Annotated in this window: 111 protein-coding genes, 2 tRNA genes and 3 pseudogenes (1 of these 116 only partly in view); 71 read left to right on the top strand and 45 right to left on the bottom strand. The window is 61.4% G+C overall.

Annotated features, from left to right (window positions below; translation table 11 throughout):
* Positions 1-3 precede the first annotated feature (3 nt).
* A complete protein-coding gene (locus NKJ12_RS16960) occupies positions 4-1,044 on the top strand; it encodes a glutamine synthetase beta-grasp domain-containing protein (protein ID WP_352645824.1) in 1,041 nt (346 codons plus the stop codon).
* A gap of 120 nt (positions 1,045-1,164) precedes the next feature.
* Here NKJ12_RS16960 and glnA read toward each other — a convergent pair whose 3' ends face one another.
* On the bottom strand, positions 1,165-2,574 hold the full coding sequence (glnA, locus tag NKJ12_RS16955) for a type I glutamate--ammonia ligase (protein WP_352704038.1): 1,410 nt from the start codon (positions 2,572-2,574) through the stop codon (positions 1,165-1,167).
* A gap of 53 nt (positions 2,575-2,627) precedes the next feature.
* Positions 2,628-2,966 carry a P-II family nitrogen regulator gene (locus NKJ12_RS16950; RefSeq protein WP_019857988.1) on the bottom strand — a complete coding sequence of 113 codons (339 nt, stop codon included), beginning with the start codon at positions 2,964-2,966 and terminating at the stop codon, positions 2,628-2,630.
* A gap of 364 nt (positions 2,967-3,330) precedes the next feature.
* Between NKJ12_RS16950 and NKJ12_RS16945 the strand changes: the two genes are divergently transcribed.
* Both NKJ12_RS16945 and NKJ12_RS16940 read left to right on the top strand, forming a co-directional pair.
* Positions 3,331-4,860 carry an NAD(P)H-hydrate dehydratase gene (locus NKJ12_RS16945; protein ID WP_352704036.1) on the top strand — a complete coding sequence of 510 codons (1,530 nt, stop codon included), beginning with the start codon at positions 3,331-3,333 and terminating at the stop codon, positions 4,858-4,860.
* On the top strand, positions 4,857-6,860 hold the full coding sequence (locus NKJ12_RS16940; protein WP_352704034.1) for a hypothetical protein: 2,004 nt from the start codon (positions 4,857-4,859) through the stop codon (positions 6,858-6,860). The genes NKJ12_RS16945 and NKJ12_RS16940 overlap by 4 nt, the downstream gene beginning before the upstream one ends.
* A gap of 181 nt (positions 6,861-7,041) precedes the next feature.
* Here the strand turns inward: NKJ12_RS16940 and NKJ12_RS16935 are convergent, their stop codons facing one another.
* Together NKJ12_RS16935 and NKJ12_RS16930 are read right to left on the bottom strand one after the other, a co-directional pair.
* Positions 7,042-7,974 (bottom strand): M48 family metallopeptidase, encoded by a 933-nt coding sequence (locus NKJ12_RS16935; RefSeq protein ID WP_352704032.1) that lies wholly within the window; start codon positions 7,972-7,974, stop codon positions 7,042-7,044.
* A gap of 7 nt (positions 7,975-7,981) precedes the next feature.
* On the bottom strand, positions 7,982-9,514 hold the full coding sequence (locus tag NKJ12_RS16930) for an acyl-CoA carboxylase subunit beta (protein WP_352478807.1): 1,533 nt from the start codon (positions 9,512-9,514) through the stop codon (positions 7,982-7,984).
* 384 nt (positions 9,515-9,898) lie between these two features.
* Here NKJ12_RS16930 and NKJ12_RS16925 point away from each other — a divergent pair, with 384 nt between their 5' ends.
* The gene (locus NKJ12_RS16925) at positions 9,899-11,320 is read left to right on the top strand and encodes a DEAD/DEAH box helicase (RefSeq protein WP_352704029.1); all 1,422 of its coding nucleotides are present in this window, start codon (positions 9,899-9,901) and stop codon (positions 11,318-11,320) included.
* A gap of 236 nt (positions 11,321-11,556) precedes the next feature.
* Here the strand turns inward: NKJ12_RS16925 and NKJ12_RS16920 are convergent, their stop codons facing one another.
* The gene (locus NKJ12_RS16920) at positions 11,557-12,378 is read right to left on the bottom strand and encodes an SDR family oxidoreductase (protein WP_352704027.1); all 822 of its coding nucleotides are present in this window, start codon (positions 12,376-12,378) and stop codon (positions 11,557-11,559) included.
* A 214-nt stretch (positions 12,379-12,592) separates the two neighbouring features.
* On the opposite strand from NKJ12_RS16920, the gene NKJ12_RS16915 reads away from it, so the two are divergent.
* The 6 genes from NKJ12_RS16915 to NKJ12_RS16890 all read left to right on the top strand — a co-directional run bounded on the left by NKJ12_RS16915 (position 12,593) and on the right by NKJ12_RS16890 (position 17,323).
* Positions 12,593-13,627: a cysteine synthase A gene (locus NKJ12_RS16915; RefSeq protein ID WP_254817174.1), complete on the top strand. Its 1,035-nt coding sequence runs from the start codon at positions 12,593-12,595 to the stop codon at positions 13,625-13,627.
* Complete coding sequence (locus NKJ12_RS16910) at positions 13,627-14,370, top strand: alanyl-tRNA editing protein (RefSeq protein WP_254817175.1); 744 nt, start codon at positions 13,627-13,629, stop codon at positions 14,368-14,370. The genes NKJ12_RS16915 and NKJ12_RS16910 overlap by 1 nt, the downstream gene beginning before the upstream one ends.
* A gap of 35 nt (positions 14,371-14,405) precedes the next feature.
* A complete protein-coding gene (gene sseA, locus NKJ12_RS16905; protein WP_352704023.1) occupies positions 14,406-15,257 on the top strand; it encodes a 3-mercaptopyruvate sulfurtransferase in 852 nt (283 codons plus the stop codon).
* A gap of 5 nt (positions 15,258-15,262) precedes the next feature.
* The gene (locus tag NKJ12_RS16900) at positions 15,263-15,826 is read left to right on the top strand and encodes a GNAT family N-acetyltransferase (RefSeq protein ID WP_254817177.1); all 564 of its coding nucleotides are present in this window, start codon (positions 15,263-15,265) and stop codon (positions 15,824-15,826) included.
* A 145-nt stretch (positions 15,827-15,971) separates the two neighbouring features.
* Positions 15,972-16,778, top strand: a complete 807-nt coding sequence (gene dapB, locus NKJ12_RS16895; protein WP_254817178.1) for a 4-hydroxy-tetrahydrodipicolinate reductase — start codon at positions 15,972-15,974, stop codon at positions 16,776-16,778.
* 77 nt (positions 16,779-16,855) lie between these two features.
* Entirely contained in the window at positions 16,856-17,323 is a 468-nt protein-coding gene (locus NKJ12_RS16890; protein WP_254817179.1) for a DUF1203 domain-containing protein, read from the top strand.
* A 218-nt stretch (positions 17,324-17,541) separates the two neighbouring features.
* On the opposite strand, the gene NKJ12_RS16885 is transcribed toward NKJ12_RS16890, so the two are convergent.
* Together NKJ12_RS16885 and ald are read right to left on the bottom strand one after the other, a co-directional pair.
* On the bottom strand, positions 17,542-18,843 hold the full coding sequence (locus NKJ12_RS16885) for an outer membrane protein (RefSeq protein WP_352704021.1): 1,302 nt from the start codon (positions 18,841-18,843) through the stop codon (positions 17,542-17,544).
* A gap of 197 nt (positions 18,844-19,040) precedes the next feature.
* Positions 19,041-20,156, bottom strand: coding sequence for an alanine dehydrogenase (ald, locus tag NKJ12_RS16880; protein ID WP_352704019.1), 1,116 nt, complete (start codon positions 20,154-20,156; stop codon positions 19,041-19,043).
* A 157-nt stretch (positions 20,157-20,313) separates the two neighbouring features.
* Between ald and NKJ12_RS16875 the strand changes: the two genes are divergently transcribed.
* Positions 20,314-20,787, top strand: a complete 474-nt coding sequence (locus NKJ12_RS16875) for an Lrp/AsnC family transcriptional regulator (protein WP_023675099.1) — start codon at positions 20,314-20,316, stop codon at positions 20,785-20,787.
* A gap of 12 nt (positions 20,788-20,799) precedes the next feature.
* Here the strand turns inward: NKJ12_RS16875 and NKJ12_RS16870 are convergent, their stop codons facing one another.
* Positions 20,800-21,456, bottom strand: coding sequence for a 5-formyltetrahydrofolate cyclo-ligase (locus NKJ12_RS16870; RefSeq protein ID WP_352704017.1), 657 nt, complete (start codon positions 21,454-21,456; stop codon positions 20,800-20,802).
* A gap of 180 nt (positions 21,457-21,636) precedes the next feature.
* Here NKJ12_RS16870 and NKJ12_RS16865 point away from each other — a divergent pair, with 180 nt between their 5' ends.
* A complete protein-coding gene (locus NKJ12_RS16865; RefSeq protein WP_352704014.1) occupies positions 21,637-22,902 on the top strand; it encodes an NAD(P)/FAD-dependent oxidoreductase in 1,266 nt (421 codons plus the stop codon).
* 131 nt (positions 22,903-23,033) lie between these two features.
* Positions 23,034-25,013, top strand: a complete 1,980-nt coding sequence (locus NKJ12_RS16860) for a bifunctional 2',3'-cyclic-nucleotide 2'-phosphodiesterase/3'-nucleotidase (RefSeq protein ID WP_352704012.1) — start codon at positions 23,034-23,036, stop codon at positions 25,011-25,013.
* Between the two features lie 85 nt (positions 25,014-25,098).
* Here the strand turns inward: NKJ12_RS16860 and NKJ12_RS16855 are convergent, their stop codons facing one another.
* Positions 25,099-26,088 (bottom strand): glycerophosphodiester phosphodiesterase family protein, encoded by a 990-nt coding sequence (locus NKJ12_RS16855; RefSeq protein WP_352704009.1) that lies wholly within the window; start codon positions 26,086-26,088, stop codon positions 25,099-25,101.
* Between the two features lie 159 nt (positions 26,089-26,247).
* Here NKJ12_RS16855 and NKJ12_RS16850 point away from each other — a divergent pair, with 159 nt between their 5' ends.
* The 5 genes from NKJ12_RS16850 (at position 26,248) to NKJ12_RS16830 (ending at position 29,091) form a co-directional block, all read left to right on the top strand.
* Positions 26,248-26,382 carry a hypothetical protein gene (locus NKJ12_RS16850; RefSeq protein WP_292655342.1) on the top strand — a complete coding sequence of 45 codons (135 nt, stop codon included), beginning with the start codon at positions 26,248-26,250 and terminating at the stop codon, positions 26,380-26,382.
* Positions 26,383-26,485: 103 nt separating this feature from the next.
* Positions 26,486-26,773, top strand: coding sequence for a Dabb family protein (locus tag NKJ12_RS16845; protein WP_254817185.1), 288 nt, complete (start codon positions 26,486-26,488; stop codon positions 26,771-26,773).
* Between the two features lie 97 nt (positions 26,774-26,870).
* Positions 26,871-27,755 (top strand): VOC family protein, encoded by an 885-nt coding sequence (locus tag NKJ12_RS16840; protein ID WP_352704007.1) that lies wholly within the window; start codon positions 26,871-26,873, stop codon positions 27,753-27,755.
* On the top strand, positions 27,752-28,603 hold the full coding sequence (gene kdsA / locus NKJ12_RS16835; RefSeq protein WP_352704006.1) for a 3-deoxy-8-phosphooctulonate synthase: 852 nt from the start codon (positions 27,752-27,754) through the stop codon (positions 28,601-28,603). Before NKJ12_RS16840 ends, kdsA begins: the two co-directional genes overlap by 4 nt.
* A 122-nt stretch (positions 28,604-28,725) precedes the next feature.
* Positions 28,726-29,091: a PRC-barrel domain-containing protein gene (locus tag NKJ12_RS16830; protein ID WP_023675091.1), complete on the top strand. Its 366-nt coding sequence runs from the start codon at positions 28,726-28,728 to the stop codon at positions 29,089-29,091.
* Positions 29,092-29,168: 77 nt separating this feature from the next.
* Here the strand turns inward: NKJ12_RS16830 and NKJ12_RS16825 are convergent, their stop codons facing one another.
* On the bottom strand, positions 29,169-29,291 hold the full coding sequence (locus NKJ12_RS16825; protein ID WP_084642452.1) for a hypothetical protein: 123 nt from the start codon (positions 29,289-29,291) through the stop codon (positions 29,169-29,171).
* A 213-nt stretch (positions 29,292-29,504) separates the two neighbouring features.
* Here NKJ12_RS16825 and eno point away from each other — a divergent pair, with 213 nt between their 5' ends.
* From eno to NKJ12_RS16775, 10 genes are all read left to right on the top strand, one after another.
* Positions 29,505-30,779 (top strand): phosphopyruvate hydratase, encoded by a 1,275-nt coding sequence (gene eno, locus NKJ12_RS16820; protein ID WP_352704004.1) that lies wholly within the window; start codon positions 29,505-29,507, stop codon positions 30,777-30,779.
* 134 nt (positions 30,780-30,913) lie between these two features.
* Positions 30,914-31,234 (top strand): FtsB family cell division protein, encoded by a 321-nt coding sequence (locus NKJ12_RS16815; protein WP_352704002.1) that lies wholly within the window; start codon positions 30,914-30,916, stop codon positions 31,232-31,234.
* A gap of 171 nt (positions 31,235-31,405) precedes the next feature.
* Entirely contained in the window at positions 31,406-32,446 is a 1,041-nt protein-coding gene (pdhA, locus tag NKJ12_RS16810; RefSeq protein WP_352507419.1) for a pyruvate dehydrogenase (acetyl-transferring) E1 component subunit alpha, read from the top strand.
* A 15-nt stretch (positions 32,447-32,461) separates the two neighbouring features.
* Positions 32,462-33,847: a pyruvate dehydrogenase complex E1 component subunit beta gene (locus NKJ12_RS16805; RefSeq protein WP_352703999.1), complete on the top strand. Its 1,386-nt coding sequence runs from the start codon at positions 32,462-32,464 to the stop codon at positions 33,845-33,847.
* 17 nt (positions 33,848-33,864) lie between these two features.
* Entirely contained in the window at positions 33,865-35,298 is a 1,434-nt protein-coding gene (locus NKJ12_RS16800; RefSeq protein WP_352703997.1) for a pyruvate dehydrogenase complex dihydrolipoamide acetyltransferase, read from the top strand.
* Between the two features lie 137 nt (positions 35,299-35,435).
* Complete coding sequence (locus NKJ12_RS16795) at positions 35,436-36,074, top strand: SGNH/GDSL hydrolase family protein (protein ID WP_352703995.1); 639 nt, start codon at positions 35,436-35,438, stop codon at positions 36,072-36,074.
* An 11-nt stretch (positions 36,075-36,085) separates the two neighbouring features.
* Positions 36,086-37,531 carry a dihydrolipoyl dehydrogenase gene (gene lpdA / locus NKJ12_RS16790; RefSeq protein ID WP_352703993.1) on the top strand — a complete coding sequence of 482 codons (1,446 nt, stop codon included), beginning with the start codon at positions 36,086-36,088 and terminating at the stop codon, positions 37,529-37,531.
* 98 nt (positions 37,532-37,629) lie between these two features.
* Entirely contained in the window at positions 37,630-37,887 is a 258-nt protein-coding gene (locus tag NKJ12_RS16785) for a GlsB/YeaQ/YmgE family stress response membrane protein (RefSeq protein WP_023675081.1), read from the top strand.
* Between the two features lie 137 nt (positions 37,888-38,024).
* Entirely contained in the window at positions 38,025-38,990 is a 966-nt protein-coding gene (lipA, locus tag NKJ12_RS16780; RefSeq protein ID WP_352478827.1) for a lipoyl synthase, read from the top strand.
* Positions 38,991-39,002: 12 nt separating this feature from the next.
* On the top strand, positions 39,003-39,464 hold the full coding sequence (locus NKJ12_RS16775) for a type II toxin-antitoxin system RatA family toxin (protein WP_352703991.1): 462 nt from the start codon (positions 39,003-39,005) through the stop codon (positions 39,462-39,464).
* Here the strand turns inward: NKJ12_RS16775 and NKJ12_RS16770 are convergent.
* Both NKJ12_RS16770 and NKJ12_RS16765 read right to left on the bottom strand, forming a co-directional pair.
* A complete protein-coding gene (locus NKJ12_RS16770) occupies positions 39,440-39,949 on the bottom strand; it encodes a CinA family protein (protein WP_254817196.1) in 510 nt (169 codons plus the stop codon). The two genes, NKJ12_RS16775 and NKJ12_RS16770, sit on opposite strands and share 25 nt — an antisense overlap.
* Positions 39,946-41,166 (bottom strand): bifunctional 2-C-methyl-D-erythritol 4-phosphate cytidylyltransferase/2-C-methyl-D-erythritol 2,4-cyclodiphosphate synthase, encoded by a 1,221-nt coding sequence (locus NKJ12_RS16765; protein WP_352703989.1) that lies wholly within the window; start codon positions 41,164-41,166, stop codon positions 39,946-39,948. The genes NKJ12_RS16770 and NKJ12_RS16765 overlap by 4 nt, the downstream gene beginning before the upstream one ends.
* Before the next feature lie 181 nt (positions 41,167-41,347).
* Between NKJ12_RS16765 and dusB the strand changes: the two genes are divergently transcribed.
* The 8 genes from dusB to hflX all read left to right on the top strand — a co-directional run bounded on the left by dusB (position 41,348) and on the right by hflX (position 51,474).
* Positions 41,348-42,376, top strand: a complete 1,029-nt coding sequence (gene dusB, locus NKJ12_RS16760; protein ID WP_352703987.1) for a tRNA dihydrouridine synthase DusB — start codon at positions 41,348-41,350, stop codon at positions 42,374-42,376.
* Positions 42,373-43,515, top strand: a complete 1,143-nt coding sequence (locus NKJ12_RS16755; protein WP_352703985.1) for a two-component system sensor histidine kinase NtrB — start codon at positions 42,373-42,375, stop codon at positions 43,513-43,515. The genes dusB and NKJ12_RS16755 overlap by 4 nt, the downstream gene beginning before the upstream one ends.
* Complete coding sequence (gene ntrC / locus NKJ12_RS16750; protein WP_254817199.1) at positions 43,512-44,972, top strand: nitrogen regulation protein NR(I); 1,461 nt, start codon at positions 43,512-43,514, stop codon at positions 44,970-44,972. Before NKJ12_RS16755 ends, ntrC begins: the two co-directional genes overlap by 4 nt.
* A 128-nt stretch (positions 44,973-45,100) precedes the next feature.
* Positions 45,101-47,386 carry a sensor histidine kinase NtrY-like gene (locus NKJ12_RS16745; RefSeq protein WP_352478832.1) on the top strand — a complete coding sequence of 762 codons (2,286 nt, stop codon included), beginning with the start codon at positions 45,101-45,103 and terminating at the stop codon, positions 47,384-47,386.
* The gene (gene ntrX / locus NKJ12_RS16740) at positions 47,376-48,737 is read left to right on the top strand and encodes a nitrogen assimilation response regulator NtrX (protein ID WP_254817201.1); all 1,362 of its coding nucleotides are present in this window, start codon (positions 47,376-47,378) and stop codon (positions 48,735-48,737) included. Before NKJ12_RS16745 ends, ntrX begins: the two co-directional genes overlap by 11 nt.
* Positions 48,738-48,827: 90 nt before the next feature.
* Positions 48,828-49,691, top strand: a complete 864-nt coding sequence (locus tag NKJ12_RS16735; RefSeq protein ID WP_254817202.1) for a D-amino-acid transaminase — start codon at positions 48,828-48,830, stop codon at positions 49,689-49,691.
* Between the two features lie 145 nt (positions 49,692-49,836).
* On the top strand, positions 49,837-50,082 hold the full coding sequence (gene hfq / locus NKJ12_RS16730; RefSeq protein ID WP_006202172.1) for an RNA chaperone Hfq: 246 nt from the start codon (positions 49,837-49,839) through the stop codon (positions 50,080-50,082).
* Positions 50,083-51,474, top strand: coding sequence for a GTPase HflX (gene hflX / locus NKJ12_RS16725; protein WP_352703981.1), 1,392 nt, complete (start codon positions 50,083-50,085; stop codon positions 51,472-51,474).
* Positions 51,475-51,479: 5 nt separating this feature from the next.
* Here the strand turns inward: hflX and mazG are convergent, their stop codons facing one another.
* Entirely contained in the window at positions 51,480-52,304 is an 825-nt protein-coding gene (gene mazG, locus NKJ12_RS16720) for a nucleoside triphosphate pyrophosphohydrolase (RefSeq protein ID WP_352703979.1), read from the bottom strand.
* A 136-nt stretch (positions 52,305-52,440) separates the two neighbouring features.
* Positions 52,441-53,625: an amino acid aminotransferase gene (locus NKJ12_RS16715; RefSeq protein WP_352703977.1), complete on the bottom strand. Its 1,185-nt coding sequence runs from the start codon at positions 53,623-53,625 to the stop codon at positions 52,441-52,443.
* Positions 53,626-53,837: 212 nt separating this feature from the next.
* Between NKJ12_RS16715 and NKJ12_RS16710 the strand changes: the two genes are divergently transcribed.
* From NKJ12_RS16710 to NKJ12_RS16695, 4 genes are read left to right on the top strand one after another with little or no spacing between them, the layout of a single operon-like run.
* The gene (locus NKJ12_RS16710) at positions 53,838-54,368 is read left to right on the top strand and encodes a sigma-70 family RNA polymerase sigma factor (RefSeq protein WP_502905714.1); all 531 of its coding nucleotides are present in this window, start codon (positions 53,838-53,840) and stop codon (positions 54,366-54,368) included.
* Positions 54,368-55,141 carry an anti-sigma factor family protein gene (locus tag NKJ12_RS16705; protein ID WP_352703972.1) on the top strand — a complete coding sequence of 258 codons (774 nt, stop codon included), beginning with the start codon at positions 54,368-54,370 and terminating at the stop codon, positions 55,139-55,141. The genes NKJ12_RS16710 and NKJ12_RS16705 overlap by 1 nt, the downstream gene beginning before the upstream one ends.
* A gap of 24 nt (positions 55,142-55,165) precedes the next feature.
* Complete coding sequence (locus NKJ12_RS16700; protein WP_352703970.1) at positions 55,166-55,873, top strand: Bax inhibitor-1/YccA family protein; 708 nt, start codon at positions 55,166-55,168, stop codon at positions 55,871-55,873.
* Between the two features lie 32 nt (positions 55,874-55,905).
* Entirely contained in the window at positions 55,906-56,460 is a 555-nt protein-coding gene (locus NKJ12_RS16695; RefSeq protein WP_352703969.1) for a DUF2076 domain-containing protein, read from the top strand.
* Between the two features lie 102 nt (positions 56,461-56,562).
* Here NKJ12_RS16695 and NKJ12_RS16690 read toward each other — a convergent pair whose 3' ends face one another.
* The 9 genes from NKJ12_RS16690 to NKJ12_RS16650 all read right to left on the bottom strand — a co-directional run bounded on the left by NKJ12_RS16690 (position 56,563) and on the right by NKJ12_RS16650 (position 65,992).
* Entirely contained in the window at positions 56,563-57,153 is a 591-nt protein-coding gene (locus NKJ12_RS16690) for a hypothetical protein (RefSeq protein ID WP_352703968.1), read from the bottom strand.
* A 216-nt stretch (positions 57,154-57,369) separates the two neighbouring features.
* Positions 57,370-58,188, bottom strand: a complete 819-nt coding sequence (locus NKJ12_RS16685; RefSeq protein ID WP_352703967.1) for an MBL fold metallo-hydrolase — start codon at positions 58,186-58,188, stop codon at positions 57,370-57,372.
* 3 nt (positions 58,189-58,191) lie between these two features.
* Positions 58,192-58,986 (bottom strand): TatD family hydrolase, encoded by a 795-nt coding sequence (locus tag NKJ12_RS16680; protein ID WP_352703965.1) that lies wholly within the window; start codon positions 58,984-58,986, stop codon positions 58,192-58,194.
* Positions 58,986-60,572, bottom strand: coding sequence for a methionine--tRNA ligase (gene metG / locus NKJ12_RS16675; protein ID WP_352704073.1), 1,587 nt, complete (start codon positions 60,570-60,572; stop codon positions 58,986-58,988). The genes NKJ12_RS16680 and metG overlap by 1 nt, the downstream gene beginning before the upstream one ends.
* 121 nt (positions 60,573-60,693) lie before the next feature.
* The gene (locus NKJ12_RS16670) at positions 60,694-61,749 is read right to left on the bottom strand and encodes a DNA polymerase III subunit delta' (protein WP_352703962.1); all 1,056 of its coding nucleotides are present in this window, start codon (positions 61,747-61,749) and stop codon (positions 60,694-60,696) included.
* Entirely contained in the window at positions 61,746-62,420 is a 675-nt protein-coding gene (gene tmk / locus NKJ12_RS16665) for a dTMP kinase (protein ID WP_352703960.1), read from the bottom strand. The genes NKJ12_RS16670 and tmk overlap by 4 nt, the downstream gene beginning before the upstream one ends.
* Before the next feature lie 64 nt (positions 62,421-62,484).
* Positions 62,485-63,618, bottom strand: coding sequence for a D-alanyl-D-alanine carboxypeptidase family protein (locus NKJ12_RS16660; RefSeq protein ID WP_352704071.1), 1,134 nt, complete (start codon positions 63,616-63,618; stop codon positions 62,485-62,487).
* Positions 63,619-63,749: 131 nt separating this feature from the next.
* Complete coding sequence (locus NKJ12_RS16655) at positions 63,750-64,973, bottom strand: septal ring lytic transglycosylase RlpA family protein (protein WP_352703958.1); 1,224 nt, start codon at positions 64,971-64,973, stop codon at positions 63,750-63,752.
* Between the two features lie 272 nt (positions 64,974-65,245).
* A complete protein-coding gene (locus tag NKJ12_RS16650; protein WP_352507395.1) occupies positions 65,246-65,992 on the bottom strand; it encodes a hypothetical protein in 747 nt (248 codons plus the stop codon).
* Positions 65,993-66,437: 445 nt separating this feature from the next.
* On the opposite strand from NKJ12_RS16650, the gene NKJ12_RS16645 reads away from it, so the two are divergent.
* The 4 genes from NKJ12_RS16645 (at position 66,438) to rimO (ending at position 69,325) form a co-directional block, all read left to right on the top strand.
* Positions 66,438-66,527 (top strand) — tRNA-Ser (locus NKJ12_RS16645).
* A gap of 96 nt (positions 66,528-66,623) precedes the next feature.
* Entirely contained in the window at positions 66,624-67,031 is a 408-nt protein-coding gene (locus NKJ12_RS16640) for a DUF930 domain-containing protein (protein WP_352703956.1), read from the top strand.
* Between the two features lie 171 nt (positions 67,032-67,202).
* On the top strand, positions 67,203-67,862 hold the full coding sequence (locus tag NKJ12_RS16635) for a TerC family protein (RefSeq protein ID WP_352703954.1): 660 nt from the start codon (positions 67,203-67,205) through the stop codon (positions 67,860-67,862).
* A gap of 149 nt (positions 67,863-68,011) precedes the next feature.
* Complete coding sequence (gene rimO / locus NKJ12_RS16630; protein ID WP_352703951.1) at positions 68,012-69,325, top strand: 30S ribosomal protein S12 methylthiotransferase RimO; 1,314 nt, start codon at positions 68,012-68,014, stop codon at positions 69,323-69,325.
* Positions 69,326-69,389: 64 nt separating this feature from the next.
* Here rimO and NKJ12_RS16625 read toward each other — a convergent pair whose 3' ends face one another.
* From NKJ12_RS16625 to NKJ12_RS16590, 8 genes are all read right to left on the bottom strand, one after another.
* Positions 69,390-70,457: a BMP family ABC transporter substrate-binding protein gene (locus NKJ12_RS16625; RefSeq protein ID WP_352508441.1), complete on the bottom strand. Its 1,068-nt coding sequence runs from the start codon at positions 70,455-70,457 to the stop codon at positions 69,390-69,392.
* A 47-nt stretch (positions 70,458-70,504) separates the two neighbouring features.
* Positions 70,505-71,425: an ABC transporter permease gene (locus tag NKJ12_RS16620; protein WP_352508440.1), complete on the bottom strand. Its 921-nt coding sequence runs from the start codon at positions 71,423-71,425 to the stop codon at positions 70,505-70,507.
* Positions 71,425-72,537, bottom strand: a complete 1,113-nt coding sequence (locus NKJ12_RS16615; protein ID WP_352478850.1) for an ABC transporter permease — start codon at positions 72,535-72,537, stop codon at positions 71,425-71,427. Before NKJ12_RS16615 ends, NKJ12_RS16620 begins: the two co-directional genes overlap by 1 nt.
* Entirely contained in the window at positions 72,534-74,126 is a 1,593-nt protein-coding gene (locus NKJ12_RS16610; RefSeq protein ID WP_502905713.1) for an ABC transporter ATP-binding protein, read from the bottom strand. Before NKJ12_RS16610 ends, NKJ12_RS16615 begins: the two co-directional genes overlap by 4 nt.
* 151 nt (positions 74,127-74,277) lie before the next feature.
* On the bottom strand, positions 74,278-75,255 hold the full coding sequence (locus NKJ12_RS16605) for a quinone oxidoreductase family protein (protein ID WP_352703947.1): 978 nt from the start codon (positions 75,253-75,255) through the stop codon (positions 74,278-74,280).
* A gap of 18 nt (positions 75,256-75,273) precedes the next feature.
* Positions 75,274-76,050 carry a phosphatidylcholine synthase gene (gene pcsA, locus NKJ12_RS16600; RefSeq protein WP_502893794.1) on the bottom strand — a complete coding sequence of 259 codons (777 nt, stop codon included), beginning with the start codon at positions 76,048-76,050 and terminating at the stop codon, positions 75,274-75,276.
* Between the two features lie 35 nt (positions 76,051-76,085).
* Positions 76,086-76,700 carry a DUF1326 domain-containing protein gene (locus NKJ12_RS16595; RefSeq protein ID WP_352703944.1) on the bottom strand — a complete coding sequence of 205 codons (615 nt, stop codon included), beginning with the start codon at positions 76,698-76,700 and terminating at the stop codon, positions 76,086-76,088.
* Between the two features lie 13 nt (positions 76,701-76,713).
* Positions 76,714-77,454: a DUF2182 domain-containing protein gene (locus tag NKJ12_RS16590; protein WP_352703942.1), complete on the bottom strand. Its 741-nt coding sequence runs from the start codon at positions 77,452-77,454 to the stop codon at positions 76,714-76,716.
* A gap of 260 nt (positions 77,455-77,714) precedes the next feature.
* Here NKJ12_RS16590 and NKJ12_RS16585 point away from each other — a divergent pair, with 260 nt between their 5' ends.
* Together NKJ12_RS16585 and hspQ are read left to right on the top strand one after the other, a co-directional pair.
* Positions 77,715-78,923 carry a UbiH/UbiF family hydroxylase gene (locus NKJ12_RS16585; RefSeq protein WP_352703939.1) on the top strand — a complete coding sequence of 403 codons (1,209 nt, stop codon included), beginning with the start codon at positions 77,715-77,717 and terminating at the stop codon, positions 78,921-78,923.
* Positions 78,924-79,144: 221 nt separating this feature from the next.
* Positions 79,145-79,468, top strand: a complete 324-nt coding sequence (gene hspQ / locus NKJ12_RS16580; RefSeq protein ID WP_023675043.1) for a heat shock protein HspQ — start codon at positions 79,145-79,147, stop codon at positions 79,466-79,468.
* A 121-nt stretch (positions 79,469-79,589) separates the two neighbouring features.
* Here the strand turns inward: hspQ and NKJ12_RS16575 are convergent, their stop codons facing one another.
* On the bottom strand, positions 79,590-80,219 hold the full coding sequence (locus NKJ12_RS16575) for an invasion associated locus B family protein (protein WP_352478856.1): 630 nt from the start codon (positions 80,217-80,219) through the stop codon (positions 79,590-79,592).
* Positions 80,220-80,450: 231 nt separating this feature from the next.
* Between NKJ12_RS16575 and NKJ12_RS16570 the strand changes: the two genes are divergently transcribed.
* From NKJ12_RS16570 to mgtE, 4 genes are all read left to right on the top strand, one after another.
* A complete protein-coding gene (locus NKJ12_RS16570) occupies positions 80,451-82,271 on the top strand; it encodes an extracellular solute-binding protein (protein ID WP_352703938.1) in 1,821 nt (606 codons plus the stop codon).
* A 23-nt stretch (positions 82,272-82,294) separates the two neighbouring features.
* Positions 82,295-82,972 (top strand): DsbA family oxidoreductase, encoded by a 678-nt coding sequence (locus tag NKJ12_RS16565; RefSeq protein WP_352703936.1) that lies wholly within the window; start codon positions 82,295-82,297, stop codon positions 82,970-82,972.
* Between the two features lie 709 nt (positions 82,973-83,681).
* On the top strand, positions 83,682-85,571 hold the full coding sequence (locus tag NKJ12_RS16560; RefSeq protein ID WP_352703934.1) for an ABC transporter ATP-binding protein/permease: 1,890 nt from the start codon (positions 83,682-83,684) through the stop codon (positions 85,569-85,571).
* A 271-nt stretch (positions 85,572-85,842) separates the two neighbouring features.
* Positions 85,843-87,207 (top strand): magnesium transporter, encoded by a 1,365-nt coding sequence (gene mgtE, locus NKJ12_RS16555; protein WP_352703931.1) that lies wholly within the window; start codon positions 85,843-85,845, stop codon positions 87,205-87,207.
* A gap of 57 nt (positions 87,208-87,264) precedes the next feature.
* Here mgtE and gor read toward each other — a convergent pair whose 3' ends face one another.
* The 3 genes from gor to rpiA form a co-directional block, all read right to left on the bottom strand.
* Positions 87,265-88,653: a glutathione-disulfide reductase gene (gene gor, locus NKJ12_RS16550; protein ID WP_352703929.1), complete on the bottom strand. Its 1,389-nt coding sequence runs from the start codon at positions 88,651-88,653 to the stop codon at positions 87,265-87,267.
* A gap of 118 nt (positions 88,654-88,771) precedes the next feature.
* Entirely contained in the window at positions 88,772-89,350 is a 579-nt protein-coding gene (locus NKJ12_RS16545) for a DUF2059 domain-containing protein (RefSeq protein WP_352703927.1), read from the bottom strand.
* The gene (gene rpiA / locus NKJ12_RS16540) at positions 89,337-90,068 is read right to left on the bottom strand and encodes a ribose-5-phosphate isomerase RpiA (protein ID WP_352703925.1); all 732 of its coding nucleotides are present in this window, start codon (positions 90,066-90,068) and stop codon (positions 89,337-89,339) included. Before rpiA ends, NKJ12_RS16545 begins: the two co-directional genes overlap by 14 nt.
* A gap of 144 nt (positions 90,069-90,212) precedes the next feature.
* On the opposite strand from rpiA, the gene NKJ12_RS16535 reads away from it, so the two are divergent.
* The 4 genes from NKJ12_RS16535 to NKJ12_RS16520 all read left to right on the top strand — a co-directional run bounded on the left by NKJ12_RS16535 (position 90,213) and on the right by NKJ12_RS16520 (position 92,148).
* Positions 90,213-90,896 carry a phosphoglycolate phosphatase gene (locus NKJ12_RS16535; RefSeq protein ID WP_254817239.1) on the top strand — a complete coding sequence of 228 codons (684 nt, stop codon included), beginning with the start codon at positions 90,213-90,215 and terminating at the stop codon, positions 90,894-90,896.
* A gap of 102 nt (positions 90,897-90,998) precedes the next feature.
* Positions 90,999-91,073: transfer RNA gene (locus NKJ12_RS16530), tRNA-Val, on the top strand.
* Between the two features lie 219 nt (positions 91,074-91,292).
* Positions 91,293-91,544 carry a PepSY domain-containing protein gene (locus NKJ12_RS16525; protein WP_254817240.1) on the top strand — a complete coding sequence of 84 codons (252 nt, stop codon included), beginning with the start codon at positions 91,293-91,295 and terminating at the stop codon, positions 91,542-91,544.
* 127 nt (positions 91,545-91,671) lie between these two features.
* Positions 91,672-92,148, top strand: coding sequence for a hypothetical protein (locus NKJ12_RS16520; RefSeq protein ID WP_352704069.1), 477 nt, complete (start codon positions 91,672-91,674; stop codon positions 92,146-92,148).
* A gap of 11 nt (positions 92,149-92,159) precedes the next feature.
* Here the strand turns inward: NKJ12_RS16520 and NKJ12_RS16515 are convergent, their stop codons facing one another.
* The 3 genes and pseudogenes from NKJ12_RS16515 to NKJ12_RS16505 all read right to left on the bottom strand — a co-directional run bounded on the left by NKJ12_RS16515 (position 92,160) and on the right by NKJ12_RS16505 (position 95,591).
* On the bottom strand, positions 92,160-94,052 hold the full coding sequence (locus NKJ12_RS16515; protein ID WP_352703923.1) for a L,D-transpeptidase family protein: 1,893 nt from the start codon (positions 94,050-94,052) through the stop codon (positions 92,160-92,162).
* A 223-nt stretch (positions 94,053-94,275) separates the two neighbouring features.
* Positions 94,276-94,596 (bottom strand): annotated as a pseudogene (locus NKJ12_RS16510) (SDR family oxidoreductase); the annotation flags it as partial.
* An 86-nt stretch (positions 94,597-94,682) separates the two neighbouring features.
* Positions 94,683-95,591, bottom strand: a complete 909-nt coding sequence (locus tag NKJ12_RS16505; RefSeq protein ID WP_352703918.1) for an alpha/beta hydrolase — start codon at positions 95,589-95,591, stop codon at positions 94,683-94,685.
* A 47-nt stretch (positions 95,592-95,638) separates the two neighbouring features.
* Here NKJ12_RS16505 and NKJ12_RS16500 point away from each other — a divergent pair, with 47 nt between their 5' ends.
* Positions 95,639-96,091, top strand: a complete 453-nt coding sequence (locus NKJ12_RS16500; protein ID WP_352703916.1) for a MarR family winged helix-turn-helix transcriptional regulator — start codon at positions 95,639-95,641, stop codon at positions 96,089-96,091.
* Between the two features lie 27 nt (positions 96,092-96,118).
* Here NKJ12_RS16500 and NKJ12_RS16495 read toward each other — a convergent pair whose 3' ends face one another.
* Positions 96,119-96,730 carry a pyridoxamine 5'-phosphate oxidase family protein gene (locus tag NKJ12_RS16495; protein WP_352689333.1) on the bottom strand — a complete coding sequence of 204 codons (612 nt, stop codon included), beginning with the start codon at positions 96,728-96,730 and terminating at the stop codon, positions 96,119-96,121.
* 161 nt (positions 96,731-96,891) lie between these two features.
* Between NKJ12_RS16495 and NKJ12_RS16490 the strand changes: the two genes are divergently transcribed.
* Positions 96,892-97,320 (top strand): nuclear transport factor 2 family protein, encoded by a 429-nt coding sequence (locus NKJ12_RS16490; RefSeq protein WP_352703913.1) that lies wholly within the window; start codon positions 96,892-96,894, stop codon positions 97,318-97,320.
* Positions 97,321-97,337: 17 nt separating this feature from the next.
* On the opposite strand, the gene NKJ12_RS16485 is transcribed toward NKJ12_RS16490, so the two are convergent.
* Positions 97,338-97,691 (bottom strand): gamma-butyrobetaine hydroxylase family protein, encoded by a 354-nt coding sequence (locus NKJ12_RS16485; protein ID WP_023717628.1) that lies wholly within the window; start codon positions 97,689-97,691, stop codon positions 97,338-97,340.
* Positions 97,692-97,889: 198 nt separating this feature from the next.
* Here NKJ12_RS16485 and moaA point away from each other — a divergent pair, with 198 nt between their 5' ends.
* Both moaA and NKJ12_RS16475 read left to right on the top strand, forming a co-directional pair.
* Positions 97,890-98,885 carry a GTP 3',8-cyclase MoaA gene (gene moaA, locus NKJ12_RS16480; protein ID WP_352703911.1) on the top strand — a complete coding sequence of 332 codons (996 nt, stop codon included), beginning with the start codon at positions 97,890-97,892 and terminating at the stop codon, positions 98,883-98,885.
* A 106-nt stretch (positions 98,886-98,991) separates the two neighbouring features.
* Positions 98,992-99,414, top strand: a complete 423-nt coding sequence (locus NKJ12_RS16475) for a hypothetical protein (RefSeq protein WP_352689338.1) — start codon at positions 98,992-98,994, stop codon at positions 99,412-99,414.
* A gap of 51 nt (positions 99,415-99,465) precedes the next feature.
* Here NKJ12_RS16475 and NKJ12_RS16470 read toward each other — a convergent pair whose 3' ends face one another.
* On the bottom strand, positions 99,466-100,011 hold the full coding sequence (locus NKJ12_RS16470) for a hypothetical protein (RefSeq protein ID WP_352689340.1): 546 nt from the start codon (positions 100,009-100,011) through the stop codon (positions 99,466-99,468).
* A gap of 16 nt (positions 100,012-100,027) precedes the next feature.
* Here NKJ12_RS16470 and NKJ12_RS16465 point away from each other — a divergent pair, with 16 nt between their 5' ends.
* The 12 genes and pseudogenes from NKJ12_RS16465 (at position 100,028) to NKJ12_RS16410 (ending at position 108,463) form a co-directional block, all read left to right on the top strand.
* Positions 100,028-100,231: a hypothetical protein gene (locus tag NKJ12_RS16465; protein ID WP_352689341.1), complete on the top strand. Its 204-nt coding sequence runs from the start codon at positions 100,028-100,030 to the stop codon at positions 100,229-100,231.
* A 153-nt stretch (positions 100,232-100,384) separates the two neighbouring features.
* Positions 100,385-100,737, top strand: a pseudogene (locus NKJ12_RS16460) (hypothetical protein).
* Between the two features lie 123 nt (positions 100,738-100,860).
* Complete coding sequence (locus NKJ12_RS16455; protein WP_352689344.1) at positions 100,861-101,781, top strand: DMT family transporter; 921 nt, start codon at positions 100,861-100,863, stop codon at positions 101,779-101,781.
* A 65-nt stretch (positions 101,782-101,846) separates the two neighbouring features.
* Entirely contained in the window at positions 101,847-102,476 is a 630-nt protein-coding gene (gene mobA / locus NKJ12_RS16450; protein ID WP_352689345.1) for a molybdenum cofactor guanylyltransferase MobA, read from the top strand.
* On the top strand, positions 102,473-102,982 hold the full coding sequence (gene mobB, locus NKJ12_RS16445; RefSeq protein WP_352689347.1) for a molybdopterin-guanine dinucleotide biosynthesis protein B: 510 nt from the start codon (positions 102,473-102,475) through the stop codon (positions 102,980-102,982). The genes mobA and mobB overlap by 4 nt, the downstream gene beginning before the upstream one ends.
* Before the next feature lie 212 nt (positions 102,983-103,194).
* Entirely contained in the window at positions 103,195-103,977 is a 783-nt protein-coding gene (locus tag NKJ12_RS16440; RefSeq protein ID WP_352703909.1) for an ABC transporter substrate-binding protein, read from the top strand.
* A 118-nt stretch (positions 103,978-104,095) separates the two neighbouring features.
* Positions 104,096-104,809: an ABC transporter permease gene (locus tag NKJ12_RS16435; protein ID WP_254817256.1), complete on the top strand. Its 714-nt coding sequence runs from the start codon at positions 104,096-104,098 to the stop codon at positions 104,807-104,809.
* On the top strand, positions 104,806-105,633 hold the full coding sequence (locus NKJ12_RS16430) for an ABC transporter permease (RefSeq protein WP_254817257.1): 828 nt from the start codon (positions 104,806-104,808) through the stop codon (positions 105,631-105,633). The genes NKJ12_RS16435 and NKJ12_RS16430 overlap by 4 nt, the downstream gene beginning before the upstream one ends.
* A gap of 58 nt (positions 105,634-105,691) precedes the next feature.
* Positions 105,692-106,567 (top strand): annotated as a pseudogene (locus NKJ12_RS16425) (NAD(P)-dependent oxidoreductase); the annotation flags it as partial.
* Positions 106,568-106,660: 93 nt separating this feature from the next.
* Positions 106,661-107,281, top strand: a complete 621-nt coding sequence (locus NKJ12_RS16420) for a DNA alkylation repair protein (RefSeq protein ID WP_352703907.1) — start codon at positions 106,661-106,663, stop codon at positions 107,279-107,281.
* Positions 107,241-107,822, top strand: coding sequence for a GNAT family N-acetyltransferase (locus NKJ12_RS16415; protein ID WP_352703905.1), 582 nt, complete (start codon positions 107,241-107,243; stop codon positions 107,820-107,822). Before NKJ12_RS16420 ends, NKJ12_RS16415 begins: the two co-directional genes overlap by 41 nt.
* 68 nt (positions 107,823-107,890) lie before the next feature.
* On the top strand, positions 107,891-108,463 hold the full coding sequence (locus NKJ12_RS16410; protein ID WP_352645704.1) for a DUF3299 domain-containing protein: 573 nt from the start codon (positions 107,891-107,893) through the stop codon (positions 108,461-108,463).
* A gap of 10 nt (positions 108,464-108,473) precedes the next feature.
* Here the strand turns inward: NKJ12_RS16410 and NKJ12_RS16405 are convergent, their stop codons facing one another.
* From NKJ12_RS16405 to NKJ12_RS16390, 4 genes are all read right to left on the bottom strand, one after another.
* Positions 108,474-108,965 (bottom strand): Lrp/AsnC family transcriptional regulator, encoded by a 492-nt coding sequence (locus tag NKJ12_RS16405; protein ID WP_006333679.1) that lies wholly within the window; start codon positions 108,963-108,965, stop codon positions 108,474-108,476.
* A 196-nt stretch (positions 108,966-109,161) separates the two neighbouring features.
* Positions 109,162-109,779 carry a uracil-DNA glycosylase family protein gene (locus tag NKJ12_RS16400; RefSeq protein ID WP_352703902.1) on the bottom strand — a complete coding sequence of 206 codons (618 nt, stop codon included), beginning with the start codon at positions 109,777-109,779 and terminating at the stop codon, positions 109,162-109,164.
* Between the two features lie 13 nt (positions 109,780-109,792).
* A complete protein-coding gene (locus NKJ12_RS16395) occupies positions 109,793-110,404 on the bottom strand; it encodes a glutathione S-transferase (protein WP_352703900.1) in 612 nt (203 codons plus the stop codon).
* Between the two features lie 41 nt (positions 110,405-110,445).
* The gene (locus tag NKJ12_RS16390; RefSeq protein WP_352703898.1) at positions 110,446-111,069 is read right to left on the bottom strand and encodes a thermonuclease family protein; all 624 of its coding nucleotides are present in this window, start codon (positions 111,067-111,069) and stop codon (positions 110,446-110,448) included.
* 75 nt (positions 111,070-111,144) lie between these two features.
* Here NKJ12_RS16390 and NKJ12_RS16385 point away from each other — a divergent pair, with 75 nt between their 5' ends.
* Positions 111,145-111,981, top strand: the 5' portion of a protein-coding gene (locus NKJ12_RS16385) for a sensor histidine kinase (protein WP_352703896.1). It continues 678 nt past the right edge of the window; 837 of the gene's 1,515 nt are visible here — the first part of the coding sequence; the start codon lies at positions 111,145-111,147; the stop codon falls past the right edge of the window.

Below are 111,981 nucleotides of genomic sequence, written 5' to 3'. Positions count from 1 at the left end.
AGAATGACGAAATACAAGCTCGAGTACATTTGGCTCGATGGATATACCCCGGTTCCCAACCTTCGCGGAAAGACGCAGGTCAAGGACTACGCCGAGTTTCCGACGCTCGACCAGCTTCCGCTGTGGGGCTTCGACGGTTCTTCGACCATGCAGGCCGAGGGCCACAGCTCCGACTGCGTTTTGAAGCCGGTCGCCGTTTATCCGGATCCCGCCCGCACCAATGGCGCGCTCGTCATGTGCGAAGTCATGATGCCGGACGGCGTAACGCCGCACGCGTCCAACAAACGCGCCACCATTCTCGACGACGAGGGCGCCTGGTTCGGCTTCGAGCAGGAATATTTCTTCTACAAGGACGGCCGTCCGCTCGGCTTCCCCGAGAGTGGCTATCCGGCGCCGCAAGGCCCGTACTACACTGGCGTCGGCTATAGCAATGTCGGCTCCGTCGCCAGGCAGATCGTCGAGGAGCATCTCGACCTTTGCCTTGCCGCCGGCATCAATCATGAAGGCATCAACGCCGAGGTAGCCAAAGGCCAGTGGGAATTCCAGATCTTTGGCAAGGGCTCCAAGAAGGCCGCCGACCAGATGTGGATGGCGCGCTATTTGTTGCAGCGCCTGACCGAGAAGTACGGCATCGACATCGAATACCACTGCAAGCCGCTCGGCGACACCGATTGGAACGGCTCCGGCATGCATGCCAACTTCTCGACCGCCTATATGCGCGAAGTCGGCGGCAAGAGCTATTTCGAGGCGCTGATGGCAGCCTTCGACAAAAACCTGATGGATCACATCGCCGTCTATGGGCCGGACAACGACAAGCGTTTGACCGGCAAGCACGAGACCGCGCCCTGGAACAGGTTCAGCTACGGCATCGCCGACCGCGGCGCTTCGATCCGCGTGCCGCATTCTTTTATCAACAACGGCTACAAGGGCTATCTCGAGGATCGCCGTCCGAACTCGCAGGGCGACCCCTACCAGATCGCTTCGCAGATATTGAAGACGATCGCCTCCGTCCCGACCAGCGCCGAGGTTTCGGCCGCCGCTTGAGAATGCGTTCACGGCGCGGACCTCGGGTGTCTCCGCGGTGACTTTCTTTCCCATCGCATTGCATAAAAAAACCCCGGCGTAACCGCCGGGGTTTTTTCTACGTGACTATGAGGTTCGGGATCACACCGAGTAATACATATCGTATTCGACCGGATGCGGCGTCATTTCGAAGCGCATCACCTCGGCCATCTTGAGCTCGATATAGCTGTCGATCTGGTCGTCGTCGAAGACGCCGCCGGCCTTCAGGAACCCGCGGTCCTTGTCGAGGCTCTGCAGGGCTTCGCGCAGCGACCCGCAGACGGTCGGGATCTTCTTCAATTCCTTCGGCGGCAGGTCGTAGAGATCCTTGTCCATCGGCTGTCCCGGGTGGATCTTGTTCTTGATGCCGTCGAGGCCGGCCATCAGCATGGCGGCAAATGCGAGATAGGGGTTGGCACCAGGATCGGGGAAGCGGACCTCGACGCGCTTGGATTTCGGCGACGAGCCGAACGGAATGCGGCACGAGGCCGAGCGGTTGCGTGCCGAATAGGCGAGCAGCACCGGCGCTTCATAGCCCGGAACCAGGCGCTTGTAGGAATTGGTCAGCGGGTTGGTGAAGGCGTTGATCGCCTTCGCATGCTTGATGATGCCACCGATGTAGAACAGGCAGCTCTCAGACAGGCCGGCATATTCGTTGCCGGCGAAAGTCGGCTTGCCTTCTTTCCAGATCGACTGGTGGACATGCATGCCCGAGCCATTGTCGCCGAACACCGGCTTCGGCATGAAAGTGGCCGTCTTCCCATAGGCGTTGGCGACCTGGTGCACGACATATTTGTAGATCAGCATCTTGTCGGCGTTGCGGACCAGCGTGTCGAACTTGATGCCGAGCTCGTGCTGCGCGGCGGCCACTTCGTGATGGTGCTTTTCAACGCGCACGCCCATTTCGGCGAGCACGGTGAGCATTTCCGAGCGCATGTCCTGTGCCGAATCGATCGGCGGCACCGGGAAATAGCCGCCCTTGATGCGCGGCCGGTGACCGAGGTTGCCGGTCTCATAGTCGGTGTCGTCATTGGACGGCAGTTCGGTGGAATCCAGCCTGAAGCCGGTGTTGTAAGGATCGGCCTTGTACTTGACGTCGTCGAACACGAAGAACTCGGCTTCAGGACCGACGAAGATCTGGTCGCCGATGCCCTCGGCCATCATGTAGGCCTCGGCCTTCTTGGCGGTGCCGCGGGGGTCGCGGTTGTAGGATTCTCCCGAGATCGGATCGAGAATGTCGCACAGGATGACCATGGTCGACTGGGCGAAGAACGGGTCCATATGCACCGTATCCGCATCGGGCATCAGCACCATGTCGGACTCGTTGATCGCCTTCCAGCCGGCGATCGAGGAACCGTCGAACATGACGCCATCGGCAAACATGTCTTCCTCGACCTCGACGACATCCATCGTTACGTGCTGCAGTTTGCCCTTCGGATCGGTGAAGCGCAGATCAACGAACTTCACGTCGTTGTCTTTGATCTGCTTCATGATGTCTTTGGCTGTCGTCATGTCCCTGCTTCCCTATGTGATGACGTTTGAACGTGGCCTTTTAACGGGAAAATTCAGACGGCGTCCATGCCGGTTTCGCCGGTGCGGATGCGCACCACTTCCTCGATGTTCGAGACGAAGATCTTGCCGTCGCCGATACGGCCGGTCTGGGCCGCCTTGCGGATAGCTTCGATCGCGGCTTCGACCGCATCGTCGCCGAGCACGACCTCGATTTTCACCTTTGGCAGGAAGTCGACGACATATTCGGCGCCGCGATAAAGCTCGGTGTGGCCCTTCTGGCGGCCAAAGCCCTTGGCTTCGGTCACGGTGATGCCTTGCAGCCCGGCCTCCTGAAGCGCTTCCTTCACTTCGTCTAGCTTGAACGGCTTGATGATCGCTTCGATCTTTTTCATGTAAAAAGTGGCCTCCACTGCCAAAAAAGACGGGTTGTGAGCCCCGCTTGCGCCTCAATCAAGCACGAACTGTGCCAATTGATGGGGCGCCGAGCAGCCTCACATGATTTGGATACCATGCCGCGCAGGAATGTACATTCGCATCATTCGCTGCGTCGGATGTGCCATGAACGCCGCGAGCGTACACACCGCCGGTCCTGCCGTCCGCACAAAAATTGGGCAGATCGGATATTTCATGAGCAGCTGCGCGCCGTCGTCCCGAACGAGGTGCGCCGCCAAATTTGCTTGGGGACCTTCGTTGTTTGCGTCGGATCAAAAACTGGACAATGCTTGGGGAAATGATGTGCATGTCGCCTGATATTCCATGAGCAACGAACTTTTGTCTCCCTCCGAAATGGCCGAGGCCGACCGGCTGGCGATTGCCGCCGGTCCATTCGACGGTATTGGCCTGATGCGCAATGCCGGCGCCGCGGTTGCCGCCGTAGTGCTCAAGCGCTACCCGGCGGCGACACGCGTCCACGTGCTTTGCGGCCCCGGTAACAATGGCGGCGACGGCTATGTCGTGGCCCGCATCCTTCGGGAGAGCGCCGTCGATGTCTCTGTGTGGGCGTCCGGATCGCCCAAAGGCGGCCGTGATGCGGCACTCGCTGCCTCGGAATGCCCGGTTGAAGCTCGGCCGCTGTCGGATTTCGTTGCCGAGGTGGGCTCCGTCGTGGTTGACGCGCTCTATGGGGCGGGGCTGTCCAAGCCGCTGTCCGGCGACGCCGCCAAGGTGATCGACATTGCGGCCGAATTGAACTTGCCGGTTGTGGCGGTCGACCTGCCGTCGGGCGTTTCAGGCGAGAGCGGCAATGTGTTAGGAAAGGCCTTCCGGGCCCGGACCACGGTGACCTTCGCGCGAAAGAAGCCAGGCCATCTGCTGTTGCCGGGGCGCGAGCTGTGCGGCGACATCGAGCTCGCCGATATCGGCATAGACAACAGCATCGTTGCGCAGCTTCAACCGCGAACATTCGAGAACATTCGGGCGCTCTGGCTTGACCGCTTTCCGGTTCCGGCCGTCGACGCCCATAAGTACAAGCGCGGCCATGTTGGCGTCTTTTCCGGCGGACCGTCGGCGACGGGTGCTGCGCGGCTGTCGGCGCTTGCCGCGGCCCGGAGCGGGGCAGGGGCCGTCACCTTGCTGTCGCCGGCGAACGCCATGCAGGTGAACGCGGCGCATCTGACCTCGGTCATGCTGCACAAGATAGACACTATCGCGGATGTGGACGAATTCGTCGGCAGCCGCCGCCCATCGGCCTTCGTGCTTGGCCCGGGATTTGGCATCGGGGAGAAAACGCGCGATTTTGCCCTGGTCGTACTTGGCAACGCCCATGGGCAGGGCAGCGGGATCGACGGGCTGGTGCTCGACGCCGACGGCATCACCTCGTTTCGCGACACGCCGGATGCCCTGTTCGAAGCCGCCCGTCGACCGAAAACGCCGGCTCTGGTGATGACGCCGCATGAGGGCGAGTTCGCCAAGCTTTTTCCCGATGTCGCCGGGCACCACGATTTGTCCAAGCTCGCCAAAGCCCGCGCCGCCGCTAAGCGTGCCAGTGCTATCCTCGTTTACAAGGGCGCCGACACAGTGATCGCGGCCCCCAATGGCCGGGCAGCGATCAACAGCAATGGTGCCTCATGGCTGGCTACCGCCGGTTCGGGCGATGTGCTGTCGGGCATCATCGCCGGGTTGCTGGCTCAGGGCATGCCAGCCTTCGAAGCGGCCTGTGCGGCAGTCTGGATCCATGCCGAGACCGGCACCCGTTTCGGACCGGGGCTGATCGCCGAGGACCTGCCGCTGGCGCTGGTGGCGGTGCTGCGCGAGCTCGTTGAAAGCCGCGGGATGGCTGCCGAATGAACCGCCTGATTGCGCTGCTCCTTGCGATCATTAGTGCCATGTCCATGGTACAGGCCGCGAACGCCGAAACTCCGCTAACCATCGTCGACGACCCGGCTGTTCTCGCCGAGCTTGACAGCAAGGGCTATGGTTTCGCCGGCATTTTCGGCGTCGATGGCAAGGGCGATTTGAAGACTCTCTACGACAAGGCGCCGGCCTATCATGCGATCGTCGAAACGATTGCAAGCGACGTCGCAGCATTGCGGGCCGAGATGAAGGCCGGCAGCCGGCCGCTTTACGAGGTGACCGACGGCAATGTCGGCCGTGTCATGGACATGCGCTGGCTGAGGACCGATGCCGCGCGCTTCCGTCTCGTCGGCATAGTCAACCGGCTCGATCGGCGCGACTTCGCCGCGCTGCAAGGCGACACGAGTTGCGGCGAAGTGCGCTTCATCTATCGCCTCGCCTACAGCTTCAAGAAGAACGGCAAGGTTTTGGCCTCGCGCCTGCCGTTCAATTTCAGTGCCATCTACAATGTCGCGCCGGATGCCGATGGCGGTTGTGTCGGCGTCGCCGGACGCTGGGCACCACAACTCGACGAGAGCGTCGATGCCGGCTGGCTGATCGGCGGGCCGCTGGAAAGAGCGGCGCTCACCTTCAAGCAGCTCGAGCTCAATGCGCAAGTGGTCCGCTTCCCCTCCGGCCAGGAGACCGAATTCGGCGGACAGGCCGCCTATCTCATGCGCATTTTCGGCATCGACGGCGGGGCTGTCAGTGAAAGACCGCTGGAAAACACGCCCGACACGGCACGTCTCGCCGACGACGCTGCGCTGAAAGCAAGACTTGCCGACTATGTCCGCACCAATGTCGCGGCAATCGACTCCGGCGTCTACCAAATCCCCGATAAATTCTTGGCAAAGAAGGTAGTCTCATGGTCGACTTTCGGCAGCGCAAGGCAGGCCAACCACCCGTTCACGCCACTGTTCCAGCCCGCGGATTTAGCCGGGCTTGATTATTCCAAGCGGAAGCTGGTGCGCACGCCAGAGGCATTGGTCGAGCGGCTGGACAATGGCGCCTGCCAAGGCTGCCATCAGGCGGGTTCGACCGCCGGGTTCCACTTTATCGGCCTGGATGACAAGACGACCTCGCCGCTCAACCGCATCGAGGTCGGTATCTCACCGCATCTTCACGCCGATGTCCCGCGCCGCGTCGCCTGGCTGCGCGCGACTGCCGGGGGCAAGGAACCGAACCGCTTCCGCCCGCTGTCCTTCGCGCCGCCGGCGACATGGAACGATGCCAGCGAAATTGCCTATTCGCCGGCCGAAATGGCGATGCCGTGCTTCATGCCGGAAGATGCAGCCCGTTTCGGCGCGACTTGGCAATGCGGCGGCGGCACCGTCTGCACGCCGCTGGCGACCGCGTCCGGCGTGCGCACCAAGCTGGCGCAATGTCTGTTGCCCAAGGACAGCGAAAACATATTCTCCGGCCATCCGTGCCTGACCGGCTCGATCACCAGCAACCCGGCGCAACCTTTCAATGACCGCTATATCATCACCGGCCAGTTCGCGGCGCTCGCGCCAGGCATTTCGCGTACTGGCTACACCTGCCGACCGCCGAAGATCGGCGTGCCGGCGGGTATCGCCTATCGCGGCTGCGACGATCGGGATCGCAGCTTTGCCGCCTTCAAACCGGGCAAGCCGATGCCGAACGAGATTTGCGGATTGGTCGGCGGCAAAAAATTCGACACCTGCGTGGCGACCAATAATTTCGACCAGTGCCTGGGCGGCGCTGTCAATCGTGGTAATCGTCCCGCCTGCTCGGCCGACCATTTCTGTCGCGAGGATTACATGTGCCAGTCGCTGCCGCCCGATACGCCGGGCATCGGCAAGGTGAAAGGCATCGGCTTCTGCTCGCCGACCTATTTCATCTTCCAGATGCGCATCGACAATCACGCCACGCCGTGGTCGGGCGCTGTCAGCGCGACGATGGGAGCCGGGTTCGGAGCGGCGGAAGCGGAATAGGCCGACGACTCTGACATTGGCCGCAGTAGCTCCAGGCGGACAGCTATAGATCGAGGTCGTCGGCGATGTTCGATGTCCATTCACCGTCGAAATGCCGGACGCGTTCGGCGACGATCGTATCGCTCAGCAGGCTCGACAAGGCGGAAACCAGAATTGGTTCTATCTTTGGAACCGAGCTAAATCAAAGAGCAATCAGACGGTCGGACCAGGGCGGATGGTCCGCGCTTTCGTTATCGGGCGTGTCCCACGCTTTTTGCGCATACTCCTGCAGGATGGGAAGTCTCGACAAGTGAACTGCCGCCGCGAGGATCCTTTCGAGTGGTGGACGAGGCGGCGTCATGGCGCCAAGGAGTTCACGCCGGATCGGACTGTAGACCTGATCATCGAAAAACGCACTGGCAGCACCGATCAGTAGCAGGGCGCGGGCCGCTTCATATGCGTCGCCGGACATCGCTGCATGGCGATCCGCGTCAATTTCCGCCCGCCGCGACAACCGTATTTCTTCGCGCTCCAGCGTGCGCGACAGCGGACCAAGCATCCAGTAGAACAGGCTGCCCGAAACGGTTTTTCCCGGAGGAGCGAAGTCGAAGATTAGATCGAAGCTTTTTTCGAGTTCGGCCAGGTTGAGGCCGCCGTTTGTGTCCTTGTTTCTCAGATGTGCGTTCTCATGGACCAAGATCGCGGCAAAAGCCTTTTGGTCGGTCACTGCGAGCAGAGGAAGGCCGATGGTGAGAATCGCCCCACGGCCAAGCAGCCCCAGAAACGGCCGCTCTTCACCGATACTGGCGTTGAGATCGGGGCTCAGCACGATGGTAGTCCGGCTGGCGCGGTGTTTTCCGGCAATACTCTCCCAGATGGCCCATAATTTCGGGGCTGATTCCCGAGCGATCCCCTCCGCCTTGCTGGGTCGAGAACCGGCGAACAATGTCCCGATCAACAGAACCATGCCCAGCATCGCAGCTGGGATCGCAACAACGCCAGCCGCGATGACGGCGAGCGGATGCCGGTCGAGAAACCAGAACCATAAGACTATTGGGCAGAACAGCGGCAGAGCGAAAAGCAGGACGGCAAACCTGCCGAAGCGCGTCCCCATGTAGAGGATCAGGCGCGACATCAGCGCCTCACAGCGGTATATTGTCGTGTTTCTTCCAGGGGTTCTGCATGTCCTTGTTGCGCAGCATCCTGAGTGCGCGGGCGATGCGCCGGCGGGTCGAATGCGGCATGATCACCTCGTCGACATAGCCGCGCTCGGCGGCAACGAAGGGCGAAAGGAAGCGATCCTCGTAAGCCTTTGTATGCGCAGCGATTTTCTCCGCATCGCCGATGTCCTTGCGGTAGATGATCTCGACCGCGCCCCTGGCGCCCATGACGGCAATCTGCGCCGTTGGCCAAGCATAGTTCATGTCGCCGCGCAAATGCTTTGACGCCATAACGTCATAGGCGCCGCCATAGGCCTTTCTGGTGATGACGGTGATCTTTGGGACGGTCGCTTCGGCATAGGCGAACAGAAGCTTGGCCCCATGTTTGATCAGCCCGCCATACTCCTGCGCGGTGCCGGGCAGGAAGCCCGGAACGTCCACGAAGGTGACGATCGGGATCGAGAAGCAGTCGCAGAAGCGTACGAAGCGCGCCGCCTTGCGGCTGGCGTCGGCATCGAGCACGCCGGCCAGCACCATCGGCTGGTTGGCGACGAAGCCGACGGTGCGGCCCTCGACACGGCCGAAGCCGGTGACGATGTTTTTCGCAAAATTCTGCTGGATTTCGAAGAAGTCACCCTCGTCGGCAACTTTAAGGATCAACTCCTTGATGTCGTAGGGTTTGTTGGCATTGTCGGGGATCAGCCTGTCGAGCGACAGATCGTGATCGGTGACCGACTGGTGGCATTCGATCTCGGGAATTTCCGCCGTGTTGGAGGCGGGCAGCAGATCGACCAGCCGGCGCATCTGCAACAGCGCCTCGACGTCATTGTCGTAGGCTCCGTCGGCGATCGAGGACTTCGTCGTGTGGACGGAAGCGCCGCCGAGGCTTTCGGCGGTGACTGTCTCGTTGGTGACGGTCTTCACCACATCCGGCCCGGTGACGAACATGTAGGAGGTGCCGCGGACCATGAAGATGAAGTCGGTCATCGCCGGCGAATAGACGTCGCCGCCTGCGCAAGGGCCCATGATCAGCGAAATCTGTGGGATGACGCCGGAGGCCAGAACATTGCGCTGGAAGATCTCGGCGTAGCCGCCGAGCGCCGCCACGCCTTCCTGGATGCGGGCGCCGCCGGCGTCGTAGATGCCGATGATCGGCGCGCGGTTGCGCAATGCCATCTCCTGCACCTTGACCACCTTTTCGGCATGCGCCTCGGACAGCGAGCCGCCGAACACGGTGAAATCCTTGGCGAAAAGATAGACCGGGCGACCGTTGATGGTGCCCCAGCCGGTAACGACGCCATCGCCGGCGATCTTGGTTTTCTCCATGCCGAAATCGGTCGAGCGGTGCTCGACGAACATGTCGAACTCCTCGAACGAGCCTTCGTCGAGGAAGACGTCGATGCGCTCACGGGCGGTGAGCTTGCCCTTCTTATGCTGGGCCTCGATGCGGGCTCGGCCGCCGCCCATGCGGGCGATCTCGCGGCGCCGCTCGAGTTCCTTCAGCACGTCCTTCATGACCGGTCCCCAAAACGGAAAGCTGGATTGTGGTAATCGTGGCAGCAAGTGAGCGCAAGCGCCGCTTCGCCATGGCTTTTGCTGCGCTGCAGCATCCGAGCCCTTGCATTCCGAAGCGAAGTGGGCCATATGCGGCGGCATAGGCGCTTGGGCCGGGACACTCCGGCCTTCTCGACGAATGAGACTGGTTGCGTCTGTTTTCCCTCTTCCCGACATATCGGCAAGGTGGCGAAAAAGCCCCGTGGCATGAAGCCTGCGGGCACGACAGCGCAGCCGTGTGGACGACGTCCGCCCGCCTTGTCGTTTCATGACAATTTTCAACGGCAGGTTGCGCCCTGCCGCCATCGATGTTTGCGGCCAGAAGCCGCATGAAAGAAGAATATTTTGACCAATGAAAACACTTTGACCGGTGAGAACACTGGGGAACTGACCGGTTTCGCCGCACTTGGAATTAGCGGTACACTGCTCAAGGCCACCCATGGCGCCGGCTTTACCGATCCCAAGCCGATTCAGGCGCAGGCTATCCCGCCGCAGCTCGAAGGCCGCGACATTTTCGGCATCGCCCAGACCGGCTCGGGCAAGACCGCGGCGTTCGCGCTGCCGATCCTGTCGAAGATCATCGCGCTTGGCACCAGGCGCCGGCCGAAGACGGCTCGTGCGCTGATCCTGGCGCCGACGCGCGAGCTCGCCGTACAGATCGAGGACACCATCAAGATTCTCGCCAAGGGCGCACATGTCTCGACCGCGCTGGTGCTTGGCGGCGTCTCGCGCTTCAGCCAGGTCAAGAAGGTTGCACCCGGCGTCGACATCCTGATCGCCACGCCTGGCCGGCTGACCGATCTGGTGCGTGAGGGCGATCTCGTACTTGCCGACACCAAATGGCTGGTGCTCGACGAAGGCGACCGCATGCTCGACATGGGCTTCATCAACGACGTCAAGCGCATCGCCAGGGCGACGGCGCCGGACCGTCAGACGGTGCTGTTCTCGGCGACTATGCCGGCCGAAATCGCCGAGCTGGCGAAAGGCTTGCTGAAGAACCCGATCCGCGTCGAAGTCGCCCCCCACAGCACTGCGGCCGCGGAGATCGTGCAGGGCGTCGTCTTTGCCCGCACCAAGCAGAAGCGTCAGGTGTTGTCGACGATGCTCGCCGACGAGGCGATGAAGTCCGTTATCATCTTTTCGCGCACCAAGCATGGCGCCGACAGGGTGACCAAGGACCTCGAGCGCGACGGCTTCAAGGCCGCCGTTATCCACGGCAACAAGTCGCAGAATGCCCGCCAGAAGGCGCTCAACGATTTCCGCGAAGGCTCGGTGCGAATTCTCGTGGCGACCGACATTGCAGCACGCGGCATCGATGTGCCCGGCATTAGCCATGTGGTGAATTTCGATCTGCCGGACGAGGCGGAGAGCTATGTCCACCGCATCGGCCGCACCGGCCGTAACGGCATGGATGGCATCGCCATCACGCTTTGCGACCCTTCGGAAAACGCCAAGCTGCGCCAGGTCGAGCGTATCATCCGCACCAAGCTGCCGATCGTTGCCGATCATCTCGGCAGCCCCGATCCGCAGCGCAATCCGGCCGAGAAGAACGAGCGCAGCTTCGAGCCGGCCAACGATCGCAACGACCACAACGGCCGTCGCGACGGCAGGCGTCCCGGCGGCGCCAACAACGGCTTCGCCAAGAAGCGTTTCGGCGGCGACAAGCCGGCCTTTGCGGGCGACCGCAAGCCGGAAGGCGCCAAGCCCTTCAAGGGCAACAACAAGCGCCGCTTCGGCGGCAAGCGACCGGCTGCACGGGCGGCATAACCTGACCGTTTTGCGTCCGGCCAAGCCTGGCTTGGTTACTCACGATTGAAAAGGGCGACCGGAGTGATGCTTCGGTCGCCCTTTGCTTGAGGCCTTTGGTTTACTTCACCACCGCCTCGACCCACACGACAATCCGCTGCGCGAGGGAAGCCGTGGTCGATGGCGCGAGCGCGTCGCCGGCAATGACGTGGCGCCCCAGCGACCCGCAAACACGATCCGTCGCCGCGTCACCGATCCTATTCGACCGGTGGCTTGCGGTCGAAATTCAGCGGCCGCGCATTCCAGCGGGTGACCGTGATGATCACCCATCGGGAGAACGGCCTCGGCAGCATCCTGAGCAGCTTCAGCGTCCAGCTCAGGCGGCGTGGGAATGTGACTTCGAAGCCGCCGCATTCGATGCCTTGCGCGATACGGCGCGAGGCCAGGTTGACCGGCATCAAGCCCGGCATCGGCAGGAAGTTCTTCTCAGTCAGCCGCGTGTCGACAAAGCCCGAATTAATCACCTGGATGCGGACGTTCATCTTGTCGAAATCGTATTTCAGCGACTCGGCCAAGATATTGACTGCCGCCTTGGTGCCGCCGTAAGCGGCGGTAGTGGGCCAGCCGAAATAGGCGGTGACCGAACCGATCAGCACGACATGGCCGCGCGAGCGTACGCGCATGCGTTCGATGACCGGCACCAGGCCATTGATGATGCCGAAATAATTGACTTCGAAAGACCGACGGAAATTGCGCGCGACAAGATCCTCGCCCGGCGTTGCGATATAGCTTCCCGCGTTGAACACTGCCAACACGATCGGACCGAGATTTTTCTCGATCGCTGCAACCGTCTCTGCCATGCGTTTTTCGTCGGTCACGTCGCAAGGAAAGGCTGCGACACGCCCCGACATCTGCGCCGTTTCGACGATGAGCGTATCGATCGGATGGTCATCGGGCGCAGTCACCGCGACGACATAGCCCTGAGCGGCAAGATCCTTGGCCAGCGAACGGCCGATACCGCTGCTGCCGCCCGTAATCCAGGCGACGCCATGCTTCGGATTGGCCCGATAGAGTGTCATGCTGCGCCCCGCCGGCTCTTCTTAACCTGCGCTCTACCGGTGAAGAAATCGAATGAAAAGAGTGCTTTTCGGTACATCGTTGAAATGAATACCGGCTGGGCGCCCCTGGGTGCAGGAATTGCAGTGTGCGAATGCGACTGGACCAGGCAAATTCTTGCCTTGAAACCGAAGCTTCGGGTTTCTAGGGTTTCGCCGCACCCACAAAGGAATCTCCATGCCCCGTTCTGTGATCGACGTGATCGGCAACACGCCCCTGATCCGCCTCAACAAGGCCTCGGAAGCAACCGGCTGCGAGATCCTGGGTAAGGCCGAATTCATGAATCCCGGGCAGTCGGTCAAGGACCGCGCCGGCCTGTTTATCATCCGCGATGCGGAGCAGCGCGGGTTGCTGCGGCCCGGCGGCGTCATCGTCGAGGGGACGGCCGGAAATACCGGCATCGGCTTGACACTGGTTGCCAAGGCGCTCGGCTACCGCACGGTGATCGTCATTCCCGACACCCAGAGCCAGGAGAAGAAGGATACAATCAAACTGCTCGGCGCCGAGCTGATCGAAGTGCCCGCCGTGCCTTACAAGAACCCGAACAACTACGTGAAGCTGTCGGGCCGGCTGGCCGAGCAGATGGCGAAGACCGAGCCGAACGGCGCGATCTGGGCCAACCAGTTCGACAATGTCGCCAACCGTGACGGCCATATCCGCACCACGGCCGAAGAAATCTGGAACCAGACCGACGGCAAGGTGGATGGTTTCGTGTCGGCGGTCGGTTCCGGCGGCACTCTGGCAGGCGTCGGTTTCGGGCTGAAGGCCAAGAACAGCCAAGTCAAGATAGCGCTGGCCGATCCGCTGGGGGCTGCGCTCTATTCCTTCTACACCAGCGGCGAGCTGAAATCCGAGGGCAGTTCGATCACCGAAGGCATCGGGCAGGGGCGGATCACCGCCAATCTCCAAGGCTTTACACCCGATTTTGCCTTCCAGATCCCCGACGAGGACGCACTGCCGATCATATTCGACCTGATCCAGGAGGAGGGGCTTTGCGTTGGCGGTTCGACCGGCATCAACATTGCCGGCGCCATTCGCCTGGCGCGCGAGTTAGGCCCCGGCCACACCATCGTGACCATGCTTTGCGACTACGGCACGCGCTACCAGTCGAAGCTGTTCAATCCTGAATTCCTGCGCGAAAAGAAGCTGCCGGTGCCGGGGTGGATGGAGCAACAGAGCACGATTTCGGTACCGTTCGAAAGGGTTGCGTGATGGCGCACAAGACCGAAGCGCTGTTTCGTGACGACGCCTATCTGGGGACGGCCGACGCCACCGTCGTCGCAGTCAACGATCGCGGGGGCATCATTCTGGACCGGACAGTGTTTTACGCCACATCGGGCGGGCAGCCGGGCGACACTGGCAGCCTCGAGCGCGCCGACGGCACTGGCATAGCGATTGCCGCTACGATCACCGGCGAAACCAAGGACGAGATCATCCATGTGCCGGCGCTGGAGCAGGCAGTTCCAAAGGTGGGCGAGCGCATGCGGCTCGCCATCGACTGGCCGCGGCGGCAGTTGCTGATGCGCATGCATTCTGCCTGCCACCTGCTTACCGTCGTCTGCCCGTTCCCGATCACCGGCGCCGCGGTTTCCGAGGACGACAGCCGTATCGATTTCGACATCCCGGACGCCGGCTTTACCAAGGAAGACGTGACGGCCAGACTGATGGAGCTGGTGCGGGCCGACCACCCGATCTTCACCCGGCTCATTTCCGACGAGGAACTGGCATCCAATCCGGGCCTGGTGAAATCCAAGAATGTGCGCCCTCCGGCTGGCACGGGAAAGATCCGATTGGTCTGCATCGGCGAGAACGCCTCGATCGACAGCCAGCCTTGCGGCGGCACCCATGTAAAGAGCACCGGCGAAATCGGCGAGATCCATATCGGCAAGATCGAGAAGAAGGGCCGCGAGAACCGGCGCTTCCGCATTCGCTTTGGTCCTATGCCGCCAGCCTGATATAGGACTGCGACAGGCGGGACAGGAGAGAAAAGATGGCCGACGACAGTCCTTTCACCATCGATGCCGATTGGTTGCAGAAGCGGCTCGGCAAGCCCGGCCTGACGATTGTCGACGCGTCCTGGTATCTGCCGGCACAAAAGCGCGACGCGCGCGCCGAGTATGACGCAGCGCATATTCCAGGCGCCCGCTTCCTTGACCAGGACGCGGTTTCGGACCCCGACGTGGCTCTGCCGCACACGCTGCCGTCGCCGCAGCATTTCGCGCAATATGTCGGCGCGATGGGTATTTCGGCCGATGACACGATTGTTGTCTATGACGGGCCAGGGTTCTTTTCTGCACCGCGCGCCTGGTGGTTGTTTCGCGTCATGGGCGTATTCCAGGTCTATATTCTCGACGGCGGCTTCGACCGTTGGAAAGCCGCCGGACGGCCGGTGACGGCGGAGCCGACGAAGATCGCGCCTTGCGTGTTTTATGCCAACTTCGATGCCGCCCGCGTCGCCAGCCTTGCCGATATGCGCCGGATCGTCGAGACGGGGGAGAGCCAGATCGCCGACGCGCGCTCGCCTGGCCGTTTTGCCGGCACCGAGCCGGAGCCGCGCCCCGGCATCCGCTCCGGTCATATGCCGGGCGCGCACAACGTGCCGTTTTCGGCGCTTTCGGAAAACGGCGAATTGTTGCCAAAGGACAGGCTACGCAACGTGATCGAAGGAGCGGGCATCGACCTGTCGAAGCCGGTCGTCACCTCCTGCGGGTCGGGCGTCACCGCGGCAGCCATCACGCTGGCTTTGGAGACGCTTGGCCGTGCCGACAACAGGCTTTATGACGGTTCGTGGACCGAATGGGGCGGGCTTTCCGACACGCCCGTCGTGACGGGCAAGGACTGACGGTGATGGAAGACGGATCGCTGGAAGACATCGACGTCACCGTGACGTTTCTCGAAATGCATGTGCCGCCTGCCTATTCGCCGCCGCTGCCGTACAACCGCCAGATCGCACTGCTCAAGACCAAAGACATTCCGCTGCATTTCTATCGCTATTTGATGGATCGGGTCGGCCGCAAATGGCACTGGGTCAATGTGTTGAGGCTGAACGACGAGGAGCTTGCGGCGGGCATCCACCGCGAGGACCGCGACATCAGGGTGCTTTATCTGGATGGTGCGCCGGCCGGCTTCTTCGACCTCAAGCCGCATTTGCCGGAGGAAGTGGAACTCGCTTATTTCGGAATGATGGAACACGCGACCGGGCAAGGCATCGGCCGCTGGTTCCTCGGTGCGGCAATCGCCGCGGCGTGGTCGCACGGGCCAAGGCGGGTAACCGTGCAAACCTGTACCCTCGATCACCCAGCAGCACTGCCGCTCTATCAAAAACTAGGCTTTACGCCAGTGGCGCAAAAAAAAGAGGTCGTACATCCGATGTCTTTCGCCGAGCGCGCGGCCAGCGTCATGCGGCCCTGATTTCAGGCCCGTTCATCCAGGCTTCAGCTTGTCGTTGCCACGCCCAGGGTCTGGATCAACACTCAAATGTGTGTCCGACTTGTATGAGCCTAGCACTTTCCATATCGCTGTCGTCTAAAAACCGATGGTGATGGAGGATCGCACGATGACAATACGGGTGGTAATGGCCGGCGCGACGGGCTGGGTCGGCAAGGCGCTGGTTCCGGCGATCGGGGCGCAAGGCGACATGGCGCTGGCCGGGGCCGTGTCACGCAGCGGCGCTGGGCAGGATTCCGGTCTGCTGGTTGGCATGCCGGCTAATGGTATTGTCGTTTCGGCTTCGCTGGCCGAGGCGCTGGAGGCGCCGTCGGACGTACTGGTCGACTTCACCAAGCCGCATGTCGTGAAAGACCATGTGCTGCTCGCCATCGACAAGGGACGGCACGCTGTGATCGGCACATCGGGACTGGGTGCTGCCGACTATGCCGACATCGATGCTGCGGCGCGCGCCAACGGCGTCGGCGTCGTTGCCGCCGGCAACTTTTCCATCACCGCCACGCTGATGAAGCGGTTTGCACTTATGGCGGCAAAATACGTGCCGGACGTCGAGGTCATCGATTATGCCAGTGCAAAGAAGCCCGACGCGCCCTCCGGTACCGCACGGGAGCTTGCTGAGGCGCTGGCCGACATCCGCAAGGCCTCAACGGCAAAGCCGGTCTCCGAGGTCTCTGGCGTGCCGGCTACACGCGGGGGTGCGGTCGGCGCAGGCGAGGGGGTGCAAGTGCACGCGCTTCGCCTGCCGTCCTACATCCTGTCCTGCGAGGCGCTGTTCGGCCTGCCAGACGAGCGGCTGACCATCCGCCACGACGCCGGCTCGTCCGCGGCACCCTATGTGGCGGGCACGCTGCTCGCCATCAGACGGGTACAGCAGATCAAGGGTCTGGTTCGCGGTCTCGACGCGCTGATGGACTGATCCATTTCGGCAGGAATCGGGTGGGAAGCTCTGTCTTGCGAGCATAATTTCCGGTCAACGACACCGGAGATTTTGCCATGACGATAAGATTCAAAGCCTTGCCAACCGACGCAGTCCGGGCACTTCAGCGCGGCGGGGCGGATGCTTATGGCCTGATGCCAGAGCGGCAGATTTCGGACGGCGACGGCGTGCCTTGCCGTCATTGCTTGAAGAATGTTGCTGCGGGAGAAGCCTATCTTGTTCTGGCCTATCGGCCTTTTCCGGAGCTGCAGCCTTATGCCGAAACCGGGCCGATCTTTCTGCATGCGGAAGAATGCGAACGCGCTGCCGAGGTTGAGTTGCTTCCAGAAATGCTCGAAAGCAGCGATTACATCGTGCGCGGTTATGGCAAGGACGACCGTATTGTTTACGGTAGCGGCGGCGTCATTCCGACCGACGCCATTGCCGCACGGGCAGAGACGTTGTTCAAACGCGACGACATTGCCTACGTCCACATCCGCTCGGCCCGCAACAATTGCTATCAGTGCCGGATCGACCGCGCGTAACCGAACAGGCTGCACCGGCTTGGGCCTGTCGCACTCCCGTCGCATACAAGCGGTAGAAAGAGACTGTCGATCGATTTGCCGACCGCGGATGAACCGGCGGAAATCTCGATAACCGAGGAAGCGGGGCTTTGGCTCCGCTTTTTTGTGCCTGCATCGTTCGCAAAACAAAAAACCCGCCGGGATTAGCCGGCGGGCTTGAACGATTTGCCTGGAGGGCCTTAGTTGAACTTATACTTCGCACCGATACGGACGGTGTGGAAAGAAGGAGTGGTGGTGAGGACATCGCTCGGCCCTCCAAACTCCTCCAGAATATCCTTCTCGGCAAACTGCGAATAACGATATTCGAGACCGACAGTTACGTTGTTGGTCACGGCCGCTTCCAAACCACCACCGACCGAGAAGCCGCTCGAGCCCCAATCGATGATGTCGCCGATGGGTGAAGATGCGTTCAGATCGAAATGCTGCCAGCTGTAACCGCCAAGCACATAGGCGAGGGTTGATTCGTTGACCTTCAAACCGACCCGGCCCAGCACATCGAAACCATAGTCGGTGTCCAGATTAATGGACCCGCCGGGCACTTCCAGCTCCGAGGTCATGCCGGAGTAGCGAGCATCAACCATAACGCCGGCAACCCAGCTGCCGAAGTCATGATCGTAGCCGGCGTTCAATTCGCCAAACACGCCTTCGCCGCCGACACCGTTGAACTCCAGGTCGCCAAGCGGCGGAACATTGATCTGATGCACCGACGCACCCGCGCCGCCCGCACCGCCGATATAGAAGCCGGTCCAGTTGTAGGTAGGTGCCTCAAAGGAAGAGACACCGCCATTCTGGGCGCCAAAACGATAATTGGCTGCTACCTGGAACGTGTGACGCGATGTATCGAGGTTGATTGCGCCATCCGGTACACCGAACTCGGAAAGGACATCATCGTTGGTGCTGAATTGCGTAAAACGATATTCGGTTTTGATGGTCCAGTTGCTGTTGATGGCCGTCTCGACGCCGGCTCCGACGAAGTAGCCGCTCTGGTCCCAGTCGAAGTCAAAACCTGCGCTCGTGTCAAATTTGTATTTCTGCCATGAATAGCCACCAAGGACATAGCCCAAAGTGTTTGGCGTGAAGAGGTAGCCTGCCCGCAAGCCAGCGTCGAAACCATAGGTCTCTTTGACCGATGCGTCGAATCCAGCAACGTCGAGGGAGGTTTCGATGTTGCCGGCATGAGCGTCCAGAAGTCCGCCGATCAGGAACCGCGGCGCCACCATATAGTCATACCCAACGGTGAGTTCACCGTACACGCCTTCGCCACCAATACCGTTGAACGACACCCCAGGAATGAAGTCGCTGCTCAACTCGTGGACGTTCGCCCCGGCGCCAACGCCAAAGCCGACGTAGATGCCACTCCAGTTGAAGCCCGCCGTCTCCACGACCGGTTCGACCACGTCGGCGGCGTGAGAGACCGACCCAAGCGCCAGAACAGAAACTGCGCCGAGAAGAAGAGATTTCGTGAATTTTCTGCTGATCATTACCCTGCCCCTGGTGAACCCGGCATCTACGTAGCATCGGCTCATTGTGGCGGCTGTAACAAAAAAGCCACAGAAAGAGCACATTGCATCAAACGGGCACCAGATGCGGGCAAGACCGGCTGTAGACCGAGAAAATTGCCTGTGAACAAGCAGCCGCCGACAGCATCGGCGACTCATCAGGAACAAACGGTTGGAAATCAGGCCGCGAGAACGGCCTTCGGCTCGACCAGTTCGTAACCGAGCGCTTCGGCCACCGCGCGATTCGTTATCTTGCCCTTGTGGACGTTCAGTCCGTTGCGCAGATGGTGGTCGTCTACCAGCGCCTTGAGGCCCTTGTCGGCGAGCTGCAGGCCATAGTGCAGCGTCGCATTGTTGAGCGCGTGGGCCGAGGTGACCGGCACCGCACCCGGCATGTTGGCGACGCAATAATGGATGATGCCGTCGACTTCATAGGTCGGCTCGGCATGGGTGGTGGCGTGCGAGGTCTCGAAACAACCGCCCTGGTCGATGGCGACGTCGACCAGCACGGCACCTTTCTTCATGCCCGACAGCATTTCGCGCGTCACCAGCTTGGGCGCTGCTGCCCCCGGGATCAGCACGGCGCTGACGACTATGTCAGCCGAAAAACATTCTTCCTCCAGCGCCTCGACGGTCGAGTAGCGGGTGTGAACGCGGCCGCCAAAGATGTCGTCGAGCTGACGCAGGCGCGGGATCGAGCGGTCGATAATAGTGACGTCGGCGCCGAGGCCGGCCGCCATCCGTGCGGCATGCAGGCCGACAACGCCGCCGCCGAGCACGGTGACCTTGCCGGGGAGCACGCCGGGCACGCCGCCAAGTAGCACGCCGCGGCCGCCATTGGCCTTTTGCAGCGCCGTGGCGCCCGCCTGGATCGACAGGCGGCCGGCAACTTCCGACATCGGCGCCAAGAGCGGGAGGCCGCCGCGCTCGTCGGTGACCGTCTCGTAAGCTATCGCGGTCACGCCGGAGGCCAACAGGCCCTTGGTTTGCTCCGGATCCGGGGCAAGATGTAGATAGGTATAGAGGATCTGGCCATCGCGGAGCTGAACCCATTCGTTGGCCTGCGGCTCCTTGACCTTCACGATCATGTCGGACTTGGCAAACACGTCGGCTGCCGTCTTGGCGATCGTGGCGCCGGCAGCGCGATACGCGTTGTCATCGGCGCCGATGCCTGCACCGGCGCCGGTCTCGACCAGCACTTCATGGCCATGCGCGATATATTCGCGGACCGAGCCCGGTGTCAGGCCGACGCGGTATTCGTGATTCTTGATTTCCCGGGGGCAACCGACGCGCATCTTTTTTCTCCTGATCCGGCCCTTTGGGGCTCGTTCCCTGTCTAGAGATAGTGAACCACGAATCGTTCGATAAGTGTTTGCGAATGCGCTTGCTTGAGAGGCAACTCTTCGATAATCGTTGCGCAAAACACTGGAATTGTCGCAGGAACTCGCAAAAATGCCGCTCGACAGGATTGATATCGCCATTCTTGAAACGTTGCAGAAGGATGGGCGGATACCCAATGCAGCGCTCGCCGAGAAGGTCGGCCTATCGCAGTCGGCTTGTTCGCGGCGGCTGGACAATCTGGAGAAATCCGGAACCATCCGCGGCTATCACGCCCGGCTGTCCAACGCTGCACTTGGGCACCAGATGACGGCGATCGTGCATATATCGCTGTCCGGGCAATTCGAGAAGACGTTGTCGGATTTCGAGGCAGCGATAAAGCGCTGCCCGAACGTCCTATCCTGCCATTTGATGTCGGGCGAATATGACTACATCCTGCGCATAGCGGCAAAGGATCTCGTCGACTACGAACGTATCCACAAGGAGTGGCTGTCGGCAATGCCGCATGTGACGAAGATCAATTCGTCTTTTGCCTTGCGCGAAATCGTCGATCGCACGGCCGTGGGAATGAAACCTGAACTCGCCTAGGCCCGAACTCGCCTAGGTGTTGACTGCCTCGGTCACCACACGGTCCATCGGAATGTCGTGCGGCTGCGGGTAGATGGTGACGATGCGCTGCAGTTCGTAGCCGACGCCGATGACCAGCGGTTTGAAGGGCATCGCGGCAAGCGTACGATCGAAGAAGCCGCCGCCATAACCCAGGCGAAACTGCTCAGGATCGATGCCGACAATCGGCGAAATGACGATGTCGGGTAACACCGGATTGCCGTCAGCCGGTATCGGGATATTCCAGACGCCCTTCTCCAGCCGGTCTCCGTGGGTATAGGCGCGAAAGACAAGCGGCCGGTCTTTCTCGACGACGACGGGCAACGCCGTGCGCCCGCCCCGCGCGTTGACAGTTTCCATCCACGGGCGCAGGTCCGGCTCGCCACGAAACGGCCAATAGAGGCTGACCACGCGGCCGGCGACGTCACCGATCACCGCGTCGAGCCCTTCGGCAATGCGCTGCGACATGGCTGCGCGCGTGTCGGCTGAAACGGCAAGGCGGGATGCGATCAATCGCTGGCGCTCGGCCTTGCGCCAGCGCCTTACGTCGGTCCAGTCGGATAGCGGCGCTTGGAACTCCGGGTCGAGTTCGTGCATAAAACAAGGCGGCGAGGCGTACTGCGCTGAGCCTTCATCTTCATCCCTAGCCATCCTTCACCTGCAATATACAGTTCCAACCAAGTCGTATCCTGGACGCAGGCTATATCTGGGAACGAGTCTGCAGCATGCGTATTCACGACATCAAGAGACGACTCCCAGTTAGTTGCAGCGCAGGCATTGCTGCACTGCACAAGGAGACTTACATCAGCCTTGGCGAGAGGGATGAGTGAGATGAACACAGCCAACCATCACGTCGTCGTCGTGGGCGCCGGATTCGGCGGTCTCGAATTCACCCGCGCACTTGCCGGCGCGCCGGTGCGCATCACCATGATCGACAGGCGTAATCATCACCTCTTTCAGCCACTACTCTACCAGGTGGCGACGACGGCGCTGGCCACCTCCGAAGTGGCCTGGCCGATCCGCCATCTCCTGCGCAAGCGCGATGACGTGACGACGCTGCTCGCCACCGTTACCGGCATCGACCGCACCGGCAAGCGCGTGCTGCTGCAGGACGGCGGCACGGTCGCTTACGACACGCTTGTGCTGGCGACCGGCGCGCGGCACGCCTATTTCGGCCATGACGAATGGGAACCGTTTGCCCCGGGCCTGAAGACGCTGGAGGATGCCACCACCATTCGACGGCGTATTCTTTTAGCTTTCGAGCGGGCCGAACGGGAAACCGGTCCCGCCAAGCGTCAGGCATTGCTGACGCTGGCGATCGTCGGCGGCGGGCCGACCGGCGTGGAACTGGCCGGCACTATTGCTGAGCTGGCGCACGACACGCTGCGCGGCGAGTTCCGCAACATCGACACGCGGCAGACGCGTGTGGTGCTGATTGAGGCCGGCGACCGCATCCTCTCCAATTTCGCTCCCGAACTCTCCGGTTATGCAACGAAGGCGCTCGAACGGCTCGGCGTGACCGTCGAACTCGGCCGGGCGGTTACGCGCTGCGATGCCGAGGGTGTCGTCTTCGGCGACACACACTTGCCGGCCAGGACAATCCTGTGGGCGGCGGGCGTCGCCGCTTCGCCGGCCGCCGAATGGCTCGGCGCGGCAGCGGACCGCGCGGGCAGAGTGCTTGTCGAGCCCGACCTGAGTGTGCCGGGAAACCGGGAGATTTTCGTCATCGGTGACGCAGCGCACGTCCTGCGGCCGGATGGCCGGCTGGTGCCGGGCGTCGCGCCCGCCGCCAAGCAGCAGGGACGGCACGTCGCCGCGACGATCAAGGCAAGGCTTGCCGGTGACGCGACACCGCGTCCTTTCAGCTACAGGCATGACGGCGATCTGGCGACGATCGGCAAGCGCGCCGCGGCCATCGATTTCGGCTGGATCAAGCTCACCGGCCGGCTTGCCTGGTGGCTGTGGGGCTTGGCGCATATCTACTTCCTGATCGGCTTTCGTAACCGGCTTGCGGTTTCCCTGAGCTGGCTATGGATCTACTTCACCGGTCAGCGCAGCGCGCGGTTGATCACCCAGGGCGACGACGATAAGGGCTGATTGTTCGCTGCCGGACATTCATCGGCGCGTCACCTCCTCTTGATGGAATCGGCTTCTGGACTCGGCTGGATTTCGGCGCGAAGCTTTGCTTCGGGCAGGACTTGTCACGTCGTGGAAGAAAGAGAAAACGAATGTCCCAACTGCGCCACCTCGTCTCACGCCGCGATTTCCTCGCCGGCGTTGCCGTGAGCGGAGCGCTGATTATGCTGCATCCGTTCTCCGCCCGGGCTCAAGCCAATCAGGCGCATCTGAGGATTATGGAGACGACCGACATCCACGTGAATGTGCTGCCTTACGATTACTACGCCGACAAAGCCAACGACACGATGGGGCTGTCGCGAACGGCATCGTTGATTGAAGCCGTGCGCAAGGAAGCAACCAACGCGATGCTGGTCGATAATGGCGACCTTCTACAAGGCAACCCGATGGGCGACTACATCGCCTACGAGAGAGGGATGAATGATGGCGATCTGCATCCGGTCATGAAGGGCATGAACCTGCTCGGCTACGAATGCTCGACGCTCGGCAACCACGAGTTCAACTATGGCCTGTCGTTCATGGACAAGGTGCTGGCCGGTGCCAATTTCCCGTTCGTCTGCGCGAACCTGATCCGCGGCACCGAGCTCGCCGCGAACCCGCGCGACGACAAGCTCTATCTCAAGCCGTATGTCATCCTCGACAGGAAGATCAAAGACGGATCGGGCGCCGAGCAACCGATCAGGATCGGCATCATTGGCTTCGTGCCGCCGCAGATCATGGTCTGGGACCTGAAAAATCTCCAAGGAAGTGTCAAGACGCGCGACATCGTCGAGGCGGCCAAGGCGTGGGTGCCGCAAATGAAGGAAGAAGGCGCCGACATCGTCATTGCGCTCTCCCATTCCGGCATCGACGTGAAGCAAAGCGACATGATGGAGAATGCCTCCGTCTTCGTGGCAGGTGTCGAAGGCATCGATGCGGTGTTCACCGGCCACCAGCACCTCGTCTTCCCTGGCAAGAAGGACTTTCAGTTGCTGGAAGCCGTCGATCCGGCGAAAGGCACGCTGCAAGGCAAGCCCGCCGTTATGGCCGGCTTCTGGGGCTCGCATATGGGGCTGATCGATCTGTTGCTGGAGCGCGACGGATCGACATGGAAAATCGTCTCCGCGACCTCTGAGGCCAGGCCGATCTTTGAGCGGGTCGACAAGACGAACAAGCCGACCGTCGCGGACGACCAGCGCATCGTCGACGCGCTCAAACAGGATCACGAGGCGACGCTCGCCTATGTGCGCCGGCCTGTCGGCAAAACCTCGGCGCCGCTCTATTCCTATTTTGCGCTGGTCGCCGACGATCCATCGGTCCAGATCGTCAGTCAGGCGCAGACCTGGTACTTGAAGGACATCCTGAAGAACACCGAGTGGAAGGATATGCCGCTGCTGTCGGCGGCGGCACCGTTCAAGGCGGGTGGGCGCAACGGCGCCGACTATTACACCGACGTGCCGGTGGGCGATATCGCCATCAAGAACGTCGCCGACCTCTACCTCTATCCAAACACGGTGCGCGCCGTCGAAATCACCGGAGCGGAGGTGAAGGAATGGCTGGAAATGTCGGCCGGCATCTTCAACCGGATCGAACCGGGCAAAGCCGACCAGGCGCTCATCAACACTGACTTCCCATCCTATAATTTCGACGTGATCGACGGCGTCACCTACAAAATCGATCTGTCGCAGCCACCGAAATATGATTCGAAGGGCGGGCTGGTGAATGCTGGCTCGAACCGCATTATTGACTTGATGTTCAACGGCAAACCAATTGATCCCAAGCGGAAATTCGTCGTCGCCACCAACAACTACCGAGCCGGCGGCGGAGGCAATTTCCCGCAGATCAATGCCTCGAAGATCATCTACGAAGCGCCCGACACCAACCGCGATGTGATCGTGCGTTATATCGTCAGCAAAGGCACCATCAATCCGTCGGCGGACGCCAATCGGTCGTTTGCGCCACTACCGGGAACCAGCGTCGTATTCCAGACCGGCGCCAGGGCAAAGGATTTCATTGCGCAAGTGACGTCGCTGAAGATCGAGCCGGCGGGCGAGGGCGAAGCAGGGTTTGCCAAGTACCGCATCACTCTCTAGGTGAGGATTTGAGCGTCGACTCGAAACTGTCTCAGCGCTAAGATACTGTCCGGTATGGCAAACCTTTTTCCAGCAGATGGCCTTGTCACCCACGTGGTGCGAAACGCCGCTTGACGGCAGGCATGACCAGATGCAGTGCGTCCGTCGAAATCCCACCGGAATAATCGTCCGGCAGTTGGTCGATCGAGGCTGGGTCGTCGAGGCCTTGTGAAAAGCCGCCGCCGGAATAGGGACCGAGCAGGTAGACATGGCTGCCGACACCGTCCATACGGTCGAGAAAACGGTCCGGCCAGCCCCACATCCACTTTGCGATATTGACGGGGATGAGCAAAGTGCCCTGGCGGCAGGCATCAGGAACGTAGCCGCTCCAGCCGAGCGCAGCGTAGCGAAGAATGCAGCGCGTCAGGGATGCGCGGCTCAGCGTGTGCGTATCCGGCAACGCTGCCTTGACCGCGTCCATAGGCCTGTCGCCGCCATAGACCGTCAGATTGGCGCGCTCGGCCGGCGTCAATGTGGCGAGCCAGGCAGCCAGCATCTCGCCTTCCTTGGGATCGTTGCTTTTGACGTTGATGTTGAAGCGCCGGTTCGGGAAGCGCTGCAAGACTTCATCCAGCGACGGCATCATGCCGACACCCTTGCCGCGAAACGGAAAGGTCTTGCCGCCATCGGCAGTGTAGCCATAACCAATATCGAGCGTCTTCAATTCGGACATTGCATGGCTGCGCGTTTCACCCTTGCCGTCGGTGCGACAATCCAGCGTCCAATCGTGGAAGACGGCGAACTTGCCGTCCGTGGTAGGATGGACATCAAGTTCGAGCGCGTCCGCACCGAGCGCGAAGGCGGCTTCCCTCGACGGTATCGTGTTCTCGAGGAAGGAATGGCGCGGCGTCAGCATGCGAGCGGCCGTGCATGTTTCCGATCGGAGGTTCGTACGGTCGAAATCCTGAGCCAGGCCGCGATGCGCAAGCACCGGAGGGGTGCCGGCCGGCTGGCTCGAAAGCAGCGAGGTGTTGTTGAGCCAGATGCCGCCTGCAGCGACAAGAATTGCAACGAGGGAGATCGTCCGTCTGCGCATGATATGATTTCCCATTGGCCGTTATGGCCGCATCCTGCGTCACGATCGGACTTTTTGACGGCCGGGCAGATCAAACGGCCGCTAAAGATTCCCGGGGAGGGTCCCCAGCAGCGTTGGAATCGTTATGGTTGCAGCCGTCTATATGCGCTAGTTTTAGTCATGCGCTATGTCATCGTCATCACGACCGTCACCTTTTTCCTGATCTGGGACGGCATTTACAACCAAGGCCGCTACCTCGACAGGACGGTCAGGGAGGTGACCCGCATCGTGCACTATGTAACCAGCATGGTGTAGTTTCTCTTCGCTGCTACGGTTCGCAGACGCGACAAACCTGCCGATTGACGGCACGCTGCCGCTGACACAAAAGAACGCCGGTCCAACGGTCGAGGAGGCTGGGTTGATCCGGCATATCGTTTTCTTCAGCGCACGGCATAAAGCGGATGTCGAGGCAGTGCGCACGGGCCTCCTTGCGCTTGGCAAGATACCTCATTCGCGTCATTTCGAGGTAACGCTCAACACCAAGGTCGACCCGCTCTCGGATGAGATCGATGTGGTCGTCTACGCCGAGTTCGAGGACGAAGCGGCGCTCGCCGCCTACAAGGCGCATCCGCTCTATGCAGAGACGACCAGCCGGGTCAAACCGCTACGCGAATTGCGTTATTCGGCCGACATCGTTGCAAGTTGACGAGCCGCCGTCCCCTAGGCGCTGATAATGGTCTTGCCGCTGAGGCGTCGGCCAAGCCCTTGAACCATTTTCAGGAATGAGGCACACCGCGCGGGACATGACCGAGAACACCTCCGCAAGGCCTCATCCGCTCGATCACCTGGTGCTGCCGATCGCGAGCCTCGATATTGCGCGGGCGCGCTTGACCCTGCTTGGCTTTACCGTTGCGCCGACAGGTATCCACCCTTTCGGAACGGAAAACTGCTGTGTCTTCCTCACCGACGGCACCTATCTCGAGCCGCTCGTGGTCGCCGACAGACAGGCCGTGGCAAAGGCGATCGCGAACCGCAATGTCTTTGTCGCGCGTGATCGCACCTATCGCGAAGAAAACGGCGATGAAGGATTTTCTGCCGTGGCGCTGGGCACCGAAAGCGCCGCCGCGGACCACGCGCGTTACATGGAAGCCGGTCTGTCGGCGGGGGACGCGCTAAGCTTTTCGCGCGCCTTCACCGATGCGACGGGAAAGAGCGACACCGCATCGTTCAAACTGGCCTTCGCGGCTACAGGCAAGGCAACGGACGCTTTTCTCTTCGCCTGCGAGCGGATCAATGCGCCGAACGTCGACCGCACTGCGTTGCAGGGCCACGCTAATGGCGCAACCGGCATTGTCGAAGTCGTAGCAGTCACTGGCGAACCTTTCGAACAAGGCCGCTTGATTTCGATCGCAGCCGGAATCGAGGCGCAGGGCGGCACTGTCTATGAGCTGCCGAATGCCGTAGTGACCATTCTGGATCCTGCAGCCTATTCGGCACGCTTCGGCATTCCCGCCGGCGCGCCATCTGAACTCCGCTTTGCCGGGATCGTCTTTTCGATTGGGCACGCCGACGCCGTCGCCAAGCTGCTTGCAGCCAATTCCGTCGAACATCACACGCGCGGCAGTGATATCATCGTGCCGCCGGCGCCAGGGCAGGGCGCCGCCTTTATTTTCCGGGAGATCGCATGAACAAGCTCAATCCACTGATGCCGAACTCTTCCGTTGCGGTCGGCAAAGTCATTTTCGGCAACAGCGCGCCCTTATCGCTGATCGCCGGTCCATGTCAGCTGGAATCGCGGCAGCACGCTTTCGACATGGCCGGTGCGCTAAAGGAATTGACTGAAAGGCTCGGCATTGGGCTCGTCTACAAGACCAGCTACGACAAGGCCAACCGCACCTCGCTTGGCGGCACGCGCGGCGCGGGACTTGAAGCGGCAATGCCGATCTTCGACGACTTGCGCAAGAATTTTGCGCTGCCGATCCTGACCGACGTCCACACTGAGGAACAATGCGCGATCGTCGCTCCGCATGCCGATATCCTGCAGATTCCTGCCTTCCTCAGCCGACAGACCGATTTGCTGATTGCTGCGGCAAGAACCGGCAAGGTGGTCAATGTGAAGAAGGGCCAATTCCTCGCGCCGTGGGACATGAAGAACGTCGTCGCCAAGATCATCGGCTCCGGCAACGCCAATGTCTTGGTGACCGAGCGCGGCGCATCCTTTGGTTACAACACCCTGGTGTCCGACATGCGGGCGCTGCCGATCATGGCCGAGATCGGCGCGCCGGTGATTTTCGATGCCACCCATTCCGTGCAGCAGCCGGGTGGGCAGGGCGGTTCGTCTGGAGGCGACCGGCGCTTTGTCGAGACGCTGGCGCGCGCGGCCGTCGCGGTTGGCGTCGCCGGCGTCTTCATCGAGACGCACCAGGACCCCGACAACGCGCCTTCCGACGGTCCCAACATGGTGCCGCTAAAGGATCTTCCCGCATTGTTTGAACGGCTGATGGCCTTCGATCGCATCGCCAAGAGCGTGGGTTGAACCAGCAGTTGCGCCACAGCAGCGTCGTCAAGAAAACTTTGAAGAATTTCGAACCCGCCTGGAACCTTAGCCCGCGGCCCTCATTGTCAAAATCTAATGTCAACGACGACGAGGAGAACACCATGACGACCCAGACGGGACACACCGAAGCCATCGCCGCTTCGCGGGTTATCGGCACATCGGTCTACAACACGGAAGGCACTCATATCGGCGACATCGAGGACGTTATGCTCGACAAATTGTCGAACGGAATCATGTTTGCCGTGATCGGTTTTGGCGGATTTCTCGGCATTGGCGAGAAATACCACGCCATTCCGTGGGCGAGCCTTGATTATGACGAGAACAAGGGTGGCTATGTCGTGCCGTTCACCAAAGACCAGCTGATGGCCGCTCCTTCTTACTCGATCAACGAGCTGACCGGCGCCGACGGCGAGGCCGCACGTGACGCCTCATACAACTACTACAAGGTCGAGCCTTACTGGCATTGACCTTACTGGCACCGACTAAGTCTCCTGGAATCAAAAAGGCCCCCGGGAAATCGGGGGCCTTTCGATGTGGCGGGTTGCTACTGCGCAATCTGCAGGGCCGGCAAAGGCGACGATCCCTGCGGGGGTTGCTGATTGTCGCACGACGTCAGGAACGCAGCCGCGATCAGGAACAAACTCACAATACCGCTCAACTGGGACATGGCGAAACTCCTCCTGTTTCGCCCCGCGCGACAACAGCCATAAACCAGAAACCGGCATGCGGCCTATGACAAATGATGACAGTGTTTTGTGCTTCGTGAGTCCCAAGAGCGGCAATGGGCGCGGGGCAATATTTGCAACTGCCCCGATTGCGTTTTGCGGCGCTTTGGCTAAGAGGTGCGCGACGCTTCAATCGATCAATCGGGGACATCGCAATGACGGCCATCATCGACATTGTCGGGCGTGAAATCCTGGACAGCCGCGGAAATCCGACCGTCGAGGTCGACGTCGTGCTCGAAGACGGTTCGATGGGTCGCGCCGCGGTGCCGTCCGGTGCCTCTACCGGCGCGCATGAGGCGGTCGAACTGCGCGATGGCGGCCCCCGCTATCTCGGCAAAGGCGTGCTCACGGCGGTCGAGGCGGTGAACGGCGAGCTGTTCGAGGCGATCGGCGGCATGGAGGCAGAGAATCAGATCCATATCGACCAGACCATGATCGAGCTCGATGGTACGGCCAACAAGAGCCGGCTCGGCGCCAACGCCGTCCTCGGCGTGTCGCTGGCGGTGGCCAAGGCCGCGGCCGAAGCGGCCGACCTGCCGCTCTACCGTTATGTCGGCGGTACCAAGGCCCATGTGCTGCCGGTGCCTATGATGAATATCATCAATGGCGGCGCGCATGCCGACAACCCGATCGATTTCCAGGAATTCATGATCCTGCCGATCGGCGCGCCGACGCTGCGCGACGGCGTGCGCTGGGGCTCGGAGATCTTTCATACGCTGCGAAAGAAGCTGAAGGACGCCGGCCATAACACCAATGTCGGTGACGAGGGCGGCTTTGCTCCCAACCTGAAGAGCGCGCCGGCCGCGCTCGACTTCATCATGGAATCGATCGAGCAGGCTGGCTTCAAGCCTGGCGAGGAGGTTGCGCTAGGCCTCGACTGCGCGGCGACCGAATTTTTCAAGGATGGTAACTACGTCTATGAAGGCGAGAGGAAAACCCGCGACCCGAAGGCACAGGCCAGATATCTGGCCAAACTTGCTGCCGACTACCCGATCATCACCATTGAGGACGGCCTGGCGGAGGATGACTGGGACGGTTGGAAAATGCTGACCGATCTCATCGGCAAGCAAACGCAGCTGGTTGGCGACGATCTGTTCGTCACCAACACGGCGCGGCTGCGCGACGGCATCCGCATGGGTGTCGCCAATTCGATCCTGGTCAAGGTCAACCAGATCGGCTCGCTTACCGAAACGCTCGACGCCGTAGAGACCGCGCACAAGGCCGGCTATACCGCAGTGATGTCGCACCGCTCGGGCGAGACCGAGGATGCGACCATCGCCGACCTCGCCGTTGCCACCAATTGCGGGCAGATCAAGACGGGCTCGCTGTCGCGCTCGGATCGCATGGCCAAGTACAACCAGCTCATCCGCATTGAGGAGGAGCTCGGCAAGCAGGCGCAATATGCCGGCAAGTCGATCGTGAAAAGGTGATTCCGAGAGAAAATCCGTGGCGGCGAGGGCGGGGACATTCCCGCCCTTTTTTGCTTCCTGGCTCTGAATCCAACAGGCTGTAACCGTCCATTAAGCACAATCGGGCGACAAAGGCGGCGTAGGGGATTCGGACCATGTGGACACGCCAGCACAAGCAAAGAAACACCGGCCGGCTGATCATCCCCTCGCTCTGCGTGGTGTTCCTGACTTATTTCGGCTTCCATGCCTATCATGGCGAGTTCGGGATATATTCCAAGTATCAGCTCGAAGCCGAGACTGCCGAATTGCAGGGCAGGCTCAATGCCGTCAGGACGCGCCGGATCGATCTCGAGCGCCGCGTTCAGCTGATGCATGAGGGCACGCTGGAGAAGGACATGCTGGACGAGCAGGCGCGCAAGGCGCTTAATCTGTCCCACGCCGACGAGATCACCATTATGTTGCCGGTCGCAAGATAACCTGATTTCAGTTAATCGGCGATATTTGCAATGATTTTAATTGCTTAGATGCATGACAGCCATGCGTTTTCGGCATGGCGAAAGCCTTCCCTGCATGTTAGCCTGCCTCAAATCGGTGGGAGAACTGATCTCCCTCGCTGTCCGCCAAGAGACGCCAACAGGGAGTGATGCATGGCCACCGCCACCAGAAAAGCGCCTGCCAAATCCAAATCAGACGGTAAAACGCCGGGCCTTTCCACCCCGAAGCCTGTTGAATTCACCAAAGACCAGGAGCTTGCCGCCTACCGGCACATGCTGCTCATCCGCCGCTTCGAGGAAAAGGCCGGCCAGCTTTACGGCATGGGCTTCATCGGCGGTTTCTGCCACCTCTACATCGGCCAGGAAGCGGTCGTTACCGGCATGAAGATGGCGCTGATCGATGGCGACCAGATGATCACCGCCTATCGCGACCATGGTCATATGCTGGCCATGGAGTTGTCACCGCGCGGCGTCATGGCCGAACTGACCGGGCGCCGTAGCGGCCTGTCGAGAGGCAAGGGCGGCTCCATGCACATGTTCTCCAAGGAGAAGCATTTTTACGGCGGCCACGGCATCGTCGGCGCGCAAGTGTCGCTCGGCACCGGCATTGCCTTCGCCAACCGCTATCGCGGCAACAACAATGTGACGCTGACCTATTTCGGCGATGGCGCCGCGAACCAGGGCCAGGTCTACGAAAGCTTCAACATGGCGTCGCTGTGGAAGCTTCCGGTGATCTACATCATCGAGAACAACCGCTACGCCATGGGCACCTCGGTCTCGCGCTCTTCGGCCGAGACGGATTTCTCGCACCGCGGCGCCTCCTTCAAGATTCCAGGCATCCAGGTCGACGGCATGGATGTGCGCGCCGTTAAGGCCGCCGGCGACCTCGCCGCCGAATGGTGCCGCGCCGGCAACGGGCCGCTCATTCTCGAAATGCAGACCTATCGTTACCGCGGCCATTCGATGTCGGATCCGGCAAAATACCGCTCCAAGGAAGAAGTGCAGAAAATGCGCTCCGAACGTGACCCGATCGAGCAGGTCAAGGCGCGGTTGCTCGACAAGAAATGGGCAAGCGAGGACGAACTCAAGGCCATCGACAAGGAAGTCCGCGACGTCGTCGCCGACGCCGCAGAATTTGCCCAGAACGACGCGGAGCCGGATCCGTCCGAGCTCTGGACCGACATCGTACTTTAACGAGAGGGCAAGGACATGCCGATCGAAATTCTCATGCCCGCCCTCTCGCCGACCATGGAAGAGGGTAATGTTTCCAAGTGGTTGAAGAAAGAGGGCGACAAGGTCGTAGCCGGTGACGCCATTGCCGAGATCGAGACCGACAAGGCAACGATGGAAGTCGAAGCCGTGGACGACGGCACCCTTGCCAAGATCGTGGTTCCTGCCGGCACCGAGGGTGTCAAAGTCAACACACTGATCGCTGTGCTGGCCGTCGATGGCGAAGACGTCGACGAGGCAGGCGAAGGTATCGGCGAGGAGGCCATTGAGTCGCAAGCGGAAGCGCCCGCGGCTGCTCCGGCCAAGAGCGAAGCTGCAGCACCTGTTGCCGCCGCACCCAAGCTGGAAATTGCCGCCGATCCCGACGTCCCGGCCGGCACCGAAATGGTCTCGACCACGGTACGTGAAGCCTTGCGCGATGCAATGGCGGAGGAAATGCGCCGCGACGGCGATGTCTTTGTCATGGGCGAGGAGGTTGCCGAGTACCAGGGCGCCTACAAGATCACGCAAGGCCTGTTGCAGGAATTCGGTCCGCGGCGCGTGGTCGACACGCCGATCACCGAGCACGGCTTTGCCGGCGTTGGTGTTGGCGCGGCGATGGCCGGCTTGAAGCCGATCGTCGAATTCATGACCTTCAACTTCGCCATGCAGGCGATCGACCAGATCATCAATTCTGCCGCCAAGACGCTCTACATGTCTGGCGGCCAGATGGGTGCCCCGATCGTCTTTCGCGGCCCGAACGGGGCGGCTGCCCGCGTCGCCGCGCAGCATTCGCAATGCTATGCCGCCTGGTACAGCCATATTCCCGGCCTGAAAGTGGTGATGCCTTATACCGCCGCCGACGCCAAGGGTCTGCTCAAGGCGGCGATTCGCGACCCGAACCCGGTCATCTTCCTCGAGAACGAAATCCTTTACGGCCACTCCTTCGACGTGCCGAAGATGGACGATTTCGTGCTGCCGATCGGCAAGGCGCGCATTCACAAATCCGGCAAGGACGTGACCATCGTCTCGTTCGGCATCGGCATGACCTACGCGATTAAGGCCGAGGCGGAGTTGCGTGGCATGGGCATCGATGCCGAGATAATCGACTTGCGCACCATCCGCCCGCTCGACTTCGACACGATCATCGCCTCGGTCAAAAAGACCAATCGCCTGGTGGTGGTCGAGGAAGGCTTTCCGCAGAACTCGGTCGGCGACCATATCGCCAATCAGGTCTCGCAGCGTGCCTTCGATTTCCTCGACGCACCGGTCATCACCATTGCCGGCAAGGACGTGCCGATGCCCTATGCAGCGAACCTCGAAAAGCTGGCGTTGCCCAATGTCGGCGAGGTCGTCGAGGCGGTCAAAGCCGTCACATATCGCTGAGCAGGGCGGAGGACAAAATGCCTATCAACATCACCATGCCGGCGCTGTCGCCCACAATGGAAGAAGGCAACCTTTCCAAGTGGCTGGTCAAGGAAGGCGACAAGGTTTCGCCCGGCGACGTGATTGCCGAGATCGAGACCGACAAGGCAACGATGGAAGTCGAAGCCGTCGACGAAGGCACGGTCGCCAAGCTGGTGGTTCCGGCGGGCACTGAAGGCGTCAAGGTCAATGCGCTGATCGCGGTCTTGGCGGCTGAGGGGGAGGATGCGGCGGCCGCCGCGAAAAGCGGTGATGGCGCTGCGCCGGCAAAGGCTGAGGCGAAGCAGGAAAAAGCACCAATCTCCCCACCCGTGGGGGAGATGTCGACGAAGTCGACAGAGGGGGGCGCTGTCCCTCCCGCCGCAGGGAGCGAGGCGCCCCCCTCTGGCCTGCCCTCGTTGCCCCCAGTTGGCATCTCCCCCACACGGGGGGAGATCAGCCAATCGGCAAACGGTGAGCGCATCTTCGCGTCGCCGCTGGCCCGGCGCATTGCCAGCGAAGCCGGTATAGATGTCGCGGCGCTGACCGGCTCCGGCCCCCACGGCCGCGTGGTAAAGGCCGATGTCGATGCCGCAATTTCCGGTGGCGGCGCCAAGGCGGCACCAGCAGCAAAAGCGGCCCCCGCCGGCGCTCCGGCGCCTGCCGCCGCAGCACCCAAGGCGATGCCGGACGAGCAGGTGCTCAAACTGTTCGCCGAAGGTTCCTACGATCTTGTCCCGCATGACAGTATGCGCAAGACGATTGCGCGGCGGCTGGTCGAGGCCAAGACCACCATCCCGCATTTCTATCTGACGCTCGACTGCGAACTCGATGCACTTCTGGCCCTGCGCACACAGATCAATGCGGCCGCCCCGGTGAAGAAGACCGAGAAGGGCGAAACGCCGGCCTACAAGCTGTCGGTCAACGACATGGTCATCAAGGCTCTTGCCATGGCGCTGATGGCGGTTCCGGATGCCAATGCGTCGTGGACAGAAAACGCCATGATCAAGCACAAGCACGCCGATGTCGGCGTTGCCGTATCGATCCCCGGCGGCCTGATCACCCCGATCATCCGGCGTGCTGACGAAAAGACGATGTCCGTTATCTCCAACGAGATGAAGGACCTTGCCGGGCGCGCCCGCAGCCGCAAGCTGAAGCCGGAAGAATATCAGGGCGGCACCACGGCGGTGTCCAATCTCGGCATGTTCGGCGTCAAGGATTTTTCTGCCGTCATCAACCCGCCGCACGCGACGATCCTGGCGGTCGGCGCCGGCGAGCAACGCGCGGTGGTGAAGAACGGCGAGATCAAGATCGCAACAATCATGTCGGTGACGCTGTCGACCGATCACCGCGCAGTCGACGGTGCGCTCGGCGCCGAGCTGCTCGTCGCCTTCAAGCGCATGATCGAAAATCCGATGGGCATGCTGGTCTAAGCGGGGAACAGGGCGGTGCGGAAATTCTACACCAGCCTTTTCGCCTCCATCCAATCCGGCTCGTAAACGATTATCGTACATTGGCTGTTCGGGCGGTAGCGATTGCGGATAGGTCTTTGTTGGAGGGGGGAAAACGCATGAAAACGGTCCTCTGCTATGGCGATTCGCTGACCTGGGGCTATGACGCGGCAAGCCTCGGCCGGCACCCGCTGGAAGATCGCTGGCCGAGCGTGCTGCAGGCGGCATTGGGCAGCGGCGTCGAGGTCGTTGCCGAAGGCCTGAATGGCCGAACCACAGCCTTCGACGATCACTTGGCCGGGGCGGACCGCAATGGCGCAAGGCTGTTGCCAACAATCCTGACGACGCACGCACCGATCGACTTGATCATTATTATGCTCGGCGCCAACGATATGAAGCCGTGGATTCATGGTAATCCGGTCGCGGCCAAGCAAGGCATGCAACGCCTGATCGATATCGTGCGCTGTCACGATTACCCGTTCAATTGGCCGGCGCCGCAGATCCTGATCGTCGCGCCGCCCGTAGTCAGCCGCACGGAAAACGCCGAGTTCAAGGAAATGTTCGCTGGCGGCGATGACGCGTCAAAGCGGCTGGCGCCGCAATATTCCGCCCTTGCCGACGAGGCCGGCTGTGGCTTCTTCGATGCCGGCACGGTGGCCAAAACCACGCCGCTCGACGGCGTCCATCTCGATGCCGAAAACACGCGGAACGTCGGGCAAGCGCTGGCGCCGCTCGTGCGCCTCATGTTGGAATTGTGAAGGAGAAAGCCGTGGCTGAGAACTACGACGTCATCATCATCGGCTCCGGCCCCGGCGGCTATGTCACTGCAGTGCGTTCGGCGCAGCTTGGCTTCAAGACGGCGATCGTCGAGCGCGAGCACTTGGGTGGCATCTGCCTCAACTGGGGCTGCATTCCGACCAAAGCGCTACTGCGCTCCGCCGAGATCATGCACTATTCGGATCATCTGAAGGACTACGGCCTGAAGAACGATGGCAAGGTCAGCGTCGACACAGCCGCCGTCGTCGATCGATCACGAAAGGTCTCGCTGCGACTCAACGGCGGCGTCGGCTTCTTGATGAAGAAGAACAAGGTCGACGTCATCTGGGGCGAAGCCAAACTGACCAAACCTGGCGAGATCGTCGTGTCAAAATCGTCGAAGAAGCCGATGGAGCCGCAGCCGCCGGCGCCCAAGGGCGTCAAGGGTGAGGGCACCTATAGCGCCAAGCACATCATTCTGGCGACCGGCGCCAGGCCGCGCGCGCTGCCCGGCATCGAGCCTGATGGCAAGTTGATCTGGACCTATTTCGAGGCGATGGTGCCGAAAGAGATGCCAAAATCGCTGCTGGTGATGGGCTCGGGCGCCATCGGCATCGAGTTCGCCTCGTTCTACCGCACCATGGGCGCCGAGGTGACGGTGGTCGAACTGCTGCCAGCCGTGATGCCGGTCGAGGACGCCGAAGTGTCGAAGTTTGCGCAAAAGCAGTTCGAGAAGCAGGGCATGAAGATCATCCTCGAAGCCAAGGTAACCAAGGTCGAGAAGGGCGCCAGTTCGGTCACCGCGCATGTCGAGATGAAGGACGGCAAGGTCGAGAAGATCACCGCCGATCGTATGATCTCGGCCGTCGGCGTACAGGGTAACATCGAAAACCTCGGCCTCGAGACGCTCGGCGTGAAGACCGACCGCGGTTGCGTCGTCGTCGACGGCTACGGCAAGACCAACGTGCCGGGCGTCTACGCCATTGGCGACGTTGCCGGACCGCCGATGCTCGCCCACAAGGCCGAGCATGAGGGCGTGGTCTGTGTGGAAAAGATCGCCAATTTCCCCGGCGTGCATGCCACCGACAAGCTGAAGATCCCAGGCTGCACCTATTGCAATCCGCAAGTCGCCTCGGTCGGACTGACAGAAGCCAAAGCGAAAGCCGACGGAAAGGACATCCGTGTCGGCCGCTTTCAGTTCGCGGCAAACGGCAAAGCGATTGCGCTCGGCGAGGACCAAGGCTTCGTCAAGACCATTTTCGACAAGAAGACCGGCCAGTTGCTGGGTGCCCACATGGTCGGCGCAGAAGTAACCGAACTGATCCAGGGCTTCGTCGTGGCGATGAATCTGGAGACCACCGAGGAAGAGCTGATGCACACGATCTTCCCGCACCCGACCCTGTCAGAGATGATGAAGGAGAGTGTACTCGACGCCTATGGTCGCGCACTGAATGCATGATAAATTAGTTGGGCGAGTCTCACAGGGAAGACACAACGGAACTCGACGGCAGAGCAATTCGTTTCGCAGGCATCATCCATCATACAAGGAGAGGGCATATGGAAATGAACGGCGTGGGCTGGGTAGCAGCAATCATCATCGGTGGCCTGGCGGGATGGCTCGCCGAGATGGTCATGAAGAGCAATACCGGCATCCTCATGAACATCGTTCTCGGCATTGTCGGCGCAATCGTGTTGAACGCCATCTTGCAGGCCCTGAACATCGGCATCTTCGGCGTCGGCTGGATCGCCTATCTGATCACCGGCTTCATCGGCGCCTGCATTCTGATTGCGGTCGGACGACTGGTGCGCCGCTAACCTCTGTCGGCACTTGCTATGCGAAAAAGGCCACCGCGGCATGCGTGATCGCGGCCTTTTTCTTTTCGCCGAAAAGTCCTAGATGACGTGGGTAGAGCGAGCGCTGGACAAGCGCTTGCCAATGAGCCGGGTTTCACATGGTCACCGTCCTCGACACGATTGCCAATGCGCCGCGCCTGCGGCATCCCGAAAAGGCGCACAAGCCGGATCAGGACGTACTGCGCAAGCCCGACTGGATCCGCGTCAAGGCGCCGATGTCGAAAGGCTATGCCGAGACGCGCGAAATCGTGAAGTCTCACAAGCTAGTGACGGTTTGCGAAGAGGCGGGCTGCCCCAATATCGGCGAGTGCTGGGAGAAGAAGCACGCCACCTTCATGATCATGGGCGAGATCTGCACGCGGGCCTGCGCCTTTTGCAATGTCGCCACCGGCATCCCGACCGCACTCGATCCCGACGAGCCGGCGCGTGTCGCGCATGCGGTCAAGCAGATGGGCTTGAGCCATGTCGTCATCACCTCCGTCGATCGCGACGATCTCGCGGATGGCGGGGCCCAGCATTTTGCCGATGTCATCCGTGCGATCAGGGCAGCAACCCCGTTGACGACGATCGAAATCCTGACGCCCGATTTCCTGCGCAAGGACGGTGCGCTGGAGATCGTCGTGGCGGCCAAGCCGGATGTTTTCAACCATAATCTCGAGACCGTGCCGTCTAACTATCTGACGGTTCGGCCGGGCGCGCGCTATTTCCACTCGATCAGGCTCTTGCAGCGGGTCAAGGAGCTTGACCCCTCGATCTTCACCAAGTCCGGCATCATGGTTGGCCTTGGCGAGGAGCGGAACGAAATCCTGCAACTGATGGACGACCTGCGTTCGGCCAATGTCGACTTCATGACCATCGGCCAATATCTGCAGCCGTCGAAGAAACACCATCCGGTGATCCGCTTCGTCACGCCTGAGGAATTCAAGTCCTTCGAGACGATCGGCAGGACCAAGGGCTTCCTGCTGGTGGCGTCGAGCCCGCTGACGCGCTCGTCGCACCATGCCGGCGACGATTTCGCCAGACTACGCGCGGCGCGTGAAGCGTTTCTCAGGAAGTCCGCCTAACAAACTGGTTTCATGCCACAATTCGAAGCCCATCGCCGCGTCGCGCATACGCCGGAGCAGATGTTCGCTCTGGTCGCCGATGTCGAATCCTATCCGCAATTCCTGCCGCTTTGCGAGGCACTGACGGTTCGCTCACGCAAGGAACGCGACGGACGCACCTTGCTCATCGCCGACATGAGCATCGGCTACAAGGCGATCCGCGAGACCTTTACCACGCAGGTGCTGCTGAATCCGGACGAGAACACCATCGATGTGAAATACATTGACGGCCCTTTCAAATATCTGAGCAATGTCTGGCGCTTCGACCCGGCCGACGGCGGCGGTTGCAACGTCTGCTTCTTTATCGACTACGAGTTCAAGAGCCGCATTTTGGGGGCGTTGATGGGAACCATGTTCGACCGCGCCTTCCGCATGTTCTCCGAGGCGTTCGAGAAAAGGGCCGAAATCATCTACGGCGCGCCATCGGCAGCCTGATCCGCAGCGAGCGCGCGCAGACCCAGCTCAAGCGCATGCCGGACCGTCTCCCGGCGGATGAAATCACGGCCCTTGTCGGCGAACAGCTGGCATTCGCTGACTACCGGCCGGCCAGCCACGGCAACGCCGAACCAGACCAGGCCGACAGGTTTTTCCGCCGAGCCGCCGGCCGGACCGGCGATGCCAGTTACCGCCAGTGCAAGCCCGGCCGGCGAATGGGCCAAGGCTCCGGCCGCCATCTCCACTGCGGTCTCGCGCGAGACCGCGCCGTGCGCCTCGAGCGTAGCGGCCGAGACGCCGAGCATCTCGGTCTTGGCCTGGTTGGAATAGGTGATGAAGCCGCGATCGACCACCGCGGAAGAGCCGGCGATGTCGGTCAGGGCGGCGATGATCATGCCGCCGGTGCAGCTCTCGGCCGTCGCCAGCGTGATGCCGCGCTGCTGGCAGGCCTGAAGCAGGGCATCTGCGAGATCGCTATTGCTCACTCGGGGACATCCCCTGGAAACACGACGCTGGCGGTCGCGATGGCCGCTATGCCTTCCTCACGGCCGACGAAGCCGAGCTTCTCATTGGTTGTCGCCTTGATCGAAATGCGATCGAGCGAAATTCGCAGGATTGCGGAAAGCGTTTCGGTCATGGCCTCGCGATGCGGGCCGACGCGCGGCGTCTCGCAGATCAGGGTGATATCGGCGTTGGCGATGCGCCCGCCGCGCGCGCGCACCAGCTTGGCCGCGTGTTCGACGAAGATGCGTGAAGCGGCCCCTTTCCACTGTGGGTCGGAGGGCGGGAAATGCGTGCCGATGTCACCGGCGCCGCAGGTGGCGAGCAGGGCGTCGGTCAAGGCGTGGAGACCGACATCGGCATCCGAATGGCCGGACAATTTCCTGTCGTGTGGAATGGCGACGCCGCACAGGGTGACATGGTCGCCGGGCTCGAACGCATGGACGTCATAGCCATTGCCCGTTCGGATGTCGGGAAAACGTGGGGCGCTAGAAAGCCGCTGATCCGCCATTGCAATATCCCGTGCCCAGGTCAGTTTGACGTTGTCCGGCGAGCCGGGAACGATCTTCACCGGAATATGCGCCCATTCGGCGATTGCCGCATCGTCGGTGAAATCCGCTTTGCCCAGATGATGAGCCTTTTCGTGCGCAGCCAGGATCGGCCAGAACGGAAAGCCTTGCGGTGTCTGTGCGGCATAAAGCCCGGCCCTGGACACGGTTTCGCCGATCATGCCTTCGGCCGTTTCGCGCTTGAGCGTATCGGCAACCGGCAAAGCAGGCAGTGCCCCCTGGCGCTCGCCAATAGCTGCGATCGTGCGGTCTATTAGTTCCGCATCGACAAACGGCCGGGCCGCATCATGGATCAGAACCCGGCCCGGCGCATTGCTTCTCAACGCCAGCAGTCCAAGGCGGACGGACTCCTGCCGTGACGTACCGCCGGTCACAGCGACGACACGGTCGGCGTTCGCACCGGCCGCACGGCGGAAAAGCGCGCCGTCGTCGGCATGAATAGCAACGACGACAGGTCCAATCTTCGGATGCGTCAGAAAGGCACCGAGCGTGCGTGCAATAACGGCGCCGCCGCCAATTTGCTGGTACTGCTTCGGCCCATTGGCCTGTCCAGCGCGCGCGCCGCGGCCGGCAGCAACGATGACCACGGCGACCTTGTCGTCCGCAGCTTGCTTTTCGCTCACATCTCTCATGCCGAGACGCTTAACGCATGATCCCGAAAAGTGGTATCGCTTTTGAAAGACCCAGGATTGATGCGGTGCGGCGATCCGTTTTTTTCCCAAATGCGCCTTAATGTCACGACATTGCGCGTTGCACATTGCCGTCGTTCTGGCTAGAGAATGTGCAGCAACCGAAGGTGCTTGGTTTTTGTGCATGCCTGATGTGACCAAATTAGCTTCGCCGCTGGATGTGGGTGGCGTGAGAATCCGCAATCGCGTATTTCTCGCGCCCCTGTCGGGCATCACCGACGAACCGTTCCGGCAACGCGCGCATGCGCATGGCGCCGGGCTGGTCGTATCGGAAATGGTGGCGAGCGGTGAGCTTGCAAAGGGCAGGGCTGGTTCCAGCCTGCGCATCCGTCATTCCGGGCTGCCTGTCCACATGGTCCAGCTTGCCGGCCACGAGGCAATGCACATGGCCGAAGGCGCGCGAATCGCGGTCGGCGAAGGCGCCGACATCATCGACATCAACATGGGCTGTCCGGCCAAAAAGGTGACGGGCGGCTATGCCGGTTCGGCACTGATGCGAGACCTCGACCACGCGTTGTCGCTGATCGAAGCGGTAGTCGGCGCGATCGCGGTGCCAGTCACGGTCAAGATGCGGCTCGGGTGGGACGAAGGCGCGCTCAACGCGCCGATGCTGGCGCGACGCGCCGAGCAGGCCGGGGTGAAGATGGTGACGGTGCACGGCCGCACGCGTTGCCAGTTCTATCAGGGCAAGGCCGACTGGCGTGCCATCGCACGCGTCAAGCAGGCGGTCTCGATCCCGGTCGTTGCCAATGGCGATGTCGGCTCGCCGGCAGAGGCCGCGTCGATCCTCGAGCAGTCTGGCGCCGACGCGGTGATGGTCGGCCGCGCGCACTATGGCGCGCCGTGGACGGCCGGCAGCATTGTAGCGGCCGCGCTGGCCGAGCCGGTATCCAGCATGCCGGAAAGCCCGCAAGCGCTGGCCGACTACGTCATTGCCCATTACGAAGACATGCTGGCGCTCTATGGCGTGGAAAGCGGAGTGCGCCAGGCGCGCAAGCATCTCGGCTGGTATCTCGACCGCCACGCCGGCGGCACAAGCGACGACCGGCGCAAGACCATACTCACGTCTTTCGAGCCTGGGCGTGTCATTGCGTTGCTGCGCGACATGTTTTCAACCGCTCCCGAAGCGGCGAACCTGCGGAGTGCGGCATGAACGCTACCGTCACACAGAGCACGGATATGGCGGACGCCGCGCATATTGTGCTCAACACCATTCGCCGGCCGGTGATCATGGTCGATCCGGAAGGTTTCATCACCTTCGCCAATGCCGATGCCGAGGATTTTTTCCGGTCGAGCGCCACGATGCTCGCCCGCAACACGCTGCACAAGCTCATTCCTTTCGGCAGCCCGCTGCTGACGCTTGTCGACCAGGTGCGCGAGCGCCGGGCGCCGGTCAACGAATACCGGGTCGACGTGTCGTCGCCACGTCTCGGCATCGAGAAGGTGGTCGACCTCTACGTCGCACCAGTGACGGAATTTCCAGGCTCGGTCGTGGTGATGTTCCAGGAACGCTCAATGGCCGACAAGATCGACCGGCAGATGACGCATCGCGGTGCGGCACGCTCGGTCACCGGCCTCGCCGCGATGCTTGCCCATGAGATCAAGAACCCGCTGTCCGGCATTCGTGGTGCTGCGCAGTTGCTAGAGCTGTCGGCGTCCGACGAGGATCGCGCACTGACCAGGCTGATCACCGACGAGACCGACCGCATTGTCTCGCTGGTCGACCGCATGGAGGTGTTTTCCGACGAGCGGCCGATCGACCGCTACCCCGTCAACATCCATGTCGTGCTCGACCATGTCAAGGCAATCGCCAAGAACGGTTTTGCCAAGCGAATCAAGATATTGGAGGACTATGATCCATCATTGCCTCCGGTTTTTGCCAATCGCGACCAGCTCATCCAGGTGTTTCTCAATCTGGTAAAAAATGCCGCCGAGGCGATCGGCAGTGATCCGCAGGGCGAGATCATGCTATCGACCGCCTTCCGTCCGGGCATCCGTGTTTCCGTACCCGGGACCCAGGACCGCGTATCGCTGCCATTGGAATTCTGCGTGCGTGACAACGGTTCGGGTGTTTCCGAAGACATCCTGCCGATCCTCTTCGATCCTTTCATCACCACCAAGCCGAACGGCTCCGGTCTCGGTCTGGCGCTGGTCGCAAAGATCGTCGGCGAGCATGGCGGCATCATTGAATGCGAATCGACCCCGCGCGGCACCACTTTCCGCATCCTGATGCCGGCGTGGAAAGAAACCCAGTTTGGCACCGACGACGACGGTGAAGGAGACCGCAAATGACCGTTCGCGGCAATATTCTCGTCGCCGACGACGATGCGGCCATCCGCACTGTCCTCAACCAGGCGCTTTCGCGCGTCGGCCACGACGTGCGTGTCACCTCCAACGCTTCGACGCTGTGGCGCTGGGTTGCGGCGGGCGAGGGCGATCTGGTTATCACCGACGTTGTCATGCCTGACGAGAACGCCTTCGACATGCTGCCGCGCATCAAGAAGGCGCGACCGGAACTGCCGGTCATCGTCATGAGTGCGCAGAACACGTTCATGACAGCAATTCGTGCCTCCGAAACCGGGGCCTACGAGTATCTGCCGAAACCGTTCGACCTGACGGAGCTGCTGAACATCGTCAACCGCGCTCTTTCCGAGCCGCGGCGGCCGAAGATCGATACGCGGGCCGACGAGCCGCCGGAAACGATGCCGCTGGTCGGCCGCTCGGCGGCCATGCAGGACATCTACCGCATGCTGGCGCGCATGATGCAGACCGACCTGACGGTCATGATCAGCGGCGAGTCGGGTACCGGCAAGGAACTGGTGGCGCGCGCGCTGCATGAATACGGCCGCCGCCGAGGCGGTCCGTTCGTCGCTATCAACATGGCGGCGATCCCGCGCGACCTGATCGAATCGGAGTTGTTCGGGCACGAGAAGGGCGCCTTTACCGGCGCGCAGAACCGCTCCACCGGCCGTTTCGAGCAGGCCGAAGGCGGCACGCTCTTCCTCGACGAGATCGGTGATATGCCGATGGAAGCGCAGACGCGGCTGCTGCGTGTGTTGCAGCAGGGCGAATACACCACGGTCGGCGGCCGCACGCCGATCAAGACCGACGTGCGCATCGTCGCTGCCACCAACAAGGACCTGCGCACACTGATTAATCAGGGGCTTTTCCGCGAGGACCTGTTCTACCGCTTGAATGTTGTGCCGCTCAGGCTGCCGGCGCTGCGCGAGCGGTCGGAGGACATTCCGGACCTCGTCCGCCACTTCTTCAAGCTCGGCGTCAGTGAAGGCTTGCAGACCAAGCGCATTTCCACCGGCGGCATCGAGCTGATGAAGCGCTACCCATGGCCCGGTAATGTGCGCGAACTCGAAAACCTCATTCGCAGGCTGGCCGCACTGTATTCGCAGGACGAGATTTCCGCCGAGATCATCGAGGCGGAGTTGAAGACCGGCGAAAGGCCTGTCGTTCCAGGTGGCGGCAACCTCATTCCCGATGACCTTTCCATCGGCCAGGCGGTGGAGCATTTCCTGCAACGCTATTTTGCCTCGTTTGCCGGCGACCTGCCCCCGGCCGGGCTCTATCAGCGAATCCTCTCTGAGGTCGAATATCCGCTGGTCCTCGCCTCGATGACCGCAACGCGCGGTAACCAGATCAAGGCTGCCGAATTGCTGGGGCTCAACCGCAACACGCTGCGCAAGAAGATTCGCGAACTCGGCGTCAACGTCTACAAATCGTCCAGGCAGGTCTAGACGAATCCCTTTACGAGCGCTTTCCAGGGGATCGATTGCCGAAAGATTTCCGTCTAGGCCACACTTGTTGCATAATCGCCACAATGCGTTGCATACATCCGACGTAATCACTGGCTCTAGACAGCGACATGGCCCTGCACGCACCGACACTGAGCAAATCGCTTTTCAGCAATACGGGCGCGCGAGACGGTCGCCGGCTGCTTGCGCTGCCGGGCGTGATCGCCATTGCCGGTGCGCTGGTGACGGCGGCGATCTCCTTCGCCATTCTGGTCGGTGCGACGCCGATCACGCCCGACGCGAGGACGACGCTGGCGCTGATTGCGCTTAATGCGGCGTTCGTCCTGTTTCTGATTTTGCTGGTCGGCCGCGAGGTGCATCGCATCCTGATGGCACGACGGCATGGCAAGGCTGCGTCGCGGCTGCATGTGCGCATAGTGGCGATGTTTGCGCTGGTCGCCGCCATCCCCGCCATCATGGTGGCGATCATCGCGTCGATCACGCTCGACATCGGCCTCGACCGCTGGTTCGAGATCCGCACCAAGACGATCGTCAATTCGTCGTTGTCGATCGCTGACGCCTATGTGCAGGAAAACGCGCGAAATCTTCAGGGCACGACGTTGTCGATGGCTTACGACCTCGACGCTTCGCGCACGCTTTACGGCCTCGATCGTACCGGTTTCCTCGACCTCATGAACAAGGAGGCGGTGGGTCGCTCGCTGGCGCACGCGGCACTCATCAAGCCCGATGGTTCCTTCGTCATGAGCGCCAAGACCGACGCGGACTTTGCCATGCCAGAGCCGCCTGAGGGCGCCGTGGCAAGCGCTGCAGACGGCAAGCCGGTGCTGATAGAACCGCGCACCCGCAACATCATGGGTGCCATCGTCAAGCTGCGCGAGATCGACGGCCTCTATCTTTACACCATCCGCCTCGTCGATCCCGAGGTGATCAAGGCGCGGCAGATCGTCAAATCCAACACCGCCGAATATCGCGGTCTCGAAGACAATCGCCGCACCTCGCAAGTGGCTTTCGCGCTTCCCTATCTGTCGCTGACGCTGATCATCATCCTGTCCGCCATCTGGACCGGCATTGCGGTGGCCGACCGCCTGGTGCGGCCGATTCGTCAGCTCATCGGCGCGGCCGACGAGGTCGCTACCGGCAATCTCGACGTAGCCGTGCCTGTCCGCCCCTCCGACGGTGACGTCGCCTCGCTCGGCGACACCTTCAACAAGATGCTGATGGAGCTGAAATCGCAGCGCAACGAGATCCTGTCGGCCAAGGATTTGATCGACGAGCGGCGGCGCTTTTCGGAGGCGGTGCTTGCCGGCGTCACCGCCGGGGTCATCGGCGTCGATCCATATGGCATCGTCACCATCGTCAACCGTTCGGCCGAAACCATGCTGGCCATATCCGCTCCGGCAGCGCTTGGGCAGAACCTTTCCGCGGTGCTGCCGCATGTCGGCCGCGTCTTCGAGATCGGCCGCAAATCGGGCAAGCCGGTCTATCGCGAACAGGTCACCTTCTATCGTGCCGGCACCGAACGGACCTTCAACGTGCAGATCACGATTGAAGCCGGCGACGACGGTTCGGAGGATAAGTCCTACGTCGTGACAGTCGACGACATTACCGATCTGGTCCAGGCACAGCGTTCCTCTGCATGGGCCGACGTGGCGCGGCGCATCGCCCACGAGATCAAGAACCCGCTGACGCCGATCCAGCTTTCGGCCGAGCGCATCAAGCGCCGTTACGGCAAGGTCATCACCGAGGACCGTGAGGTTTTCGATCAATGCACCGACACCATCATCCGGCAAGTGGAGGACATCGGCCGCATGGTCGACGAGTTCTCGGCGTTCGCCCGCATGCCGAAACCGGAAATGAAGGCAATCGATCTGCGCGATTCGTTGCGCGAGGCCTCGTTCCTGGTCGAAGTAAGCCGCGCCGACATCACCTTCGAGCGCGTCTTCGGCAATGAGCCGCTCAAAGGCACGTTCGACAGCCGCCTGATGGCGCAGGCGTTCGGCAACGTCATCAAGAATGCCGCCGAAGCCATCGACGGACTTGATGCAGAGGATCGTCCGCACGGCATAATCCGGATTCAAGCCGGACGTCAGAATGGCGCGATTCGAATCGACGTCATCGACAACGGCAGGGGCTTGCCGCGCGAAAACCGGCAGCGCTTGCTCGAGCCTTACATGACGACACGCGAGAAAGGCACCGGGCTTGGCCTCGCTATCGTCAAGAAGATCGTGGAGGACCATGGCGGGCGACTCGAATTGCACGATGCACCAGCGGACTTCCACGATGGGCGGGGTGCAATGATCAGCATCATCCTGCCGGTTGCCGCCACAGTTCCGATACGCGGCGAGGGCAAGACGGAACACGAAAAAGAAACTGAAAAGGTCGGTAATGGCGTCTGATATTCTCATCGTCGATGACGAGGAAGACATCCGCGAACTCGTCGCCGGTATCCTGAGCGACGAAGGTCACGAAACACGCACGGCGTTTGACGCCGACAGCGCGCTGGCGGCGGTCGCCGACCGAGCACCCCGGCTGATCTTCCTCGACATCTGGCTGCAGGGTTCGCGGCTCGATGGCCTCGCTTTGCTGGACGAGATCAAGACGATGCACCCGAACCTGCCGGTGGTGATGATCTCGGGCCACGGCAATATCGAAACGGCGGTCTCGGCCATCCGCCGCGGCGCCTATGATTTTATTGAAAAGCCGTTCAAGGCCGACAGGCTGATCCTTATTGCCGAACGGGCGCTTGAAACGTCCAAATTGAGACGCGAGGTTTCGGATCTCAAATTGCGCAGCGGCGAGACTTTCGACCTCATCGGCATGTCGTCGGCAATGAGCCAATTGCGCCAGACCATCGAGCGCGTCGCGCCGACCAACAGCCGCGTCATGATTATCGGCCCCTCCGGCTCGGGCAAGGAACTGGCGGCGCGCGCCATCCACGCATTGTCGGCGCGCAAGAGTGCACCTTTTGTGACGCTGAGCGCCGCCAACATCACGCCTGAGCGTATGGAGATCGAGCTGTTCGGCACCGAATCGAACGGCGTCGAACGCAAGGTCGGCGCGCTGGAGGAAGCCCATCGCGGCATTCTCTACATCGATGAAGTGGCCGATATGCCGCGCGAGACGCAAAACAAGATCCTGCGCGTGCTGGTCGAACAGCAGTTCGAGCGGGTAGGGGGCACCAAGCGGGTCAAGGTCGACGTGCGCATCATCTCGTCGACCTCGCAGAACCTCGAAGCCATGATCGCCGACGGCCGGTTCCGTGAGGACCTTTATCATCGCCTGGCCGTGGTTCCGGTCATGGTGCCGGGACTGGCCGAGCGTCGCGAGGACATTCCTTATCTGGTCGACAATTTCATGAAGCAGATCGCTCGCCAGGCCGGCATCAAGCCGCGTCGCATCGGCGACGACGCGCTGGCGGTGCTGCAGGCGCACAACTGGCCGGGCAACGTTCGGCAGTTGCGAAACAATGTCGAGCGTCTGATGATCCTGGCGCGTGGCGATGATGTCGATGCGCCGATCACCGCCGACCTCTTGCCTGCCGAGATCGGCGACGTCATGCCGCGCACTCCAAACAAGTCCGATCAGCACATAATGGCGCTGCCGCTGCGTGAAGCACGCGAACAATTCGAAAAGGATTATCTGATCGCCCAGATCAACCGTTTTGGCGGCAACATCTCGAAGACGGCAGAGTTTATCGGCATGGAACGCTCTGCATTGCACCGCAAGCTGAAGTCGCTGGGCGTCTGACAGCCAAACCAGTCGTGGCCTACGCAATTATCGGTTACTGCGGTCCTTGGAATCGCATAAGAAAGCTGGGACTTCTTCCAGGGATTTGCCATGCCGCGCATTGCCTATGTTAACGGGCGCTATGTCGCTCACGCCGAAGCTTCCGTGCATATCGAAGACCGTGGCTATCAATTCGCCGATGGCGTCTACGAGGTCTGCGAGGTGGCACGAGGCTTCATCGTCGACATGCCGCGCCATCTCGCTCGATTGAACCGCTCACTTACCGAACTCTCGATCGATTGGCCGATCACGCGCGGCGTGCTACCGCTCGTCATGCGCGAGGTGGTGCGCCGCAACCATGTCGTCGACGGTCTGGTCTACGTCCAGGTGACACGCGGCGTGGCCAGCCGCGAGTTTTTCTTCCCGCCGGCGGGCACGAAGCCGTCGCTGGTGGTGATCGCGAAAAAAGCCGATCCTGCAGTTGCCGCGAAGCGGGCCGAGAGCGGGATCCGGGTCATCACGGTGCCGGAGAACCGATGGGATCGGGTCGATATCAAGTCGGTCGGCCTGCTGCCGAACGTGCTGGCCAAGCAGAAAGCCAAGGAAGCCGGCGCTCAGGAGGCCTGGTTCGTTGATGTTGACGGTACCGTCAAGGAGGGTGGATCGTCGAACGCGTGGATCATCACTAGGGACGGCGTGCTGGTGACACGGCCCGCCGAGCACGGCATCCTGCGCGGCATCACCCGCACGACGCTGTTCGATGTCGCCGCCAAGCTCGGCCTGAAGATTGAGGAGCGCGGCTTTTCGGTTGCCGAAGCCAAGGCCGCGCGCGAGGTTTTCATCAGCTCTGCAACCACGATTGCCATGCCGGTGGTGGCGATCGATGGCGCTCCCGTCGCCAACGGCCACCCGGGCTCGATAACAGTTTCATTACGGCAGGCCTTTTTTGACGTTGCGGAAAAAAGTCCAGCCTGATAACCGCACAGATGGAATGAACATCAATATATCTCGTTCTGCTTGTCGTTACTGACGGCAAGATGGTGTTTGCGTGCTTGACATGTGCCGGCTAATTTGGCGCATTGGCCTGCAAACCGAAGGGGATCGGCGAAAGACAAGAACAATGGCGGAACGATCGCAAAATCTTCAGGACCTGTTCCTGAATTCAGTTCGCAAGAGCAAAAACCCACTCACCATCTTTCTCATCAACGGCGTGAAGCTGACCGGCGTGGTCACTTCGTTCGATAATTTCTGCGTTCTGCTGCGTCGCGACGGCCATTCCCAGCTTGTCTACAAGCACGCTATTTCCACGATCATGCCGAGCCAGCCGGTTCAGATGTTCGATGGTGAGGAAAGCCAGGGCGCCTGATTGGCACGTGAGAAAGACGCGGACCGCAGCGTTCGCGGAAAACCAGCACATCAGACCGGGACAGAGGCCAACGGTCGGACCCGGGCGGTGGTCATCGTGCCGGTGCTTACCCGGCAGCCGCGTGGCGACGACGATACCAATCGTCCGCGCCTGACCCGTTCCGCCGAGGCCCGTCGCGACGAGGCGGTCGGCCTCGCCAGCGCCATCGACCTTGACTTGGTCCACACGGCGGTGGTGACCGTCAATGTTCCACGTCCGGCGACCCTGCTCGGCAGCGGCAAGGTCGCGGAGTTCGCCGAGATCGTCAAAGAGGGCCACGCGGAAGTGGTCATTGTCGATCATCCGCTGACCCCGGTACAGCAGCGCAACCTCGAAAAAGAGTTGAACGCCAAGGTGCTCGACCGCACCGGGCTGATCCTGGAGATTTTCGGCGAGCGCGCCCGCACCAAGGAAGGCACGCTGCAGGTCGACCTTGCCCATCTCAACTACCAGAAGGGCCGCCTTGTCCGAAGCTGGACCCACCTCGAGCGCCAGCGCGGCGGCGCCGGCTTTCTCGGCGGTCCTGGCGAGACCCAGATCGAGTCGGATCGGCGTGTGCTGCAGGACAAGATCACCAAGCTGAAGCACGAGCTCGAAACCGTGCGCCGCACCCGCGACCTGCACCGCGCCAAGCGCAAGAAGGTGCCATTTCCGGTGGTGGCGATCGTCGGCTACACCAATGCCGGCAAGTCGACGCTGTTCAACCGGCTAACCGGAGCAGGGGTGCTGGCCGAAGACATGCTGTTTGCCACGCTCGACCCGACGCTGCGCCGCGTGCGCCTGCCGCACGGTACGCCGATCATCCTTTCCGATACGGTCGGCTTCATTTCCGACCTGCCAACGCATCTGGTCGCGGCCTTCAGGGCGACGCTGGAGGAAGTGGTCGAGGCAGACCTCGTCATTCATCTGCGCGACATCTCCGATCCCGATACGGCCGCGCAAGCCGAAGATGTCGAGCGCATCCTTGCCGATCTCGGCGTCGATGCCCGCGATAGCAAGCGCGTCATCGAAGTATGGAACAAGATCGACCGGCTCGACGAGGGCAACCGGGCGCGGCTGCTTGCTGATGGTGCTGACGGCAAGAAGGCACCGCCAATCGCCATATCGGCGGTGACCGGCGAGGGCATCGATGCGCTGAAGGCGATCATCGAGACAATGATGTCGGGCGAACTGGAGACGTTCACCGTCACGCTCAAGCCCGACCAACTCGCCGTCGTCGACTGGCTTTACCGCAACGGCGACATCGTCTTGCGTGATGACAATGAGGATGGCAGCGTGACCATCGCGCTCAAGGCCACGCACAGCGCCCGGCAGGAGATCGAAAGCCGATTGCGCCGTCAAAACAACGGGTAGGGGCGTTACTTCGCGCTTTTCGCTTGCTGCCAGAGCGCTTCCATCTCGTCCAGCGTCGCTTCTTCGAGGCTGTTTCCCGACGCTTGCAGCGTCCGCTCGACATAGTGGAAGCGCGACCGGAATTTTTCGTTGGTGCCGCTGAGTGCCGCTTCGGAATCAATTTTGAGGTGCCGGCCGAGATTGACGACCGCAAACAGCATGTCGCCGAACTCATCCTTGATCGGCGCGCTGTCGCCTTTGGCCAGCGCTTCGCGCAATTCGCCGATCTCCTCCTCTATTTTTTCGAGGATCGGTGCCGCCTCGCTCCAGTCGAAGCCGACGCGGGCGGCCTTTTCCTGCAGCTTGAGCGCCCGGGTCAGCGCGGGCAGCGCGACCGGCACGCTGTCGAGAAAGCCCTTGCCATGGTCTTCCGGGTCGAGCCCACGGGTGAGGCGCGCACTGCGCTTCTCCGCCTTTTCCTCTGCCTTGATCTTTTCCCACATGCCCTTGGCCATGCCGGCGCTGCGCGCCTTGTCGTCGCCGAAGACATGGGGATGGCGGCGGATCATTTTTGTGGTGATGGCCTGGACCACATCGCCGAATGAAAATTCGCCGGCCTCCTCGGCCATTTGCGCGTGGTAGATCACTTGCAGAAGGAGATCGCCGAGCTCATCCCGCAAATTGTCGAGGTCGCCGCGCGCAATGGCGTCCGCCACTTCGTAGGCTTCCTCGATCGTGTATGGCGCGATTGTCGAAAAGTCCTGCTCGATATCCCACGGGCAACCGGTTTCCGGCGCCCGTAGCGCTGCCATGATCTCGATCAGCCGGGAAATGTCTTTCGAGGGTTTCATCTGGGAAACGCTATCCTGTACACGGCTGTGCGGCCAACGGCTTCAGCCGGTGAGGGCGCCTTGTCCACAGATGGGCCGCCAGACAATGATACGAAAGTGGAAGCCGGTTTCCGGAAGATCCTAGTTAGCAAAAGCATCAGTCGACCACGGAGACGATCGCCTTGGCGAGCGCATCCATGCCGTCCTCGGGCAGCCCGGCAACGTTGATGCGGCTGTCGCCGACCATGTAGATGCCATGCTCGGCGCGCAGCCGCTCGACTTGCGCTTCCGACAGGCCAAGCCGGGAAAACATGCCGCGATGGCTGGCGACGAAATCGAAACGGTCGGAGTTGGACTGCCGCCGCAGCGCCTCGGCGAACTGGACGCGCAGCCGCAGCATGCGCAGCCGCATCTCTTCAAGCTCTGCCTCCCAATCGGAACGCAATGCGGGGTCTTCGAGCACGATGCGCACCGCCGCCGCGCCGTGGTCCGGCGGCATCGAATACATGGCACGTGCCGCCGACAGCATCTGCCCCATCGCCAAATCCGCCTGCGCGCCGTCTTTCGCCATGATCAGCGCTGCACCGACTCGGTCGCGATAGACGGCAAAGTTCTTCGAGCAGCTCGAGGCAACGACCATTTCCGGAACTTTTGCCGCCAGAAGGCGCAAGCCGGCGGCATCCGCATCAAGCCCGTCGCCAAAGCCCTGATAGGCGATGTCGACAAAGGGCAGCAGACCGCGCTCAACGACAAGATCGGCAATGGCAGCCCATTGCGGGATGTCTAGATTGGCGCCCGTCGGGTTATGGCAACAGCCATGCAATAATACGACGTCGCCAGGATTCGCGGTTCTCAATGCATTCAGCATGTCGTCGAAGCGAACCGCACCGGAAGCAGCGTCGAAATAGGGATATTCGCGTGTCTGCAGGCCAGCGGCGCGCATCACCGGCGTGTGGTTCGGCCATGTCGGATCCGACAGCCAGACCATCGCGTCGGTGCGGGTCCTTTTCAGCAGCTCTGCCACCAGCCGCAGCGCGCCGGAGCCGCCGGGCGCCTGCCCCGCACGAATGCGTGTCATGTCGGCAGCTGGGCCGAACACCAACCTGGCCATCGCCGCGTTGAAGGCGGTATCCCCGGCAAGGCCGAGATAGGTCTTGGTATCCTGGCCCTGCAGCAACCGCTTTTCGGCTTCGCGCACCGCGCGCATCACCGGCGTCTTGCCGTCGCGATCCTTATAGACGCCGACCCCGAGATCGACCTTGTCGGGACGCGGGTCGGCGCGATAGAGGCCGATCAAGGCCAGGATCTTGTCGGCAGGCGCGGGCTGGAGATTTTCGAACATCGATAAGTTTCCGTTGGCGGCGGAGTGATACGCAAACCGGCCGTGCTTTGCCAGCAGTTTCATATGCGCCAACTCGGCGTCGGTTTGTCTCGAGGGCGGCCGATACTATCTGCCGGGCGAGGGCAGGCGCGAGATCTCCCAGAGAGAGCGCGGCGAGCCGAAAAATTCGGGGAGAGCGGGATTAAAATTCCGACCTGCTCCGTAAACAGGACATGAAACGGCCGATGCCACGCTTCGACATTCTGGGACAGCTCGGTTCACTCCGCCGCTATGCACGCTCGCTGACACGCGACAGCGCCGATGCAGAGGATCTGGTGCATGATGCGCTGGTGCGTGCCTATGAGCGACGCGGCAGCTTCCGCTCCGGCGGAAACCTTCGCGTATGGCTGCTGTCGATCGTCCACAACGCGTTCATCGACGGCTTGCGAACCCGCAAATCCGAAGCAATGCGCATCGAACAGGCCGGCTATCTCGCCGAGGCCAGCGTCCAGGCTGCGCAGGAACATTCGGTCCGTCTGGCACAGGTGCGCGACGCTTTTTTCACATTGCCGGAAGAGCAACGTTGCGCGCTGCATCTCGTCGCCATCGAGGGGCTCAGCTACAGCGAGGCGGCCGAGGTTAGCGGCGTGCCGCTTGGCACGCTGATGTCGCGCATCGGCAGGGCACGTGCGGCACTCCGCGAGATGGAGGACGCGGCACCGGCACGGGCGAAAGGCCATCTGAAGATCGTCGGAGGTCGATGATGAACCAACTGCGCGATCCCGTGACCGACACCGATCTCGACGCCTATGTCGACGATCAGCTGGACGTGGCGCGTCGCATCGAGGTCGAGGCGTTCCTTTCGGCCCGGCCGGAGGCGGCCGCGCGGGTGATGTCCGACCTGCGGATGCGTGACGAATTGCGCGTAGCGCTTGCCGGATCGAAAGGCATGGCGCGGCCCGCGACGGCCGATGCTGCACGGCGGCTGGAGCGGGGATTGGCGCGCGGCCGCGTCCTTGGTGCTTTGCAGCGAGCGGCGGCAGTCGCTGTCTTCGTCGCCGCCGGCTGGCTTGCGAACGGGCTCATCGGACCGATATCGGTGACGGAAGTCGTCGCTTCGACCCATCCGCCCGCCTATGTGGAGGACGCGGTCCGGGCGCACCGCACGACGCTCGTGCGCGAGGCGATGTCGTCGCAACCCGAAGCGCCCGGCTACAATGCCGACGAAATTCGCGCCGCGACGGCGATCATTATGCCATCGCTGCCAGCGGACTGGACGGTCCGCGACGTGCAGATCTACCCATCGCAGTTCGGCCCGAGCGTCGAGATGGCTGTCAAGACGAAAGAGATGGGGCTGGTCTCGTTGTTCGCAACCAGGCCCGGGACATTCGACGTCGTCAAGCCGACTGTCGTTCCCTCGGGCGACGTTTCCTCAGCTTATTTCCAGATCGGCGAGGTCGCCTACGCGGTCGTCGCACGTAGAGATATCCAAGGCATAGATCTCACGGCCGAAGCGCTCGCCAAGACGCTTTACTGATCGACCTTCAAGAAGGAGAACCAAATGAACAATCTCGGATATATCGGGGCCGGAGCCCGAGCCGGAGCCGTCTACGACGAAGGCCTGCGCCGGCACATGCTGCGCGTCTACAACTACATGGGCCTTGGCCTCGTCGTTACGGGCGTGATCGCGTTCGTGGTGGCTTCCACACCCGCGCTTTACGTGCCGATCTTCTCCACACCGCTGAAATGGGTGGTTATGCTGGCACCACTGGCCTTTGTGCTCTTGTTCTCGTTCCGGATGCAGACGATGTCGGCGGCCGGCGCCCAGGCGATGTTCTGGGCATTCTGCGCGGTCATGGGGCTGTCGCTGGCTTCCGTGTTCCTGGTCTTTACCGGCACCAGCATCGCACGCACCTTCTTCATCGCCGCCACCATGTTCGGCGCGACCAGCCTTTACGGGCACACGACCAAACGCGACCTGACGCAGTTCTCGTCGTTCCTGATCATGGGCCTGATCGGCGTGGTGATCGCCAGCATCGTCAATATCTTCCTGGGCTCGACCGCGCTCCAGTTTGCGATCTCGGTGATCGGGATCGCCGTCTTCATCGGCCTCACCGCCTGGGATACCCAGACTATCAAGGAGCAGTATGCGGAAAACTTCGGTGCGGAATCACAGCAGAAGCTCGCTGTCTTCGGTGCATTCTCGCTCTATCTGAACTTCATCAACATCTTCCAACTGCTGTTGAACTTCACCGGCGAGCGCGAATAGCCGGCGTCGGACCACGACCGGAGGCGGATATCATGGACAGAAACGATCAACAGGCGATCGGACACCTCTTCGAGAAGTTGGCAAATGTCGAGCGCCAGGCGCCGCCGCGCGATGCGGAAGCAGAGCGCTTCATCCAGGATCAGATCGGTCAGCAGCCTGGCGCGCCATATTACATGGCCCAGACGATCGTGGTGCAGGAGCAGGCCTTGAACGCAGCTCAGGCACGCATCGAAGAACTGGAAGAGCAGGCGCAGCAGCCCGCCAGCGGTGGACCGCTCAGCAGCTTCTTCGGCCGCAGCGGCGGCAGGCGCTCAGGCTCGGTTCCGCGGGTAGGGCGCGCCGCCTCCGTTGCAACTGAAGGGTCGCAGGACACGCCACAGCGGGCAGGCGGCGGTTTTCTTGCTGGCGCTGCGCAGACCACGATGGGCGTGGCCGGCGGAGTGCTGCTCGGCAACGCGATCGCCGGCATGTTGGGCGGCAGCGAAGCGAAGGCAGCTGAACAGCCGACGCCGCAGCCGGACGAAGCCGATCAGGCAGGCGATGCCAGCTCCGACAATGGCGGTGACTTCGGTGATATGGAGTTCTGACGAGCGACCCAGACTGTGCCTGTGCCGGCGCTGGTGACGATTGCGGGTCAGCATAGGCGAGATGGCGAGGGCAGCATCCGGGAAGCGAGCCCTCGCCGGCGGCTAATAACCCAGGCGCTTCAGTTCAGTCTTGACCGCTGCGATCGTCTTGAAGCGGAAGTGCTTCGTTGTGCCGTCGCGCCAATGGCAGTCGCATGTGGCGTCGAACTTCCGGGTCGCTTTCAATTGAGTCAGCGCCTTCTGGCCTGGCTTTGGACCGTCGAAGATGCGAACTTCGTAGAGCGTTCCTTCGACATCGTAGTGCATCTGAGCCCAGGAAAGTATCACGATCAGTTCCTTTGCCGGGTCGTGGTCGGCGTTGGCGAGGCCGAGCGCTATGTCCGGTGTGTCGCCCTCTTGTTCACCGATCGTGACCTGGATTGCGCGATATCTGTTGTCAGCTAGCCGTTGCAGCGCGACGAGCGGGCGTTCCGGATAGTCCTCAGCGGTCTGGTAATCGACGAAGAGTGTCTGGAGGCCGCTCCAACTCACGGCTGTGGTGTGCGGATCAGCATTGTCGGCGAACCCAACAACACGTTTGGCGAAAGCCAGGTCGTTCTCGCCTGGCGCACGATCAAGGTCCTGCGCTCGCGCGCCAGTGAGCGCGCAGGCGAGGGTGAGGACGAAACTTGTGAAGAGCCAAAGTCGCTTCATGATTCGCAACCCTAGCATGCCGGTTGCGAATCTTCGCGCCTGGCCGTCGGCAGCGGGATGTGGAACTCCCGCGCGCACCAGTCGCATAAGATAGATTATGGAACTGAAATGGCGGATAAGGATGTGGCGTGGAAGTGGCACCAGCGAGCCGCTGGGCCGCTTTTAGAGCGAGAATTGAGACCCCACTCAGAAACCCAACCGTAAAAACTCGATCCTTCACGCTGATTCGTAAGGGATTTCGATCGTCATGCCATCATAAGCAGGCTCGACGTTGGCCGGCGTCTCGGCCATTACCGTGGCGTAGTCGAGTGGCACATGCATATGCGTCAGCACCGCGTTCTTCGGCGCCAGTCTTTCGATCCAGCCAAGCGCCTGGCCAAGCGACAGATGGCTCGGATGGACGGTGTATTGCAGCGCGTCGATGACCAGCACGTCCAACCCGCGCAAACGCTCGGCGGTCGCGTCCGGAAAGTCGCTGACATCAGGGCAATAAGCCAGCCCGCCGATGCGGAAACCCAGCGAGGTAATGTCGCCATGAAGCTGCACCAGCGGTTCGAGGGTGAGGGCGCCGCCCTCGCCCTCGATCACCACCAGCCTGTCGTGGTCGATGATATGGGCGTTGACGATCGGCGGATACGAACTGCCTTTCGGTGTTTCGAAACAGTAGCGGAACGCCTCGCGTAAGCGCAGCATGGTGGCCTGATCGGCATGGATGTCGATCCGGTGGCGCTGCTCCAGTACGAAGCCGCGCAAATCGTCGATGCCGTGGATATGGTCGGCATGCGGATGTGTATAGACCACCGCATCGATGCGCCTGACCGATGCCAGCAGCATCTGCTCGCGGAAATCCGGGCCGGTGTCGATGACGACCGTGGTCCGGACGCCATTCGCCGCGATCCGCTCGACGAGCGCTGCGGTGCGCGTGCGCCGGTTCCGGGGGTTCGCGGGATCGCAACTGCCCCAGTCGCCGGTGATGCGTGGCGTGCCCGGCGATGAGCCGCAGCCGAGGACGGTAAGACGTAACCGGTCGCTCATGCGTCAGGCGCCCGGCGCGCTCGGGCGCGGCATTTTCCTGAACAGCCGGAAGAAATTATCCGTGGTGATATCAGCGATCTCGGCCTCGCTGAAGCCGATCGTCTCGGCCAGCACCTTGGCTGTATGCGCGACATAGGCGGGCTCATTGCGCTTGCCGCGAAACGGGATCGGCGCAAGGTATGGCGCGTCGGTTTCGACCAGCAGACGGTCGCGCGGCACATCGGCGGCGACGGCGCGCAGCTCGGCGGAGTTCTTGAAGGTCAGGATACCGGAAAACGAAACGTAGCCGCCGAGCGCGACACCGATCTCGGCTAGCCTGCGCCCAGACGAAAAACAGTGCAGGATGAAGGGGAAGGCGCCCTTCCCTGTTTCTTCTTCGAGGATGTCAGCCATGTCGTCGTCGGCGTCGCGCGAATGGATGACCAGCGGCAGACCGGTCACGCGCGCCGCGGCGATGTGGGTGCGAAAGCCCTGAGCCTGTGCGTCGCGCGGCGCATGATCGTAGAAATAGTCGAGCCCGGCCTCGCCGATCGCCACCACTTTGCGATGAGCAGAGAGCCGCACCAGATCATCGACAGTGACGTCAAGCTCTTCCGCCGCATTGTGCGGATGGGTGCCCACCGAGCAATAGACCTCATCGAAAGTCTCTGCAATCTCAAGCACTTGGCTAAATCGCTTCACCCTCGTCGAGATCGTCACCATACGGCCGACGCCGGCCGCGAGGGCGCGGGCGACGATGGTCGCCCGCTCTTCGGCGAAATCCGGAAAGTCGAGATGGCAGTGACTGTCGACCAGCATCAGGCGCTTGTATCCGTTTGCTCGACATAGCGTGGAAATACTGGTTCCGGCGCCGGCAGTGCCGTACCGGACACCAGCGCATGAGCTTCGGCGACATGCGCGAAGTCGCGGCTGTCCGCCGGCACTGCCAAAAGATCGAGCAGCTTTGCCGCCGAGCCTGGAATGAAGGGCTGGCACAGCAATCCGACACGCCGGATCACCTCAGCCGTCGTCCACAGCACCGTTTCCATGCGTGCCGGATCGGTCTTCTTCAGCGCCCATGGCTCCTGCCCGGCGAAATAGCGGTTGGCTTCGGCCACCACGCCAAAGATCGCCGCCAGCGCCAAATGGATGCCCTGGTCGGCCATCGTCCTGCGCGCCGTGACAAGGGCGGCATCTGCCTGATCGAGGATCGCCTTGTCGGCGTCGCTCAATTCGCCACGCTTCGGCACCACGCCGCCGCAGTTCTTGGCGATCATCGACAGCGAGCGCTGCGCCAGATTGCCGAGATCGTTGGCAAGGTCGGCATTGGTGCGGTTGACGATCGCATCATGGCTGTAGCTACCGTCCTGACCGAACGGCACTTCTCGCAGGAAGAAATAGCGCACCTGGTCGAGACCGTAGTGCTCGATCATGGCGAACGGGTCGATGACGTTGCCGACCGACTTCGACATTTTCTCGCCGCGGTTGAACAAAAAACCATGCGCGAACACGCGCTTCGGCAATTCGATGCCAGCCGACATCAGGAAAGCCGGCCAGTAGACCGCGTGAAAGCGCACGATATCCTTGCCGATGACATGAACGTTTGCAGGCCAGAAAGACCATCTCTCGCTGGCCGGATCCGGATAACCGGCAGCGGTGATGTAGTTGGTCAGTGCATCGACCCAGACATACATCACATGCTTGTCGTCGCCCGGGACCGGCACGCCCCAGTTAAACGTGGTGCGCGAGATGGACAGATCCCTGAGGCCGGATTTGACGAAGCTGACGATTTCATTGCGCCGCTCCGCCGGCCCGACGAATTCCGGGCTGTTCTCGTACAGTGCGAGCAGCCTGTCCTGATAGGCGGAAAGCCGAAAGAAATAGCTTTCTTCTTCGGTCCATTCGACAGGCGAGCCGAGCGGTTCGCGGCGCACGCCGTCGTCGCCGACCTTGGTTTCGGCCTCGTCGAAATAGGCTTCCTGCCGCACCGAATACCAGCCGCTGTAGCGGTCGAGGTAAATGTCGCCATTCTCAGCCATGCGTGTCCAGATCGCCTGGCAGGCCTTGTAGTGCCGGTCCTCGGTCGTTCGGATAAAAACGTCGTTCGAGCAGCCGGTCGCTTCGAGCATCGAACGGAAGATCGCCGAATTGCGATCGGCAAGCGCCTTCGGCGTCAGGCCTTCGGCGTCCGCCGTCTGCTGCATCTTCAAGCCGTGCTCGTCGGTCCCCGAGACAAAGAAGACGTCCTTGCCGTCGAGCCGCTGGAAGCGGGCAAGCGTGTCGCTGGCGATCACATTGTAGGCATGGCCGATATGCGGCTTTCCGTTCGGATAGAAGATCGGCGTCGTGACGTAGTATTTTTCGCGTGACATGGATGAGCCGTCATGAATGTCTGAATGAAAGATGTCGCGGTGAGATATCGCATCGAAACGGCAATTGCCATCCGAGGCCAATGCGGTGGCTTCGAAGTTCCTGCGATTGATTGGGATCAATGCTCAGGGGCTTCAAAAGCCACGCCAGCGGCCGTCACATTCGCATTGCAGAATTCAGGCGGTCGATCATGGTTAGGGCGTGCTGCTTTTTGTCGAGATTGTAGGTCTCGGTTTCAGATATAGCGTTCAAAGCCTCGTGCCAAGTATCCGACAGCGTTTTGGCCCGCGCGAGATCGCCGGCGAGCGCGGCCTGGCTGGCGCCGGCCGACAGCAGGTCGAGCGCGCGGCGATTGAATATCTCGAACGGGATTGCCTGGTCGCGGCCGGCGACCGCCTCGGCAAGACGGTAGGCGCCTGCGACATCTATCTTTTTGGACATCACCAGGGCATCGAGGGTGGCGGCGATTTCAAGCCCGCCATACTGCGTCAACAGGATCGCGTTGCGCGCGCTGCCCCCTGCCCGCTCCGCCAGCGCCGCGCGCGCCGCAGGATCCTCGGGTGGCGGCGGCTCGATGCCCTCCAGAACCGCCATCAAGCTCTTGGCATCGAGCGGGGCTAATCGCACCATCTGGCAGCGCGACCGGATCGTCGGCAGCAGACTGCCCGGCGCATGGACGATGAGGATGAACAAGGTGCGCGCGGGTGGCTCTTCAAGATTCTTCAGCAAGGCATTGGCAGCATTGGTGTTCATGTCGTCGGCGGGATCGACGATAACCACCCGGTAGCTGCCGTCGTGCGAGGTCAGCGACAGAAAACGACTGACCTTGCGGATCTCGTCGACCGTGACCACTGTCTTGAAGCTCTTGGTCTTGTCGTTCGCGGGGCGTGTAAGATGCAGAACCGAAGGATGTGCCCCGGTGGCGATCTGGCGAAACAGCGACGAAGCCGGATCTGGAACGGCAAGCCGTTCCGGCGCCTGCTCGAAGGCCGGGTGCTTCAACAGATGATGCGCCAGATGAAAGGCCAGCGTCGCTTTGCCTATGCCCACCGGTCCGGCAAAGATCAGTGCGTGCGGCAGCTTTCCCGAGCGGTAAGCGGTGGCGAGCATGTTGGCCGCCTGCGGGTGACCGACAAGACGCGGCGTCTCGGATGGCTCGGGCACCCCGTCCAGCGTATCGTGCTGTTCCGGCGCGATGCGTTCGAAAATCATACCGGCGCCGCCTGCCTTCTCTGCGCCGGCATCATCTTTTCGAGAGCCGCGAAGACGATGGCGGTAACGATATCCTCGACGGTGTCGGGGTCGGCTGACGCATCGACGACGACGCAGCGTTCGGGTTCAGCTGCGGCGATCGCGAGAAACGCCTCGCGCCGGCGTTGGTGGATGGCCAATGTTTCCTTCTCGAAGCGGTCCGGTCCGTCACTGCTCCCCCGCCGGGCGGTAGCGCGCCTCAGGCCCTCGGCGGGGTCGATATCGAAGATCAGCGTCATGTCCGGCACCATGCCGTTGATGGCGACCTTCTCCAACGCGTCCATGAATGCCGGGTCGAGGCCGCCGGTGACGCCCTGGTAGACGCGCGAAGAATCCATGAAACGATCGCAAAGCACGACCGAACCGCGCTCGACCGCCGGCCGGATGACCTGTTCGACATGGTCGGATCGCGCAGCGGCGAAAAGCAACGCTTCCATCTTGGGGCCGAACGGCTCGGCTGCGCCTGAAAGCAGGACATGCCTGACCGCCTCCGCGCCCGGCGAGCCACCCGGCTCACGCGTTACCAGCACATCGTATTTCTTGGCGCGCATCTTCTTTGCCAGCCGCTCGATCTGCGTCGACTTGCCTGCTCCTTCGCCGCCTTCAAAAGTGATGAAAAATCCGCGCGCCAAAGCCTTTGTCCATACTTCGGGGACCGTATAGTCCCGGCGGGAAAAAAGGTCCACCGCGACGGTGCTAACGCAGCCAGCCGACGGCCAGTTCCTTGGCGGCGTCGAGCGCGCGCTGCGGCAGCGAACCGACACCGATCGACTCGGCGGCAAACAGCGGCGTCTCCTGGCTCAGAGTATCGCCGATCCAGACGCGCAGCGTACCGACCGGCTGCCCCTCCTCCACCGGCGCGGCAACCGGTCCGTCATAGACGATCCTGGCGGTGAGCTTGTCGCGGTTGGTGATTGGCAGGAAGATCTGCACCGGTCCTTTTGCCTTTAACGCGACTCCGGACTTGGCGCCGCCAAAGACCTGGGCTTCGCCAACCACTTCGTCCTTGGCGAATACTTCAGTCTTCTCGAAGGAGCGAACGCCCCAGTCGAGCAGCTTTCGCGCTTCCTCAGCACGCTCGCGGTCGTTTGCCAGGCCGCTCATCGCAGCGATCACCCTTGTGCCGTTGTGGCTGGCCGAGCCGACAATGCCGAACCCGGATTGCTCGCTGGCGCCGACCGCGAGCCCGTCGGCGCCTATATCCATGGCCAGCAGCGGATTGCGGTTCCTCTGGGAAATCTTATTCCAGGTAAAATCCTTCTGGCCGTAATAGCGGTAGAGATCCGGGTAGTTGCGCCAGATATGCAGCGCCAGAAGTGCGAGTTCGCGAACGCTCGTTTGCTGCCCATCTGCCGGCAGACCGGTGGAGTTGACGAAGGTCGATTTCTGCAAGCCGATCTGGCGGGCACGCTCGGTCATCTGCACCGCGAAGTTTGCCTCGGACCCCGCGATTCCTTCAGCGATGACGATACAGCCGTCATTGGCCGCCTGCACGGTCACGCCCTGGATCAGGTCTTCAAGCCGGATCGTCGACTTGAGTTTCGCGAACATAGTCGATGTCCCCGAAGGAGCGCCGCCCTTGCGCCAGGCGTTTTCGCTCACCACGAAGGTATCGTCGAGCGTCATGCGCCCCGATTTGATGGCGTTGAAGACCACTTCCATCGTCATCAGCTTGGCCAACGAGGCCGGCGGGATCAACCTGTCGGCGTCCTTGGAAAACAGCACGGTTCCGGTTTCGGCATCGATCATGAAGGCCTGCGCGGCCTTGGTCTCGAAAAGCTGTGCTGAGGCCGGCGCAAGCGAGAGCAGCAGCAGCAGGCCGAGCGCCATAAGCCCAGTGAAAGGGTGAAAAAATTTCATCAGATTCGACCAGTGAGCCGGCGCTCTTGCACGTTGGCAGAAGCTATCAGGCTTTTGCCTGGCGGATCAATCGCGCACGAAAAAACCAGGCAGCCCCGAGCTCAGTCGCGTACAGCAAGCGCATCGGGCGCACCATGCGACCACGATGCCTGCAGCATCTCGTCCAGGCTGCCACGGCCGTCGGCATAGAGGTTGACCGAGTACCAGTCCTTGCCTTCAAGTTCCGAGCGCTGGATTTCGGTCTTGCCGAAGCTGGAAAGCTGGGCAGCCACACGCTCGGCTTCGGCGGCATCCTCGAACGAACCCGCCGCGACATAGTCCGTGGGCAACCGGGTTGGAGGAGCTTGCCGCTTCCACGATTGAAGAAGCTCGGCGGGCGACATGCCGGTGTCGTCCAGCTCGGCAAACGCGTTGGAGGCGCGCTGCACGCGCTCGTCGGCGTAAGACAGCGACGCCATGGTGAATGGAGATTGCGCCGGCAGGTTGATCTCCGGACGCTCCGGCACGATCGGGCCGAAATCGGGCAGTACAATGTCTCCCGAAGCAGACGCTTGCACCGCTATGACAGGCCCTGCATCGGATCCCTGCCCGGTATTCGTCAGCTGACCGGGGAACGGCACGGCTGCAGCGCTCACCGCCAGGCTTGGCGACGGCCCATTCATGGCGACCATGACACCGCTGGGCAGACCGTCCGACGGATCCGGCGCCCTGTTGCCTGGACGATACGAAGCCATAAGATACTGCCCGTCATTGCCTTCGAGCGGCGCACGGCCGACATATTCGACCTTCACCTCGGCCGTACCGATATTGGCATAATCGAGCATTTCAGCAGCGCGCTTCGACACATCGATGATGCGTCCATCATGATAGGGTCCGCGATCGTTGACGCGCACGATCACCGAGCTGCCGGTCTTCATGTTGGTGACCCGCGCATAGCTCGGGAGCGGCATAGTCGGATGCGCCGCCGTCAGATCTGCCATGTCGTAGACTTCGCCATTGGCGGTCAACCGGCCGTGGAACGCCTCACCATACCAGGACGCTAGGCCAACCTTGGCGTAACGTTTGTCTTCCTTCGGATAATACCACTTGCCGCGCACCTGATAGGGCTTGCCGAGCTGGTCGCGCCCCCGAGACGTCTTGAACATCACGCGCGGGCTGGCTTTCACGCCATATTCGGCTTCGGAAAAATATTCCTTGGAGCGAGGTTTCTTGTTGACCATCGCCTTTTGCTGCGGCGCGGCACATGCCGCAAGAAACGCTGCCGACAAGGCCAACAGCGCGAAAGCGAAAGCGCGACGAAGACGCGGGCGCGCCGTGGTCTGCATATTTTGATTGTCCCCTATAGCATCGACGAAGGCACCGCAGCATAAACGTCAGCGATGCCAAAGCACCCACTCCAGAAACGCCGGCAACGCCCTACCCCAATGCTTTTTGTGCGCAGGAATTGTTTATCACCGTATTAACCGATTGTGGTCGGAACCGGGCGAGATTGTGGCGCGGACCGTCTCGCCGGTCGGGATGAAGTCATCGCTTAGATCAGCAAAACGCCGTTCGTGGCGGGCTTTGAACCTCGCCTGGCGTATCTGCGAGCGCAGACTCAGGGACCGAAGATCACGAGCTCGGTGAACGTCAGATCTCCAGGTGTGGGTGGTCTGGGACCCTTGAAGTATTTCAGCCCCTTGTTGGGGCGGTACCATCCCACCAAACCTGGAATCGGCTCCTTGGCGTCGACAAAGCAAACCAGGATTCCGCTTCGCAAGAGAAAGCGCCCCATGGCACCGGCGCAGCGGCTCAAATCCGCGAGCGAGCGGCAATAGATGACCTGATGGCACCGGATAAGACCGTGCAACATTCGGCGCGGCATCAACACCAGGGGGAACGCTGCTCCGTCGCAGATGCAGATCAACGACAGGCACCCCAGCGCGGCGTGTTCCGAGAGTATGTATCTCTCACTCTCGGACAGCATCGCCAGTTCCGGAAGATCGGGACGCACTTCGACCACGCGACATGACCGCGGCGCCGAACTTAAAGCCGGCAAGAAGGTAAATTGTCCGCTGGAGAAGAGCCGAAAGCCGAGCGCCCGGTTGGCTTTCAATGTCGCTTGCGCCGGCGAAATGTTCGTGTAGGTCACGTCCTTCCGCTTGAGAACCGCCGCAACCAACATGGCGCCATAGGAACGGAATTCTGCGTCGACTGACCAGCTCGAAAGATTGCAGCGGATTTCCTCGCTCTCCGACCCCTGGTAGCGCGCATAAAGGGTGAGCACAACGCCGACGATCCGATCGGCATGCTCCAAAGCAAAGCCATATTGTGGGAACTCGGCAACCGCAGGCCGCTTCGACAAACGGGTCAGAGCCCGGATCCAGTAACTTCGGTTACGCGCCGGAAAGCCCCTGCACAGACAATCGACCACTCCCTCCCAGTCGGTTTCGCGAATTGGTCTACAGCGAAGACCGGGCGGGAGAGCGCCAAGTACGGCCAAAATTCAACTCCAGAAGACGATTTTACTTACATGTGCCTAATGCGCCCAACATATCAGCGCGCAACGATTAATAGTCCGTGCGGGTTTTAAAAACGATTTTCCACACTCAGCACAAACAGCTCGCCATGACGCTGCTCACCGTCCTGGATCGCGCCGAAAGGTGCGGCCGCCACGGTTGACTTGACGTTGAATGCGGCTTTACAGGAATGGAGCGCGAACCGATCGGGGAACGTCCTGGTGCCAATCCGGTACCGACAGCTCGAACCCGCTCCTCTCGCGATATCCTAAGTGATTGAAAAATCACCCTGGAGGGATGGCCGAGCGGTTTAAGGCACCGGTCTTGAAAACCGGCGTGGGTGCAAGCCCACCGTGGGTTCGAATCCCACTCCCTCCGCCAGTGACGCTCTTTGTCCTGAAAGCAATCTCCCGGGCTTGCGTCGAGATGGCCGGGACGCGAGCGAGCCCCCGATCGGATTGATTTTTGCGCCGAAATATGGTGCTTCTCCCGCCCATGAATAGGTTATTTTTTGCGGTCATCGCATGGATGGCGCTGCCTTGGCCGGCCAGCGCGATGGACAGCGCATTGCGCGCCGGCCTGCTGAAACTCGATCCGCAAACCCGGCTGGAGCAGCGATGCGACGCCGAAATTCTCGACCGGATTACCCGCGACGACCACAAATACAAAGCCGATCGTGTCGTCGCCTACGCTTTTGCGACGCCCGAAATGGGCGCCGATGCGATCAGGAGCCCGGGTGCTGCGTTTCGCAGCAAGGGACAATGGTACCGGCTGAAATTCAAATGCGAGACAGCGCCGGACCATATGGAAGTCCTGCAGCTCCGCTACCGGATCGGTGATGAAATTCCGGAAAGCGACTGGCCCAAATACAATCTCTATAACTAGGCATTCGCGACCTGTGGCCGCATTTTGCAGGTGTTTCGGGCCGATAGTCGCAAACTCTGTATATTGCCGACCTTGTTCTAACCAGTCCCTTGACGTGCGGGAACCATACACGTTAGGCCCTCCAGGCATTCGACGCAAACGGTCGGCCAACCAGCAAGGGACTTCCAGTCGATGGAAATTTTCACTGCCGCGGGCTTCTCTGCCCTGCTCCAGGTCATCGCCATCGACCTCGTGCTTGCAGGCGATAACGCCATCGTCATCGGCCTGGCCGCAGCGGGCTTGCCGGTCGAGCAGCGCAAGAGAGCGATTCTCATCGGCGTGGTGGCGGCAACGGTGCTGCGCATCGGTTTTGCCGCGATCACCGTCACCCTGCTGCAGATTGTCGGCCTGCTGCTGGCCGGCGGCATCTTGCTGCTGTGGGTGTGCTGGAAGATGTATCGCGAGCTGCGCACGTCGCATGCCGACGAGGTGGAGGCGACGGAAGCGCTGTCCAATTCCGATATCAACAGCGATGATATGGTGGCCGGCAAGGCGCGTAAGAAGACCTTGGGTCAGGCGGCATTGCAGATCGTCATCGCCGACGTGTCGATGTCGCTCGACAACGTGCTGGCGGTCGCCGGCGCAGCGCGCGATCACTTCCAGGTGCTGGTGATCGGCCTCGTCCTGTCGATCGCGCTGATGGGCCTTGCCGCGAGCTTTATCGCCAAGCTGCTGCACCGCCATCGCTGGATCGCCTATATCGGCCTTTTGATCATCTTATATGTCGCACTCGATATGATCTATCGAGGCGCGGTGGAAGTCTTGCCGCATGTCAGCAATGCGGTGAGCTGACGCATCGACTCGAATTCGCATCGGCCGCGACTTCGATTTCGGCGAGCGTTCGGCGATGCCGGCGGTTGCGTTTCGCCGCAGCCGCTGCCCATACCAATGCGGCAACAACTGTGGTACTGCGCCGCCAATCCTGAATCCGGAAAAGCTTGATGTCCGCCCCTCGCGTCAGTTTCGTCAGCCTTGGATGCCCGAAAGCCCTTGTGGATTCCGAGCGCATCATCACGCGCTTGCGGGCCGAAGGCTACGAGATCGCCCGCAAGCACGACGGTGCCGACCTTGTCGTCGTCAACACCTGTGGCTTTCTCGATTCAGCCCGCGACGAATCGCTCAGCGCTATCGGCTCGGCACTTTCGGAGAACGGCAGGGTTATCGTCACCGGCTGCCTCGGCGCCGAGCCGGACGTCATTCGTGAAAGACACCCCAACGTCCTCGCCATCACTGGTCCACAAGCCTATGAAAGCGTTATGGCGGCAGTGCATGAGGCAGCACCGCCGAGCCACGATCCCTACGTCGACCTTTTGCCGCCGCAAGGGGTCAAGCTCACGCCGCGCCACTATGCGTATCTCAAGATTTCGGAAGGCTGCAACAACCGCTGCACCTTCTGCATCATCCCGGCGCTGCGTGGCGACCTCGTATCGCGGCCGGCCGCCGACGTGTTGCGCGAAGCCGAGAAGCTGGCCAAGGCCGGGGTCAAGGAGATCCTCGTCATCTCGCAGGATACCAGCGCCTACGGCATCGATATCAAATACCAGACCAGCATGTTCGGCGACCGCGAAGTGCGGGCGAAGTTCCTCGATCTATCGGAAGAACTGGGCAAGCTCGGTGTCTGGGTGCGCATGCACTATGTCTATCCCTACCCGCATGTCGCAGACGTCATCCCCCTGATGGCCGAAGGTAAGATTCTTCCCTATCTCGACATTCCGTTCCAGCATGCCTCGCCGCAGGTGCTGAAGAACATGCGCCGGCCCGCTCATGGCGAAAAGACGCTCGAGCGCATTCGCAGCTGGCGCGACGTCTGCCCGGACCTTGCCATCCGCTCCACCTTCATCGTCGGGTTCCCTGGCGAGACGGACGACGATTTCGAGATGCTGCTCGACTGGCTGGACGAGGCGAAGATCGGCCGCGCCGGCTGTTTCAAATACGAGCCGGTCAGAGGCGCCCGCTCCAACGAGCTCGGCCTCGAGCAGGTGCCGCAGGAGATCAAGGAAGCCCGCTGGCACCGCTTCATGCAGCGCCAGCAGAAGATTTCGGCAACGCAGCTCACCAGGAAAATTGGCAAGCGACTGCCGGTCCTGATCGACGAGGCGCATGGCAATTCGGCCAAGGGCCGGACCAAATACGACGCGCCCGAAATCGACGGCTCGGTCCATATCCAGTCGCGGCGGCCCTTGCGCGCCGGCGACATCGTCACGGTCAAGATCGATCGCGCCGACGCTTACGACCTCTACGGCTCGGCGGTCTGAGATCACTCAGTCCGAAATGAAAGGGCGCTCGCGGCGCTCTTTCGTTCGGTGTGCTTCCGGTTGCCTACTGCGGCAGCTTGTCGTCGACGCCCTTCACGTAGAAATTCATGCCGAGCAACGTGGCGTCGTCGGCGACCTCGCCCTCCTTCAGCCAAGGTGTGCCGTCCTGCTTGGCGATCGGCCCGGTAAAGGGGTTCCAGCCGTCGGCGATCTTCTTGGTGGTGGCTTCGGCCATCGCCTTGACGTCGTCGGGCATGTTGGTGAACGGCGCCAGCTTGACGGCGCCGTCCTTGATGCCGAGCCATACATTGTCGGGCTTCCAGGTGCCGTCGAGTGCCGCTTGGACCCGGCTGATGTAGTACGGGCCCCATTCGTCGGTCAGTGCGGTCAGCTGCGCGTGCGGTGCGAACTTGATCATATCGGAGGACTGGCCGAAGCCGTGCAGCTTGCGCTCCTCCGCCACCTGCAACGCAGCGGTCGAGTCGGTGTGCTGGACGATGATGTCGGCACCTTGGTCGAACAATGCCTTGGCGGCGTCGGCTTCCTTGCCCGGATCGAACCAGGAGTTCACCCAGACGATTTTGGCTTTGAAGTTCGGATTGATCGACTGTGCGCCTAGCATGAAGGAATTAATACCCATCACCACTTCCGGGATCGGGAAGGAAACGATGTAGCCGGCGACACCCGACTTCGATTGCTTGGCGGCGATCTGGCCAAGTACGTAGCGGCCTTCATAGAAACGCGCATTGTAGATGCCGAGATTTTTGGCGGTCTTGTAGCCAGTGGCGTGCTCGAACATCACCTTGGGGAATTTTTTGGCGATCTTCACTTCCGGGTCCATGAAGCCGAAGGATGTGCCGAAAATGATCTTGCATCCCTCGCGCGCCAGGCGCTCGAAGGCGCGGTCGGCATCGGGGCCTTCGGAGACGTTTTCGAGATAGGCGGTCTCGACCTTGTCGCCGAGTGCCTTTTCCACCTCGAGGCGGCCCTGGTCGTGCTGGTAGGAGTAGCCGAAATCGCCGATCGGGCCGGTATAGACCCAGCATGCCTTCAGCTTGTCCGCCGCCTCGGCTGAGGCCGCCAGCGACAATGCGGCCGTTGTCGCCAGCAGGGCAATAAGCAGTTTTTTCATTGTGTTACCTCTCTGAGTTAAGCCTTGGAGCTTCCGTCTTTTTGTTGTCAACGATCCGGAACGAATGGCTGGCCCAAGGAGGCCGGCGTGTTCATCATCGTCAAACGCTTGTTGCGCGAGATTAGAACGAGAACCACGACGGTTGCCAGATAGGGCAGCGAAGAAAGCAGTTGCGAGGGGACCGGAATGCCGAATGCCTGTGCATGAAGCTGGCCAATCCAGACCGCGCCGAAAATATAGGCGCCGGCCAGCACCCGCCACGGCCGCCAGGAAGCGAAGACGACCAGAGCCAGCGCGATCCAGCCGCGGCCGGCGGTCATGTTCTCCACCCATTGCGGCGTGTAGACCAGCGATAGGTGGCCGCCGGCGAGGCCGGCACAAGCGCCGCCGAAAATCACTGAGAGATAACGGTAGCGGATGACATGGATACCAAGCGCATGGGCGGATGCATGGCTGTCGCCGATCGAGCGCAGCGTGAGCCCGGTGCGGGTTCTGAACAGGAACCACATCACGGCAGCGGTAAGCGCGATCGAGATGTAGAAGATTGGATCCTGGCCGAACAGCAGCCTGCCGACGACCGGGATTGCGGTCAGGCCGGGAATGTCGAGGTTTGGCAGCCTCTCGCCAGGCTGGCCGACAAAATTCGTCCCCATCATGCCGGAAAGCCCGAGGCCGAGCAGTGTCAGCGACAGGCCGGTTGCCACCTGGTTGGTGGCCAGCGACAGCGTCATGACGGCGAACAGAAGCGAGAACACTGCCCCCATGGTGATTGCCGCCAACAGCCCTATCCAAGGCGAGCCGGTGAGATAGCCGGCGCCGAAACCGCCGACCGCACCCATGATCATCATTCCTTCGACGCCGAGATTGAGCACACCCGAACGTTCGACCACCAGTTCGCCGATCGCCGCGATCAGCAGCGGCGTCGCCGCCGTCGCGATGGTCAAGAGGATGTTGACGGTGACGTCCATCAGCGGGCTCCCTCCAGCTTCGGCGCTGCCTCGAGCTTCGGCGCGGAAAAGCCGATCAGGCGAATGCGGTAATGGATGAGCGTGTCGCAGCCGAGCACGAAGAACAAAAGCATGCCCTGGAACACGCGCGCCACCTTGTCGGAGATGCCGAGCGCGCTTTGCACTGCCTCGCCGCCCAGATAAGTCAGCGCCAGCACAAGGCCTGCGGCGACGATGCCGAGCGGATTGAGCCGGCCGAGGAATGCCACGATGATAGCGGTAAATCCGTAGCCGGGCGAGATCACCGGCTGCAATTGTCCGATGGCTCCCGAGACCTCCGAAATCCCGGCAAGTCCGGCCAGTGCGCCCGACAGCAGGAAGGCAAAGAAGACCATACGGTTAAGGCCAAACCCGGCGAAGCGCCCTGCCCTCGGGCTTGAGCCGAGCACGCGGACCTCGAAGCCTTTCAGCATACGACTCATCAGGATCCAGATCAGTATCGCCGCGACCAACGCGAAGACAAATCCCCAGTTTGCCCGGCCGGATTCCGGGAGGAGTTCCGGCAGTATGGCCGAGTCGTTGAACTGGATGGTTTGCGGGAAACCGTGGCCCTGCGGATCGCGCCACGGCCCGCGTACGAGCCAATCGAGGAAGAGCTGGGCGACATAGACCAGCATCAGGCTGGTCAGGATCTCGTTGGTGTTGAAGCGCGTCTTCAGCAGGGCCGGGATTGCAGCATAGGCAGCCCCACCGACCATGCCGAAAAGAAGCATCAGCGGCAGCACCAATGGGCCTTCGAACTGCGGAAACAGCACAGGGAAGATCGAGCCGACAATGCCGCCAAGGATGAACTGACCTTCGGCGCCGATGTTCCAGATGTTGGCTTTGTAGCAGACCGACAGTCCGACCGCGATCAGGATCAGGGGGGCGGCCTTGATCGCCAGCTCATGCAACTGCCAGACCTGGCTGATCGGTTCGATGAAGTAGATGCGGAACGCAGTCAACGGGTTGACGCCGAGCAGCGCGAACATGATGGCACCGGCTATGATCGTCAAAACGAAAGCGATGAAAGGCGAGAGTGCCGAAAACAGCATCGAGCGCTGCGGGCGTTTTACAAGTTCGAGGCGCATCAAGCCGTCTCCAGCGTATGTTCGGCATGACCGGGTTCGGCGCCGCCCATCAGCAGCCCGATTTTCTCGAATGTCGCTTCAACTATCGGCAGCGGCTTCGACAGTTCGCCATTGTGCATAACCGTGATCGCATCGGAAATCTCGAACAGCTCGTCGAGATCCTGGCTGATCACCAGCACCGCCGAGCCGCTGCGCGCCAGTTCGATCAGCGCCTGGCGGATGCGGGCCGCCGCACCCGCGTCGACCCCCCAGGTCGGCTGATTGACCACCAAGACGCTTGGTCGGCGGTCGAGTTCGCGGCCGACGATGAATTTCTGCAGATTGCCGCCCGAAAGGGCCGCAGCCTCCGGATCCGGCGCGCTCTTGCGCACGTCCATCGCCTTTATGATGCGCTGGGCAGCGATATAGATCGCATCGCTCTTGACCATTCCACCGGCGCCGACAAACATCTTGCCGTCGGTGGCGTGGCGCGACAGAAGCAGGTTTTCCGAAAGCTTCATGCGCGGTGCTGCGCCGTGGCCGAGCCGCTCTTCCGGAACGAAGGCAGCGCCCATCAGGCGCCTGCCGGTGATGGCGAGGCCGCCGGCATCCTTGCCGCGGATGCGGACCGAGCCGGTATCCTCCTGCAGCACCTCGCCGGAAACGGATTCGAAGAATTCACCCTGGCCGTTGCCGGCCACACCGGCAATGCCGATCACCTCGCCGGCCCGGACTTCAAGATTGATGTTCCTGAGCGAGATCGAGAACGGGGTCGCCGGCTTGCGGGTGAGTTCGCGGATTTGAAGCAGCACCGGCGCGGTCTCGATACCCTCGGCCGGCGCCCGCACCACGGCCTGGACCTCGTTGCCGACCATCATCCGCGCCAACGAAGACGCGGTTTCCTGGCGCGGATTGCAATGGCCGACCACCTTGCCGTGACGCAGCACGGTGGCGCGGTCGCAGATGCGTTTGACTTCTTCCAGCCGGTGCGAAATGTAGAGGATGGACTTTCCTTCCGAACGCAGCCGTTCGAGCGTCTCGAACAACTTATCGGCCTCCTGCGGCGTCAGCACCGAAGTTGGCTCGTCGAGGATGATGAGTTGCGGCGTCTGCAGGAGGCAGCGGATGATTTCGATACGCTGGCGCTCGCCGACCGACAGATCACCGACCAGCGATAGCGGATCGAGAGGCAGGCCATAACTGTAGGAGAGCGCCCTCGCCTTGGCCGCGATCGTGCTGATCGGCGAGCCGTCATCCAGCGACAGCGCGATGTTCTCCGCCGCCGTCAGCGCTTCGAACAGGGAAAAATGCTGGAAAACCATGCCGATGCCGAGCTTTTTTGCGGTGCCTGGGCTGGTGATCCTGACCGCCTGGCCATTCCAGAAAATCTCGCCAGAATTCGGTTCCAGCGATCCAAACAACATTTTCACCAGCGTCGACTTGCCGGCGCCGTTCTCGCCAAGCAACGCATGGATCTCGCCCTTGGCGATGTTGAGATCGACATGGTCGCAGGCTGTCAGCGTGCCGAATATCTTTGTGAGGCCGCGAACCTCAAGCAGGTTTGCGCCGTCCTGATCTGCACTCACGGTGCCTCCATCTGGTTTGCCAGACATGTTCTGTGTTCCCGCAAGCATCGTATGCGCGCCCTGCTCTCTACGGTAAGCGCCTCACGACTTGAAAGAGCTTCAAGAATTTCAGCGGAAACTCAAGCGGTAAAGAGCAGTTCGCAAGAACGGCGGCGTCGGCGGGCCGAAATGCGGGCGCTCAAGGGATAAGTATCGTTGTCCCGGTTGTCCTGCGCCCTTCGAGATCGGAATGCGCCTTGCCGGCCTCGCTGAGCGCGTAACGCTGGTTGATCTTGATCTTGACGGCGCCGCTGAGCACCACGTCGAACAATGCGGCGGCGGAAGCCTCGAGGTCTTCGCGCCTGGCATTGTAGACGAACAGCGTCGGCCGCGTTGCGAACAGCGAGCCCTTCTGCGCCAGCAACGAGATGCTGAAGGGCGGGATCGGCCCAGACGATTGACCGAAGCTGACGAACGTGCCGAGCGGCCGCAGGCAATCGAGCGAGGCTGGAAACGTGTCGTTGCCAACCGAATCATAGACGACGTCGCATTTCTTGCCACCAGTGATGGCGGCAACGCCGGCGACGAAATCCTGCTCGCGATAGTTGATCACGTGGTCGAAGCCATGCGCCTTCGCGAGTTCGATCTTGTCGGTCGAGCTCGCGGTGCCGATCACCGTCGCGCCGAGATGCTTGGCCCATTGACCGAGGATCAGCCCGACACCGCCGGCCGCCGCATGAAACAGGATCGTGTCGCCGGCTTTCACCTTGAATGTACGGCGCAACAGATATTCGGCCGTCATGCCCTTTAGCATCATCGCCGCGGCCTGTTCGTCGCTGATGCCGTCCGGCACCTTCACCACTCGGTCGGCAGCGATCACGCGCTGCTCGGCATAGGCGCCGGTGGTCACGGCATAGGCGACGCGATCGCCGGGTTTGAGCCAGTCGACATCCGAGCCGACCTTCAAGACCACGCCGGCCGCCTCGCCGCCGGGGATCAGCGGAAATCCGCCCTGCGGCGGATAGAGGCCCGAGCGATAATAGACGTCGATGAAATTGAGACCGATCGCGCTGTGCTTGACCAGGATCTGTCCCGAGCCTGGCTGCCCGGGATCGGCGTCCTCATAGGTCAGGACCTCCGGACCGCCATGGGCATGGATGCGGATCGTTTTGGACATTTTCAGGCTCTCTTGGGATCAGGCTTTCTTGTCCGGCTTGGCGCCGAGATTTGGAAAGAACTGCATGATAGCGCCGATGCAGGCGAGGTAAAGCCCGGTGACCGTAATCCCGATCTTGATGAAATCGCTGACCTGCTCGCCCAGCACGCCGATCTGGTCGTAGAAGGAGGCAAGTGCCGCCTGCGCCAGCGCCAGCGCGCCGAAAGCGCACCAAAGCAGCGTCATGCCGAGATTGATTGGCCGCAGCCGCTTCACCCGCACCGGATGGATGAAATTGATCGGCACGAAGGTGAGAATGCCGGCCACCACGACCACGGCGAAGGAAACCCATTGTCCTGGTTCGATGACGAACAGCGTGAACACCACCATGTTCCAGACGACCGGAAAGCCTTTGAAGAAATTCTCCTTCGTCTTCATGCCGGTATCGGCATAGTAGATCGCGCTCGACACCACGATTATCGCCGCAGACAGGAACGACAGGCGCTCGCCCATGAAGCCGCGCTGATAGAGCGCGAAGGCCGGAATCAACACGTAGGTCACGTAGTCGATGATGTTGTCGAGCAGTTCGCCCGACCATGTCGGCAGGATTTCCTTGACGTCGAGCTTCCTGGCGATCGGCCCGTCGATGCCGTCGACGAAAAGCGCCAGGCCCAGCCACCAGAACATCGCCGTCCAGCGCTGCTCGCTTGCCGCCACCAGCGACAGAAACGCCAGGAATGAGCCCGACGCGGTCAAGAGATGGACCGAGAACGCCCGCGCCTGAGGCCATGTGACTTTCTTCTTCGGCCGCGGAATCCGGTCGGCGATTTTCCTGGCCGTCGTCTTCTTGCTCACGGGCCCCGCCAATCCAGCTTGCAGATTTCGGCCGAGCGGCCAGCAAAGTTCCAGTTGCGGCCAAAGGCCCGCATCTTGCTCTTGTCGGATTTGGCGACGATGATTTCCGGCGCAATCCAGTATTCCGAATTGCTGATGACCGTATCCTTGTCGCGATCCTTGCCGGTGATCGGCGTCACCGCACCATCGATAATCTTCGGTATCTGGAAGATACGTGTTTTCTCACGCGTCTCGTAGGTGATCGGCACCTGCTCGACGCCGAGGAACTGTCCGACCAGGATGGAGAGCAGCGATGTGGTTCCACCGGCCTTGCCGGTGAAAATCTTCGTCAGTCCCTTCACAGCGTAAACCGAGGCGCGCTTGTCGATGAAAAGGCCGGCCGTCCAGTTGCCGCGGCTCATATAGCCGGGGATTTCCATGATCAGCCCAAGATTGAGACCGGACAGGTCGACCTCGCCGAAATGGCCGGCATCGATGCGGAACCCCGCCCAGGTTTGGCAATAGCCTTCCGTAGGCGGATGGTTGCCGAGCGACAGAACGCAAGGGCAAAAAACCGTGCAATTGCAGGAGAGGACGAGTTCTCCCTTCATTGCCCAGTTTTGGTCTGTCATCGAATTGTCCCCCTCATGTCGAGACTACTAGTAGCGCTGCTGCCCAGACAAGCAGTATCGCACCGGCCAGCCGCGTCGGCAGATTGCCTGCCGTCTGCTTTTCGACCAGGCTGAACAAGCCGATCAGCGCCATCCAGAACACGTTCATCACACCGACGGCAAACATTACCAGCATTAGAGCCCAGCAGCATCCAAGGCACCACAGGCCCTGCTTCATGCCGAGCCGCAAAATGCGAATAGGCCTGGCGCTCCAGTTGGCGAACAGGATCGAGAACGGATTTCTGCACTTGTCCAGACAGACTTCCTTCAGCCGGCTGAACTGATAGAGACCAGCGATCGACAGCGCGCCTGCCCCGGCAATTCCAACCAGCGGATCGAGCATCTGCCCGGATGAGGCGAATGCATGGATTGCGAACGTCAGGGCAGCGAACATTGCCGAGGCGACAAGCCAGACGCTCAAATATCCAGCGACCAGGGTCAGCGGATGGACGGCCGGCTCCCTCTTGATCCGGGCGGTATCCGCGATCTCGCAATAGGTGCGAATCATCGGCGCCGCGGAGGGCAGCATGGTCGCGATGGCCATCAACAGCCACATCGCGGTGAGTGCCCCGCCTTGCGCGCCTAGGCTTGCGCGAAGCGGCGCCGGCGCAAGGCAGAGGGCGAAGAAACGCGCAAGGAAATCCGGCAACGGCAGTAGCGGCAGGTATTCCAGCACGGCGTCGCCGGGTACATCGGCGCCCGGGAGCCGGCTCACCGCCCCCCGAACTGCCATTGCGCCGAGAAGGAAGCCAGGCAAGGGCAACGCCCATGCCGGCAACAACGCTCACGGTCAGTCGAGGGCTGCGCGCAACGCTCGCCATCGCGCGGCCGGTACCGTCGAGGTGGCTGAAATTGTCTTGTTGGCCGGTCATGGCAACCGAATGGGCCGAATCGCCGCGTTGATCAAGCCGCATCACCTGACCTATATGGACCAGCAGGTCGGACAGACCTCACCTCGCAATCCGGAAGCCGAATTTGAACCATCGGGAAACAGCACGGATACTGGTCGCCGGCAGCGGTCCTGCGGGGCTGATCGCGGCGCTTGGCTTTGCCGAGGCGGGCTTTCCCGTGACGCTCGTCGGACCCGACGCAGCCGGCCCCGACGGCCGGACGACAGCCTTGATGAACCCTGCCCTAGAGATGTTCGAACGGCTAGGGATCTTCGACGGAATCAGGCCGCACGCAGCGCCGCTCAAGGTGATGCGTATCGTTGACGCAACCAACCGGTTGATCCGCAGCCCGACAGTGACCTTTCGCGCCAGCGAGATCAACGAAGAGCAATTCGGGCTGAACTTGCCCAACAGCGTTCTCAACCGCACGCTAGCCGAGGCTGTCGCGCATTCGGGTATCGAATGGCGAAAGTCGATGGTGGAGGCATGGCGCCTCGATGCCGACCATGCCCATGCCGTTCTCGCCGACGGTAGCGAGGTTGAGGCATCGTTGGCAGTTGCCGCCGATGGCCGTCAATCGCCGGCCCGCGAGGCAGCCGGCATCCGGACCTCGGTCCGATCCTTTCCGCAGGCGGCGCTGGTGCTCAATTTCGGTCACCGCAGCGACCATGCTTTCACCTCGACCGAATTCCACACCGAAACCGGTCCGTTCACACAGGTTCCCCTGCCCGGCAACCGGTCCAGCCTTGTCTGGGTGCTCGAACCCGAAATCGCCAAGGATCTTGCAGCACTCGACGAGGCCGAGCTTTCGACGCGGGTCGAACAGCGGATGCAATCGATGCTGGGCCGCGTGTCGGTTGAGCCCGGCCGGCAGGTCTACCCACTTTCAGCGGTAAGCCCGTGGCGGTTTGCGCATCGCCGCGTGGCACTTGTCGGTGAAGCCGCCCACGTGTTTCCCCCAATCGGCGCGCAAGGGCTTAATCTCGGCATCCGGGACATTGACGACCTGATTGGTACCGCAAGCAGAAACCGCTCGGACCCGGGCGCCGCCCAGGCGCTTGCAGCCTATGATTTCAAGCGGCGGCCGGACATTCTGGCGCGCAGCAGCGCGGTCAACCTGCTGAACATGTCGTTGCTTTCCGACATGCTGCCGGCCCAGCTGATGCGCAGTGCTGGTCTTGGCGCGCTTGAGGGGTTTGCGCCGTTGCGGGCGTTTTTCATGCGCGAGGGTCTTCGACCCGGCAGCGGTTTTGCGGCGTTTTTTGGCGGATTGCGAAAAGCGGCCGCGCGATAGCGATCGTGGCGCCGCCCTTGATCCGCATCTTGTGATGCTCAACCCGGCATCAAGTTGATCGGGATTGAATTGACGCGGCGTCTGCGCCAAATAATGACGATATCGACCGTAAGGCCTGGGCCGATCTTTGCCTGACCGGTGTGTAAGAATCTAAAGTCCTGGAGCGTTTCGTTGCGTGTTCCAGGATGCGTGGCGTTCAAGAAGTTCAAGTGGTGAGTGCGATGAAGACAGCCAAATTCTCGATCGGACAGGTGGTTCGCCACCGGCTGTTTCCGTTCCGCGGCGTCATTTTCGACGTCGATCCGCAATTCGCCAATACCGACGAATGGTACGAGGCGATCCCCGCTGACGTGCGGCCGCGCAAGGACCAGCCCTTCTATCATCTGCTCGCCGAGAATTCGGAGACGGAATACATCGCCTATGTGTCCGAGCAGAATTTACTCGAGGACCGGTCGGGCGAACCGGTTCGGCATCCGCAGATTGGTGAAATGTTCGACAAGAAGCCGGACGGGCGCTACGAGCCGAAGCACCAATTGAGACATTGACTTAGTCGGGATCTGGCTGGGCTCGGACAGGCTTGAGACAAGTCTTGACCCGATAATCAGCCGATTCAATAAAAAAGCGGGGCATGAACCCCGCTTTTTGTTTTGTTCGAAAACCCGTCGATCAGTTGGCGGCCTTCGCCTTTTCCTGCTCTTCCTTGAGCTTCTTGGCAAAATCCTGATTGTTCTTGGCGACGAACTCCTGGAGCTTCTTCTGTCGGTCCTCGATGTCCGACTGCTGCAGCGGCGGGCCGTCGAAGGCGCCGCTGAAGCCGGTCAGCGCGATCTTGATCGGGTTCGGCTGGTTCTGGAAATTGACCGAGGTCAGCGTCAGGTTCGAACCTTTCTTGAAGGACGCGACGAGCTGATCGGTCAGCGGCACTTCCGCCACGCAGCGATCCGGGAAACAGATCACGTACTCGAGCTTCTGCGCCTTGCCGGCGTCGATCTGGAGGCCGATGCCGGGAGGAACCAGACGGCCAGTCGGAACCGTCACCTGGAACACCTTGCGGTTCACCTTGCCCTTCAATTCGATCAGGCTGACGCCGGTGATGAGCTGACCATTGCCGGCGGTGGTGATGTTCTGGACGTTGCAAATGTCGACATCTTCCTGCTTGGTGCAGGCCTTGAACCAGCCTTGCGGAATCTGCTGTTGCTGCTGGGCGACAGCAGCGGGAATGCCGGCGCCCAGAATGCCGACCACGCCAGCGGCCATGACCGACAGGCGGTACGCGTTGCTGTTCAGGCTCGTCATGTCGTGCATTCCTCTCAAATGATCCCGGGACCGGCTTTTTTCATGCCGTGTGGTCCAGCTACCTGTTGCCGAAATGAGGCAACAGAATGACTTCGGACGGCGTGTTACACTGCAAGCGACGCCGAATCCAGCCCGGGCCGCGCGAATCTTGGCCGAGGGACTGGGTCGAGGGATTGGCCGGTGCACGACCGGCTCATGTATGCTGCGCATCGAATCGGGAAGGAGACGGTCATGGGCCGCGTTGTCGTTTGGCTGATCGCCACAATCTTGTTTGTCGGCCTTTCCCTGCAGCCGGCCCTGTCGGAACCGAAGCACGCGCTTGCCATGCAGGGCGAGCCGGCGCTGCCGGCCGACTATGATCATTTCAACTACGTCAATCCCGACGCGCCGAAAGGCGGCAGCATTACCTATTGTGTCGTCGGCAGATTCGACAATCTCAATCCGTTCATCCTGAGAAGTCTGCGCACCACCGCGCGCGGCATGATGGATCAAGCTTTTGGCAATCTTGTCTTCGAGCCGTTGATGCAGCGCAACTACGACGAGGCCTTCAGTCTCTACGGCCTGCTCGCCGATACCGCCGACATGGATCCCGAGCGCAAGAGCATCGAATTCCACCTCGATCCCAGGGCCAAATGGTCGGACGGCGAGCCGGTGACGCCGGAAGACGTGTTGTTCACCTATGATGTCTTCACCGAGAAGGGTCGGCCACCTTACAGCCAGCGAATGAAAGCGATCGCCAAGCTCGAAAAGACCGGCGACCGCAGTGTGCGCTTCACCTTCAACGAAAAGGCGGACCGCGAATTTCCCCTAATCATTGCGCTGACGCCGATCATCCCGAAACACGCGTTCAACAAGGACACTTTCGACAGGACGACGCTGAAGCCGGTGATCGGCAGCGGGCCTTACATGGTGGCGCAAGTCGCGCCCGGCCAGCGCATCGTGTTCAAGCGCAATCCGCACTATTGGGGCAAGGACGTGCCGTCCAAGCGCGGCTTCGACAATTACGACCAGATCACCATCGAGTATTTCCTCAACGCCAACGCCAAGCAGGAAGCGTTCAAGAAAGGCATCTGCGCCATCGACGACGACAGCGACCCAGTCAAACGCGAGCGCGATCTCGACTTTCCGGCCTTCCACAGGGGCGAGGTCATCGCCGAAACTTTCGATACCGGCATTCCGCCGGTGGTCAACGGTTTCCTGTTCAACACGCGGCTGCCGAAATTTTCCAATCCGGTCGTGCGGCGCGCGCTCGGCATGCTCTACGATTTCGAATGGGCCAACAAGAATCTGTTCGGCGGCAAATACACGCGCACGATGAGCTTTTGGCAGAATTCCGAGCTGTCCGCGCTCGGCCACCCGGCCAGCGAAAAGGAAAAGGCCCTGCTGGCCCCCTACCCCGGCCGCGTGCCCGCAGATGTCATGGACGGCACCTACAGGCCGCCCGTTACCGATGGCTCCGGCCAGGACCGCAAGGTGCTGAAGGCGGCATTCGAGCTGCTGAAGAGCGCGGGCTATACGGTGCAGGACGGCGCGATGCTCGATCGCCAGCGAAAGCCGTTCGGTTTCGAGATCCTGACCGCCTCGCAGGACGAAGAGCGACTTGCCGCTATCTATCAGCGCACGCTTGAGAAGCTCGGCATCGACGTCGGCATCCGCAGCCTCGACGGCGATCAGATCCAGTCGCGCAAGCAGCGTTTCGATTTCGAGGTGCTGGTCGGCTCGACCGGTTTCAACAACTCACTGTCGCCCGGTATCGAGCAAGCCGGGCGCTGGGGATCCGCCGCCGCCAAGGCCGAAGGCTCGTTCAACCTAGCGGGTGTCGCCGACCCCGCAGTGGACGCGGCGATCGATGCGATGTTGAGAGCTCGCTCGAAGGGGGACTATGTCGCTGCTGTCCGGGTCCTCGACCGGCTGCTGATCTCAGGCAATTACATGGTGCCGACCCAGCACAACAACCGGCAATGGCTTGCTTATTGGAACTATCTGGAACATCCGCAAAAGACGCCCATATACGGTTATCAGTTGCCGACCTGGTGGCGCAAACCGAAGTGACCTCTTCAGAACAGGAGATCAAGATGAACGACGAGAACTCGATTACCGTCGATGTGGTCTCCGATGTCGTGTGCCCCTGGTGCTTTATCGGCCAGAAACGGCTCGACAAGGCGATTGCCGCAGTCGACATCGACGTTCACATACGTTGGCGGCCCTTCCAGCTCGACCCGACGATTCCGCCCGAAGGCAAGAACCGCCGCGACTACATGGTGGCGAAATTCGGCAGCGAGCAACGCATCCGCGAGATCCATGCCAGGATCGAGCCGTTGGGCGAGGCTGAGGGGATTTCCTTTGCCTTCGACGCCATCAAGGTCGCGCCCAATACGCTGGATGCGCACCGGCTCATTCGCTGGGCCGGGACGGCCGGCGAGGCTGTTCAGAACCGGCTGGTGCGCCGGCTGTTCCAGCTGAATTTCGAAGAAGGCGCCAATCTCGGCGATCATGCCGTGCTGATCGAAGCCGCCCGCGAGGCGGGCATGGATGCCTCCGTCGTCGAAACGCTTCTGTCGACGGACGCGGATGTCGAGGCGGTGCGCACCGAAATCGCCACCGCTTCGCGCATGGGCATATCGGGCGTGCCGTGCTTTCTGCTTGAAGGCAAATATGCGGTGATGGGCGCCCAGGACGCCGATACGCTTGCCGATGCGCTGCGCCAGGTGGCTGCGGCCAAGGCACGCGGCGAACTGGAGGCGGCGAACTGAGCCGGACTATTTTCGACTACTTCACCGTCACCTTGGCCTTGCCGACGAAAAAGCCATGGCCATGCTTGCCGGGGCAGGTCAATCCCTTGGTGGAGGACTGGCAGGAAAACGGCCCCTTGCTCCAGCTGTCGCCGTAGGCCTTGCTCGCCCGGGTTCGTGATCTGTGTCGGAATAGATGTCGGTCCGCATCCTGGACGTAGGGGCAACGTCGTTGCTTGGCTGATTACGGGCTCTCCCGACAAGGCGGCTTCACCCACGAATCATACAGGTCGCGTTCTGGCCGCCAACGAGGTCGGACCTAGCCGTAAGGGCGCGCTGAAGATCGGTTCAGGCTGTGAAGATCGACCGCTGGACGGCGCTTCTACGTTCACAAAGCTGTGTGAGGGCCTTCCCCAAGGGAAGGTCCCTATTTTCTCCGGCGCAGGCAAGTAACATATTGAAATTGCATTGATATCAAGCGCCTAGAATTCCGACGGCACAGCCCCGAGATCATCCACTCTGTTGCTCCACTGCAACGGCCGGCGAGTTAAGCCACCCGCGGCTGGTGAAAAGCTAATGGAAAATGATCAATTGGTGTTACTGTCCGTAATAAAAGAAAAATCGTTTGGGCGGGATAGTGATTCGGGTCGATAGACCAACGCGACATTCAATATCGGAAAAATGGCTCCGCGGTGCCGCAAGGCAGTCGCCCCTTACGGCCGTATCGTCGATGCGCAGCTTCTGGGGCCTGATGCGGGCCTACTGGTTTTCGGACAAGTGGGTGGAAGCCTGGACCTTGACGCTGGTGATCGCCCTGCTCACCGCGCTCTCCAGCAAGTCAGGCGTGTGGTTTGCCGTAGCATCCGGAGAGCTGGTCAACTCGATCGCCTTTTTCCATGATGCCGCGAACACCACCCCGCTTCAGACACTGCTGGCCAATGCCGGGATACTTGTCCTCCTGGTCTTGCTCAAGGATGCGGGTTTTACCGGTATCCGCAGCCTGGTGTCCGCAACGTTGCATCGCAAGTGGCGCGGCTGGCTGGACAGCCAGTTCAACGAAGCCCTGCTTGATTCCAATCACACCCATTTCCACGCTCAGCATGGCTCGTCAGGTGCCGCCGCTCCCGACAATATCGACCAGCGCATCCAGGAATCGATCAAGGATATGACGGGCGGCGCCATCGGCCTCGCGATGGGGGTTTTGGCCGTTGCTACTTCATTGTATTTCGTCGGCCAGCAACTGCTTGCACACTCGGCGGAGGTCAAAGGGCTGGAGTTCCTCGGCAGCTATGGCAGCGCCGTCCTCGCCTTTCTGGCAGTCGCCACCTACGTGCCGTTGAACACCTGGATCGCCGTCAAGCTGGGCAGGCTGCTGGAACGGCTCAATGTCAGGATGCAGCAGGCCGAAGGCAGCTATCGCGGCGAGCTGATCACCTTTCTGCGCCGCAGTTTTCATGTCGCCGCATCGCAAGGCGAGAACGTGCAGAAGGCAGTGCACAGCCAGCGCTATGTCGACATCGACCGCACCTGGGCGCGGCTGAACATCGTCAACACAGGCTACAATTCGTTCGAGCTGATCTACAATTTCATCGGTGCCCGCATTGTCGCCTACGGGCCAGGCTTGGTTCCCTTCATCCATAACGGGTTCGATCTCAAGGGCTACATAACCGGCTCCGAGATGGTCAACTCGCTGATCAGTCAATGCTCGTGGTTCATCCATGTGATGCCTGCCATCGCCGCGCTGCGGGCCAACAGCCAGCGCGTCACCGAACTCGCAAACGCGATCGAAAACGTTCAGCACCCGCAGGAATTTTATCAGCAGACCGGCCGCTCCGATTTTCGCTACGACCGCCAAAACCCTGTTTTCGGCCTGACCATCCAGAAACTAGAGCTAGCGCATCAGGGCAAGGACGCAACGCCCTTCCTGAGTGCCGCGAACTTGCGCTTCCGGCGTGGCGAATGGACTTTCCTGAAGGGCGAATCCGGTTGCGGCAAGACCTCGCTGATCAAGGCGATCAACGGCCTTTGGCCCTATGGCCGCGGCACCATCGTCTTCCCGGAAGGGGTCAGGAGTTTCTACGCCGCCCAGGAGGTGAAGCTGCAGCAGGTTTCGCTGAAGCAATTGGTCTGCCTGCCGGGTTCCGAGCATGATTATCCCGACGTGCAGGTCGCATCCGCCCTGCACAAGGCCGGCCTCGGCGATTTCATCGAGCATTTGGCCGATGAGAGCCGTGAAGGAAAGATCTGGGATCAGGTTCTCTCGGGTGGGCAGAAACAGAAGCTGGTTGTCGCCCGTATCGTGCTGCAGCAGCCGGGATTGCTGTTCCTCGATGAAGCCACTGGCGCTCTCGACCCCGATGGACGGATCGCCTTCCACCAGGCGATCAAGGACAATTGCCCTGATGCAACTGTGATCTCGATCATGCATGAGGCGACGCCGCCGAGATCGCTCGCGGGCACCGAATTCTACCACAGCGTCGTTGCGATCGCCGACGGCGTCGCCACCAAGAAGCCACTGGTTCCGAGCTTGCCGGTCGAGCTCACCACCATCCTTACGCAGCCGACGCGGCCGGCCGAGGACAAGTGGCTGCGCTTTCCCCGCCGGCTTAAGCAGAGATAGCTGCGGCACCATTGCCAGCATCCAGCCTGCCTGCCACGTAGCCCGATCACAGTCTCGCGATCCGGTCGGTCTGCCGCCGTTTTAACCCGCTCTCGCGATTGACTCGGCAAGGCACGCTCCTATGTTGCGCCGGCTTGCAGAATCTCAATCCGAACCCGCGAGCAGAAAGGTCACCGTGCCATGCCTGGCGACAGTCACAGTCGAACGCAACCGCCGTCCGCTTGACGTGACCTGACAGGCTCACGTCCTGCCGGACGGCAAGGAGTGAGCCATGAACGAGTTTTCCCCCGTTGCGGGCGGCGACGCCGTCGCCATCGCCCGCGTACTTGCCAACGAACACGTCGCCGACATGGTCGAGGCGCTGAACCAGGAGCCCCGCGAGACGGCATCGGAGCTGCTTTGCGAAGTGCCGTTCGAGCGGCTGGTCGATATCTTCGACCAGCCTGAACTCGACGGCGCATCCGAACTGGTCGAGGCGCTGCCCCGCATCAAGGCAGGCAGACTGCTTGCCGCCATGTCGGTCGACCGCGCCGCCGACATACTGCGCGATCTGAACGAACCGGCTCGTTCCGAGCTGCTCGGCGGCCTGGCGCCACCGCTGCGCGCGACGCTGCTTGCTATTCTCGGCTACCCCGAGGGCAGCGCCGCCTCGCTCATGACGACTGAATATGTGGGCGTGCCGCCGGACTGGAGCGTTGCCCGCACGCTGGATTATGTTCGCAGGGTGGAGCGGACGCGCGAAACCGTCTACGCGATCTACATCGTCGATCCGCAAACGCAGGTCCTGTTGCGCTCGACCAGCCTGCGTCGACTGATCGCTGGCGAACCCGACGAGCTGATCATGGCAATAGCGCCGGATCGTGCGCCTATCACTGTTTCACCGCTGACCGATAGTGAAAAGGTTGCTCAGTTGATCTCCAAATATGATCTGCTCGCCGTCCCGGTCGTGGACAACGGCAAGCTCCTCGGCATCGTCACCATCGACGACATTATCGATACGATGATCTCGGAAACGACCGAGGACGTGCATCGTTTCGGCGGCATGGAGGCTCTCGACGAGCCCTATATGAAGATGGGTTTTCTGGCGATGATCCAGAAGCGCGCCGGGTGGCTGTGTGCGCTGTTTATCAGCGAGATGCTGACCGCCAACGCGATGCAGAGCTACGAGGGCGAACTGGAAAAGGCGATCGTGCTGACCCTGTTCATTCCATTGATCATGAGCTCCGGCGGCAATTCCGGCTCGCAGGCGACCTCGCTCGTCATCAGAGCCCTGGCGCTGCGCGAGATCGGCCTTGGCGACTGGTGGCGGGTGGCCCTGCGCGAGCTGCCCACCGGCCTGGTGCTTGGCTCGATCCTTGGCGTAGTCGGCGTCTGCCGCATCGCGCTCTGGCAATATTTCGGCTTCTACGACTACGGCCCGCACTGGCCGCTGATCGCAATGACGATCGGCGCCACGCTGGTTGGCATCGTCACCTTCGGCTCGCTGTCTGGATCGATGTTGCCGTTCGCCCTGAAGCGCATCGGCTTCGACCCGGCCAGCGCATCGGCCCCGTTCGTCGCCACGCTGGTCGACGTCACCGGGCTGGTGATCTATTTTTCGGTTGCGCTGGTGATCCTGCGCGGAACGTTGCTGTAAGAAAACTCACGCACTTCCATCGCGGCAATCTTGTTGCCGCGATGGGTCGTCGTCGCGTCAGACGCGTTCACCATCTCTCACCCGGTAAGTCGGCTTGTACATAGTGACGAGTTCTTCCGCCGCGGTCGGATGCACCGCCATGGTGCGATCGAAATCATCTTTGGTCAGGCCGGCCTTCAGCGGTATGCCGAGAAGCTGCGCCATTTCGCCGGCGTCCGACCCGAGGATATGGGCGCCGAGGACCTTTTTCGAGGCGCCGTCGACGACCAGCTTCATCAGCATCTTTTCATCGCGGCCGGAAAGCGTGTGCCGCATCGGCCGGAAGGTGGCGCGGTAGATTTCAAGATCCAAAAAGCGTTTTGCCGCTTCATCCTCCGACAGGCCGACCGTGCCGATCTCGGGCTGCGAAAAGACTGCGGTGGCGATCGTGTCATGGTCGGGCGCCGTCGGCTTGTCCTTGAAGGCGGTCTCGACGAAGCACATCGCCTCGTGGATCGCCACCGGCGTCAATTGCACGCGGTGGGTAACGTCACCGATCGCCCAGATGTTGTCGATGTTCGTGCGGGAGTATTCGTCGACCTGGATTGCCCCGGTTTTGGTCATCTCGATGCCGACGCCTTCCAGGCCCATGTTCTCGGTGTTGGGGATGCGGCCGATGGCGAGCATGACCTGATCGACCGTCAACACGGTGCCGCCGGTGACAAGCGCGTCGAGCCGGCCATCAGGGCGCTTCCTGACCCACTCGGACACGGCGTGGCAGAGGATTTTTATCCCCTTCTTTTCCATCGTCTCGTGCAGCATGCGTCTGAGGTCCATGTCGAAGCGGCTGAGTATCTCCTTGCCGCGATAGACCAGAGTCGTGTCGACGCCCAGCCCATTAAAGATATTGGCGAATTCGACGGCGATATAGCCGCCGCCCTCGATCATGATTGCCTTCGGCAGCTCCTTGAGGTCGAAGGCTTCGTTGGAAAAGATGCAGTGCTCATGGCCGGGCAATGCCGGATGCGGCGCCGGGCGCCCGCCGGTAGCGATCAGGATCTGGTCGGCGGTAACGGTGCGATCCTCACCGAGAAGATGCACCAAATGCGGATCGACCAGGGTGGCGCGCGAATGAAAGACCTCACCGCCGGCGCCCTGCACGTTCTTCTTGTAGACGGCCTCCAGCCGGCTGATTTCGCGGTCCTTGTTGGCGACCAGCTTCTGCCAGTCGAAATGCGCCTCAGGCACCGTCCAGCCAAAACCGGCAGCGTCGGCGAAATGCTCGGGGAATTGCGAGGCGTAGACATAAAGCTTCTTCGGCACGCAGCCGCGGATCACGCAGGTGCCGCCGTAGCGGAATTCCTCGGCAATGCCGACACGCTTGCCGAGTAGAGCCGCGACGCGCGCCGCCCTCACCCCGCCGGAGCCGCCGCCGATGACGAAAAGATCGTAGTCGTAACCGGCCATGGCTGAACTCCTTGCCCCTCAAACACCGAGACAGGTAGGCTGCCGACTATCAAAAGAAAAGCCCGGACTTGCCGGGCTTTCTGGTCCAGTGGCGGTCAGGCCGCTCGGAAGTCCGCAATCAATTCGGTGTAGCGTCCGCGGGAGCTGCGCCATCGGCCGGAGCGGTACCGTCGGCGGGTGCAGCCGGCGCCTTGGCATTCGCCGCTGCACCCAGGGTCTCGCCGACCTGCTGGGCGAGATCGCGAGCCAGGCCGTTCTGCCAGATGTCGGCAGCCTTCACCAGTTCGCGCGTCACGATCGGGCCGTTGTCGAGCAGCTTCTTGCCGGACTCGGAATTGTAGAAGGCGGCGATTTCATTGAGTTCCTTTTCCGAGAACACCTTTGCGTAGGCAAGCGCTGCTTCCTTTTCCAGGTCGGCGCGGCGCGATGCCAAGGCCATCGCCTTCTCGTTGATCGTCTTGGCGATCAGTTCCTGCATGTCCGGGTTCTTCTGGATAAGCTGCTGCTCGAGCGCTGCGGCCGCTTGCGGCAGGATGTTGTCGAACGCATCCGTCGCATGGATCGCCGCGACCGCGGCACGCGCCGCCTTCAGATGCGCATCAGTGACGTCCTGCGAAAACGCCGGCGACGAAAACGCAAAAACGGCCGAGGCCGCCAGAATGGCAAAAAAGCGGCCAACCCGGTTATGCAACATCATGATCGGTAAAACTCCTTGGTTTTCGGGCGGCATGGACGGTTTGGATGCCGTCGCCGCCGGCTATGATGGCCGTTGTCGCCAGCCCGATGAAAAGACCATGCTCGACCACGCCGGGAATGGCGTGGAGAGCATTCGAAAGCGCTCTTGTATCCGGAATGCGGCCAAAAGATGCATCGAGGATAAAATGGCCGCCGTCTGTAACAAATGGCTGGCTCCCCGTCATCCTCAATGTAACAGGGCCGGAAAGGCCCAGGTTTGCAGCCGCCGCGCCAACCGCAATTTCGGTGGCGCGCAGGCCAAACCGGTTGACTTCGATGGGCAGCGGAAAGCGGCCGATCATCTCGACCATCTTGGAGCTGTCGGCGACGACGATCATGCGGGCGGAGGCCGCCGCGACAATCTTTTCGCGCAGCAGCGCGCCGCCGCCGCCCTTGACCAATGTCAGCGCCGGATCGATCTCGTCGGCGCCGTCGATGGTGAGGTCGAGCTCCGGTGTTTCCTCGAGGGTCGACAGCGGCACACCAAGCTCGGTGCAAAGGACGGCGGTGCGCTCCGAGGTCGGCACGCCGATGACAGTCAGGCCGGTGGCGACCTTGTCGGCGAGCAGCCGCACGAACTCATCCGCTGTCGTGCCGGTGCCGATGCCGAGCCGCATGCCATCCGTGACATGGGCAAGCGCTGCCCGCGCGGCCTCAACCTTCAATTGCCTCGCATCCATGCCGGGCCCCAAGATTTGTTTCGGCGCTCGTAGCATTTTTGCCGAGCGGGTCAAAGGACCTTGCCTGCGGTGGATAAGCCGGCTTGCCTGAACGGGCCGCAGCGGTTATCGCCTGCCGGCAATCAAATCGTCACAGGACAGGCCATGACCCGACCGACCATCGTGTTCGACCTCGACGGGACGCTGATCGACACGGCGCCGGACCTGCTCGACAGTCTCAACCACAGCCTTGCCGCCAGCCAGCTCGCGGCCGTAGACGAAGCCGGCTTCAAGCGTTTCGTCGGCCATGGCGGCCGCGTGATGATCGAGCGCGCCCATGCAGCGCAACACAGGTCGCTGGCCGTGGAGGAGCACGATCGCCTGCTAAAGCTGTTTCTGGACCATTACACCGTTAACATTCCCGGCAAATCGCGCCCCTACCCGGGCGTTCCCGAGGCGATCGCACGGTTCGAGGCAGCCGGTTACCTGCTGGCCATCTGCACCAATAAATATGAGGCCAATTCGGTGGCGCTGATCGAGGCGCTCGGTATGACCAGGCATTTCGCGGCGATCTGCGGCCAGGACAGTTTTCCGTTCCGCAAGCCCGACCCGCGCCATCTCACGCAGACCATCGCGCGTGCCGGCGGCGATCCGCACCGTGCACTGATGGTCGGTGATTCGCAGACCGACATCGACACGGCAAAGGCCGCCGGCATTCCGGTAGTGGCAGTCGATTTCGGCTACACCGATCGTCATGTGCGGGAGTTCGAACCGTCGGCGGTGATCTCGCATTTCGATTCGTTAACGCTCGATCTGGTACAAGGGCTGATGGCCGCGGCAGAAGGCTGAAGCCGGTCATAGTCCAGACGGCCAGATGACGGCCGACAAGTGGTTGACTTCGCAGGCCGGCCTCCCTTATATCGCGGCGCGCTTGGCCTTCGGGCAACGAGCGGGCGATTAGCTCAGCGGGAGAGCACACCCTTCACACGGGTGGGGTCGCAGGTTCAATCCCTGCATCGCCCACCATCTTTTCGGCACTTAGCCATCACCGACGGGGAAGGCTGCCGTGATTGAGAACCAGCGCATGATCGCATTGGTTTTCCGTGCGCTTTTTCCGCAAGCTATAAGACTGACAGGCACACTTACGCTTGGCACAATTGCCGGTCTGGACGATCCGCAAGCCCGAGTCCGGGAACAAACCCGTATGTAGATGAGTTTCTGCTCATCGAAATGTGAGGGAAAGCCATGTCCAGACTTGTTTTGGCGGCCGCCGTGCTGCTTGTCGGCGGATCGGCCTTTGCCGCGGACGAAAATCCGGTGCCGCCGCAGAATGCCAAGAAGCTGTCGGAAATCATCGCCAAGGTCGAGCAGCGCGACGACTTCCGCTACATCAAGGAAATCGATTGGGACAGCGGCGCCTACACCGTCATTTATTACACGAACGACAAGGCGAAAGTTGAAATCACCTATGATCCGGTGACAGCCGCGCCGAAATGAGGCTGGCCGCCAACGGTCCAGATTCTAAAAAATGCCGCTCCTCGAAGGCCCGCGGCCTTCGGCACACTCTTGCGTAGATATGACTTTGATGGCTGACTGGCTGCCATCATTGCGCGCGGGGGTGGGCATGGCGACGGTAAAGCACGTATTGAAACGCTTTCTGATGATGCTCGCGGGTTATTTCATAGCGGTATTGGTCGGGCTGATCGCGGTGGCGGCGATCTATGGCGGGCTGAGTTCGCTGCCAAATGCGCCGAGTTATTTCGATGTCATGGGTGTCACCCCCGTTGCGGTGCTGCTGTTGCCGCCGCTCGGCATGTTCATCTATTTTCTGACGATTGTGATGACCGGCCTGCAGACGCTAATCTTCGCACTGATTGCCGAGTTTTTCTCGCTGCGCAGTTTTTGGCTGCACATGATCTTCGGCGCGGCGGCCGCGGTTGGCGGCTTCGCCTTGATCTGGCCCAGTGTACCGGACGACACGAACCCGGAGCGCTGGGCCGATATCGGCATCATTGCCGCCGCAGGCGTTGTCGCGGGCTTGGTCTACTGGCTCATCGCCGGACGCGATGCCGGTTTCCGGCGTCCACTGTTTCAGCGCTAGAACCGCATTCGTCAGCTTGCCGGCGAACGCACCGCTTCCGTGCTGTCGAGCGCCTGCTGCAGCCTTGTATCGCGGCCGTAGACGTCGTTGAAGTATTCGACCTTGCCGGACAGGTCCGGCCATGCGGTGAAATAGGCGACATAGACCGGGATCTTGCGTGTCACGTCCTCGGTCGAATGTCCGTGTTTCAGTCTGTCCTCGATGTAGTCGACCGAGGTGCCGAGCACGGCAGCCGCCATGCCGCGCGGATCCTGCAAGCGAACGCAGCCATGGCTGAGCGCGCGCATGTCGCGCTGGAAAAATGACTTCTGCGGTGTGTCGTGCATGTAGATGGCGTGCTTGTTGGGAAACAGTATCTTCAGCTCGCCCAGCGCATTGGCCTCGCTCGGCAACTGGCGCACGCCGTAGGGTATCTTTGCGCCATAGGCACCCCAATTGACCGAGGATGAGGGAATGCGCTTGCCGCGGGCATTGACCACCTCATAGCCGGCGCGGTCGAGATAGCCAGGATCGCGCCGCAGCCGCGGCAACATCTCGTTGACCAGGATCGACTGCGGCACGCCCCAATAGGGATGAAAGTCGACCTGCTCGATCTGATCATAGAAGAAAGCAGTCTGGTTGGTGGGCCTGCCGACCACGGCGCGGGTCTTCAGCTTCTCCTCGCCGTCGTCGATATAGCTCGCGGTGAAAGCCGGCTGGTTGATGAAGACGCGCGGGCTGCCGAGGTCGGAAGGCAGCCAGCGCAATTCTTCGAGCGCAACCCGAACCTTCTGAATTTTGTCGGCCTTGGACGTTCCGGCCAACGATGCGACGGTACGCGGGCCGATGACGCCGTCGCCTTTCATGCCGGCCCGTTTCTGCACCGCCTTGATCACCGGCACCAGCTCCGGATCGTAGACCTCGCTGGTGGCGAGCCTCGCCAGCACCTCGCCATAGGCACCGCCCATCTCGTCATCGAGATTGCGCGCGATCCTTGTCAAAAGCTTCGGCAGCTCGGGGCTGGTCTGCCCCGGTTTCAACAGAAGATTGGGATCGACGACGATCTCGTCCTCGGCGCTGGCCTGTAGCGATTCCAGTTCGACGCGCAGCGCCTGATACTCGGAATTCTGTGGATGCCGTGATTCGAGATAAGTGCGCACTTGCTGGGTATGGGCCAGCGTCTTCAGTACCCCTTCCATGTCGAGCGGCTTCGGCGGAAAATCGTAGTAGCCGGTGATGCGGTTGGGATCGACGCGGCCGCTTTGTGCGTCACGGGCGTAGCGCAGGACACGCGCCGACATCGCCATCTCGAAGCGAACCAGCTCTTTCAGGCGCTCATCGGCATTGCCCGCCGATGCGCCTGCTGCCGGAACTTCGACGGTGTAGTCGGCGGGCGTCAGGCCGTAGCTCGCGGCCTCGCCCAGCACCCGCACCGCATCCTCGGCACGGCTGTTGGGACTGGTTCCGGTCACCCAGATGAAATCCGGATTGGCTGAGTAGTACGCGATCAGCGCCTTGGCGATGTCCTTCTCGGCGTAGAGATCATAGCCGTCGAGCCCGGCAATGGCTTCGCGGAATGCAGCCCCGGTGGCCGTCGGCTCGAATGCAGCATCCTGAGGCGTTGCCGGTTCAGGCGCTGCCGACAGTGCCGAAAAATCGACGCGCACCAGCGGATCGCTCTTGTAGGTGTAATAGGACGGGCTGCTGATTTGCGCACCACCACCCCCACCGGAAGCGGCTGGCGCCTTGGGCTTGTATTTTGACGGTGGCGGCGGAAAGTTACCTTTCGGCGCTGCGTGTTTGACGCCGCCGCCGAAAAGCATGTCGAAGAACCCTTGCGCTTCAACCTGCGGCGTCCCGAAGGCCAGCATTGCCGCGGCCACCGCGAACGGCAGCACGGTTGCTTTGTTTCCAAGGAGTTTCATGGATCACCCGCTCCGGTTGAACCGGATCCCGTTCCGCACCGCTTTCACGGTCTCGCCCACCCCATGGCGGATGTAAGGCGTGACTACACTGATTCATACTGATTTCGTTAAGCTTCCATAAATTTCGGAACGTCTGTTGCAGAACGGTTTCACAAGGTCGTGACGGGTCAAGCGAATCCGTCGCCGTCCTCGGCCAGAACGGCAACCGTCCAGTGACCAAGTCTCACGCGTTTGCGCCGCCGTCGATGGTCAATGCCGCGCCTGTCACGAAGCGTCCTTCGGGACCGGCAAGCCAGGCGACCATGCCGGCGATCTCGTCGGCCGTTCCGAAGCGAGGCATCGCCATCTTCTGGCGCTGATGCTCGGCGTGCGGGCCGGCTGCCGGATTCATGTCGGTATCGGTCGACCCCGGATGGACGACATTGGCGGTGATGCCGCGCGGACCGAGATCGCGGGCAAAGGCCTTGGTCAGGCCAACCAAGGCAGCCTTGCTGGCCGAATAAGCGCTCGGCGCGTCGCGCTCGGCCCTTCTGGCGACGGTGGCCGGGGCAATGGCGGCTTGGATAGCGATGGCCGGCACCGGGGTGGCGGCGTGACGATCGAACCCGGCAGATAAGAACGACATTCAGATCACTGCAGAAACGGCTCCAGCCTGCCGGCAACGAAGCCAACGGCACGCTCCACCACACCCTTGTCGGCGAGAATGCGGCGGTGGCCGAGCCCGTCGGCCCAGTACAGCCGCACATGGTCTCCGGCGCGCGCGTAGAGCCTTGCATGATCGGCGGACACTTCGCGGTCGTCCGGCGCGTGGATCACCAGCGTCGGCAGCAGCGTGCTTGCCAGCTGGCGATCACCGGTAAACTCGTGCAACGGCCGGCCGGCGATACGCTCGACCCGGTCGGCCATGGCGACCTGCGAGCGCGAGCCGACATTCAGCATGCGACTGAAATCAGCAAAGATTGCCGGCAGGGAGCTCGGCGCAGCGATAAGCACCAGTCGCCCGGCCGCCAATCGCGGGATGTTCCTGATTGAACCGGCAACTGCATTGGCGGCAACGGCACCACCAAAGGAATGGCCGACGATCGCGGCAAACGGCCCGAACCATTCGCCGGCAACCCGTGCCGCGTCGACCGCACTGACCAGGGTAAGCCGGCGGCCCTGCGACTGGCCGTGGCCCGGCAGGTCGAGCGAGACGACCTTATAGCCAGCATCGCGATAGGCTTCGATCAGCGTGCGCATGTATTCGGTGCGCGAACGCCAACCATGGATGACGAGCACGGTGCCGGCAGTGGCCCTGCCCGGCTCGGGCCGGAATTCATGCACCATGACGCAGCCGGTTCTGGTCTTTAGCCGGTGATGTCGTGCCTGGGTCATGAAATCGGCGGCGCGATCGATTGCGCGGCGCTCGCCTTCACTCAAGCTCTTCTCATGCGGCGTGCGGCAGAACAGCTCGAATGCAGCGCGCCCGGTGAGTCGCGGTGCCACATGCTCAGCCACTCCGAACGTGCCGCGGATGACCTTCAGTCCAAATGATGCCATAGTGGCGATCCATTCATTGGTTCAAGCATGAACATAATAGTTCAAACATGAACATTAAGCAAGGCCTGCCCTGGGACAACCCGCGCTTTCGCAACTGGGTGGCAGTGGCGCGCGCATGCCACGTGCTGGAACGCACCCTGGCGGTGAAGCTGGCGCCGCTCGACCTGAAGCCGGCGCAGCTCGACGTGCTGATGAACCTCTACCGTCATCCCGGCATGTCGCAGCACGACCTCGCTCGCCGGCTGCTGGTCGGTCGCTCCAACATCACCATGCTTTTGCCGCAGCTGGAGACTCGTGGCCTGCTGCGCCGCGAGGGCGACGAGAAGGACAAGCGCGTGCTGCGGCTGACGTTGACCGAGACCGGCGAGGCACTGCTGATGCAGGCGCTGAAGGTCCATATGGCGCTGATCGAGAAGGCGATGAGCCAGTCGACGCCGGAGCAATGCGACATGATCGGCGAACAGATGCGTAGGGTTGCCGAGGTTTTGAAGACCGCCTGACAGCCCAGCGCTCCACCAACAAGTGCTTCACCACATCGATTTTTTCGCGCGCTCCGGCCATTCCTTGTCGTAGACCTCGCCGTCGATGTTCTTGCGGCTGGTGATTTCCAGGATTTGGCCGGGAGTCGGCAGCGATCTCGGGTCGACATGCCTTGCCGGATTCCACAACTCCGACCGGTGGATGGCGCGGGCGCACTGGAAATAGACCGCATCGACCTCGATGACCGTCACCGAGCGCGCCGGCTTGCCTTCGACTGCGAACGAGTCGCAGAGCGCGGCATCGGTGGTGATGTGGGCGCGGCCATTGACGCGCAGCGTCGTGCCGGAACCCGGCACCAGGAACAGGAGCGCGACGCGCGGATCGCGAAGGATGTTCCTTAGCGAATCGGCACGGTTGTTGCCGCGCCGGTCTGGCATCATCACCGTTTTCGGATCGTGGATGCGGACGAAGCCGGCGAGATCGCCGCGCGGCGAGCAGTCCAGCCCTTCAGGCCCGCAGGTTGCGAGCACGGCGAACGGCGAAGCCTCGATGATAGCTGCGTATTCGGGAATCAGCTGATCGAGTTCTTTGACCACCGACGCCTCGCCAGGCAGGCCATAGAGCGTTTCGAGCTGTTCGACGCTGGTGATCATGGACATGTTTTCGTCTCCAAAGCTTTGCCGGCGCTACTCCAGATGCATGACGTTTTCACGACATCGTGCCCGCTTGCCGGTCATCAGGAAACGGGTGTCGAGGCAACGCGAAGAAGGGCAAACCGCTTTCACCTACACAATCGCACCGACGGATACGGAGACCGAAAATGGATAAACCGCTCGACCGGCGACGCACCGCCATGGAACTTATTGAAAACATGTTCAATGTTGAAATGCGTTTCCTGCAATCAGGGTCGGAAAGCTTCGATGTGCTTGCCAGCGCATTCCATGCCGAGATTGTGGTGCATGAGCCGCAGTCCCTGCCCTATGCCGGTGACTGGAATGGCCTCGACGGCGTTGGCGCTCTTTTCCGCAAGATGCGGGAAATCTGGAGCGACGTGGCGGTGGAGGATCTTCAAACCGCCCAGAACGATAACGTGGTGTTCATGAGCTGCATGCTTTCGCTGACGTCGCGAGCCACTGGTGCAACAATCATACAGCCGTTTGCCGAAGTCTTGCGCTTCAAGGATGACCGACTGATCGAAGGCACGCCGTTTTACTATGACACCGGCGAGATACTGGCGATCCTGCGCTGAGCATACCGCGAAACCATTCAGCGGTCGCGGCTCAGCCCCTTCTCTTCCAGCTCGGCGAGATAGGCGGCCCAGCGTGCGTCCTTCTCATGACCCAGCGTATGCAGGTAGTTCCAGGTGAAGATACCGGTGTCGTGGAAATCGTCGAAGGTGATGCGCACGGCATAGTTGCCGACCGGCTCGATCTTCAGGATCGCCACATTGCGCTTGCCGGGAACGGTGACGCGCTGTTCGGGCGAATGGCCCTGCACCTCGGCCGATGGCGAGGCGACCCGCAGAAGCTCGGCCGGCAACTCGAACGGCTGATGTCCCGGAAAGGTCACGGAAAGCAGCTTGCGATCTTTCGAGACCCTGAGTTCCTTCGGCGCTGTCATGGTGGTGGATCCTGCGGAGAACCGCCCTTCCCTACGCCGCTTCGTGTCGAGGGAAAAGGCCGCATCGAAAGTTCCGACATGATCTGTCGGCGTCGGAATGTTACCGGAGATCGCGAGCTGATATCTTGAATGGCAAGTTGGCTCGTATCACATAGCTATATATAACGAAGCCGTTCACGGCCACGGGAAGCGTACAGCATGGATATGATCGATCCTTTCGGTCGCACGATCACCTACCTGCGCGTGTCGGTTACGGACCGCTGCGATTTTCGCTGCACCTATTGCATGGCCGAGGACATGACGTTCCTGCCCAAGAAGGACCTGCTGTCGCTGGAAGAGCTCGACCGGCTCTGCACGGTCTTCATCGAAAAGGGCGTGCGCAAGCTCCGCCTCACCGGCGGCGAGCCGCTGGTACGCAAGAACATCATGCATCTTGTGCGCCAGCTTTCGCGGCATCTCGAGAGCGGTGCGCTGGACGAGCTGACGCTGACCACCAATGGATCGCAGCTTTCCCGCTTTGCCGCCGAGCTCGCCGACTGCGGCGTCAAACGCATTAACGTCTCGCTCGATACTCTCGATGCCGACAAATTTCGACAGATCACCCGCTGGGGCAATCTGGACAAGGTCATGGATGGCATCGACGCCGCGCAGGCGGCCGGGCTGAAGGTAAAGCTCAACGCTGTGGCGTTGAAGGACTTCAATGACGCCGAATTGCCGGACATGCTACGCTGGGCGCATGGCCGCGGCATGGATCTGACGGTCATCGAAACCATGCCGATGGGCGAGATCGATGCCGACCGCACCGATCAGTATTTGCCGCTGTCGCTGCTGCGTGCAGCACTCGAGCGCCAATTCACGCTGAGCGATATTCCCTACAAGACCGGTGGCCCGGCCCGCTACGTCCATGTCGCCGAGACCGGCGGGCGGCTGGGCTTCATCACGCCGATGACGCATAATTTCTGCGAAAGCTGCAACCGGGTCCGGCTGACCTGTACCGGCACCCTTTACATGTGCCTCGGCCAGGAAGATGCCGCAGACCTGCGCGCGCCACTGCGCGCGTCGGAAGGCAACGAGCTGGTCGCCGATGCCATCGACGAAGCAATCGACCGCAAGCCCAAAGGCCATGACTTCATCATCGATCGCCGCACCAACCGTCCGTCGGTGTCGCGGCATATGAGCGTCACCGGCGGCTGATTTTTAGCCGATTTCGTGCAAGAACAATCGCCTTGGTATCAGCGCGAGGCAAGGCGTGCAGCGGTTTCTTGCAGTCCTGACGTTTTTCGGAGTGATGGCGGGGACCATGGCAGTTGCCGCGTCATTTACCTATACGAACGAGCGCTTCGGTACCGTCTGCACCTTTCCGGATGAAATCTTCACTCTTCGCCAGCCTGAGCCGGATAATGGCGATGGACAGCAATGGCTCACCGCCGATGGCGCCAGCCTGATCTGTTCGGGTATCCTCAATATCGATGATGACACCCCGAAAGCCTTCCTCTCCGCCGAGAGGGCCAGCAAGGAACCTGGCTACAGGATCACCTACAGCAAGACCGGCAAGGACTGGGCGGTGCTGTCGGGCATCAAAGGCGGGAACATCTTCTACGAACGCCGCCTGTTCGGAAAAGATGGTGTCATCCGCACGGTCTGGATCGACTATCCGCCAGCCCTGAAATCGAAATACGACCCGCTCGTCGGTGCCATCGCCGGCAGCCTCAGGGGGCCGTGAGCATCCGGCCCGTCTCGACGTATTCGCAGCCTATTGTTTTTTGCTGATGAATTAAGGCTGACGCGTGTAGACGTACTGCACGGCGAGCCATTTCCTGCCGCTGCCATTGGCCTGGAGGAAGTGTTGCTCGGCCACTTCGTGATTGTCGCCGTCCCTGGAAATGATGAAATCGGAGGCCGTGAATCGCCCTTCGACCTCGGGCCCGAAGCCGACGAAACCAAGCGGCTCGAAAAGCAGTGAAATCTTGCCGTCCTCCTCGCCACCAAAACTCCAGGCGGGCATGATCCCTGCCGGGAAACGGGTGTCCATGGAGACATACTTCCAGCGGCCCTCCACCCGGTCATAGCTCAAATAGGCTATCCGCTGGAAGTCCGGGATTTTCGACCCGGGCGCCGGGCGCATCACCTCCTGCATGAAGGGGCCGATCATCGTACGTTCGGCCACCAGCCCGGTCATCACGATCGGCTGCGCACCGGGGGTTGGCCAGATCGTGTTGACGACGTTCCATTTCCCGATGCGGCGAGCGAGCTCATTCGCTTCGTGACCCGGCGTGGACATCCGTTCGACTGCCGACGCCGAAGCGCCGTTCTCGGCCAACGCAGACGCTATCGCCATGAAGATGACCGCCAGTGCAGAAGAGAACCGGAAAGCCGACGAAACGTGCCGCCTGCTTCCTGTGCCAAGCCTGTCCGCATTGCCTCGTGCATTCGTCATGGACCACCTCCCCAGACAAGATCAGAAGCCTACAATGACCAATTTGGCGACTCTTGCCGAGCAAATTGATCTCGTCGAGAATTCTCCTCGAGCGGCAGTGTGATCGATTTGCCATCCGAACCGAACCTTTAAAAGGGCACCTTTCGGGGTCACACCAGAAAAGGTCTTGTCCGCAAACGGTCACCGGATTACCGCAAGCCCATTCGGGCCTAGCCTCTGCTCTGGAGCGGTTCTTCGCCCAGTGGGGGAATACGATATGCGCAAACTCATTCTTTCTCTTGCATTGCTCAGCCTCGCGGCCCTGCCCGCGGCGGCCCAGTCGATCGGCGGCACCTATGCCGTGGCCGGCACCAATTTCGATGGGTCGTCCTATGGTGGCGACGCGACGATCACGCTGACCAGCGAGACGACCTGCACAATCCATTGACAGGCGGCTCGTCCTCGGACGGCATCTGCATGCGCAACGACGATGCCTTCTCCGCCAGTTATGTCATGGGCAAGGCGGTCGGTCTTGTCGTCTACAGAGTGCAGGACGACGGCTCGCTGCGTGGCCTGTGGACGATTGCCGGCAAGGAAGGCAACGGCACCGAGGTACTGACGCCCAAATAAGCCCTGCCGCTCTTGCGCGACAGATGTTACGGGCCATAGAAAGGCTGTGGCCCAGCCCTTTGACGTTGCTGTTTTGCGGGTGCCTGATAGACGCTTGCTGCAGGACTCACCCGGTAATCTGCCTTGCCTCTTTCGCCAAACCTGCGCGGCGCGTTGTTCATGATGGTGGCCATGGCTGGTTTCACCGTCAACGACGCTATCACGAAATTCTCGTCGGAATCGATGAACATGGCGCAGGTCATGCTGATCCGCGGCGCCTTCGCTTCGCTTTTCGTTGGCCTGCTTGCGTGGCAACGCGGCGCGCTTGCCCGGCCAGGCTCGATGCTGCAGCCGACCGTTGCGCTGCGCGTTGCCAGCGAGGCCGGCGCCACGGTGTCGTTCCTGGTTGCTCTGGCGCAGCTTCCGATCGCCAATGTCTCCGCCGTGCTGCAGGCGCTGCCGCTGGCAGTGACGATGGGCGCAGCGCTTGTGTTCAACGAGGGCGTCGGCTGGCGGCGCTGGCTGGCTATTGCCGTCGGTTTTGCCGGCGTGCTGATCATCGTGCGGCCGGGCTTCGAAGGGTTCAGCGTCTTTTCTCTGCTGGCGCTGGCCAGCGTGGCATGCTGTGCGGTGCGCGATCTCGCCACCAAGCGGATACCGCAGGCAATTCCGACATTGCTGGTGTCGAGCGCCACCGCCCTTGCCATGACGTTTCTGGGCGCGGCATTGCTTTCACCGATGGGCGGTTGGACACCGATGACAGGACAAAGCACGGCGTTCCTGGCGCTGGCGGCAGTGCTCGTGCTCATCGGCTACCACTTCATCATCACGGCGATGCGGGTGGGCGATATCTCCTTCATCGCGCCGTTCCGCTACACCGCCCTGCTCTGGTCGATCCTGCTTGGCTTCACGATCTTCGGCGATGTCCCGGATCTGCCGATGATCGTCGGTGCCACGATCATCATCGCCTCAGGCCTCTATGCACTCTACCGCGAACGGATCGTCGGCCGGCGAAAAACAGCCGCCGAAAGCACTGGACCGGACATGGCGCCGGACGGCATATAGGGTGACTGTCGACGACCGTCCGATTTGAAAACTGGATTTTGGTCATTGGGTCTAGGCAGCAAACGATGGGCCGACATATCGCAGGGATCATTCTGGCCGGCGGCCGATCGAGCCGGATGGGTGGCGGCGACAAGACCCTGCTTGCGCTTGGCGACGGCACCCTGCTCGACCGTGTCGTTTCGCGCCTTGGCCCGCAGGTCGGCCCGCTTGCGCTAAACGCCAATGGCGATCCGACACGATTTGCCGCGACGGGGCTTCCGGTGCTTGCCGATACCGTCAAAGGTTATGCCGGACCGCTTGCCGGGATACTGACCGGCCTCGAATGGGCTTCCGACGCGGCCTGCCAAGCGCTGGTCACGGCTGCCGGCGATACGCCTTTCCTGCCCAAGGACATGGTCGAGCGGCTGCTCGCGGCAGCCTATGCGCGCCCGGGCTCTATCGCGGTCTCCTGTTCCGGCGGAAAACGGCATCCGACCTTTGCACTCTGGCCGCTAGGGTTAGATCAGGCCTTGCGACAATTTCTCGTCGAGGAAGACAACCGGCGCGTTGCGGCGTTCATCGACCGGCACGGTTTTGTCGAGGTGGAATTTCCCATCCTGAAATTCGGCGGAGCCGAGATCGATCCGTTCTTCAACATCAACACTCCCGACGACCTTGCCCAGGCCGCACATCTGTTGCAGAGCATCGAGCCATGAAAAGACGTATCTTTGGCATCACCGGCTGGAAGAACTCCGGCAAGACGACATTGACCGAAAAGCTGGTGGCCGAGCTCGTCCGGCGCGGCTGGAAAGTGTCGACGGTAAAACACGCCCATCATGATTTCGACATCGACAAACCCGGAGCGGACAGCTTTCGCCACCGGCAGGCGGGAGCGATGGAGGTCGCGGTCGTGTCGGGCAGGCGCTGGGCGCTGATGCACGAATTGCGCGGCGAGGACGAGCCGACGCTGGACGCGATCCTGTCACGGCTGGCACCCTCCGACATCGTGCTGGTCGAGGGTTACAAGCGCGAGGCGCACAAGAAAATCGAGACGCGACGGCTCGAGGCCAAGGACCAGACACCGCTCTCTGCAGCCGATCCACACATTGTCGCTATCGCGTCCGACTTCCACATTGTCGGCGAAGACCTGCCGGCCTTCGATCTCGACGACACGAATTCGATCGCTGACTTCATCGAGCGCGCCACCGGCCTGACGCGCTGAGATCGCGGCCGCAGGGGGTTCCGGCCACTTTCTCTCCATTTAGGCGTTTGACCCAGCGTCACCGTTTTCTGAACATGACCTTCCCTCAAGCGACGGTTTTTGCAGTTGCTTTTTCTTGGGAAACAATGGGAGTATCGCGCCAGCGGGCGGTCAAAAGCACCGCCCACAGAGCCGTTCGGGAACGACGGCCGGGACCAACAGAGAGGACCATTATGCGTATTGCACTGCGTATCGCGCTCGCCGCTTCGGCTGCGCTGCTGACGCTTGGCGTTGCCCAGGCCCAGGAAAAAACCTTGAGGATCGGTACCGAGGGAGCGTATCCGCCATTCAACAACCTCACCGCCGACGGCCAACTCGTGGGCTTTGATATCGACATCGCCAAGGCGCTGTGCGAGGAGATGAAGGTGAAGTGCACCTTCGTCGCGCAGGACTGGGACGGCATCATTCCAGCCCTTCAGGCAGGCAAGTTCGACGCCATCGTCGCGTCGATGTCGATCACGCCGGAACGCGCCGAGAAGGTCGACTTCACCCACAAATATTACAATACGCCGCCGGCGATCGCCGCGCCCAAGGACACCGACATCAAGGGTGTCACCAAGGAAGATTTGGCCGGCAAGACGATCGGCGTGCAGGCGTCCACCACGCATTTCAACTATTCGACCAAGACTTATACCGAAAGCACCGTCAAGCCGTACCCGACCGCACAGGAATACCAGCTCGATCTGGCCAATGGTCGGCTCGATGCCGCCAATGACGACGTCGTCGTGCTGCAGCAATGGCTGGATTCGCCGGACGGCGCCTGCTGCAAGCTGGTCGGCACAATCAAGCCGGTTATCGAAATCCACGGTCCGGGCGCCGGCATTGCCGTGCGCAAGGGCGAGACCGACCTCGTCAACCAGTTCAATGCGGCGATCGACGCCATCCGCGCAAACGGAAAGTACAAGGAAATCAACGACAAATACTTCAAATATGATGTTTATGGCGGCGAGTCCTGATCGACCGACATAGGAGGACGTGAACGGCGGGAGATTCCCGCCGTTCTTATAAGGTTGCCGCGCACCAGGGGTGATGCGGTACGGGTCTCAAAGAGCCTAAAGGAGAACAGGCAGGCGGATGCAGAGCGCACTGACGCTTCTCAGTTGGGGACCCGAAGGCTGGCTCGACGATATCGCTGCGGGTGTATTTGTTACGGTATGTCTTGCGCTGGCCACTCTGCCCTTCGGGCTGACGCTCGGCTTTTTCGTGGCGCTGGCCAAACAGTCGGAAGAGCCGTCGCTGAGACTGGCCGGGAACATCTACACCACGATTTTTCGCGGAATACCTGAGCTGCTCACGCTGTTTCTGATCTTCTTCGGCATCCCATTGATCCTGCAGTACTTTGTCCGGCTGGTGAGCCCCGGAACGTCCGCCGACGTCAACAGCTTCGTCGCCGGTATGATCGCGCTGTGTTTCATTTTTTCCTCTTATTCCAGCGAGGTGTTTTTATCCGCGTTCCGCGCCATTCCAAAAGGGCAATATGAGGGAGGCTATTCGGTTGGCCTGTCCAGCGGCCAGACTATGCGGCTGATCGTGCTGCCGCAGTTGATCCGCATCGCGTTGCCCGGACTTGCCAATCTCTGGCTTATCCTGCTCAAGGACACCGCCCTCGTCTCGGCCGTCGGCCTCAACGAGATCCTCCGCCAGAGCGGGGTTGCCGCTCGCGTCACCAAGCACGCGTTCCTGTTTTACGGTTTTGCCGGCCTGATCTATCTCCTGCTGGCGATCGTCTCCTCCTTCGGCATCAACGCGATCGAACGAGCGGTCGGCGGCAGCGAGGTCAAGAGATGAGCCTTGCCACCGACGCGCTGAAGGTCGACCGGCCGCCGCCGCCCGCACGCGGCTGGTCGCGCCAACGCATCCTCGGCCATGTCCTGGTCGGCCTGTGGATCGCTCTCGGCATTGGCATGGTCGTCTACCTAGTCGCTGCGTGGAACCCGGAGTTCTTCCAGAAATATGCACCCGGTTACATATCCGGCCTCGGCATCACCCTGTTGCTGGTTGCCATCTCGATTGTGCTTGGCGCGATCCTGTCGGTACCGATCGCCTATGCACGCATGTCGAAGAACCCGATCCTTTCGGGGTTCGCCTATGCCTATGTCTATTTCTTTCGCGGCACGCCGCTGTTGGCGCAGACCTTCCTGGTCTACTACGGGGTCGGCTCCTTCCGGCCGGAGCTCGAGATGGTCGGACTATGGGGCTTCTTCCGCGAAGCGTTCAACTGCGCGATCTTCGCCTTTTCGCTGAATACGGCCGCGTACCAGGCCGAGATCTTGCGTGGCGCGATCGAGAGCGTGCCGCGGGGTCAATGGGAAGGTGCCGCCTCGCTCGGCCTGCATAAACTACAGACGATGTGGAAAATCATCCTGCCGCAGGCGTTGATTGTGGCGCTGCGCCCCTATGGCAACGAGATCATCCTGATGATCAAGGGCTCGGCGATCGTCGCCATCATCACGGTCTACGATTTGATGGGCATCACCCGGCTCACCTATGCGCGCACCTTCGACTTTCAGTCGTATATCTGGGCGGCGATCATCTATCTGGTCATCGTTGAAACACTGCGCCACGGCGTCGAGTGGATCGAACGGCGCATCACCATCCATCTGCACCGCTGACTCCCATCGCCTTGCCTGATCCGGTAAGAAGACCGCAAAGCAGGCTTCTAAGGGATTCGAAAACATGGCTTCGGTGGCATTTCTCGGTCTTGGCGTCATGGGCTATCCGATGGCCGGGCATCTCAAGAACAAGGGTGGTCACAACGTCACCGTCTACAACCGTACCAGCACCAAGGCCGAGCAGTGGGTTGCCCAGCATGGCGGCAGCTTTGCTGAGACGCCAGCGGAGGCGGCCGAGGGCAAGGATTTTGTCTTTTCCTGCGTCGGCAATGACGACGATCTGCGCTCGGTGACGACCGGCGCCCGAGGCGCCTTCAATTCCATGAAGAAAGGCGCCATCTTCGTCGACAACACCACGGCATCGGCCGAGGTCGCGCGCGAACTGGCGCAGCAGGCGCAAGCGCTCGGGTTTTCGTTCCTCGACGCCCCGGTCTCCGGCGGTCAGGCAGGCGCCGAGAACGGCATGCTGACCGTGATGGTCGGCGGCGAGCCCGACGCCTTCGACAGGGCCAAGCCAGTCATAGACGCTTATGCCCGCATGGTCGGATTGATGGGACCGGCCGGGGCTGGCCAGCTCACCAAGATGATCAACCAAATCTGCATCGCCGGCCTCGTTCAGGGCTTGGCCGAGGGCATTCATTTCGGCAAGAAGGCTGGGCTCGACATCGAAAGGGTCATAGAGGTGATTTCCAAGGGTGCGGCCGGTTCCTGGCAGATGGAGAACCGGCACAAGACGATGAATGCCGGCAAATATGATTTCGGCTTCGCCGTCGACTGGATGCGCAAGGATCTTGGCATCTGCCTCGCCGAGGCCGACCGCAACGGCGCCAAACTGCCGGTGACGGCACTCGTCGACCAGTTCTACAAGGACGTGCAGGCGATGGGCGGCAAGCGCTGGGACACGTCCTCGCTGCTGGCGCGGCTGGAGAAATAGGATTTCGCCGTAGCCGAGCTTTCGCCTCAATCCAGCGCCGATGAAATTGTCGCTCATCTGCGCTCGATCGCCTCGGAGGAAAATCGACTTGGCATGCTGCGCTACGGCATCAAGATCGAACGTGCGCTCGGTATCTCGCATGGCGTGCAGCGGCAGATTGCCAAGAAAATCAAGCGCAACCATGAGCGTGCCTTTGAGCTTTGGCAGACAGGCATCATGGAAGCGCAGTTCATCGCTTCCGTGACAGCCGATCCGGAGCGGTTCTCCGCCGCGGATGCAAGACGATGGGCGGCGACTTTCGACTCCTGGGATATCGTCGACGGGGTCTCCGATCTCTTTGTCGATACGGATTGCTGGAAGGAATTGATCGCCGAATTCGCGGTCGACGAACGGGAATTTGTTCGACGCACGGCTTTTGCGATGATGGCCTGGTCGGTGGTCCACCGGAAGAAGGAACCCGAGGCGACCTTCCTCGAATTTCTGCCGATCATCGAAGCGCATGCGACCGACGGCCGCAATTTTGTGAAGAAGGCCGTGAACTGGGCGCTTCGTTCGATCGGCAAGCGATCGATGAATTTGCACGGCCCTGCCCTTGCCGTGGCTCTAAAACTGGCGGCCTCGACAGACAGGACTGCTCGCTGGATCGGCAAGGATGCCGTGAAGGAACTCTCCGATGCCAAGACGCTCGAACGGCTCGCCGCCAGAAAAGCTTGACCTGAGCGAAGTGCGCTTCACGGAGGTGACGCAATTGACGCGCGCCGATTTCGAAAACCTGTTCGAGCAACCCGGCGGGCCGAAATACTGCTGGTGTACGGCTTGGCGCAATCTCGACCGCCGCGAGTATGTCGAGAACGACGAGAAGAAACGCGCGATGATGGCGCTGATCGACACCGGCACACCGGTCGGCATTGTCGCCCAGTTCGATGGCCGGACCGTCGGCTGGTGCTCGGTCGCGCCGCGCCAGACCTACCGCAAGTTGTCACGGCAGCAGGATGACCGCGAGGCCGGGATCTGGTCGATCGTCTGCTTCTTTGTGCCGAGAGCGTTGCGCGGTGGCGGGCTGGCAAGCGCATTGCTTGATGCAGCCATCGATCACGCCTTTGCCAAAGGTGCCACGACGATCGAGGCTTATCCGGTCGACCAGGCATCGCCGAGCTACAGCTTCATGGGTTTTCGTGACATGTTCGTCGCCCGCGGCTTTCGCGAGATCGGCATGACCGGCTCGCGCCGGCATGTCATGCGGCTTGAACGTTGACCTTGGCGACAGCGGCAGCTTTACTTGCTGGCATAGGCCGCAGATCAAGGCCCAGCAGTGGAGCAGGAATGAAAAACCGTCTCAAGTCAGGCGCGACGCTTGCAGCCGCAGTGTTCGTCTCTGTTGTCGCAGGCAACGCTTGCGCCGGGACGATGCATATTTTCTGGAAGGATCTGCGCCCGGCGAGCCAGGCAGCCGCCGAAAGCGTCGGGCTGCCGATGATCGCGGCCAAAATGCCGGATCATGGCGAAACGCTGTCACTCAACTTGCAGGACAAGACCGTACAACTCGCGGGCTATGCACTGCCGGTCGATCGCGACGGTGATCTCGTCTACCAATTCCTGCTGGTGCCCTGGACGGGGGCCTGCAGCCATATGCCGACGCCGCCGCCCAACCAGATCGTCCTCGTTACGCCTGCCCAACCCTACCGGATGTCTGAGGCCTACCAGCCGGTTTCGGTGACCGGCGCCTTGCAGCCGGGCATGGAGAAGAGTCAGCTTTTTATCCTTGACGGTGTAAGTGTCATCCAGTCGGGCTACGCTGTGCGCAAGGCCGAGGTGGTCGACGTCGGCACCGTGCCGGACACGATCACGCTGCCGGTCAACTCGCCCTGGACTTTCCTCAACAAAAAGAAAAACTAAGCAGAAGATCTCAGGCGGCGTTGGCGCCGGACTCCTTGTCGAGCACCATGTAATCCAGCGGCATCTCGGTCGTGTATTTGATCTGCTCCATGGCGAAGGAAGACGACACGTCGCGGATCTCGATCTTGGCGATCAGCCGCTTGTAGAAGGCGTCGTAGGCGGCGATATCGGGCACCACGACGCGCAAGAGATAGTCGACGTCGCCGCTCATGCGGTAGAATTCGACCACTTCCGGGAATTCCTGGATGACCTCCGAAAAGCGCCGCAGCCATTCATGGCTGTGCGAATTGGTGCGGATCGAGACGAACACCGTCACCCGCACATTGACCTTTTCATGATCGAGGATGGCAACGCGCCGCTTGATGACCCCCTCTTCTTCGAGCTTTTGGATGCGCCGCCAGCACGGCGTCGTCGACAGGCCGACCTTCTTGGCGACGTCGGCGACTGCAAGCGTCGCATCCTCCTGCAGGAGGCGGAGAATTTTTCTATCGAGGCGGTCCATTGGGTGCTCCCCTGACGCAAATCGTCAAAATGCGCGGCTTTGGCACAACGACATGCATGAAAACAAGAATTTAACGCGCGTCCCGTCATGCGACGCACTTCGAGGAATAGATTACCATATTCCCTCTTGCTCAAGCCTATTACAAGAAAGAAATTCTGTTGAATAGCGCAAAAGCGAGTGATTTCTTGCTGAACACTTAGCCGAGGCGATAGCGGATTTCCGATCTCAGAAAGGGCAGCAAATCCATTTCAAACCATGGATTGCGCTTCAGCCAGCCGGTGTTGCGCCAGGACGGGTGCGGCAGCGGCACGATCTTCGGGTCAGTCGACGCTGCCCAGATGGCGCGCCAGTCCATGACTGTTTCGGTCAGCGAGGGACGGCGCGCCGCGCCCATATGCCAGCTTTGCGCGTAGATGCCGATCGTCAGTACCAGATCGACCTGCGGCATCAGCGCCATCAGCAATGCGCGCCAGGCCGGCGCACATTCGCGGCGCGGCGGCAGGTCGGCGCCCTTGGCGTCCTGACCGGGAAAGCAAAAACCCATCGGCACGATGGCAAACTTGTCCGTATCATAGAATTCCTCGCTGCCGACGCCCAGCCAGCTTCGCAGCCGGTCGCCGGAGGCATCGGTGAACGGCATCCCTGTGATGTGGACCTTGGTACCCGGCGCCTGGCTGGCGATCAGGATGCGGGCGCTCGACGATGGCCGGAGCACCGGACGCGGCTGGTGCGGCAACGGCCTGCCGGCTGGCTTATCGACGCAGATGCGGCAGGCACGTACCCTCGCCACCAGGGCTTCCAACTGTTCGCTCATTTGGGACTCGTTATCAGGCGGCGGCACTCGGCCGGCTGGAGATTTCCCGATGCCAGCGCAGCACGTTGCTACACTCTTCGGGTACCTTGATGCGAGCCGGCTTCATGAAATCGATGGCGACCAGCCCGGTGATGTCAGCGATCGAATAGGCATCGCCAGCGACGAATTCCCTGCCGGCGAGCTCAGTGTCCAGAAATCTCAGGAATTCGACCGCCTTCGGCTTGTTGGCCTCGCCCCATTCGGGGATCTGCGGGATCTCCCATTCCCTCATTGCGGGGTGGATGTGCCGGAAGGCCGCGGCGACGCAGCCGAACAAATTGAACTCCAGACGTCTTTGCCACATCTCGACGATTGCCTTGCCGAGCGCCCCATGCCCGAACAAAGCCGGCTCGGGGTGCAGTTCCTCGAAGTAACGACAGATTGCGACGGATTCGGTGATGATGGTGCCGTCATCGAGCTCGAGCACCGGCAGACGCTTCAGCGGATTGCGCGAGCTGACCGGCTGCTCTTTGTGCTCCAGCGCGCCCATGTCGACGGGCATCAGCGGAACCTGAAGTCCCTTTTCGGCCAGAAAAATCCGAACCCGACGTGGATTGGGCGCGCGCCCGCCGTCGAACAGCTTCATCTCCATCCTCCTCGTCCGTCCCGACGAACTATAGGCACAACTCACCAGAAGCGAAAAATTTCACGCAGGGCATCGCCGATCGACGCCAAGGCGCCGTGCTTTCTTTCGACCAGCTCATGGCCGTGGCTCTCGCGCCAGTTCTTCGGCTCGTCGAAAGTTCCGCCCCAGATGCCGGCTTTGCCCGCGCGCGCAGCAGCTTCCTCGGTCTCGAAATCACCAAAGGCGACCGCCCAGCCGGCCTCGACCTGTGCGCGGTTGAGATCCTTCCCGCCGGCCTTGCAGTCGCCGAGCAGCCTGCCGTAGCGGTCGCGCTGCCAGCCGCTGCAGGAGACCGCTTTGCCGGCTATCAACCGCACCAGGGACTGCCGCGCGAGCTTGCCGCAAGGATAGTCGGCACCGTCCTTGCGGCAGATTTGCGAATATTCCGGCGCATCGATGCCACGCATGCGGATGCGCTCGCTGCCGAGCGTGATGCTATCGCCATCATTGACGGTGGCCGCGCCCTCCGTCTTGCGCGTCTCCACCCGGTCGAGGCGCGCCGCCAGGAGGATCAGCAGGCCCAGCACGATGAGTGTCAGCCCATAGTCCATCAGTCGGCGCCACAGGCTTCGCGGACGTGGCGCATAGTATCGCTGGCGCGGCCATCGCGACCACGAACGGCTCATATGGCAAACCGTTGGTTAATCATTCGAACGTAGCTTAACGATTTGAAATTGCTGCCCGCGTAAATTGAAGACTTCATGCCCCTGCAACGCTCGACCACGGCGGACAAGTTTATTGTGGACCGCAGGAAACGCCATCGCAACAGCGATGTCGCGCGCGCGGTGCGCAAGACGCGCGACCGTCTTTCGCAGCAAGCCGGAAATCCCGACTTCGACCGCGAGCTGTTGAAGCTCCACGCGCTTTCGATGACCGGCGGCGTGATCGTTATCCCGCTGCTCGTTCTGGCAACTGCCGCGGCAGGCTTGTTCGCGGGCCTCGGCAAGGAGATCGGCGTCTGGGCGCTGTTCACATTCATCTGCTATACCATCGTTGCGTTCATGGCCAGACGCGTCACTCAAGCGTCCGAGCTCAACCCGCTGGAGACGCACAGGGATTTCCTGATCGGCCATTTTCTTTGCGGGCTTGGCTGGGCCTGGTTCGCATGGCTTGGCTGCGAAGCTTGCCAAATCGACCAGTTCCAGGTCGCCAAGGCGGTGGTGCTGCTGCTCGCCATGTCGGCAACCGCGATCCTGGCATCGTCCCTTCGCGGTGCGCTGTTGGCGACCTTCGCCCTCCCGGTCGCCATCTATGCCTATGCCAGTGCAAAATTATGGATGCCGGTCGAAGTGATCATGGCCGGGTTGCTGATGTCGTCGCTGCCGTTCTTCGCCTATGTGGCGCGCCAGCTCAACCGTTCCTCGCTGATGCTGTTTTCGTTCCGCTCCGAAAAGGATGCGCTGATCGCCGAAGTGGAAACGGCGAAATCGATGTCGGACGAGGCACGGCGGCGGGCGGAAGACGCCAATCTGGCGAAATCGCGTTTCTTGGCCTCGATGAGCCACGAACTGCGCACGCCGCTCAACGCCATTCTCGGC

It is taken from the genome of Mesorhizobium sp. M0195 (assembly GCF_040322115.1).
GTDB lineage: Bacteria > Pseudomonadota > Alphaproteobacteria > Rhizobiales > Rhizobiaceae > Mesorhizobium.
Note: the sequence above shows the minus strand (reverse complement) of the source record. Positions and strands in the feature narration are given on the sequence as shown.

What these genes read in the sequence shown, in the direction of transcription:
- NKJ12_RS16960 (WP_352645824.1), top strand. Translation starts at nt 4, where the DNA reads ATGACGAAATACAAGCTCGAGTACATTTGGCTCGATGGATATACCCCG.
- glnA (WP_352704038.1), bottom strand. Translation starts at nt 2,574, where the DNA reads ATGACGACAGCCAAAGACATCATGAAGCAGATCAAAGACAACGACGTG.
- NKJ12_RS16950 (WP_019857988.1), bottom strand. Translation starts at nt 2,966, where the DNA reads ATGAAAAAGATCGAAGCGATCATCAAGCCGTTCAAGCTAGACGAAGTG.
- NKJ12_RS16945 (WP_352704036.1), top strand. Translation starts at nt 3,331, where the DNA reads ATGAGCAACGAACTTTTGTCTCCCTCCGAAATGGCCGAGGCCGACCGG.
- NKJ12_RS16940 (WP_352704034.1), top strand. Translation starts at nt 4,857, where the DNA reads ATGAACCGCCTGATTGCGCTGCTCCTTGCGATCATTAGTGCCATGTCC.
- NKJ12_RS16935 (WP_352704032.1), bottom strand. Translation starts at nt 7,974, where the DNA reads ATGTCGCGCCTGATCCTCTACATGGGGACGCGCTTCGGCAGGTTTGCC.
- NKJ12_RS16930 (WP_352478807.1), bottom strand. Translation starts at nt 9,514, where the DNA reads ATGAAGGACGTGCTGAAGGAACTCGAGCGGCGCCGCGAGATCGCCCGC.
- NKJ12_RS16920 (WP_352704027.1), bottom strand. Translation starts at nt 12,378, where the DNA reads ATGACACTCTATCGGGCCAATCCGAAGCATGGCGTCGCCTGGATTACG.
- NKJ12_RS16915 (WP_254817174.1), top strand. Translation starts at nt 12,593, where the DNA reads ATGCCCCGTTCTGTGATCGACGTGATCGGCAACACGCCCCTGATCCGC.
- NKJ12_RS16910 (WP_254817175.1), top strand. Translation starts at nt 13,627, where the DNA reads ATGGCGCACAAGACCGAAGCGCTGTTTCGTGACGACGCCTATCTGGGG.
- sseA (WP_352704023.1), top strand. Translation starts at nt 14,406, where the DNA reads ATGGCCGACGACAGTCCTTTCACCATCGATGCCGATTGGTTGCAGAAG.
- NKJ12_RS16900 (WP_254817177.1), top strand. Translation starts at nt 15,263, where the DNA reads ATGGAAGACGGATCGCTGGAAGACATCGACGTCACCGTGACGTTTCTC.
- dapB (WP_254817178.1), top strand. Translation starts at nt 15,972, where the DNA reads ATGACAATACGGGTGGTAATGGCCGGCGCGACGGGCTGGGTCGGCAAG.
- NKJ12_RS16890 (WP_254817179.1), top strand. Translation starts at nt 16,856, where the DNA reads ATGACGATAAGATTCAAAGCCTTGCCAACCGACGCAGTCCGGGCACTT.
- NKJ12_RS16885 (WP_352704021.1), bottom strand. Translation starts at nt 18,843, where the DNA reads ATGATCAGCAGAAAATTCACGAAATCTCTTCTTCTCGGCGCAGTTTCT.
- ald (WP_352704019.1), bottom strand. Translation starts at nt 20,156, where the DNA reads ATGCGCGTCGGTTGCCCCCGGGAAATCAAGAATCACGAATACCGCGTC.
- NKJ12_RS16875 (WP_023675099.1), top strand. Translation starts at nt 20,314, where the DNA reads ATGCCGCTCGACAGGATTGATATCGCCATTCTTGAAACGTTGCAGAAG.
- NKJ12_RS16870 (WP_352704017.1), bottom strand. Translation starts at nt 21,456, where the DNA reads ATGGCTAGGGATGAAGATGAAGGCTCAGCGCAGTACGCCTCGCCGCCT.
- NKJ12_RS16865 (WP_352704014.1), top strand. Translation starts at nt 21,637, where the DNA reads ATGAACACAGCCAACCATCACGTCGTCGTCGTGGGCGCCGGATTCGGC.
- NKJ12_RS16860 (WP_352704012.1), top strand. Translation starts at nt 23,034, where the DNA reads ATGTCCCAACTGCGCCACCTCGTCTCACGCCGCGATTTCCTCGCCGGC.
- NKJ12_RS16855 (WP_352704009.1), bottom strand. Translation starts at nt 26,088, where the DNA reads ATGCGCAGACGGACGATCTCCCTCGTTGCAATTCTTGTCGCTGCAGGC.
- NKJ12_RS16850 (WP_292655342.1), top strand. Translation starts at nt 26,248, where the DNA reads ATGCGCTATGTCATCGTCATCACGACCGTCACCTTTTTCCTGATCTGG.
- NKJ12_RS16840 (WP_352704007.1), top strand. Translation starts at nt 26,871, where the DNA reads ATGACCGAGAACACCTCCGCAAGGCCTCATCCGCTCGATCACCTGGTG.
- kdsA (WP_352704006.1), top strand. Translation starts at nt 27,752, where the DNA reads ATGAACAAGCTCAATCCACTGATGCCGAACTCTTCCGTTGCGGTCGGC.
- NKJ12_RS16830 (WP_023675091.1), top strand. Translation starts at nt 28,726, where the DNA reads ATGACGACCCAGACGGGACACACCGAAGCCATCGCCGCTTCGCGGGTT.
- NKJ12_RS16825 (WP_084642452.1), bottom strand. Translation starts at nt 29,291, where the DNA reads ATGTCCCAGTTGAGCGGTATTGTGAGTTTGTTCCTGATCGCGGCTGCG.
- eno (WP_352704004.1), top strand. Translation starts at nt 29,505, where the DNA reads ATGACGGCCATCATCGACATTGTCGGGCGTGAAATCCTGGACAGCCGC.
- NKJ12_RS16815 (WP_352704002.1), top strand. Translation starts at nt 30,914, where the DNA reads ATGTGGACACGCCAGCACAAGCAAAGAAACACCGGCCGGCTGATCATC.
- pdhA (WP_352507419.1), top strand. Translation starts at nt 31,406, where the DNA reads ATGGCCACCGCCACCAGAAAAGCGCCTGCCAAATCCAAATCAGACGGT.
- NKJ12_RS16805 (WP_352703999.1), top strand. Translation starts at nt 32,462, where the DNA reads ATGCCGATCGAAATTCTCATGCCCGCCCTCTCGCCGACCATGGAAGAG.
- NKJ12_RS16800 (WP_352703997.1), top strand. Translation starts at nt 33,865, where the DNA reads ATGCCTATCAACATCACCATGCCGGCGCTGTCGCCCACAATGGAAGAA.
- NKJ12_RS16795 (WP_352703995.1), top strand. Translation starts at nt 35,436, where the DNA reads ATGAAAACGGTCCTCTGCTATGGCGATTCGCTGACCTGGGGCTATGAC.
- NKJ12_RS16785 (WP_023675081.1), top strand. Translation starts at nt 37,630, where the DNA reads ATGGAAATGAACGGCGTGGGCTGGGTAGCAGCAATCATCATCGGTGGC.
- lipA (WP_352478827.1), top strand. Translation starts at nt 38,025, where the DNA reads ATGGTCACCGTCCTCGACACGATTGCCAATGCGCCGCGCCTGCGGCAT.
- NKJ12_RS16775 (WP_352703991.1), top strand. Translation starts at nt 39,003, where the DNA reads ATGCCACAATTCGAAGCCCATCGCCGCGTCGCGCATACGCCGGAGCAG.
- NKJ12_RS16765 (WP_352703989.1), bottom strand. Translation starts at nt 41,166, where the DNA reads ATGAGAGATGTGAGCGAAAAGCAAGCTGCGGACGACAAGGTCGCCGTG.
- dusB (WP_352703987.1), top strand. Translation starts at nt 41,348, where the DNA reads ATGCCTGATGTGACCAAATTAGCTTCGCCGCTGGATGTGGGTGGCGTG.
- NKJ12_RS16755 (WP_352703985.1), top strand. Translation starts at nt 42,373, where the DNA reads ATGAACGCTACCGTCACACAGAGCACGGATATGGCGGACGCCGCGCAT.
- ntrC (WP_254817199.1), top strand. Translation starts at nt 43,512, where the DNA reads ATGACCGTTCGCGGCAATATTCTCGTCGCCGACGACGATGCGGCCATC.
- NKJ12_RS16745 (WP_352478832.1), top strand. Translation starts at nt 45,101, where the DNA reads ATGGCCCTGCACGCACCGACACTGAGCAAATCGCTTTTCAGCAATACG.
- ntrX (WP_254817201.1), top strand. Translation starts at nt 47,376, where the DNA reads ATGGCGTCTGATATTCTCATCGTCGATGACGAGGAAGACATCCGCGAA.
- NKJ12_RS16735 (WP_254817202.1), top strand. Translation starts at nt 48,828, where the DNA reads ATGCCGCGCATTGCCTATGTTAACGGGCGCTATGTCGCTCACGCCGAA.
- hfq (WP_006202172.1), top strand. Translation starts at nt 49,837, where the DNA reads ATGGCGGAACGATCGCAAAATCTTCAGGACCTGTTCCTGAATTCAGTT.
- mazG (WP_352703979.1), bottom strand. Translation starts at nt 52,304, where the DNA reads ATGAAACCCTCGAAAGACATTTCCCGGCTGATCGAGATCATGGCAGCG.
- NKJ12_RS16715 (WP_352703977.1), bottom strand. Translation starts at nt 53,625, where the DNA reads ATGTTCGAAAATCTCCAGCCCGCGCCTGCCGACAAGATCCTGGCCTTG.
- NKJ12_RS16710 (WP_502905714.1), top strand. Translation starts at nt 53,838, where the DNA reads ATGAAACGGCCGATGCCACGCTTCGACATTCTGGGACAGCTCGGTTCA.
- NKJ12_RS16705 (WP_352703972.1), top strand. Translation starts at nt 54,368, where the DNA reads ATGAACCAACTGCGCGATCCCGTGACCGACACCGATCTCGACGCCTAT.
- NKJ12_RS16700 (WP_352703970.1), top strand. Translation starts at nt 55,166, where the DNA reads ATGAACAATCTCGGATATATCGGGGCCGGAGCCCGAGCCGGAGCCGTC.
- NKJ12_RS16695 (WP_352703969.1), top strand. Translation starts at nt 55,906, where the DNA reads ATGGACAGAAACGATCAACAGGCGATCGGACACCTCTTCGAGAAGTTG.
- NKJ12_RS16690 (WP_352703968.1), bottom strand. Translation starts at nt 57,153, where the DNA reads ATGAAGCGACTTTGGCTCTTCACAAGTTTCGTCCTCACCCTCGCCTGC.
- NKJ12_RS16685 (WP_352703967.1), bottom strand. Translation starts at nt 58,188, where the DNA reads ATGAGCGACCGGTTACGTCTTACCGTCCTCGGCTGCGGCTCATCGCCG.
- NKJ12_RS16680 (WP_352703965.1), bottom strand. Translation starts at nt 58,986, where the DNA reads ATGCTGGTCGACAGTCACTGCCATCTCGACTTTCCGGATTTCGCCGAA.
- NKJ12_RS16670 (WP_352703962.1), bottom strand. Translation starts at nt 61,749, where the DNA reads ATGATTTTCGAACGCATCGCGCCGGAACAGCACGATACGCTGGACGGG.
- NKJ12_RS16660 (WP_352704071.1), bottom strand. Translation starts at nt 63,618, where the DNA reads ATGGCGCTCGGCCTGCTGCTGCTGCTCTCGCTTGCGCCGGCCTCAGCA.
- NKJ12_RS16655 (WP_352703958.1), bottom strand. Translation starts at nt 64,973, where the DNA reads ATGCAGACCACGGCGCGCCCGCGTCTTCGTCGCGCTTTCGCTTTCGCG.
- NKJ12_RS16640 (WP_352703956.1), top strand. Translation starts at nt 66,624, where the DNA reads ATGGTGCTTCTCCCGCCCATGAATAGGTTATTTTTTGCGGTCATCGCA.
- NKJ12_RS16635 (WP_352703954.1), top strand. Translation starts at nt 67,203, where the DNA reads ATGGAAATTTTCACTGCCGCGGGCTTCTCTGCCCTGCTCCAGGTCATC.
- rimO (WP_352703951.1), top strand. Translation starts at nt 68,012, where the DNA reads ATGTCCGCCCCTCGCGTCAGTTTCGTCAGCCTTGGATGCCCGAAAGCC.
- NKJ12_RS16625 (WP_352508441.1), bottom strand. Translation starts at nt 70,457, where the DNA reads ATGAAAAAACTGCTTATTGCCCTGCTGGCGACAACGGCCGCATTGTCG.
- NKJ12_RS16620 (WP_352508440.1), bottom strand. Translation starts at nt 71,425, where the DNA reads ATGGACGTCACCGTCAACATCCTCTTGACCATCGCGACGGCGGCGACG.
- NKJ12_RS16610 (WP_502905713.1), bottom strand. Translation starts at nt 74,126, where the DNA reads ATGTCTGGCAAACCAGATGGAGGCACCGTGAGTGCAGATCAGGACGGC.
- NKJ12_RS16605 (WP_352703947.1), bottom strand. Translation starts at nt 75,255, where the DNA reads ATGTCCAAAACGATCCGCATCCATGCCCATGGCGGTCCGGAGGTCCTG.
- NKJ12_RS16595 (WP_352703944.1), bottom strand. Translation starts at nt 76,700, where the DNA reads ATGACAGACCAAAACTGGGCAATGAAGGGAGAACTCGTCCTCTCCTGC.
- hspQ (WP_023675043.1), top strand. Translation starts at nt 79,145, where the DNA reads ATGAAGACAGCCAAATTCTCGATCGGACAGGTGGTTCGCCACCGGCTG.
- NKJ12_RS16575 (WP_352478856.1), bottom strand. Translation starts at nt 80,219, where the DNA reads ATGACGAGCCTGAACAGCAACGCGTACCGCCTGTCGGTCATGGCCGCT.
- NKJ12_RS16570 (WP_352703938.1), top strand. Translation starts at nt 80,451, where the DNA reads ATGGGCCGCGTTGTCGTTTGGCTGATCGCCACAATCTTGTTTGTCGGC.
- NKJ12_RS16565 (WP_352703936.1), top strand. Translation starts at nt 82,295, where the DNA reads ATGAACGACGAGAACTCGATTACCGTCGATGTGGTCTCCGATGTCGTG.
- NKJ12_RS16560 (WP_352703934.1), top strand. Translation starts at nt 83,682, where the DNA reads ATGCGCAGCTTCTGGGGCCTGATGCGGGCCTACTGGTTTTCGGACAAG.
- mgtE (WP_352703931.1), top strand. Translation starts at nt 85,843, where the DNA reads ATGAACGAGTTTTCCCCCGTTGCGGGCGGCGACGCCGTCGCCATCGCC.
- gor (WP_352703929.1), bottom strand. Translation starts at nt 88,653, where the DNA reads ATGGCCGGTTACGACTACGATCTTTTCGTCATCGGCGGCGGCTCCGGC.
- NKJ12_RS16545 (WP_352703927.1), bottom strand. Translation starts at nt 89,350, where the DNA reads ATGATGTTGCATAACCGGGTTGGCCGCTTTTTTGCCATTCTGGCGGCC.
- rpiA (WP_352703925.1), bottom strand. Translation starts at nt 90,068, where the DNA reads ATGGATGCGAGGCAATTGAAGGTTGAGGCCGCGCGGGCAGCGCTTGCC.
- NKJ12_RS16535 (WP_254817239.1), top strand. Translation starts at nt 90,213, where the DNA reads ATGACCCGACCGACCATCGTGTTCGACCTCGACGGGACGCTGATCGAC.
- NKJ12_RS16525 (WP_254817240.1), top strand. Translation starts at nt 91,293, where the DNA reads ATGTCCAGACTTGTTTTGGCGGCCGCCGTGCTGCTTGTCGGCGGATCG.
- NKJ12_RS16520 (WP_352704069.1), top strand. Translation starts at nt 91,672, where the DNA reads ATGGCGACGGTAAAGCACGTATTGAAACGCTTTCTGATGATGCTCGCG.
- NKJ12_RS16515 (WP_352703923.1), bottom strand. Translation starts at nt 94,052, where the DNA reads ATGAAACTCCTTGGAAACAAAGCAACCGTGCTGCCGTTCGCGGTGGCC.
- NKJ12_RS16505 (WP_352703918.1), bottom strand. Translation starts at nt 95,591, where the DNA reads ATGGCATCATTTGGACTGAAGGTCATCCGCGGCACGTTCGGAGTGGCT.
- NKJ12_RS16500 (WP_352703916.1), top strand. Translation starts at nt 95,639, where the DNA reads ATGAACATTAAGCAAGGCCTGCCCTGGGACAACCCGCGCTTTCGCAAC.
- NKJ12_RS16495 (WP_352689333.1), bottom strand. Translation starts at nt 96,730, where the DNA reads ATGTCCATGATCACCAGCGTCGAACAGCTCGAAACGCTCTATGGCCTG.
- NKJ12_RS16490 (WP_352703913.1), top strand. Translation starts at nt 96,892, where the DNA reads ATGGATAAACCGCTCGACCGGCGACGCACCGCCATGGAACTTATTGAA.
- NKJ12_RS16485 (WP_023717628.1), bottom strand. Translation starts at nt 97,691, where the DNA reads ATGACAGCGCCGAAGGAACTCAGGGTCTCGAAAGATCGCAAGCTGCTT.
- moaA (WP_352703911.1), top strand. Translation starts at nt 97,890, where the DNA reads ATGGATATGATCGATCCTTTCGGTCGCACGATCACCTACCTGCGCGTG.
- NKJ12_RS16475 (WP_352689338.1), top strand. Translation starts at nt 98,992, where the DNA reads ATGGCAGTTGCCGCGTCATTTACCTATACGAACGAGCGCTTCGGTACC.
- NKJ12_RS16465 (WP_352689341.1), top strand. Translation starts at nt 100,028, where the DNA reads ATGAAGATGACCGCCAGTGCAGAAGAGAACCGGAAAGCCGACGAAACG.
- mobA (WP_352689345.1), top strand. Translation starts at nt 101,847, where the DNA reads ATGGGCCGACATATCGCAGGGATCATTCTGGCCGGCGGCCGATCGAGC.
- mobB (WP_352689347.1), top strand. Translation starts at nt 102,473, where the DNA reads ATGAAAAGACGTATCTTTGGCATCACCGGCTGGAAGAACTCCGGCAAG.
- NKJ12_RS16440 (WP_352703909.1), top strand. Translation starts at nt 103,195, where the DNA reads ATGCGTATTGCACTGCGTATCGCGCTCGCCGCTTCGGCTGCGCTGCTG.
- NKJ12_RS16435 (WP_254817256.1), top strand. Translation starts at nt 104,096, where the DNA reads ATGCAGAGCGCACTGACGCTTCTCAGTTGGGGACCCGAAGGCTGGCTC.
- NKJ12_RS16430 (WP_254817257.1), top strand. Translation starts at nt 104,806, where the DNA reads ATGAGCCTTGCCACCGACGCGCTGAAGGTCGACCGGCCGCCGCCGCCC.
- NKJ12_RS16420 (WP_352703907.1), top strand. Translation starts at nt 106,661, where the DNA reads ATGCTGCGCTACGGCATCAAGATCGAACGTGCGCTCGGTATCTCGCAT.
- NKJ12_RS16415 (WP_352703905.1), top strand. Translation starts at nt 107,241, where the DNA reads ATGCCAAGACGCTCGAACGGCTCGCCGCCAGAAAAGCTTGACCTGAGC.
- NKJ12_RS16410 (WP_352645704.1), top strand. Translation starts at nt 107,891, where the DNA reads ATGAAAAACCGTCTCAAGTCAGGCGCGACGCTTGCAGCCGCAGTGTTC.
- NKJ12_RS16405 (WP_006333679.1), bottom strand. Translation starts at nt 108,965, where the DNA reads ATGGACCGCCTCGATAGAAAAATTCTCCGCCTCCTGCAGGAGGATGCG.
- NKJ12_RS16400 (WP_352703902.1), bottom strand. Translation starts at nt 109,779, where the DNA reads ATGAGCGAACAGTTGGAAGCCCTGGTGGCGAGGGTACGTGCCTGCCGC.
- NKJ12_RS16395 (WP_352703900.1), bottom strand. Translation starts at nt 110,404, where the DNA reads ATGAAGCTGTTCGACGGCGGGCGCGCGCCCAATCCACGTCGGGTTCGG.
- NKJ12_RS16390 (WP_352703898.1), bottom strand. Translation starts at nt 111,069, where the DNA reads ATGAGCCGTTCGTGGTCGCGATGGCCGCGCCAGCGATACTATGCGCCA.